This is a genomic window from Streptomyces sp. NPDC054849 (assembly GCF_053610945.1).
Genome location: NZ_JBSGZI010000005.1, coordinates 1 through 112159 on the forward strand (window position 1 = coordinate 1; position 112159 = coordinate 112159).

Sequence of the window (112159 nt, forward strand, 5' to 3'; positions counted from 1 at the left end):
TCCCTTTTCTTCTAATACACCAACTACCCCCCCCCCGGCCCCACCCCCCCCCCCCGGGCCCCGGGCCACCCCCCCCCGCGGGCCGGGCCCGGGGCCCCCCGCCCGTTTCCCGCCGGACAGGGGCACCTGGGTGCGCGCACGGTGAGGGTCCGCGCTAGCCTCGGCCCCCGACACCAGCTGGAGGGAGCGGTCATGAACGCAACGGATCGGCAGGAACAGCCCGCACGGGAACCCGGACGGGGTCCTGACCGGGGAGCCGAACGGGCCTACGACGTCGTGCTCTTCGGCGCGACCGGTTTCGTGGGGGCGCTGACCGCCGAGTACCTGGCCGCGCACGCGCCCGCCGGCTGCCGGTGGGCCCTCGCCGGCCGGGACCTCGCGAAGCTGGAGCGGCTGCGCGAACGGCTGGCCGCGGTCGATCCGGCGTGCGCGGGGCTGCCGCTGCTGCGCGCGGACGCCTCCGACCCGGCGGCGGTGCGCGAGCTGGCCGCATCCACCCGGGTGCTGGCCACGACGGTGGGTCCGTACGTCTGGTACGGGGCGGAGCTCGTGGCCGCCTGCGCCGAGGCGGGCACGGACTACGTGGACCTCACCGGCGAGCCGGAGTTCGTGGACCGGATGTACGTCGAGCACGACGCGCGGGCCCGGGAGACCGGGGCGCGGATCGTGCACGCCTGCGGCTTCGACTCGATTCCGGCCGACCTCGGCGCGTACTTCACCGTCCGGCAGCTACCGGAGGGGATTCCGCTGACGGTCGACGGGTTCATGCGGTCCAACGCCTTCTTCTCCGGCGGGACCCTGAGCTCCGCGCTGACCGCGCTCTCCCGCGGCCCCCAGACCCTGGCGGCCGCCCGCGCCCGCCGGCTGCACGAACCCCGGCTGCTGGGGCGGCGGGCGCGCGGGCCGGTGGGGGCCCCGCGGTTCAGCCGCGAGACCGGCACCTGGGCGCTGCCGCTGCCCACCCTCGACCCGAAGATCGTGGCCCGGTCGGCGGCCGCGCTGGAGCGCTACGGTCCGGACTTCCGCTACCGGCACTACGCCTCCGTCCAGCACCTCCCGGTCGCGGTGGGCGGTACGGCGGCGCTGGGCGCGACGGTGGCCCTGGCCCAGGTGCCGCCGGCCCGGCGGTGGTTGATGAACCGCTGGGAGCCGGGCCGCGGGCCGGACGCCGAACGCCGTGCGCGCAGCTGGTTCACCGTGCGGTTCGTGGGCGAGGGCGGCGGACGGCGCGTACTCACCGAGGTGTCGGGCGGCGACCCGGGCTACGGGGAGACGGCGAAGATGCTGGCCGAGTCGGCGCTGTGCCTGGCCCACGACGCCCTGCCGGAGGCCGCCGGACAGCTGACGACGGCCGTGGCCATGGGAGACGCGCTGATCGACCGGCTGCAGAAGGCGGGGATCACCTTCCGGGTGGCGGACGTCCGCTGACGGTCCGGCACGGGCACCGGGACGGCACCCCGACGGGCAACCGCATCGGCACCGGCACCGGCACCCGCAGCGGCGTCGCACCCGCTCACGAGGCCTCCCGCAGCGCCCTCCTGCACAGGGAGTCGGCGTGGCGGGTGGTCTCGGGGATCCGGAAGCGCGGGCTCAGGGCCAGGGTGTGCGCGCACGCGTTGTCCAGCGAGACCCGGTGCCCGACGGACACGTAGACCGGCTTGATCCCGTCCTGCGTCCGCAGCGCCCGACCCACCTCGGCCCCGTCGGCCGCGAGCAGCGCGGAGGCGTCGCCGCGCCGGGCTCCCGGCTCCTCGCAGGTGAAGGTGAACGGGTTCTTCGCGACGCCGATGGCCGGGAGTCCGGTGACCACGCCGAGGTGGCAGGCGAGGCCGAAGCCGCGCGGGTGGGCGAGGCCGTAGCCGTCGCAGACGACGAGGCCGGGCTCGGTGGTCAGGGAGTCGAGGGCGGCCAGTACGGTCGGCAGCTCGCGGAAGGCGAGCAGTCCCGGAACGTAGGGGAAGCTGACGTGCCCGACGGCGGTGGCCTCCTCGACGACCTCCAGGGTGGCGGCGTCGAGGACCACGGCCGCCGCGGCGACCAGGTCGCGCGCATCGTCGTAGGCGACGTCGACTCCCGCGACGAGACCGCGGCCGGGTGGCGGGCCGGGCTCGGAGAGCACGACCTGATGGCGCAGTTCATCCTGTATCGCCCGGGCCTCGGCCTCGTCGGCGGGGGTCTTCACACTCGTCATGATGGTGCGAAGAGTAGCCTGGCGATCATGTTCGTCATGGAGCTCACCTACATCGCGCCCATCGAAGCCGTCGAAGACCAGATGGACGCCCACATCGCCTGGCTGGACGGCTACTACGCCTCCGGCGTCTTCCTCGCCTCGGGACGCAAGGTCCCGCGCGACGGGGGCGTCATCCTGGCCGGCGGGGTGTCCCGGGCCGAGATCGAGAAGATCGCGGCCGAGGACCCCTTCTCGGTGGCGGGTGTCTGCAGTTACCGCATCACCGAGTTCATCGCCACGAGGACGTCGGCGGACCTGTCGACGGTGCGCGAGAACCCGGTGATGTAGCCGGCGCAGGTGGACCGGCGGGAGCGCCTCGGCTCAGCCGAGGTGCTCCAGCCGGGCCACTCGGCCCTTCTCCCCGGACGCCCAGCAGCCCGTGTCGGGTGCACAGTCGACGGTGTCGAACGAACCCGTCTCCAGCGAGCGCCAGCCACGGCCCCCGTCCGTGGTCACGTCCGTACCGGTGGGCCCCACCGCGAGGGCCGTTCCCCGGCTGTACGGGTACCAGGCCGCGCCCGAGCGGTAGGCCGGCGGCGGGGTCTGCGCCTGGCGCCAGGTGTGTCCCCCGTCCGCGGACACGGCGGCGGCCTGCGGGGAGGCCTGGCCGGTGCGGTAGTCGCCGCCGACCGCGAGTCCCCTCGTACGGTCCCGGAAGGCCAGGGCGAAGACGCCTCGCGCCGGGTCACCCGCCGGGACGGTGGATTCGGCGACCCGCCAGGTCAGGCCGCGGTCCGCGGAGTGCAGGACGCGCGCGCTCGCGCCGCCGCCCGTGGCCAGCCAGACGTCGCGCGGGCCCGCGCTGACCAGGCACTGGCCGCTTGCCGCGAAGCCCGCCTCGCCCGGCAGGGCGTCGGGCATGCCCGCGTTCGGCAGAACCCGCCAGTTCCGGCCGCCGTCGTCCGTGGACAGGATGCGGAACCTCCCGTCCACCGGGTCGCTCATCGCCAGCCCGTGCCGGGCGTCGAAGAAGGTCAGGCAGTCGTAGAAGGCGCGCGGGTCGGGGTTGCGGAAGGTCTCGGTCCAGGTGGTACCGCCGTCCTCGGTGCGCAGCACTCTGGAGGCCTCGCCCTCCCCGATGGACAGGGCGACGGCGCGGCGCGCGTCGAAGGCCTCGATGTCGCGCAGTTCCAGCCCCTCCGCGACCGCACCGGGCGGGGAGACGTCCTGCCAGCTGCGGCCGCCGTTCAGGGTGCGCAGCACCGTTCCCTTGGAACCGGCCACCCAGGCCGCGGTGCGGCTGACGGCCGCCAGCCCTCGGAAGCGGGCGTCCTTCCCGGTGTCCTTCAGCGCCCAGCCCGCGCCGCGTAAGCCCTGCGCCGCCGGGTCCCGGCCCGTGTCGGCCTGGGCGGGGGCGGCCAGCACCCCCACCAGCAGGGCTGCCGCGCTCATGCCAATTCCCAGAAGTCTCATGGCGCCGGAAGCTAACGCACCGTTCAATATGTCGTCCAGAGTCCTTTGCGCCTGTGGAGTGAGCGGTAACCAGCCCTTCTGCGAACCCTCCGATCCCTGCGGGAACCCCTGATCTTCCGCCCTCCCCGTCACTCTGTGCGATCAGACGGACGGGTTCCAGCCAATCGGTGACACAGGTCACGCAACCACCCGTGCACGGAACCGCCATTTCCCGCGTCTATCGCATTGCCGGGCTCCACCCCTCAGTCCGGCTGCAGATCCGCCGCAAGGGAGTGAGCCTTGATCACCGTCATCGAGCAGGCCGCACAGGCCCGTCTGGTCGCCACCGCGCCAAAGGTCGAGACCGTTCCCGTCACCCTCTGCTACGACCGCGCGGATCCGTTCGCCGTGCGCATGGCCTTCCCCGCCCCGGCGACGCTGGAGGGCGTCGAGGTCTCCTGGACCTTCTCGCGCGAACTGCTGGAGTCGGGGCTGGACCGGCCCACGGGCTGCGGCGACGTACGCGTGCGCCCGTACGACGGCGACCGGACCACGATCGAGTTCCATGCCCCGGAGGGCGTCGCGATCGTGCTGATGCTGACGGCCGAGCTGCACCGGTTCCTGGAGCGGGCCGCGGCCGTGGTCGCGCCCGGCCTCGAACACCTCTACCTGGACATGGACCACAGCCTGGCCGAGCTGATGCGCGACACCTGCTGACGCACCGCCCGTTATTCGATTGCGGGCGGCTCCGGCCGCCCGTAGCTTCGTAGACGCCCCATCGCCGTCGAAACGGAGCAGGACATTGCTCGTCTGAGGTTCGAGACACCGACCACCGTCACCATCCGAGCGTCGGCTGTCTCCCCGCGTTGCACGCACCACTCACGCAACCTGGAGGCCTCCATGAGTCACGCCCCTGCTTTCATCACCTGCTCCGACCTGTCCTTCGACTGGCCCGACGGCACTCCCGTCTTCGACGGGTTCCACCTTGCCGTCGGCCCCGGCCGCACCGGCCTGATCGGGCTCAACGGCTGCGGGAAGTCCACCCTGCTGAAGCTGATCGCCGGTGACCTGACGCCCTCCGAGGGCCAGGCGTCCGTCGTCGGCTCCGTCGGCCACCTCCCGCAGAACGTCACCCTCGACACGGCGCTGCGGGTGGACGAGGCGCTCGGCATCCGCAGCACCCGCGCCGCCCTGCACGCCATCGAGGCGGGCGAGGCCACCGAGGCCAACTTCGCCGCGGTCGGCGACGACTGGGACGTGGAGGAGCGGGCCCTTGCCACGCTCGACCAGCTGGGTCTCGGCCGGATCGGGCTGGACCGCACCGCCGGCGAGCTCTCGGGCGGCGAGTCCGTACTGTTGCGGCTTGCCGCCCTGCTGCTCGCGCGTCCCGACGTCCTGCTGCTGGACGAGCCCACCAACAACCTGGACCTGCAGGCCCGGGGCCGCCTGTACGCGGCGGTCGAGTCCTGGTCCGGGGTGATGCTCCTGGTCAGCCACGACCGGGAGCTGCTGGAGCGGGTCGATCAGATCGCCGACCTGCGCGACGGCGAAGTCCGCTGGTACGGGGGGAACTTCACGGCCTACGAGGAGATGCTCGCCGCCGAGCAGGAGGCGGCCGGGCGGATGGTCCGGGTCGCGGAGGCCGACGTACAGCGACAGAAGCGCGAACTGGCCGACGCCCAGGTCAAATTGGCGCGGCGCAAGCGGTACGGCCAGAAGATGTACGAGAACAAGCGCGAGCCGAAGATCGTGATGGGGGCGCGCAAGCGAGCGGCGCAGGAGTCGGCCGGCAAGCACCGGATCATGCACACCGAGAAGCTGGCGCAGGCGAAGGAACGCCTGGACCAGGCGGTGGAGGCGGTGCGCGACGACGACGAGATCAGGATCGAACTGCCCGCAACCCGGGTCCCGCCGGGGCGTCGCGTCCTGACGCTGAGCGATCTGCGTCTGGTCCACGGGGCCGCCGTACGGGGCGAGTGGGAGCTGCGGGGCCCGGAGCGGATCGCCCTGGTGGGCCGCAACGGCTCGGGCAAGACCACGCTGCTGCGCACGGTCGCGGGTCAGCTCGCGCCGGTGTCCGGGGCGGCGGAGGCGCACGTGACCACGCGTTTCCTGCCGCAGCGCCTCGACGTACTGGACGACGGCCGTTCGGTGGTGGAGAACGTGGCGCGGTTCGCCCCGCAGGCCACGAACAACCTGATCCGGGCGCGGCTCGCGCACTTCCTCTTCCGGGGTGCACGGGCGGACCGGCCGGCCGGCACCCTGTCGGGCGGCGAGCGGTTCCGTGCGGCGCTGGCGGCGCTGCTGCTGGCGGAGCCCGCTCCGCAGCTGCTCATGCTGGACGAGCCGACGAACAATCTGGACCTGTCGAGCGTGCGGCAGTTGACGGACGCGCTGGAGTCGTACGAGGGCGCGCTCGTGGTGGCGAGCCACGATGTGCCGTTCCTGGAGTCGATCGGCGTCACGCGCTGGCTTCTGCTGGACGGCGAGCTGCGGCCGTCCTCGGCCGAGGAGGTCCGGGGGACGCTCTGGCACGAGTGACGGGTGACCACCCGACGGGCGGGTCGGTGCGGGCCGGTCGGCCGCTCGGCCGGTTCATACCGCAGGCTCGGCCGGTTCATACCGCGACCGGCCGGTCTCCCGCAGGTTCGGCCGGTCATCCCCTGGGCGCTAACCCGGCAGGAGTGCCCAGGACTTGGTGCCTCCCGCGGCGGTCAGGACGGGGGTCAGGCCCCAGTCCCCGCCGCAGGCGCCGACGGCCGCCGCGAGCAGCCACATCCCGCGACTGCGCCGGCGCCGGCACTCCTCGCTCACCTCGGGCGAGGAGTGCACGGGGTGCTGGTCGTAGACGACGATCCGCAGCGCGTCGAACTGCCAGCGGACCTTCAGCATCATCTCCTGATCGGGGGTGAACCCGTGGGCGCACGCGACCAGTTCGGAGACGGCAAGGCTGGCGGTGTCGGACAGCTCCCCCAGGCCGTGCCGGAGGACCAGCGACCGGACGGCGCAGCGGGCGGTGCCCACGCAGGACGCGCCGCCGGGCAGGCGCACCGCGTAGTTCAGCTTCTCCACCTCGGGCGGGACCTGCCGAGGCTCGTGGACCGACCGCAGGCCACGGAGAGTGCCCATCATCGTGCTGCTCCAAGTACGGGTGTGATCGACGACGGCGCGGTCGACGGCGGTGTGATCAACGGCGGCGCGGTCGACGGCGGTGTGACCGACGGCGTAGCGATCAAAGACCGGAGTGGTCGTGGCGTGGTCGTGGAGTGGTCATGCGGGGCCGTGGGATCGCCCCCTGTATTACTTGTACTACCGAGCGTAGCGTAACCCGGCGGAGGGGACCCGTCGATGCGTCAGCCCTGGACACGACGCGGCCGGGCAGCCCGCACGGCTCAAAATCGACGCCCCCTATGTACCAATTTCAGCCGTCAAGGCAGGGCGCCGCACCACCTGCTGGCGTGATTCTGGCCCTCCACTCACACCTCAGAGGGCTCACAAACTGCATAAATAACCGGATGTAACCGGGCATACACCCACTCGGGGCTTGGCTGACCTTGATGTCGCGCTTAACCTACGACTCCGTAGGCTACGGAACCGTAGGTAATTCGCTTTGCACCCAGGAGTACCCGTGACGATCACCTCTCCCCACCTCGGCAGCTCGGAGGCGTGGACGGACGCCAAGCTGCTGTTCGCGCTGGAAGAAGTGGTCGAAAAGGAGCTCAACCGCCATCTGAAGGTCACCAAGGACTGGATGCCCCACGAGTACGTCCCGTGGAGCGACGGCCGGAACTTCCCCGGCTTCTTCGAGGACGGCGAGGCCTGGGACCCGGAGCAGTCCAAGGTCACCGACATCGGCAAGATCGCGCTGGTCGTGAACCTGCTGACCGAGGACAACCTCCCCAGCTACCACCACGAGATCGCGACGCTCTTCGGCCGCAACGGCGCCTGGGGCACCTGGGTGCACCGCTGGACGGCCGAGGAGGGCCGCCACGGCATCGTGATGCGCGACTACCTGCTTGCCTCGCGCGCCGTGGACCCGGACAAGCTCGAAGCGTTCCGCATGCAGCACATGTCGGAGGGGTTCGAGTCCGACAACCGCCACTCCATGCTGCACTCGGTGGCGTACGTGGCGTTCCAGGAGCTCGCCACCCGCATCTCGCACCGCAACACCGGCCACCAGTCCGGTGACCCGGTCTGCGACCGGATGCTGGCGCGCATCGCGCAGGACGAGAACCTGCACATGGTCTTCTACCGCAACCTGCTGGGCGCGGCCTTCGAGCTCGCCCCGGACCTGACCATGGAGGCCGTGCGGGACGTCGTGGTCAACTTCCGGATGCCCGGGCACGGCATGCCCGGCTTCGAGCGGATGGCCGCGCAGATGGCGATCGGCGGGGTGTACAACCTGCGGATCCACCACGACGACGTGCTGAGCCCGGTGATCCGGTTCCTGAAGATCATGGACATCGACGGCCTCGGCCCCGAGGGCCGGAAGGCTCAGGAGGAGCTCGGCCTGTTCATGAACGGCCTGGACTCCGAGGCCCGCAAGTTCGACGAGCGCCTGGCCGCCCGCGCCGCGCGCATCGCGGCTCGCAAGGGCTGACCCGACACGGGCTGACCGACTCGGGCCGACCGACACGGGCCGACGCGTACCGCCTGACCCACCACGGTTGACCGGTACGGCCTGACCGATTTCCGCTCGCTCTGGCGAGTGATGCCGATTGCCCTGGCAGGGCCGTGCTCTGCCAGGGTTTCGCGTCATGACCTCGCTCCAGGTGGACATCGACCAGCTGACCCGTCTGACGCACGCCCTCGACACCTCCCTGGCCTCCCTGCGGGAGGCCAGGCGCGCGCTGGACCACGTACGGCCCGACCAGCTGGGTACGGCGGACCTCGACGCGGCGTGCGACCGTTTCCAGGAGCGGTGGGCCCATGGCACGCGGGAGCTGACCAAACGCGTCAAGGCCGTACGCGAGGGCGTGGACCGCAGCGCGGCGGAGTACGCGGAGCTGGAGGAGGCCATCCGCGCGGCCTTCCTCCGGGCGGCGGCCACACATGGCTGACCACGCGGCACTGGGCTTCGATCCAGCCCCCGGGAATCCCGCCGCGGTCCTGGCCCTGACCAAGAAGCTCAGCGCCTCGGCGACCTCCCTCGGGGAGGCCTCACGCGTCGTGAAGGACCTGGTCTCCCACAGCTCGGCCTGGCAGGGCGAGGCCGCGACGGCCTTCCGCGCCTCTCTCTCGCGGGACCTCCCCCGCTACCTCGCCTCGGCCCACGCCTCGCTCGCGGAGGCCGCCCGCCGGCTCACGGGGTGGCACAACACCCTCGTCGCCCACCGCGAGCTGGCCGCGCGCTACGAATCCCAGGCCGCCGCGGCCAAGACGGAAGAAGCCCTCACCGACGCCCGCCGCCTGGCCCAGGAGCTCGCCACGGAGCACGCGGCGGCAGCCCGCCGGGTGGCGCAGACCCTGAACGCCGCCACGGACAAGCTGGCCCCGAAGGAACCGGGCTTGCTGGCCTCCATCTGGAACAAGATCGTGGAGGACCCGGCGGACGCGTTGTCGAACGCGTCGGCGATCCTCGGGGCGATCGGCGCCGGAGTAGCCCTCCTCTGCCCGCCGGCCGGGCTGGCGATCATGCTCGTCGGCAGCGGCCTGTCCTTGGCGGCCCTGGTGATGCACACCTCGGACCCGAAGTTCCGTAAATCCCTGTCGGACGGCTTCACCAAGGGCGAATTCGACGCGGACTTCTGGAAGAGCGGAGTCACACTGATCGGAGACGCTGCCGGCACAGTGCCCGGTGTGGCAGCGGTCGCCTCCGGAGCCAAGGCGGGCACCGCCGCCGCCCGAGCGGCGATGGCGGCCGCCCCGGAGGGCAGTGCACTGACGGGCCTCGCGCCTGGAGCCACCGCGTTCAGGCAAACGGCGTGGTCCACCGCCGATGACTTGCGCCAGATGGACAGCCCTCTCACAGGATGGGCGTTGCAGACATCAAGCCAAGGCACCAGAGACGGGGTGGGGGTGGCCGTGGCCGGCACAGGTGCTGTGACTGCTGCAACCGGGTACATCTCGGACGAAGAAACGCTCGAACACGGCTCGACATCGGTGGACGGTGCCCGAGGAGTTCTTGACGACGCTCCCTCAGCCATCAAGAAGTCGGGCCACGTCTGGTCGGTGCTGAGGCCGTGACACACCAGAGCTCCGTCCCGCCCATCTGGTTCCGCCTGCCTGCGGGCTTCCACTCCATCGGCCCCGGAGACAGGGCGTCATTGAACGCGTTCGCCGAGGCCTTGGGCAGCTCCGACGCGCAACGGGAACTGTCTCAGCTCGTGGATGACCTTGAGGAACTGGCAGGGCACGATGTCGTGCACACCGCGATCGGCCTCCACCCCGAGGACCCAGGGGGCGTCACCACATCTTTGTTCTCTTTGACCGTCCGGCCTGCCGGACAGCCCAACCCCAGGCTCACCGTGGCACGTACGGCCCTGGCCATCTCCCGCTCCCCGTTGTGGACCAGCTGCATCCGCCGGTTCATCGACGTGCCGTCGGCTCTTCCGTGCTGCCTGGTCGCAGGGATCATGTCCGTCCCCGATGTGGAACATCGTCTCTTTCAGGCCAGAGTCGCAACCGTGCATCCGGATGGACTCCACCTGCTGGTCCTCGACCTGACCAGCTCCTCCACCCAACACGCCGACGCCTACACGGACATCCTCGAAGCGGTCGCGCACACCATTCTCTTCTCCGACCCCGAACCGAGTGTGCCGACGGCGGCCGCGACCTCACGCATTCTCGAGGTACTCCTGTGAGCCTGGCACTCGCCAAGGTGGCCTGGGACCACCCTCCGACTACGGTCGGCTACAAGCGCTTGGTGATCCGCCGCCTCATTTGGGTGCTCAGCCTGGGCGGTCCTCCGCTGACGGCTCTGGCCTGCATCAACCGCATCCCCCATGCCGGAACGTGCTTCGCCCTCATCACCATGCTCGTGTCCCCCTACCTCCCGTGGGTGGTCATCGCCTACTTCCGTCGACGCCGGGTCGCCGCCGTACTCCAGGCCTACCCTTGGCACGAGTGGTCGTGCCGGCACCCTGTACGACCCCCCGGCAGCCCCGCGACCATCGTCATCCCGTTCAAGGACGACTTCACGGCCACGTTCCGGATCCTCCCCTTCCCCGTCGCGCTCGCCGAGCGGGAGAACGACCACCCGGACCGGATCTGGTTCGCAGGCGACCCCCGCTTCGGCGGGGTCGTGTCGCCCGTCGGAGGGCACTACCCCGTGCGGGTCGTACCCCACACGCCCCGCCGCGAGGAGTGCGGTGGCGAGGGGTTCGGCCTCGCCCGGAGGGTGGGGCTGGTCCGGGCCAGTGGGAAGGCGACGCGCACCTGAATCAACCGCGGCGGGGGCGCAACGCGAGGCGCTCCGCCTCCGAGAGGCCGCCCCAGACACCGAAGCGCTCGTCATTGGCGAGCGCATACTCCAGGCATGCCGCCCTCCCCTCGCACGCCCCGCACAGCCGCTTCGCGTCGCGCAGGGACGAGCCCGGCTCCGGGAAGAAGAAGCCCGGGCCCGTCTGGGCGCACAGGGCGAGGTCGTACCAGGCGGTGTCAGTGGCTGCGGCAGTGGTGTTCATCGACATGCCGGAGATACTCACCGCCGCGGATGGACGTCCTATCAACGACTGATCAACAGCCCGCCACGGTCCCGAGGCCAGCGCGCCGGCTATGACCGCGAACCACGCCCCGAAGGGTCAGTCGGCGGCCTCGAAGTAAGGCGTCCAGTACAGCCGTTCGGCATCCTCCACCGGGTCCGCCGATACCGGGACCGGGCAACCGAAGGCCGCTTCGTCCGTCGTGCCGGCCGGCATGGCCATCGCGTCCGTTCCGCCCTCGAAGGGCTGCCATACGAGCATGAGCATCGCACCCCCCACTGACAGTGGCCCTCGCCCCGGGGGGCGGACAACAGAGTGAACGACCGTGCGTTCGGTAAGATGACCCCATGGCAGACGGACGTGTGGAACGAGGCAACCAGACGCGGCGGACCGTTCTCGACCGGACGATGAGCATCGCCTCCGTGGACGGCCTGGAGGGCCTGTCCCTGGGTAAGATCGCCGCGGATCTCGGCCTGAGCAAGAGCGGCGTCTTCGCCCTCTTCGGCTCCAAGGAGGATCTGCAGCTGGCCACCGTCCGCGCCGCGGTGGACGTCTTCGTCGCCCAGGTCGTGCGTCCCGTGCACACGGACCCCGACGGCGTCTCCAAGGTGTGGCGGGTGTGCGAGCGCTGGCTCGACTACTCCGGGCGCCGCATCTTCCCCGGCGGGTGCTTCTTCTACGGCGTCTCCGCGGAGTTCGACGCGCGGCCCGGCCCCGTACGCGACGAGATCGCCAGGGTGCGGTCCGACTGGACGCGGTACATCGAGCGGATCCTCGACGAGGCACGGCTGGCGGGCGGCTTCCGGGACGGGGTCGACGCATCGGAGGTTCCGCAGCTCACCTTCGAGCTGATCGCCCTGATGGAGCTGGCCAACGCCCATTCCGTCCTCCACGAGGACCCGATGGCGTACGAGCGGGCCGGCCGGGGCATCCTCGGCCGGCTGCGCGCGGTGGCGGCTGCGCCGGACGAACTCCCGGAAGTCCCGCCCGCCTTCACCTCACATGCCTGACCCCGCCTCTCAGGCGGGTCGCGCGGAGGCGGGCACGGCCGCGGCCGCGGTCTCGGATATCGCGAACCGGACCGCCGTCGCGATGACTTCGGGGTCGGTCAGGATACGGCGATGGCCCAGTCCCGTGGTCTCCACCAGGCGGGCCTGGGGGCCGTAGGCGTCGGCGATCCTGCGGGCCTGGGAGGGGGCGGCCAAGTCGTCGTCCGTGTCGTGGACGAGGAGGATGGTCGCCTGCATGTCGGCGGGACGGCGGCCGGCGTCGAGGCGGTGCCAGACGTCGGGTTCGCCGGGGAAGAGTCGCTGCTCGACATGGGTGCGCAGCGCACCCCGGGCCCTCTCGCCCAGGTTCAGCTGGGTGCAGAACCGGTCCACGAGGTAGTCGAATTCGGTTACGCCCCCGATGGCGACGACACGGTCGGCCTTGACGCCCTCCCGGAGCGTGAAGAAGGTGGCGAGCACACCGAAGGAGTGGGCCACGACGGCCGAGAACTCGCCGTGCTCCACGTGCAGTCGGCCGATGATGGCCCGGTAGTCGACGATCGTGGAGGCGCGGCCGCCGGACTCCCCGTGACCGGGACCGTCGAAGGCGATCACGCTGCGGCCCTGGGCCCGAAGGGCCTTGACGAAGCCGGCGAACCGCGAGGCGCGTGAGGACCAGCCGTGCACGATCAGGACGGGCCGGTCTCCGTCGCCCCAGCGGTACGTGGTGACGGCCGCGCCGTTCACGACCATCCGGCCGGTTTCGGCCTGCGCCATCACCTCCGCCTCGTCGGGACGCAGCCGCGCGCGGCCGAGCGGCCGCACGAACAGGGCGAAGGCGGGGGGTCCGGCGAGCTTGGGGGCGAACCGGGCGGTGACGTTGAGGGTGGTGCCCAGGAGTGAAGCCATGAGAGGCATGCGCGGGTTCTCCGGAATCTCCTCAGAGGGGCCAGATGCCGACGGCAAAGGCGATCATGGGGAGATATTAGCACGATCGTTCGTGTTGTTTCCGGGGTGCGGCTTGCGCGCTCCAGCGCCCAGATCACTCCTCCTGCTTGGCCCGGCTGGGCTGGACTCGCTTCGGTTCGCCCGGCATTTTGGGGTAGTCCGGGGGGTAGGGCATGTCTCCCAGGCCGTGCTTGTGCTCGTCGCGGGCGGCCAGCTCCAGTACGGCGTCCAGGGAGAAGGCGTGGTCGTCCATGTCCGCGTGCAGGTCGCCCAGTTCGGCGAAGCGGGCCGGCATCGTCACGATGTCGAAGTCGCGGGGCTCCGCGTCGTCCACCTCGTCCCAGCGCAGCGGCGCCGAGACCGGGGCGTGCGGGCGGGGGCGGACGGAGTAGGCGGAGGCGATCGTGCGGTCGCGAGCCGTCTGGTTGTAGTCGACGAAGATCCGCTCGCCGCGTTCCTCCTTCCACCAGGCCGTCGTGACCCTGCCCGGCATCCGGCGCTCCAGTTCCCGGCCGAGGGCGATGGCGCACCGGCGGACCTCGGTGAAGGTCCAGCGCGGGGCGATCGGCACGAAGACGTGCAGCCCGCGGCCGCCCGAGGTCTTGGGCCAGCCGCGCAGGCCCAGTTCCTCCAGCAGGGCGCGCAGCTCGTGGGCGGCCGCCACCGCGTGGTGGTAGTCGGTGCCCGGCTGCGGGTCCAGGTCGATCCGGAGCTCGTCGGGGCGGTCGGTGTCCTCGCGGCGTACCGGCCAGGGGTGGAACGTGAGGCAGCCCAGGTTGGCGGCCCAGAGAACGGCGGCCGGCTCCGTGGGGCAGATCTCGTCGGCCGAGCGGCCGCTCGGGAAGGAGATGTGGGCGGTCGGAATCCAGTCGGGGAGGTTCTTCGGCGCCCTCTTCTGGAAGAAGGACTCGCCCTCCACCCCGTCCGGGAAGCGTTCCAGGGTCGTCGGCCGGTTGCGCAGGGCCCGCGTGATGCCGTCCGCGACCGCGAGGTAGTACTCGGCCACGTGCCGCTTGGTGAGCCCGCGCTCCGGAAAGTACACCTTGTCCGGGCTGGACAGGCGTACCGTCCGCCCGCCCGCGTCCAGCTCGATCGCATTACCGGCAGCACCCATGTGCGCCACGGTAGGCGGGCCCGGTCATACGCGCATACCGGGCGGGTCCGGACGTACCACCGCAGAATCGGAGACATGGATCTGCCTGTGATGCCGCCCGTGAAACCGATGCTCGCCAAGTCCGTGGCGAAGATCCCGCCCGGCATGCAGTACGAGGCCAAGTGGGACGGCTTCCGGGCCATCGTCCATCGCGACGGCGACGAGATCGAGCTCGGCAGCCGCACGGGCAAGACCCTGACCAGGTACTTTCCCGAGCTGGCGGAGGCACTGAAGGACAATGTGCCCGACCGCTGCGTCGTGGACGGCGAAATCGTGATCGTTCATGGCGGGCGGCTCGATTTCGACCGGCTGACCGAGCGGATCCATCCCGCACAGTCCCGCGTCGCCCTGCTGGCCGAGACGACCCCCGCCAGCTTCATCGCCTTCGACCTGCTCGCGCTCGGCGACGAGTCACTCCTCGACACCCCGCTCGCCGACCGCCGTGCCGCCCTGGTCCGCTCCCTCTCCACTGCCCGTCCCCCCGTCCATCTCGCGCCCGCCACCACCGATCCCGCGCTCGCGCAGCAGTGGTTCGAGCAGTTCGAGGGCGCCGGGCTCGACGGAGTGATCGCCAAACCCCTCGGTCTCCTCTACCGGCCCGACGCCCGCCTCATGTACAAGATCAAGCACGAACGTACCGCCGACGTCGTCGTCGCCGGTTTCCGTTTCCACAAGAGCGGTCCGATTGTCGGATCGCTGCTGCTCGGCCTGCACGACGCCCACGGCACCCTCCAGCACGTCGGCGTGTGCGCCGCCTTCCCCATGAAGCGCCGCGCCGAGCTGGTGGAGGAACTCGAACCCCTGCGGATGCCCGACCCGACCGGTCACCCGTGGGCCGCCTGGGCCGAGGAGTCCGCCCACGAGAGCGCCCGGCTGCCCGGCGCGCAGAGCCGCTGGACCGGCAAGAAGGACCTGTCCTGGGTGCCGCTGCGCCCCGAGCGGGTCGTCGAGGTGGCCTACGACCACATGGAGGGCGACCGCTTCCGGCACACCGCCCAGTTCCGCCGCTGGCGGGACGACCGGACGCCGGAGAGCTGCACCTACGCCCAATTGGAGGAGGTCGTCGGTTACGACCTCGCCGAGGTGCTCGGTTCAGCCGGCGAAAGCGCCGGCTGAACCGCCGCTCCCCACCCGCTCCCCGCCCGCTCCCCGGCACGCGCCCGGCACTCCCCCGCCCGCCCCGGCACGCGGCCGGCACGGCCAACACGGCCGGCACGCCCTCACCGCGCCTCATCCCGCCGTGAGCTTCTCCCACTCCTCCCGGTCCGGCCCCACCTCGTTCGGTGCGTAGTCCGGCCGCGCCGCCAGCCAGCGCGCCACCCGGGCCCGGACCCCCGGATCCGCATACGCCCGCTCCGGGGGCTCCGCCAGGTGCCGGACCCTGGCGCGCGCCCGCATCACCTCGGGATCCTCCAGCGCGCAGTCGAACAACGCGGCCACCTCGCGCGCCGTCCCCGTGCGCCCGGCCCGAGTCGCGAACCGCTCCCCGATGGCCGCGTCGGCGACCACCTGGAAGTCGAACCACGGCTTGAGGGTGCGCATCGCCCAGGCATGGTGGTCGACGGCGAACCGCGCCGATCCCGGGTCCCGGTGCGCCGTACGGGCCACCCTGAGCGCGGCCCACAGGGCGAGCGAGGTGCCCTGCCCGAGGGTCGGATTGGTGTGCGTGATCGAGTCCCCGGCCGGCACCAGCCCGGTCACCACCGGTCCCTGCTCGTCGACCAGCGCGCTCCACCGGTTGTCCAGGCTCGCCGTGGCCAGTACGGCCGACAGCGGCTCGGCGCCCAGGGCCAGCCAGGCCGCGCCGGGCGCGAAGGCGCGCGCCGCCCGCTCGAAGAGCACGGGGTCGCGCAGCGCCGAGCGCGTGGTGTCCGTGGTGTGCACGAACAGCGTCACGGCGAACACGCGGTTGTCGGCCGGGAAGACCGCGCACCCGGCGAAGGCCCCGCCGGTCACCGCCCAGGGCCGGTGCGGCCCCTCGTCCATGCCCTCGGGCAGCCGGTACCAGCGGCAGAAGTACGCGAGCCCCGTGCGGTGCCGTTCCACGACGGGCGGCCGGCAGCCCACCGCGGCCAGCCTGCGCTCGAGGCCCCCGCGCCGCCCGCCCGCGTCCACGACGAGGTCTCCCGGATGGCTCGCGGCCTCGGTGGTCACGCCCGTGATCCGGATCCCGGCGGTCGCGTACGGCTCGGGGGCCTCCGACTCCGAGGGGCCCGATCGCTCCGGATGCGCCGGATGCGCCGGATGCGCCGGATGCGCCGGATGCGCCGAGAGCACAGAAGGCGCCGCGGCCGTGATCAGTCCGGTGACCGGCTCCCCGTAGCGCACGACGACCCCCGGTTCCGCGCGCAGCGCCGTGGCCAGTGCGCTCTCCAGCACGATGCGCCGGGCCTGCAGCATGACGAGGTCCTCGTCGCCCGGGAGCGCGGGGGGCCGTACGTCGAACCAGTCCAGTTCATGCCGTTCGCGGGCGCCGAGGCGCAGCATCTCCGCGTAGACGTCGGGCAGTTCGTCCCGCAGGACGGTGCGGGCGGCCCCCAGCAGCGCGTGCGGCTGGGCCGCCTGCGGTACGGTCGGCCGCCGCCAGCCGAAGAAGTCACGGTCCAGTGCGGTGCCCGGGGCGCGCGTATCGCGCTCGAACAGTTCCGCCGTGTGTCCCCGCCGCGCAACGAGCAGGGCGGTGGCCGCCCCCGCGACACCTCCACCGATGACCAGCACATGTGCCATGGAGAGTCCCCCCGAGCCGTTGGACCGTACGACGATCACACCGCTCAGAGCCTGCGCGAACTGAAGCAGTCCGAAACCCGCACAGTTGTCCGATATGCAGCCGTACGCCGACCCTCTCAGCCGCGGCTCGGCCCCCGCCACCCGCCTCCCTCCATCCCGCCGACGGACTCAGCCCGCACCCACGCCCGCCTCCGCACGGTGGGCCGCCACCGCCCGGCGCGTCTGCGCCTCGATCAGGTCGGTGTTGACGGCGACGGCGGCACTCACGCCCTGGGCGGCCGCGCCCGCGACCTTCTCCATCGGGCTGGTCACATTGCCCGCCACCCAGACCCCCGGAAGCGCGGTGGCTCCCGTGGCGGGGTCGGACTCGACACAGGTGCCGATCACGTGGCCGTCCCGCTCCACGGCGACGGCCGGCAGGCCCAGACTGGTCAGGACACCCGACCGGGCGGTGAACCGCGGGGCCACCACCAGGGCCCGGCACTCCGTCACGGCGCCGTCGGCCAGGGTCACCCCGGTCAGCCGGTCGTCCTCGACCGCGAGGCCGGTCACCTCGCCCTCGACGACCCGGACGCCCAGGGCCGCCAGCAGTTCCCGGTCCTCGCCGGTGAGCCGCCAGGTGTGCGCCAGCAGGGTGGTCCGCCGGCTCCATTGCCGCCAGAGCTGCGCCTGGTGCACGGCGACGGGGCCGTCGGCCAGCACCGCGACCGGCTGGTCCCTGACCTCCCACCCGTGGCAGTAGGGGCAGTGCAGCACGTCCCGCCCCCAGCGCGCCCCGAGGCCCGGCACCGCGGGAAGCTCGTCCACCAGACCGGTGGCGACCAGCAACCGCCCCGCCCGGACGGTCGAGCCGTCCCCGCAGCGGACCAGGAAACTCCCGTCGGGCAGCCGGTCCGCGGCGACGACCGTGCCCGGCCGGATCTCCCCGCCGTAGCCGGCCAGCTCCGCGCGCCCCTTGGCCAGCAGGCCGGACGGGCTCTCCCCGTCCTGCCCGAGGTATCCGTGCATGTGCGCGGCCGGGGCGTTGCGCGGGCTGCCCGAGTCGATCACCAGCACCGAACGGCGGGCCCGGACCAGGGTCAGAGCCCCGGCCAGCCCGGCGGCCCCGCCACCCACGACCACCACGTCGAACGACCTGTCCCTTGCGTTGTCCATACCCGTGAGCGTCCGCCCTCGGGGTCCACTTGACAAATGTTCTTGCCGAAGTGGCAAATGGAGACATGGCCACCGAGGAGCAGGACGAGGAACTCGCCGGCGTACTCACCGCCGTGGGCCCGCGGCTGCGCGCCCTGCGCCGACAGCGCGGCACCACGCTGGCCCAGCTCAGCGAAACCACCGGCATCTCGCTCTCCACCCTCTCGCGGCTGGAGTCCGGGCAGCGCAGGCCGACGCTGGAGCTGCTGCTTCCGCTCGCCAGGGCGCACCGTGTGGCGCTCGACGAGCTGGTCGGAGCCCCGGAGACCGGGGATCCCCGGATCCGCCCGCGCCCCTTCGTCCGGCACGGCCACACCTACGTGCCGCTGACCCGCAACTTCGGCGGGGTGCACGCCTTCAAGCAGATCCTGCCGCCGCTCGACGGTCCGCCGGTCGAGCCCGAACTCAAGGTCCACGAGGGCTACGAGTGGCTGTACGTGCTGTCGGGGCGCGTCCGGCTGCTGCTCGGCGAGCACGACCTCGTGCTCGGCGCCGGAGAGGCCGCCGAGTTCGACACCCGCACCCCGCACGCCTTCTTCAACGCGGGTCCGCAGGCGGCGGAGTTCCTCAGCCTCTTCGGTCCCCAGGGAGAGCGGATCCATGTCCGCGCCCGGCCCGCCACCCCACCGGAAGGACGCCCATGACCCCCACCGACGAACGCCCCGAGCGGGCCGTGCCCCAGCCCAACGCCGTCGTCGGCGTCGGACTGGTCGTCCTCGGCCCGGACGGGCGGGTGCTGCTCGGCCAGGCGCACGACGGCCGCTGGGAGCTGCCCGGCGGGAAGGTCGACCCCGGTGAGGGCTTCGAGCAGGCCGCGGCCCGGGAACTCGCCGAGGAGACGGACCTGCGGGCGGCCCCCGAGGGGATCCGTGTGCTCTCCGTCCAGATCGAGGCGACGTCCGGCCTGACCCGCCTCACGGCCGCCGCCGTCACCACTACGGCGGAGGGAGTCCCCACCGTCACCGAGCCCGACAAGATCGCCCGCTGGCAGTGGTTCGCCCCCGCCGAGATCCCCGCGGCGCTGTACGCCCCGTCGGCGGCGGTGCTGCGCGCCTGGCGCCCGGACCTCACGACACTGCCGCACGTCCCCTCGTACGACTACCCGACCGGCAGCGCCTGAAGGCTCACGCCCTGACCGGTCGCGCAGGACGGGCCGGGCTCGACCCGCCCTACCTCCGTACCACCAGCCTCGGCGCGAAGTTCCCCTCACCCAGGTCCTCGGCCAGCAGCCGCTTGGCGATCGCGTCCGCCGCCACCCGCAGTTCGGCGCTCCGCGGCCGCCCCCGGTCCTTCTCCAGCTGGTCGCCGAGCCATGTGGCCCAGGCGGCCGAGATGACGCCGGCCTCCCGCTCCCCGGCCCGGGTGAGGGTGAAGAAGCTGCCCTCGCGACTGAGGAAGCCCTCCTCGATCATCCGGTCGAAGACCGGGAGCAGTACCTCGGGCGGCAGCGACCGGCGTCCGGCGATCAGCCCGATGCTGGCGTGACCGACCGTCCGGGTCATCAATTCCACGTGCATCACCGCCCACGCTCCCGCCATGTCCAGCCGGGTGTCGGAGGCCTCGACGATCGCGCGCGCCGTGTCCGGCCCCATGTTCCGCACGAGTTTGCCGACCGCCAGCTCCAGCAGCTTCGCCGAGTCCCCGGAGGCCGTGGCCGGAGAGCCGAAGCCGTCGCCCATGTCCGTGGACCCGGCCCGGGCGCTGTCGCGCAGCTTGACCTGCTTGAGGAAGAGCGCGACGACGAACCCGAACACCGCCATCGGCACGCCCCAGAGGAACACCGCCTGCAGGGCCTGCGCGTACGCGTCGATCACCGGTCCCGCGGCCCCCGGATCGAGCCCGTGCACCCCCTCCGGACTCGACGCGGCCCTGGCCAGCTGCTCCGGATCCGCTCCCGTGAGCCGCGCCGCCTCCGTGACCCCGGCCTCCAGTTCGGGCCCCAGATGGTTCGCGTAGATCGTTCCGAAGACCGCCGTCCCGAAGGCGCTGCCCAGCGTACGGAAGAACGTGACTCCGGAGGTGGCCGTGCCCAGGTCGGCGTAGTCGACGGTGTTCTGCACGGCGATCGTCAGCACCTGCATCGACAGGCCGATGCCCGTGCCGAGCACGAACATGTACAGCGACTCCAGCCAGGTGCTGGTCCCCGGCCCCATGAGCGACAGCAGGTACAGGCCGAGTGCCATGACCGCGCATCCGACGATCGGAAAGATCCGGTACCGGCCGGTCTTGCTGGTGGCGTTGCCGCTGAAGACGGAGGCGATCAGCAGCCCGAAGACCATGGGCAGGGTCCGGACGCCCGAGATCGTGGCGGAGTCCCCGTCGACGTACTGGAGGTAGGTCGGCAGGAAGGTCAGCGCGCCGAGCATCGCGAACCCGACGACGAAGCTCAGGACGGAGCACACCGAGAAGACCGGAATGCGGAACAGCCGCATCGGCAGCATCGGTTCCACGGCCCGCGTCTCGGCCAGGCAGAACAGGGTCAGCGCGCCCGCGCCGCCCGCGAACAGGCCGACGATCACGGGCGAGGTCCACGCGTACTCGTTCCCTCCCCAGCTGGTGGCCAGGATCAGCGCGCTCGACCCGATGGCCACCAGGGCGATGCCCAGGTAGTCGATGACCGGCTTGCCCGTGGCCCGTACCGCCGGGATCGTCCGGGCGGCCGCGACGACGACGAGGATCGCGATGGGGACGTTGACGTAGAAGCACCACCGCCAGCTGAGCTGGTCCGTGAAGAACCCGCCGAGCAGCGGTCCGATCACGGTGGCGACGCCGAAGACGGCGCCGATCATGCCCTGGTACTTGCCGCGTTCGCGCAGGGGCACCACATCGGCGATCAGCGCCATCGCGGTGACCATCAGGCCGCCCGCTCCGACGCCCTGGACACCGCGCCACACGATCAGGAACGTCATGTTGCCGGCCAGACCGCACAGGAACGAGCCACTGATGAAGACGACGGCGGAGATCTGAAAGATCAGTTTCCGGCCGAAGAGGTCGCCGAACTTGCCCACCAGCACCGTCGCCACGGTCTCCGCGAGGAGGTAGGAGGTCACCACCCACGCCATGTGGTCCCCGCCGCCCAGGTCCGCCACGATGGTGGGCAGCGCGGTCCCGACGATCGTCTGGTCGAGTGCCGCGAGCAGCACGCCCAGCATGATCGTGCCGAAGATGACGTTGCGCCGTCGCCGGTCGATCACGGGTGGCGCGGCGGCGACGTCGGGGGCAGTGGTCACCCTCGCACTGTCACAGCGCCCCCGCCGCACCGCATGCGGCGCTGGGCCGGACGGAGGAGCTGCGCGCCGGGCAGCGCAATCGCGGGCCGGACCGGGGGAAACCTCGGCCGGGGAGGAGGACGCCGGTCCCCGGATGTCAGCGCAGGTAGGCCAGCCCGGGGTGCTCCGCCGCATACCCGTCGAGCAGCCGCCGCGCCACGCTCACGGAATCCACCAGCGGATGCAGCGCGAACGCCTTGACGGCGGCCGCCCGCGACCCGCTCGCGGCTGCCGCCAGTACCTCCCGCTCGACCGCCTTGACCGCCGTCACCAGCCCCACCGCGTGCAGCGGCAGCGGCGCGACGCCCACCGGGTGGGCGCCGTTCGCGTCGACCAGGCAGGGCACCTCTACGACCGCCTCGGCGTCGAGGACGGACAGCGTCGAGCGGTTGGGTACGTTCAGGATCAGCGTGGCCCGCTCGTCGCGCGCGATGGCCCGCATCAGCGCGAGCGCGACCTTCTCGTAGCCCCCGGATTCCAGGTCGCTCTCGTCGCGCTCGCCGACGCCGGCCGCCTCTCTGTTTTCGGCCATGTACGTGGCCTCGCGCTCGGCCCGGGTCCGGTCCCAGGCGGCCAGCGCCGCCCCGGCCGGCTGCCCGGCCCGCCCGGCCTCGGCGTAGAAGCCGCGCTGCTGGTCGCGCAGGAAGGCCCCGCGGGTCTGCACGGCCTCCTGGTACGCCCGTACGGTGTCACGGTTGAAGTAGTAGTAGTGCAGGTACTCGTTGGGGATCGCGCCGAGCGAGCGCAGCCACTCGGCCCCGAAGAGCCGGCCCTCCTCGAATGACTCCAGTGCCTCGGTGTCGGCCAGCAGCCGGGGCAGTTCGTCGCGGCCGCCGATCCGCAGTCCGCGCACCCAGCCCAGGTGATTGAGGCCGACGTAGTCGATCCAGGCCTCCTCCGGCCGGGCGCCCAGCAGTCGCGCGATGCGCCGGCCGAGCCCCACGGGGGAGTCGCAGATGCCGATCACCCGCTCGCCGAGTTCCTCGGCCATGGCCTCGGTGACCAGTCCGGCCGGGTTGGTGAAGTTGATGACCCACGCCTCGGGTGCGACGCGCGCGATCCTGCGCGCGATCTCACGCGCTACGGGCACGGTCCGCAGGCCGTACGCGATCCCGCCCGCGCCCACCGTCTCCTGGCCCAGCACGCCTTCGGCCAGGGCGATCCGCTCGTCCGCGGCGCGCCCCTCCAGGCCGCCGACACGAAGGGCGGAGAAGACGAAGTCGGCCCCGCGCAGGGCTTCGTCCAGGTCCCCGGTGACCGTGACGGCCGGGGCGTCGGGCGCCGCGGCGGCCACAGCCTGGTCCCGGAGCACGCGGGCCATGGCGTGGAGCCTCGCCGGGTCGTCGTCGTAGAGCGTGACTTCGCAGACCCGGCCCTCGGCGTGGTCGCCGAGCAGGGCTCCGTACACGAGCGGAACCCGGAAGCCGCCTCCGCCGAGGATCGTCAGCTGCACGCCCTTACCGCCCTTCGCCCGTGCAGGTGCCGTTGCCGGCGCCCGTACCGTTGCCCGTGCCGTCACCCGTGCGCCGTCATGCCCCGATCGATGACACGATCGGTGACACCCGAGCCGCGGCACGCGTCCGCCGGCACCAGTCTGCCCCGGGCGGTCACTCCCCCAGCGACGGCACGGCGCGCAGCCTGGCGCCCTGGTGGTGCGTGATCGCGCCGCCGCCCCGGACGGGGCCCACCGGCGCGCCCTGCGGCGCCGAGAGGATCAGGGTGATCCGGGTCAGCCCCATCGCGTCCAGCATCCGACTGCTCTCGGCCACCATCCGGCAGCGCACCAGCCCCCGTCGCGGGTCGGGGTGGCGTACGGTGCGCACGGCCCCGTCCATCTCGGCGGCGCCGGCCCCGTGCGTGCTGAGCCAGTGCGGCACCCCGTACCGGTAGGCCGCCTCCATGAACGGGTCACGGGCCACCTCCTGGCGGATGCTGCGCAGACCCTCGTCCTCCGGGAACGCGGCCACCGCGGCGGCGAACCGGGCCAGCAGCGGGACGCACCAGGCCGGTTCGTGGTCCTCCAGCACGGCCGCCGCGTCCGGGTGGAACAGCACGAAGCGCAGGAAGTTGTCGTCCGGCAGGGCCGTCGGGTGCGGCCGTACGGACTGGAAGAGCTGGTCGAAGGCCGAGTTGGTGAGCGCGACGTCCCAGCGGTGGTCCACCAGGAAGCTCGGGTAGGGCACGGACTCCATGAGCGCCGCGTAGTCGCACAGGTAGTCGCGCTGCGCGGGGTCCTCGGGGAGCCGGTTCTCCTCGGCGGCCCGCCACGTGGGCGGAGGGTCGCGGTCGACCATGACGCGGAAGAGCCAGAAGCACTGCCGCTCGCTCATCTCCAAGGCCTCGGCCAGGGCGAGCAGTTTGCGGTCAGTCCACTCCTTGACCAGGCCCCGTTCCCAGTTCCCGTACGCGCGCACGCTGATGCGGAGGCGGGCGGCGAGGTCTTCCTGGCTCAGGCCCAGCTCCTCGCGGCGCTGGCGCAAAATCTCCTTGCGTCGCTCCGACCGCACGGCGCCGCGTGCGGACTCCTCGCCCGCCAAGCGCTCCTCACCGGCTCGGGCGAGGCCATCGGACGGGCCCACCGCTGCGAGATGTGGCACCGAGAGCTCCCCCTCCTCCGGTCTGGATCTTCATTTCCGTGTGGCGATCCTGCTACCGACTTCATTCGAGTGTCAACTATTGTGGCAATTCCAGCCTCTTGACAGCTCATTCCCGCCACAGCTGTGGCACGTTCTAGCCCTTACGGGCGAGAGCGGCTAGATTCCAGAAGCCGACCATGTGCCGTACCGACTTCGCGCGATCTAGGAGAACCACTGGTGACAGACGGCTTCCCGGCTCCCGTCGCGGTGGCCAGCGCACCCCTGGCAGCCACCATCACGCGTGTCGCCGAACTCGCGGGCAAGATGGGCCGCGACCTGAACCAGGTCTTCGACCTGCGGCGGCTCTCCGAGGCCTCCGGCGTGCCCGCGGACGTGGTCAGGACCCTGCTCGACGGCAGGCCGGCCGGCGAACCCGATCTGCAGACCCGGTTCCTCCAGCGGCTCGACCTGCTCCGGCGCACCCGCGTCAAACCGAACGGCCGCCGCTACACGCAGCAGGAGATCGCGGACGGCGCCGGCATGTCGCGCCAGCAGGCCGGGGCCCTGATCAACGGCGACCGCCGCCCCACCATGGAGCACTGCGACGCGATCCAGCGCTTCTTCGGGGTCCACGCCGGCTTCCTGACGGCGCACGACTCCGACGCCCTCACCGACGCGCTCCAGCGGACCGAGCAACAGCTGCTCCAGGACTTCGCGGGACGCGCGCGGGAAACCGTACCGGCCTCGGCCGCATCAGCGGGCGATCCGCTGGCAAGACTCCTCCAGAACCACGGTGTACGCGGCATCGCATGGCGCGCCGCCCAACTGCCCAGCGACAAGCACCGGGACAAGGTGACCGAATGGCTGGACATGCTCCTCGAAAGCGTAAAACCGAACGAATCCTGACCCAGTCGAAAGTCTGGGTCTGATCCTTGAGTCCTGATCCGGATCCGCGCCGACGGGGAGAACGGTGAGCATAGGCAGAGAGCAGCGGCGGTTGTGCGGGGAGCTGGTGGCCGGCATCCGGCTGACCGCGCCCGTGGAACCCGTGGACCTCTACGCTGCCCTCTGCGAGGGCATGAGCAGACACCGCGGCCGCCGGGTGGACTTCCGGATGGCGTCGTTCCCCCCGCGGACGGCCAGCGGCCTGTGGCTCGACATGGCGGACCGCGATCTCGTGGTCATCGAGGAACGCACGGCACCCGACCACCAACTGGTGATCCTCGGGCACGAGTTGTGGCACATGAAGGCCGGCCACTGCAGCCACCACGTCGACGGCGCCGCCGTCGCCGCGCGGCTGCTGTCCGACGAAGCCGACATCGGCGAGACGGTCCGCCGGGTCGCCGCGCGCACGCGCGCCGACGTGCAGGAGGAGACCGAGGCCGAGACCTTCGGCTTACTGCTGGGCAGCCGGTGCCGGAACTGGCTGGCCGGATCGGCGAGCCACCGGCCTCCGGTCCAGCGCGACCAACTGGCGGGCCGGATCGAGGCCTCGCTGGGCTACCGGGGGCACAGGAAAGACCGTTGAACGGCGAGGATTACTACATACCGGCGGCCGCGATGGCGATCTCGCTCGCCTTCAAACTGCCGGCCCTGCGGCACAACTGGCGCGACCCGCTCCTGCGGTCGGTCGTCGCCCTGCTGACCCTGGCGGGAGCGGTCTTCTTCTTCGCCGCCCCGCCCACCATCGCGGCGGTCAACCGCTGGACCGGGATCGTCAACGTCTCGGCCCCCCTGGTGTACTGCCTGATCACCGGCTTCAGCGCCTCCTGCCTGGTCCTGATGGTCAACTGGCGGGGCGGACCGCCCGAACAGACCCGACGCGTCTCGCGTCGCTGGATCCTGGGCTACAGCGCCGTGATCGTGGTCCTGATCGTGCTGTTCGCCCTCGGTGAGACGCCGGTGGAGCGCCTGCGCGACTTCGACACCTTCTACGCCAACACGCCCTACATCGGCCAGATGATCGCTCTGTACCTGCTGGCGCACCACGTCGCCGCGGTGGTGATGGTGGTCCTGTGCTGGCGCTGGTCGCTGCAGGTGCGCGGCTGGCTGCGGGTCGGCCTGGTGATCATCGTCGCCGGCTACGTCTTCAACCTCACCTACGACGCCACCAAGATCTCGGCGGTCGTGGCTCGCTGGCTCGGCCACAACCTCGACGACCTGAGCACGTACGTCGCTCCCCCGCTCGCCGCCCTGGGTGCGCTGATCAGTGCGATGGGCTTCGTGGTCCCGCTGGTCTGCCAGCGTCTGTCGGACCACTGGCAGACCTGGGCGACGTACCGCCGGCTCGGCGCGCTCTGGCAGGAGGTGCAGATCTCGGCGCCCAGCGGCACGCCCTCCGTCCAGATGGCCTGGTGGTCCGCGGCGGAGCTGCGGGTGATCCAGCGGGAGTCGGACATCCACGACGGCTTCCTGCATCTGGGCCCGTACTTCGACAAGGACCTGCGCGACGGCGCCTACGAGAGCGCCGTCGCCGAGGGGGCCGACGAGGAGATCGCCCGCGCGGTCGCCGACGCCGCCATGGTCGCGGCCGCCGTGCAGGCCCGCTCCGCGGACCCCGAGGGCAAGATCATCGGGGAGGACGAGGAGACCCTGCTCGACACCGCCGACGGTCCGCGCGATCTCCTGCGCATCTCCGACGCCCTGCGGCACTCGCCGCTGGTGCAGGCGGTCCGCCGGCAGGTGGCCGTGTAGTGAAGGCCGTCCGGCCGACGACCCCGGCGGTGTCGGTGGGCCGCTCTGCAGGCGGTGTCCGTCGGCGCCAAGGGCGCGCGTCGGCGGGCGGCGGGGCTCAGCGGGCGGCGGCCACCGCCGTCGCCGGGAACAGGTCCTGGAACGGGCCGGCCGAGTCGATCCCGTCCCTCCCGTAAGGCGCGTCGAAGCTCCACACCATGAAGAGCAGGAACACGATCAGCGCGCTGAACAGTCCGGCGAGCAGCAGCTCCCGCCCGGAGCGGCGGATCTGCAAGGTGAAGATCAGCCCGACGGTGACCACCCCGCCGACCAGCAGCCCGAACCACACCACGCCCGGCAGCGTGGACTCGGAGCTCTGGGTCCGCGAGTGGCGGGCGTCGTCGGCGGCGGCGATGTGGTCCAGCAGCGGCTGGTAAGCCTGCGCCTGGAGCTCGGTGGCCGGGCTCTGGTGGGTGACGTCGCTGCGCAGTTTGCCCAGCAGCTGGGCGCCCTTGGCCGACGCGCTCTCGCCGGAGGTCATCAGCGGCCAGTCCACGGCGACGGTGTGGGAGACGTACGCGTCCACCTCGCCGCGGATCCGGTCGCGGACCGCCGCCGGATAGACGTCGGCGCGCTGGGTGACCTCGTACAGCGCCTGGGCCTCGCGGCGCACGCTGTCCTCGGCGGCGCCGCGCGCCTCCCAGACGCCGGCGATGGCCAGACCCAGCACGATCGCGTAGACCACGCCCACCATCATCGTCATGTACTCGATGACATCGGGGGTTTCGCTGGTGTCCTCGTCGTCCGCGGCCCGGCGGTGCCGGATCGCGGTGATGGCGAGGACGAGGGCGCAGACGAGCACCATGGCGATGGCCAGGACCAGCCATTCGGACACGTGGGTTCTCCCGGTGTGGATCGGTGGATGGACTGCGGACGGACAGCGGACGGGATGCGGGCGGACTGCGGCCGGGCCACCGACGGGCTACGGACGACCTGCGAGCGGTCGGCCGGTACGCGGCGGTCAGCTGCGGCTCTTGGAACGCGGGCGCAGAGCCGCGGCGGCGAGAACGGCCGGGGTGGTGACGACGACCATGAGCATCACGGTGGACATGCCCCCCGGGCCGCGCCGCTCCAGGGCCACCGAGCGGTACGGACGCACATGGAAGGCGCTCGCGCGCGCGGCGGTGGCCCTGGGCCGGGGCGGGGCGGGTGCGGCGGCCGGCGCCGGTCCGCTCTCGTCGCCCGGACCCGGCGAGGGCTGCGGCGGCTCCGGCTCCCCGGGCAGGGGCTGCGCGGAAGGCGCCGCCGCGGCACTCGGCGGCTCCGGCTGCCCGGGCGGCACGGCCACGGCGGGCCGTGCGGGTCGCTCGGCGACGGCGGCCGGCCCGGGGGCCCGCCCCGGATGGCGCACGGTCGGCCGGTCCGTGCCGGGCACGGCCGCGCGGACGGAGGGCCGCCCGGAAGGCCGTACGTCGGGCCCCTTGGGCTGCCCGCCCGGAACGCACACGTCGACACGGGCTCCGCGGCCGTGGCCGTCGCCCGCAACCGCCACGTGGCCGTGCAGCGGGCAGAGCGCCGCCACCAGACCCGCCCCGGCGAAGTACTGCCAAGCGGCCACCGCGCGTCCTCCCGATTCCGCAGCAGATGTAAGGGCTACCGCAGAAGAAACGATCAAGGCCCGGCTTCGACACGCGGCCGTCGGCCCGGATATCCGGCGCGGGGGTGCGGGTCACCCGCTCGGGCTTCGGCCGGCCACGCCGTGTACTTCGATGCGGCATGATGGCGCCATGGGGACCGAGGGGGAGAACGCCCGGCTGATCGCGGGGCGTTACCGGCTGGACGCCAAGCTCGGGCGCGGCGGCATGGGCGTCGTGTGGCGTGCCTGCGACCAGCTGCTCGGCCGGAGCGTCGCCGTCAAGGAAGTGGCGCTCGACCCCGCGCTGTCCGCGGACGACGCCCTGCTCCAGCGTGAGCGCACGCTCCGCGAGGCCCGCGCGGCCGCGCAGCTCAAGCACCCGCACATCATCGTGGTGCACGACATCGTCGAGGATCGCGAACTCCCGTACATCGTCATGGAGCTGGTCGAAGGCGGATCGCTCGCCGACCGGCTCGCCCGCACCGGGCCGGTCGACCCCGCGGAGGCGGCCCGCATCGGGATCGCCCTGCTCGGCGCGCTGCGTACGGCGCACACGGCCGGCGTGCTGCACCGGGACATCAAGCCGGCGAACGTCCTCCTGGAGGCTCCGGGCGGCCGGCCCGTCCTCACGGACTTCGGGATCGCGCAGGTGGCCGGCGCGACGACGCTGACCTCGACGGGTGCCTTCGTCGGGTCCCCCGAGTACACCGCGCCCGAACGGATGTCGGCGCAGACGCCGGTCGGTCCCGAGTCCGACCTGTGGTCGCTGGGCGCGCTGCTGTGCGCGGCCGTCAGCGGCACGACGCCCTTCCGGCGGGATTCGCTGGGAGGCATCCTGCACGCGGTGGTCTTCGACGAGATCCGGCCGCCCGCGGCGTGCGGCCCGCTGCTGCCCGTCGTGCGGGGACTGCTGGAGCGCGATCCCGCCGAGCGGCTCGGCGCGGAGGAGGCGGAGCAGATGCTGCGGGCGTTCGCGGACACGGCGCCGCAGTACCCGCCGACGCGGTACGCGCCGACGCAGCGCAGCGCGACCCGGCCGTCCGAGTCCGGGCCGGCGCCCGCATCCGTCCGCACACCCACGTCGGCGCCCGTATCCGGCCCGGCACCTGCCCCCGTGCCGACGCCCGCGCCGACGCCCGTGCCCCCTACGGACCGGGCACCCGGGAAGCGGCGGCCGGGAGTCTCGCTGATCGCCGGCCTGCTGGTGGCCGCAATCGCCGGGGCGGGCGTGTCCGCCGCCGCGCTGCTGATGAACGACGACGAACGCCGGGGGCAGGCGTCGTCCACCAGCGGAGCGGCCGGCGCCCGGACCACGCCGACGGGCGTGAACGGCGCCGCGCCCACCCCGGCCCCCTCGTCCACTCCTCCCACGCCCGGCCCCGGCATCCCGCGCGAGCAGCTCCAGCCGACGGTGAGCCCGTCGGCGCCGCAGATGGTCCCCCCCTCGTCGGACGGCAAGGCCGTCCCCGCCGGATACCAGGTCGTCGAGGACCCGGCGGGCTTCTCGCTCGCCGTCCCCCTCGGCTTCACGCGCAGGCTCGACGGTCCGCGGATCTTCTACATGTCGCCCGGTGAGACCTTCCGCATCGGCATCAAGGTGGCGGACGCGGAGTCGGGCGGTCCGCTCGCCGTGCACCAGCGGGCCCATGCCAAGGGGCCGGCGAACAACCCGGGGTACCGGGACGCCGAGGTCGTGGCCGCCACCCACAACGGTCACGACGCCGCCCTCTGGCTGTTCACCTGGAAGGGCTTCTCGGAGGCCGAGGGCCCCCGGCACACCCGCGACCTGTGCTGGGAGGAGGGCGGCCGGCTGTACGACGTGTGGGTGTCCGCACCGGTGGGGCGGACCGGCGAGGCCCGCGGTTACTTCGACACCGCGGTCCGGACCTTCACCCGCACCGGCGGCTGAAACGCCGCCGCCCACGGGCGGCGCTTCACCCTGTGCTCGTCCAGGCACGCCACGAGCGCTCCCGCGTCGGCGGTACGCCGGGTCGAACACCTGATGTCCCGTCAGCCGCTCGACACCCTCTGGACTGGGGACACATGTCCGACTCCGTCCCCCTCCTCGAACCGGCCTGCGAGCAGCCCGTCGCCGTCCGGGCGGCGATGCGACGGCCGCTGCGGTTCCTGGGCTCGTGGTGGCCCTGGCGGTGCTGGGCTTACCTGGGCAGCGGCTTCCTCGTCGGATATCCGGTACTGGTGGTCCTCGGGCTGCTCGTCGGCCTGGGGGTGGTGCTGGCGGTGGCCGGGATCGGGCTGCTGCTCCTGCTGTGCGCCGTCGTCGCCGGGGTGCCGCTGGGAAGGCTGGAGCGGTGGCGGCTGCGCTGTGTGGAGCCCGTACGCGTGGCGGATCCGCACACCTCGCTCGCCGGGGCCGGCCCCGCGGCCTGGTTGCGGACGCGCCTGCGCGAGCGGGCCACGTAGCGGGAGTTCGGCTACGCCGCCCTGCTCGGGCCGGCCTTCGGGGCGGCCGGGTTCGCCGTCGTCACGCTGCTGGCGTTCTCCCTGATCCTCGTCGCGACCCCCGTCATCGTCTGGGCCATCGCCCCGGACCACGTGATGCTGATCCCCGGCCGGCCCGTCTCCGGGCCTCTGGAGGCCCTGGCCGGCACGGCGGCCGGACTGGCCGGGATGGTCGCGGCGGCCTACGCGGGCGCCCTGCTCGCGGGGGCCCAGGTGCGGACCGCCCGCCTGCTCATCGGGCCGCGCCGGGAGACCGACCGGGTCCTGGAGCTCACCCGCTCGCGGGTCCGCCTCGTCGACGCCTTCGAGGCCGAACGACGGCGCATCGAGCGGGACCTGCACGACGGAGCCCAGCAGCAGCTGGTCGCCCTCAGCATGACCCTGGGCCTCGCCGAGCTGGAGCTGCGGGGGATTGCGCAGGCCGCCGCAGCGGCCGGGCTGGTGGCCCGGGGCCGCAGCGAGGCCAAGGTGGCCCTGGAGCAACTGCGCGACCTCGTACGGGGAATCCATCCGCAGGTTCTCACCGACCACGGGCTCGCAGCGGCCGTCGCCGAGGTGGCCCTGCGCCATCCCGTACCGGTGACCGTGGACCTCGACGTGCCCCGGCTGGCCGAATCCGTGGAGATCACCGCGTACTTCACCGTCACCGAGGCACTGGCCAACGCTGCCAAGCACAGTGACGCCTCGCGCGTCGCCGTCGTCGGTAGGGTCGAGGGCGACCGGCTCACCCTCTCCGTCACCGACGACGGCCGCGGCGGCGCCGATCCCGGCGCGGGGGCGGGCCTGGCGGGACTCGCGGACAGGGTGGCGATGTTGAAGGGCAGGCTGGTGGTGTCCAGTCCGGTGGGCGGACCGACCGAACTGCGGGTGGAGGTGCCGTGCTCCGGCTGATCCTCGCCGAGGACTCCGTGTTGCTGCGCGCGGGGCTGACGGAACTCCTCACCCGCGGTGGCCACCGGGTTTTGGCCGCCGTCGGCACCGCCGGGGAACTCCTGCGGGCGGTGGAGGCGGAGCGGCCGGACGCTGTGGTGACCGATGTACGGATGCCGCCCGGCTTCCGCGACGAGGGTCTGCGGGCGGCGCTCGAACTCCGCTCGCGTGACGGGTCGTTGCCCGTGCTCGTGCTCTCCCAGTACATCGCCACGGCCTACGCCACGCAGCTGCTCACCGGCGCCTCGGCGGCCGGGCTGGGCTATCTCCTCAAGGACCGCGTCGGCGAGGTCGCCGAGTTCCTCGACGCCCTGCAGCGGGTCGCCGACGGCGAGACCGTCATCGACCCCGAGGTCGTCAGGGTCCTGCTCAGCCGGCAGTCGCAGGACCGGCCGCTGGCCCGGCTGACCCCGCGCGAGCGGGAGGTGCTGACCCTGATGGCCTCTGGCCTCAACAACCAGGCTCTGGCCGGGCGGTTGTTCATCACCGAGGCCGCCGTCGTCAAGCACGCGTCCAGCATCTTCATGAAGCTCGACCTGGACGCCACCGAGGGCAACCGCCGGGTCCTGGCCGTCCTCGCCCATCTGCGGGGCCTGGACACGGCCTGAAGCTGTGACCCTGTGGATGCAAACCGGGTTAGCGCGTGCGGAGGCGTGGCGGCCGTCGGGCGGACCCGTGTACGGCGGGGTACGCCGTCCAGCTACCCTGCACTGCGTGATCGACTCAGATACGAGGCTTGACGACGCCGACGTCGCGATAGCCGCGGTGCGTGCCAGCGCAGAGGCCGTACGGGCCAGGTACGGGCAGCGGCTCACCCGCATCGACAAGGGCGCCGGGGACTTCGCCACCGACGCCGATGTGGCCGCCGAGGAGGCGATCCTCGGCGTCATCCGTGCCGCGCGCCCCGAGGACGCGGTGCACGGTGAGGAGGGCGGGCGGCGGGGTGCGGCCGACGCGGTGCGCCAGTGGTGGGTGGACCCCCTGTGCGGCACGCTCAACTATGCGGTCGGCAGCATGCTGGTCGCCGTGAACGTGGCACTGCGCAACGGTCCGGTCGCGGTGGCCGATCCGTTCAGCGACGAGGTCTTCTTCACCGACGGCGGGACCGCGTGGGTTCGGCGCAACGGGCGCGACACACAGCTGGCGCCGACGGCCGCCACCCGGCTGGTGGACGTGAACCTGGATCCGCCCTTTCCTCATGCGCCCGGATTCCGGGCTGTGGACCTGCTCTCTCACCCCGGGTTCGTCGAACGGTTCCGGCCGCGGGTCGTGTCCACCACGCTGGCGCTGGCGTGGGTGGCCGCCGGCAAGCGCGCTGCCTACGTCACCGATGGCGGTGACCTGACCGAGAGCGTGCACTTCGCCGCAGGCATCGCTCTGTGCCAGGCCTCCGGCTGTGTCGTCACCGGAATCGACGGAGCTCCGATCGGGCCGGCGGGCCGCGGGCTCGTCGCGGCCGCGGACGCCGAGACCCACGGGCTCCTGATGTCACTGATCCGCGGTCGAGGCTGACGCCCGTCTTGCCGATCGGCCCGTGCCCTGCCCCCGGGGGTCCACGTGGAGGGCCGCCCCCGGGGTTTACGTGGAGGGCCGCCCCCGTACCCCTGCGCGACGTACGTCCAGTGGTGCTCGCGGGCTTCGCACGGGGGCCGGACCGTTCGCGCCGCCCAGACGCACCGGGCGTTCTCCGTCCGGGGGACGCGCCACGCCCGGACCTACCGGGCCTGTGCCGGATGGCGGCCGGGGGCGCCCGAGCGGGCCACGATCCTGGAGGCGGCGCGACGGGGCGCCGTCGAGCGGGCCCAGACCGCCAGCAGGACCGGCAGGGCGAGGTAGCCGAAGCGGCCCGCCGGAGCCAGGAGGAAGGCCAGCGTGAGGCCGAGGGCCAGGCGGTCGGCCGCGGCCACCATCGTGCGCGGCGGCCGCACGACCAGGGAGAGGGCCATCGCGAGGCCGCCCACCGCCAGCAAGCCCGTCGTCGGATACCAGCCCCAGGCGCCCAGTTCGGCCAGCAGATGTCCGGGCAGCGGACTGCTCGCCGGGGTCGGCACCTCCGCCCGCCCGGTGGGGAAGGCGAACACCTGGCGCCACAGCTCCGCCGGCTGGAGCAGCACGCCCGGCAGCACCAGCAAGGCCGTACCGCCGGCCGCCGTCACGGCGCAGCGCACCGCCGGCCGCCCGCCCCGGCCCGCCGCGAGCAGCGCCACCGCGACCGCCACCGCGGGCAGCGCCGTCCACTTCAGCGCGCACGCCCCGGCGAGGGCCGCCCCGGCCAGGCCGGCCCGCCCGGTGACGGCGGCGGCCAGAGCCAGGCAGCAGAGCCCGGCCAGCGGCAGGTCGACCCCGCTCACCGCCAGGGGCAGGGCCACCACCGGCGAAGCCACCAGGGCGGGCAGCAGCCGACCCGGCCCCGCCTTCCCGCCCGGCTGCCGACCCGGCCCCGCGGCCCGGCACAGCAGCCGGCCCGGCCCCGCGTGCGCACCCCGCAGCCGGCCCGGCCCCGCGTCCGCGCCGACCAGCCGATGGGCCACCCACAGGCAGCCGAACAAGGCCGTCGCGCACCAGATCCGGGCATCCCCCAGCAGCCGCACCGCCCAGCCGTCGCCCCCGGCGTCTCCCCCGAGCAGCGCCCGCGGAAGACCGAGCAGCGCCATGGCCGGCAAGTACGGGGTGTACTCCTCGACGCGCTCGGGCCGTTCCACGTAGATGCGCCCGGACTCCAGCAGGAGCCGCCCGGAGCGTTCGATGGCCGTCACCTCCGGCTGCCCCTGCCCGGTCAGGACGAGCCACAGGAGCGGTACGGCGACGGCGCCCAGCAGCGCGGCGGCGAGCGCCGCCCGGCGGCGGCCGACGGCGGTGGCTCCGGCGGCCCCGAGGTATCCGGCGGCCGCGCACCAGCCCCACAGCCGGTGCGGCCCCAGCGTGGAAAGAAGGGGAAAGGACAGCGCCCACGCGGCGGCGAGCAGCCAGCCGGTGGTCCACCAGGCGGTACGGGAAGGGGGCATGGGCCCATTCCAGCCGCGCGGCCCCACCCGGGTCTGCCCACCCAGATGGACGGTTCACGGTGGGGTTTCCCCTACCTCCCACCGCAGGCATGCGAAAGGGGCGCGACCCCGACGGGTCGCGCCCCTCACCCAGTGGTCACTCGGGGGCTCAGGCCTCCGGGGAACCGCCGAAGCGCTCGCGGTAGGACTCCAGGTCCTCCTCGGTGACCCGCGCGAAGAGCACCGGCGGCACGGTGAACGGCGTACCGGCCGGGACCGCGTCCAGAGACCTGGCCTGCTCCGGGGTGACCCACGTGGCCGTGTCGTCGGCGAGGTCGAAAGAGGAGCGCATGGCGCGCGCCGAGGCCGGGATGAACGGCTCGGAGACCACCGAGTAGAGGTGGATGAGGTTCATCGCGGTGCGCAGGGTGAGCGCCGCACCCTCCAGGTCGGTCTTGACCTCCAGCCAGGGGGCCTTCTCGTCCAGGTACGCGTTGCCGGCCGACCACAGGGCGCGCAGGGCGGCCGCCGCCTTGCGGTACTGGAGGGACTCCATGTGGCCCTCGTACTCGGCCAGCAGCTCGGCGATCTGCTCACCCAGCTTGGCCTCGGCCTCGCCGGCGGGGCTGCCGGCGGGGACCTCGTCGCCGAACTTCTTGCGGGAGAAGGTCAGTACGCGGTTGACGAAGTTGCCGAGGGTCCCGCCGAGGTCCTTGTTGACCGTGGCGGCGAAGTGCTCCCAGGTGAAGGACGAGTCGTCGGACTCAGGCGCGTTGGCGATGAGGAAGTAGCGCCAGAAGTCGGCCGGGAGGATCTCCAGTGCCTGGTCGGTGAAGACGCCGCGCTTCTGCGAGGTGGAGAACTTGCCGCCGTAATACGTCAGCCAGTTGAAGGCCTTGACGTAGTCGACCTTCTTCCACGGCTCGCGGGTGGCCAGTTCGGTGGCGGGGAACATCACCGTGTGGAACGGGACGTTGTCCTTGGCCATGAACTGGGTGTAGCGGACGTCCTCGGCCTCGTACCACCACGCCTTGTAGTCGCGGTTCGCCGGGTCGAGGTCCGACCACTCCTTGGTCGAGCCGATGTACTCGATCGGCGCGTCGAACCAGACGTAGAAGACCTTGCCCTCGGCGGACAGCTCGGGCCAGGTGTCGGCCGGGACCGGGACGCCCCAGTCCAGGTCGCGGGTGATCGCGCGGTCGTGCAGGCCCTCGGTCAGCCACTTGCGGGCGATGGAGGAGGCCAGCTGCGGCCACTCCGCCTCGTGCTCGGAGACCCACGCCTCGACCTCGTGCTGGAGCTTGGACTGCAGCAGGAAGAGGTGCTTGGTCTCGCGGACCTCCAGCTCGGTGGAGCCGGAGATGGCCGAGCGGGGCTCGATCAGGTCCGTGGGGTCCAGGACGCGGGTGCAGTTCTCGCACTGGTCGCCGCGGGCCTTGTCATAGCCGCAGTGCGGGCAGGTGCCCTCGACGTAGCGGTCCGGCAGGAAGCGGCCGTCGACCGGCGAGTAGACCTGCCGGATCGCGCGCTCCTCGATGAAGCCGTTCTCCTGGAGCCTGCGCGCGAAGTGCTGGGTGATCTCGCGGTTCTGCGCGGAGGAGCTGCGGCCGAAGTAGTCGAAGGACAGCTCGAAGCCGTCGTAGACCGCCTTCTGGGCGTCGTGTGCCTGCGCGCAGAACTCGGCGACCGAGAGGCCGGCCTCCTTGGCGGCGAGCTCGGCCGGGGTGCCGTGCTCGTCGGTGGCGCAGATGTAGAGGACGTCGTGGCCGCGCTGGCGGAGGTACCGGGAGTACACATCCGCCGGAAGCATCGACCCGACCATGTTGCCCAGGTGCTTGATCCCGTTGATGTACGGAAGCGCGCTGGTGATCAGGTGTCGAGCCATCCTCGGATGCTCCATTTCCTCTGTGCGGTTACACGTGACGTGACGGATTGTGAGTGCGGTTCATCGTATCGAACCGGCGAAAGGCCACGCGCCGCATTTGTTCCGGGGGACGTAACGCAAAAGCGAGGGCAGTGACCTCTCCGTCACGGCCCTCGCGATCGGGCCCATGGTACAGCCGGACGACGGCGAATTTGACCGGCGGGGCGGGCGGCACCGGCAGCAGGCATATGCATATGTGCTGGCTGGAGCCTCGCGCGATCGACATCGATCACGGGGCGATCATCCCCGACGTATTGCTTCCAGGTTTCTTCTCCACGCCCTCCGAGTGCGCCCGCGCTGCTTTCCTGTCAGCGCACAGGGGATGAGGTGGAGCGGTGAGCGATGGCGGACTGGAGGAGTCCGGTGGGGCCGTGGGACTGCCGAGCCGGCGCCGACGGCCGACTCCCATGAGCCAGTGGGACCCGACGGCGCGCCTGTCGTACTGGGCCTTCCACGCGAATCGGCGGCCCGCGTACATGCGCTTCGCGTATCTGCAGCTGGGCTCCGACGCGGCGGCGGAGGAAGCGGTGGACGCCGCCTTCGACTCGATCATGGGCGAGTGGCTCCGGATGCTCCACATGGACCGCCTGGACGCCTACGCCTGGACCGTGCTCAAGCAGTGCCTGGTCGACCGGCAGGCCCGGCGCCACCCCTGGCGGCAGCCGCCCGAGCCGATGGACATCAGCGCCTTCGAGGCCGCCCTCGAGGAGGCCCACGCCGACCGGTACGAGGTACTGACGGACACCATCCGCTTCTACTCCGCCGTCTCCCGGCTCGCCGAGCGGCAGCGTGACGCCGTCCTCCTGCGATACGGGCTCCAGTGCACCCCCGGTGAGGCGGCCGCCGTGATGGGCGTCGACGAGGCCACGGTCCGCTCCTACCTCGGCCAGGCCCACCGGCGGCTCGCCCGCCTGCTCGACACGTCCGCCGCCTCAGCCGAACCAGCCGGCTCATGAGCCGGCACGAACGGCAGGGGCGGCAGGACCGAGACGGTACCCCGCGCTCCCTGGCCGACTTCCTCGCCCGGGCGGGTGTCCGCGACCGATACCGCTACTACGACCTCGGGGCGGCCGAGGCCCGCCTGCTGCGCGCCACGCCGCACGCGCGGGTCCCCGGCCACCGCGCCCGGCGCCGGTCGGCGTTCGGCTGGAGCGACCCCGCCCGGGACTGCCCGCTCGACGCCGAGCGGGCCCGGCGCGACCTCAAGGCCGTCTGCCTGGCCTCCGTGTGCGGGCCGAAGGCCGGGACGCACCTCGACGCCTTCCTGGCGTGCGGGCACACGGACCTGGCCGGAGCCGTGGTCTTCGGCTGCCTGCTGCACCTCGCGGGGCTGCGCGAAGGCGCCCGCTTCTGGTGGCAGTTCGCCGCCGGTTCCGGAAGCCAGCGGACCGCCGCCGCCGCGTACTGCCTGTTCCTCGACCATTCCCGGCGCGGTGAGCACCACGACGCCCGGCACTGGGCTCGCGATCTGGGCCGGCGCGGCTTCCGGCCGAGCGGCCGACGGGATCTGCGCGAGGTCCGGCTGTGCGCGCAGGCGGCCGTCCTGCGCTACGTCGACCAGCTGGAGGATCCCGATCTGGGCCCGGTGCCGCTGCCCCGGCCCGGCCTGTCCGGAGTGCTGGCCGTGTTCCTGCCGCCCCCCGTCACGGTTTCGGTGGCGGCGCTCCCGGCGCCGGCGGCCGCGCCCCGGCCGGCCGCGGGACCGCTGCGCCACCCCGCGCTGACGGCGGCGGCCCGCGGGACCGTCGTGCAGGACGGGACGAGCGATGCCCTGGCGGAGGCGCGCCGCGCGCTGGCCGTCGTACGGGTCTTGGAGCAGCACCCGTTGGGGGTCCGGACGGCCCAGATCGCACGGGAGTCCGGCCTCGGCGAGGGGCGGCTGCGCCCCCTCCTGTCGATGCTGTGCGAGGAGGAGTACGCGTACCGCCCGGCCGTGGGGGTGTACGGGCGCGGTCCCGCCCTGGACCGGCTCGCCGCCCCCGGCGGCCACGGCCTGGCGGGACAGCTCCAGCGCACCCTGGCCCTGGCCCGGGACAGCGCGGGGGCCGCGGTGTACCTCAGCCGATACGCCGAGGGCGAGGTGCGGATCACGCAGATGGCGGACGGGCCCGCGACCCCGCCGGTGCGGGAGTGGGTCGACTTCCGGGCCGCCGCCCACGCCAGCGCGGTCGGCAAGTGCCTGCTGACCCAGCTCGACCACGACCTCCGCGCCGACCACGTGGCCCGGCACCGGCCCGCCCGGCTCACTCCGCAGACCATCACCGACAGCCGGGCCCTGTTCACCGCGCTGGACGCGGTGGCCCCGGGCGCGCCCGTCTTCGACCTGCTCGAGTACTCCCCCGGCGTCGTCTGCGCGGCGGTGCCGATCGCCACCGGCGAGGCCGCCGGGAGCCTCGCGCTCTCCCTGCCCGCGACCCATGCGCACCGCCTGCGCGCGGCCACCGAGGCCCTGCGCCGCAAGGCCGTGCCGGTCCTCCTGGCCCTGCTCCTGACCGGCGCCATCCCCCCGGACGCCGCAGCCGCGACGGACGCTCCCGCCGAGGCCCCGAACCCGCAGCCCCGGCCCGAACCCCCGGCGCGGCCCTTTCCCGTGGAGGCCCCGGTCACCCCGGAGACCCTGCGCCACCTCCGGCGCCTCTTCCGCACCCCGCTCACCGGAGCCATGGCCACGGCGGGCGGCCCGCACCTGGTCAGCGACTCCACGGCGGCCGCGGCCTACCTCTTCGAAGCCGCCCCGGACACCGGCCGGCCCCGGTTGTCCCTCCCCCACACCTTCACGTCGGTGACCCCGGGCAGCCTGACCACCCCGACGGGGCTGGTGGTCCTGGGCACGTAAGGGCGCGGCGGGTAAGGCGAGGAGGAGAACAGAGGAACCGCACACGGGGGGGTGGGGTTCTCGCGGTGTCCGACGGGGGCGTGAACCCTCCCCTCGGGGCGCCCGCTGCCCACGTCGCTGACGTGCACCCTCATGGCGACCGCCGGGAAGGAGGCACCCCTGCTACCGGCTCGGACGCCCCACCGGCCCGGGTCGATGCGCAGCCCGGTCCCTAAACGCAAAAGAACCCCACCGGAAGTGGGGTTCTTGCTTGTGTCCGAGGGGGGACTTGAACCCCCACGCCCGATAAAGGGCACTAGCACCTCAAGCTAGCGCGTCTGCCATTCCGCCACCCGGACCAGGTGGTCAGCCCCGGTTTCCCGCGGCGACATGGACAACAATAGCAAAGGATCGGCGGGGTTCCGACCACATTTCCGAGCGGCGGGCGTCCGCCACGCCGGGCTGACCTGCACGCATGCCCCGAGGCTGCAGCGAGACGGGGCGTCTCGCGATAGTGCGGGCGGTCGGGCGGCCCCGTACGACGGGGCGTCGCGCGCCCCCGCGGTCCTTCCGGATCCTGATACGGGCTGGACAGGGGGAGCGCCGGGCGGTCGGATGGCTGCGCACACATCCGGGGGGAGCCGCGCATGGAAACCGAGCACCGCGTCAGCACGCTGGAGCTGTTCTTCGACCTCGTCTTCGTCTTCACCATCACGCAGTTGACGGTGCTTCTGGCAGACGACCTGAGCCTGCGGGGCGCGGGCCAGGTGGTGCTGATCTTCACCGTGCTGTTCTGGATGTACGGGGGCTACGCCCACCTGACCAACCAGGTGCCGCCGGACCGGACCGTCCGGCGGGTGCTGCTCATGCTGGCCATGGGGGCGTTCCTGGTGTGCGCCCTGGCCGTGCCCACCGCTTTCGGGGCGGGCGGCATCGCCTTCGGCCTCGGGTACCTGCTGGTCGTCCTGGTCCACAGCGCGCTGTTCACCCAGGCGCACGGGCGCGGGGTGCTGTGGTTCGCGCTGCCCAACGCCCTGTGCGCGCTGTCGGTGACGGCCGCCGGGTTCTTCGACGGGCTGCCGGCCTGGGGCCTGTGGATGCTGGCGCTGCTGCTCCAGTTCCTGACGCCGGTGGTCGTACAGCGGGTCGCGGCGAGCGGGGCGGCTGAGCCCGAGGGGGCCGCGGGGGCCGCAGGGCCCGAGCCGTCGGATCGGGCCGAGCGGTCCGAGGCGCCCGAGCAGACGGTCGGCGACCAGCTGGGCGGAATGAACGCAGCGCACCTGGTGGAGCGGCACGGCCTGCTGCTGATCATCGTCTTCGGCGAGTCCGTGATCGCGATCGGCATCGGGGTGGGCTCGCTGCCCCTGTCCTTCGGCATCGCGGGCGGGGCCTTCCTGGCCCTGACGATCGCCTCCGCGATGTGGTGGATGTACTTCGTGCGCGACGAGGGCCGGGCCGAGGAGGTCTTCGCGCAGACCCCGCCGGAGCGGCGTTTCAAGCTGGCGATGGTCGCGTACTACTACGCCTTCCTGCCCATGCTCCTGGGCATCGCCGTCTTCGCGGCGGGCGTGAAGAAGACCATCGGGCACCTCGGCGAGCACCTGCACACCGGCCCGGCGGTCGCGCTGGCGGGCGGGGTCGCCCTCTACCTGGCGGGGGACCTGGCCTTCCGCGCCGCGCTGGGCATCGGGCCGGGGCGGTACCGCGCGGCGGCTCTGGTGCTCGCGCTCGCCACCGTCCCCGTGGGCCTGGGCTGGACGGGGGCCGGCCAGCTGGTGGCCCTTGCGTGTGTCCTGGTCGGCGCACTTGTCGCCGAGGGCCACCGCTCCCCCGCCGCACGGGCGGAGGGAACCGGCGTGGCCTCCGTCACGGGCAGCGGATGACCTGGCCCGCGTAGGAGAGGTTGCCGCCGAAGCCGAAGAGGAGGACCGGGGCGCCCGAGGGGATCTCGCCGCGCTGGACCAGCTTCGACAGGGCCATCGGGATGCTGGCGGCCGAGGTGTTGCCGGAGTCGACGACATCGCGGGCGACCACGGCGTTGACGGCGCCGATCTTGGCGGCGAGCGGCTCGATGATCCGCAGGTTCGCCTGGTGGAGGACGACCGCGGCCAGTTCCTCCGGGGTGACTCCGGCCTTCTCGCACACCTTGCGGGCGAGCGGCGGGAGCCGGCTGGTGGTCCAGCGGTAGACGGACTGGCCCTCCTGGGCGAAGACCGGCGGAGAGCCCTCGATCCGGACGGCGTTGCCCATCTCGGGGACCGAGCCCCACAGAACCGGTCCGATGCCCGGCTCCTCGCAGGCCTCGACGACGGCGGCGCCCGCGCCGTCTCCGGTGAGCACGCAGGTGGAGCGGTCGCTCCAGTCGGTGATCTCGGTCATCTTGTCGGCGCCGATGACCAGGGCGCGGGTGGCGGAGCCGGCCCGGATGGCGTGGTCGGCGGTGGCCAGGGCGTGGGTGAAGCCCGAGCAGACGACGTTGATGTCCATCACGGCGGGGCTGCCGCCCATGCCCAGCTTGGCGGCGACGCGCGCCGCCATGTTCGGCGAACGGTCGATCGCGGTGGAGGTGGCGACCAGGACCAGGTCGATGTCGTCCGGGGTCAGGCCGGCGCCGGCCAGCGCCTTGCCCGCCGCCTGGTAGGCCAGCTCGTCCACCGGCTCGTCCGGGCCCGCCATGTGGCGGGTGCGGATGCCGACGCGGGACCGGATCCACTCGTCGGTGGTGTCCACCATGGCCGCGAGGTCCTCGTTGGTGAGCACTTTCGCGGGCTGGTAGTGCCCTAGCGCCACCACGCGTGAACCGGTCATGGGCGGGGTCCCCCCTTGTACGGAAGTCAGGATCACCCAGCTTTGCCTGCTACTGGTGGGTACGTGTGCGTGTGACCCGACAGGATTCCGGCCCCGGATTTTGGAGATTCCCGAGGATCCTCCTGCCGGGGACACCGCAGGAAGCGGAACCGGGACAATGACCTCGTCGGATACCGGCGAGAACAGAAGGGGTGGGCTGATCACCATGGGACGCGTCACCGAGCGCCGTCGCGTCGTCCGGATCCGGAACGGCGGGGCGGGCGTCCGGCCGGACACGCTGGTGGCCGAGGAGCCGCTGGAGATACGGCTGAACGGCAGACCGCTGGCCATCACGATGCGCACGCCGGGCGACGACTTCGCCCTGGCGGTGGGCTTCCTGGTGAGCGAGGGGGTGCTCGGCGCCGCTTCGGACGTCCAGGCCGTCACCTACTGCGAGGGGGCGACGGAGGAGGGTTCCAACACCTACAACGTGGTCAACGTGCAGCTGGCCGCCGGGGTGCCCGTTCCGGACATCACGCTGGAGCGCAACGTCTACACCACCTCCTCCTGCGGCCTGTGCGGCAAGGCCAGCCTGGACGCGGTCCGCACGGCGACGCGTTTCCCGGGAATCGCCGCCGATCCGGTACGGGTACCCGTGGAGGTCCTCTGCGAACTCCCGGACCGGCTGCGCGCGGCGCAGAAGGTCTTCGACCGTACGGGCGGCCTGCACGCGGCCGGGCTGTTCACCGCGCAGGGCGAGCTGCTCGACCTGCGGGAGGACGTGGGCCGGCACAACGCGGTGGACAAGATCGTCGGCCGCGCGTTCCAGGCCGGCCGGCTCCCGCTGACGGGCGCGGTCCTGCTGGTGTCGGGCCGGGCCTCCTTCGAACTCGCGCAGAAGGCCGTGATGGCGGGCATCCCGGTGCTGGCGGCCGTCTCCGCGCCGTCCTCCCTTGCGGTGGACCTGGCGCTGGAGTCGGGCATGACGCTGGTCGGTTTCCTGCGGGGGCCGGACATGAACATCTACGCGGGTGAGGAGCGGATCACCCTTTAGCCCTCCGTCGGCCGCGGCGGGTGGATTCGGCGGCCGGTTTCGGGGTCGGCGGGTCGATGCGGTGGAGATCCAGGGTGGCCGGGATCGGGGTGCTGCCCGGGCCGCCCGTCGCGGCCCAGGCGATGATCTCGTCGGTCGCGGTGTCGTCCAAGGCCCAGCCGAACCATGCCGCGCGGGCGCCGCGGCGGCGGGCCTCGCTGGTGGGCTGGACCACGATGACGTTGGCCTGGGCGCACGGGCCGAGGCAGTCGCTCGTACGGACGGCCAGGCGGCCCCCGGAGGCGGCGGCGGCCTCGCGCAGCCGGGCGAGTTGGCCGTCGTGGTCCGTGCCGGGGTTCTTGCGGGCGTCACCGCAGCAGCAGCCGCGGCAGACCACCAGGGTGCAGGGGCGTTCGGCGTGCGCGGCGAGCGGGCGTATCCAGGTCACTACCGCACGTTAACGGCCCCGGGGGGCGGGGTGTTGGGCCGGGGGCGAGACCTCCGCCACATGGTCTGCCGCGCGTTGAGGCTCGGGATCCCGGGCGCGGCGGCGGGCGATGACCGCGCAGATCATCAGCTGCATCTGGTGAAAGAGCATCAGCGGGAGCACGGCGAGGCCGGCCTGGGCTCCGAACAGCACGCTGGCCATGGGGAGTCCGGCTGCCAGGCTCTTCTTCGACCCGGCGAACTGGATGGCGATGCGGTCCTCGCGGCCGAAGCCGAGGCGCGCCGCTCCGTACCAGGTGACCACGAGCATGACGGCCAGGAGTACGGCCTCCACCAGCAGCAGGGCGCCGAGGCGCGGGACGCTCACCTGCTGCCAGATCCCCGCGACCACGCCCGCGCTGAAGGCTGCGTACACGACGAGCAGGATGGAGCCGCGGTCCACATGGCCGAGGACCTGCTTGTGGCGGACGAGGAAGCCGCCGATCCAGCGGCGCAGGGCCTGGCCGAGGAGGAAGGGCAGCAGGAGCTGGAGGGTGATCTTGAAGAGGGAGTCGGGGGAGAAGCCGCCCGCGTCCGCGCCGAGCAGGGTGGCGGCGAGGAGCGGGGTGAGGACGATGCCGGCCAGGCTGGAGAAGGAGCCGGCGCAGATCGCGGCGGGGACGTTGCCGCGGGCGATCGAGGTGAACGCGATGGAGGACTGGACGGTCGAGGGGACCAGACAGAGGAAGAGCAGGCCGCCGTAGAGCGGGGGCGTGAGGAGGCCGGGGACGAGTCCGCGGGCGGCGAGGCCGAGGAGCGGGAAGAGCAGGAAGGTACAGGCGAGCACCGTGAGGTGGAGCCGCCAGTGGCGCAGCCCTTCGAGGGCCTCGCCGGTGGAGAGCCGGGCGCCGTAGAGGAAGAAGAGCAGGGCCACGGCCGCGGTGGAGGCGCCGTCGGCGAAGGTGGCGGCCGCGCCGCGGGCGGGGAGCAGGGCGGCGAGACCGACGGTGCCGAGCAGGGCCAGGATGTACGGGTCCAGGGGCAACCGGGCGAAGAGGTTCGGGCGGCGCATGTGCGGGGTGCTCACTTGCTGTCGGGACGGCTGGTGCGGGTGAGGCGATGGCTGGGGTGCGGGGCGCAGGCGTTTCCGGGGCGGGCACTGCCATGGTGCCGGGGCGGGTGGTGGGGTGGCGGCCGCTACCCCCGGGGAGTGCTCCCTCCATGGTCGGGGCGGGAGCGGCGATCGGGAAACCTGCACACGGCACTCACTGTCATCACGCATCCCGATGAGCGCGGCTAGCATGGGCTGTATGTACGACCCCGTCCAGCTGCGCACCTTCCTCACGGTGGCCCAGACGCTCAGCTTCACCCAGGCCGCGGGGCGGCTCGGCGTACGGCAGTCCACGGTCAGCCAACACGTGCGGCGGCTGGAGGAGGCGACCGGGCGGCCGCTGTTCGTCCGGGACACGCACAGCGTCGAGCTGACGGAGGACGGCGAGGCGCTGCTCGGCTTCGCACGGACGATCCTGGAGGCGCACGAGCGCGCGGCGGCCTTCTTCACGGGGACCCGGCTGCGGGGCCGGCTGCGCTTCGGGGCCTCGGAGGACTTCGTGCTGACGCGGCTCCCGGAAATCCTCGAAGCGTTCCGGCACGAGCACCCCGAGGTGGATCTGGAGCTGTCGGTGGAGCTCTCCGGGACGCTGCACGAGCGGCTGGACGCGGGGCGCCTCGATCTGGTGCTCGCGAAGCGGCGGGGCCCCGGGGACGAGCGCGGCCGCCTCGTCTGGCGGGACCGGATGGTGTGGATCGGCGCGGAGGGGCTGCGGGTGGACCCGGAGCGTCCGGTCCCGCTGATCGTCTTCCCGCCGCCGGGCATCACCCGGGCCCGGGCGCTGGAGGTGCTGGAGCAGGACGGGCGGGCGTGGCGGATCGCGTGCACGAGCGGCAGTCTGAGCGGGTTGATCGCGGCGGCGCGGGCCGGACTGGGCGTGATGGCGCACACCCGGGGGCTGATCCCGCCGGGCCTGGTGCGGGTCGGCGGGCTGCCGGAGCTGGGGCCGGTGGAGTTCGCGCTGCTCCGCGGGCCGCGCGCCTCGGCCGCTGCCGAGGCCTTGGCCACGGCCGTCCTCTCCGGCGCGGACCGGCTCAGCCGCGCCGGCTGACCGTCCTGTCCGGCGCGAACCCGCGCACCCGCACACCCGCACACCCGCACACCCGCACACCCGCACACCCGCACACCCGCACCGATTGACCGTCCTCTCGGGCGCGAACCCGCGCTGCCGCGCCGGTCGACCGGTCGCACCGCCGAAGTCCTTCCGCACGGTCGGCGGCCCACCGCACAGAGCCGCTCCCCACCCCGAGCCCGCACGTCAAAGGCTTAGGGAGCGTGATCACTGGGGAGGTCTTGTGGAGGTATCCGAACGCCCGTCAACCCCCCTTGACCGTGAGGTACGTTCACCGCGGCGCGCGGAGAGGAGCGGGGCCCTTGCACGAGATCACCGTCCCACCGGTCGTCACGGGCACGCCCGTCGGCGGGCTGGCCGACGTCGTCTTCCAGCACGCCCACCAGGAGCCGGACCGGGTGGTGCTCGGCCGCAAGATCGACGGGGTCTGGCGGGACGTGACGTCAGGGGAGCTGGCCGCCGAGGTGCTCGCGCTCGCCAAGGGACTGCTGGCCCAGGGGGTCCGCTTCGGAGACCGGGTCGCCGTCATGTCCCGCACCCGGTACGAGTGGACGCTCTTCGATTTCGCCTTGTGGGCGATCGGCGCCCAGCCCGTGCCCGTCTATCCGACCTCGTCCACCGAGCAGGTGTACTGGATCCTGTACGACACCGACTGCACGGCCTGCGTCGTCGAGAACGAGGACCAGGCCATGACGGTGGGCTCGGTCATCGACCGCCTCCCCCACCTGCGCCGGCTGTGGCAGCTCGACGCCGGGGCCGTGGACGGGCTCGTCTCCGACGGCCGCGGGGTCGCCGACGACGTCGTACACCGCCATCGCGGCGCCGTGACGCCCGACGCGACCGCCACGGTCATCTACACCTCCGGGACCACCGGCCGGCCCAAGGGGTGCGTGCTCACGCACGCCAACTTCATGTACGAGGCCGACACCCTGGTGACTCGCTGGGAGTCCGTGTTCCAGGCCCGGCAGGGCGACCGGCCGTCCACTCTGCTGTTCCTGCCGCTGGCCCACGTCTTCGGGCGGATGGTGGAGGTGGCCGCCGTACGGGCGCGGGTCAAGCTCGGGCACCAACCGGTGGTGGCGGCCACCGAGTTGCTCCAGGCCCTCACCGCCTTCCGGCCGACCTTCGTGCTCGGTGTCCCGTACGTCTTCGAAAAGGTCTTCGCGGCCGCCCGGCGCAAGGCCGAGGCGGAAGGGCGGACCGGGCCCTTCGACCGGTCCGTGGAGACGGCCGTACGGTACGCGGAGGCGCGCGAGCGCAGGGTCTTCGGCCTCGGGCCGGGACCCTCCGCCGGGCTGCGCATGGAGCACCAGATCTTCGAGAAGCTCGTCTACGGGAAGGTCCGCGAGGCGATGGGCGGCCGGGTGCGGTACGCCATGTCAGGCGGGTCGGCGATGTCGCGCCGTCTCGGGCTGTTCTACGCAGGCGCCGGGATCACGGTCTTCGAGGGATACGGCCTGACCGAGTCCTGCGCGGCGGCCACCGCGAATCCGCCGGAGGCGACGAAGTACGGCACGGTGGGCCTGCCGATCCCGGGCAGCACCGTGCACATCGCGGACGACGGGGAGGTCTGGCTGCACGGCGGCCACATCTTCTCCGGGTATCTGAACGACCCCGCCTCCACGGAGGCGGTGCTGCGCGGCGGCTGGCTGGCGACCGGGGACCTGGGGCGCCTCGACGAGGACGGATACCTCACCATCACCGGGCGCAAGAAGGACATCCTGGTGACCTCCAACGGCAAGAGCGTCGCGCCGGCCGCGCTGGAGGAGCGGGTCCGCTCGCACCCGCTGGTGTCGCAGTGCGTGCTGGTGGGCAACGACCGGCCGTACATCGCGGCCCTGCTCACGCTGGACATGGAGGGGATCGCGCACTGGCTGTCGATGCGCGGCCGGCCCCAGTTGCCGGCCGCGGACCTGGTGCACGATCCGGACCTGACGGCGGAGGTGCGCCGGGCGGTGGTCGCGGCCAACACACTGGTCTCCCAGGCCGAGGCGATCCGCACCTTCCGGGTGCTGGGGGACGAGTTCACGGAGGAGCGGGGACTGCTGACCCCCTCGCTGAAGCTGAAGCGCCGGGCGATCGAGAAGGCGTACGCGAAGGAGGTCGCGGACCTCTACGCACCCTGAGCGGGGCCGAGGCCGTGGCGCCGCGGCTGCGGCCATGTCAGCCGTCCGGGGGACGCGCCCCCGGCGCCCGGCGGCCGGCACGGAGGCCAACGGTCACCTTGGAGAGTGAGTGGTCAGTGGTCACCGCTCAGGCCCAGCGGCCATCATGGAGACCCGGCCGTCATCGCGGAGGCGGAGGCGGGGCGGGGGGCGGGGGCGTGATCCGGCGGGTGGCGGAGCGCAGCGCGAGGGCCATCACCACTTCGAACACGCCGAGCAGGACGAGCCACAGGCCCAGCAGCCGCGTCAGGGCGACCGCGGAGTCCACCGGGAAGCAGAGCACGACGATTCCGGCGACCGCGCCGAGGACACCCAGGCCGAAGAGCAGGCCACGGTGCAGGAGACCGCGGTCGGCGATCGCGACGTACGCCGTGAGCACTCCCGTCAGAAGCCAGAACACCCCGACGATCAGGGACAGCGCGCCGATCGTCTGCATCGGATGCCGCAGCACCAGGACGCCCGCCAGGAACGCCAGGACGGCGATCAGGATGCCCGCCAGTCTGCTGCCGCCCCCGTCGCTGCTGTGCGAGAAGGCCGAGACGAAGCGGAAGCCGCCCGCCACCAGGAGCTGGAGGCCGATGATCACGGCCAGGACGTGCAGCGTCTCGTCGGGCCAGACGAGCACCAGGATGCCTGGGATCAGGGTCGCGAGGGCGAAGCCGAGCGCCCAGTGCCACGAACCTCCGAGCTGCCTGAGGACGTCCTCGGGGTCGCTCTGCGTGCGCTGCGGTGCCGCGTCGGGGGGTACGGTCATCACGCCTCCCGGGCCGGCCGGACAACCCGTAGGGGCACCACGAGGCCGCCGGACATACCGTGTGTACCTGTCCGGGCAATTTTAGCCCGGTATGGCACGGCTTGCCGCCTCGGCGGGGCGGGTCCTCCATCCAGGGCCCGGGGCCTGGCGGATCGCCCCGCCCCTCGCCCGTCGCAGGTCCCGGCGCCCTCCCGGCTGCAACCGGGCAGAACTGACGGTTCGTCAACTCCTTTCGGCGAAAATATTGACGATGCGTCAGGTCACGCACAGAATGCGGGGATTCCGACCGGAGGGGATCCCCGACATGTTGCGACCCATCCGCACCCTGGCCGCCGCGGCGGCGGCCCTCGCGCTCGTTTCCGCCTGCAACTCCGCCTCCACCAACGGCGCCGGCCCCGGTGGCGCCGGTGACGCGACCGGCAACTCCCGTGGGGTGACCTCCGACTCGATCAAGGTCGGCGGCATCGTGTCGATGACCACCGCCGGCGGCTACAGCAAGAAGGACACGGATCTCGGCGCCAAGGCCCGCTACCTCAGAGCCAACGCCGAGGGGGGAGTCAACGGCCGCAAGATCGACTACATCGGCGCGGAGGACGACGGCCAGGATCCCGCGAAGAACATGGCGGCCGCCCGCAAACTCGTCCAGCAGGACAAGGTCTTCGCCGTCTCCCCGATGAGCTCGGTGACCTTCTCCGGCGCCGACTTCCTGGAGCAGGAGAAGGTCCCCACCTTCGGCTGGGGCACCCTGCCCTCCTTCTGCGGGCCCAAGCACATCTACGGCTTCAACGGCTGCCTGGTGCCCACCCCCGGCGGCACCCTGAACCAGACCTGGCCGGAGGGCATCGGCCAGATCCTCGGCGGGGCCCGGGGCAAGTCGGTCGCGATCATCGCCAACGACAGCGACGCCGGCAAGTTCGGCGTCCGGACCTTCCAGCAGGGCTTCACCAGCGCCGGCTTCACAGTCTCCTACGCCAAGGCCTCCGTACCGGGCACCGCCGTCCCGAGCGACTGGTCCGCGTACGTGAAGGAGATCCTCTCCGGCAACGACGGCAAGGCCCCGGACGCCGTCATATCCGTCATGCAGACCCCCAACAACATCGGGCTCTTCACCGCCCTCAAGCGCAGCGGGTACAGGGGACTGCTCTCCGACCCCACCGACTACGACCCGGGGCTGCTCGCCCAGGACGCCACCAGGCAGGCCCTCGACGGGGTGTACGTGCTGCTGCAGTTCCAGCCGTTCGAGTCGACCGATCCGAAGATGGCGCAGTTCAAGGCCGACATCAAGGCGGCCGCGGGCGGCAAGGAGGTGCCGCTGAACATGCACATGCTCACCGGGTACATGTCGGCCGACCTGTTCGTGTCGATCGCGCAGAAGGCGGGCAGGGGCCTGACCGTCGAGTCCTTCCAGACCGCCGCGCAGAGCTTCTCCGACACCGGCACGCTCGTCGGCGACCGCGCGGAGCCCAAGGGGCAGAAGGACAGCTTCGGCTGCGGAGCGCTCGTTCAGCTGAAGAACGGCGCGTACGAGGTCTCCGTCCCGTTCAGATGCCACGAGCCCATCCCCTTCAAGTAGGGCTGCGGCATGGGAGATCTGCTCGTCTTCGTCCTGAGCGGTCTGGTCTCCGGCGCCCTGTACGCACTGCTCGCCACCGGGCTGGTGCTGTCGTACTCGGCGTCCGGACTGTTCAACTTCGCGCACGGGGCCACCGCCTACCTGTGCGCGCTCACCTTCTACGAGCTGCACTCGGGGCTGGGCTGGCCGGCCGTCCCGGCGGCGCTGCTGGTGGTGTGCGTCCTGGCCCCCGGTCTCGGCTGGGGGCTGGACCGGCTGATGTTCCGGCGGCTGGCGCGGGTCGGGGAGACGGCGCAGATCGTGGCGACCATCGGGCTGCTGGTGGCGCTGCCGGCCGCCGGGCTGTGGCTGGTGGAGCTGCTGGCGGACGCGGGGGCGCCGGTGAAGCCGGCGGAGAACCGGTTCGGGCTGCCGGGGGTGGGGCCGAGCCCCGCGAAGTCCTGGCAGCTCACGGAAGGGGTCGGCGTCGACTCCGACCAGCTGATCACCTGGGTGGTGACGGCGCTGGTGGCGGTGGCCCTGTGGGTGCTGATGCGGCACACGCGCCTCGGGCTGGAGCTGCGGGCCGCCGTCGACAACCGCTCGCTGACGGAACTGCGCGGGATCAGCGCCGACCGGTTGTCGTCGGTGGCGTGGATGATCGCGTCGGGGCTGGCCGGCCTGGCGGGTGTGCTGGCGACGCCGTTGCTGGGGCTGTCGGCGCACGACTTCACGCTGTTCCTGTTCGTATCGGCGACGGCCGCGGTCATCGGGCGGTTCGCGTCCGTGCCGCTCGCCTTCGCGGGCGGACTGGGGCTGGGGGTCCTGCAGAATCTGGTGGCCGGATACGCGTCCTTCGCGGAGTCCGTCACCGGCTTTCGCACGGCGGTGCCCTTCCTGATCCTGTTCGGCGGGCTGCTGGTGCTGACCCGCAGGGCGCGGACGGCGGGCGTCGCAGCCGTGGACGCGCCGCCGGTGGACCATCTGGCCGGGGCGTCGTGGGGGCGGCGTTGGGGCGTGTGGGCAGGGGCCGGAGCGCTGCTCTGCGTCGCCTTCTACACCGTCACGACACCCTTCTGGAGCGGCCTGCTGGCGCAGGGGCTGGCCATCGCGCTGGTGTTCATGTCCTTCACCGTGGTCACCGGGCTGGGGGCGATGGTGTCGCTGGCGCAGGGCACCTTCGTGACCGGGGCGGCCCTCGTGGCCGGCCTGCTGATGAGCCGGGGCTGGCCGTTCGTGGCGGCGCTGGCGGTGGGCACGTGCACGGCGGCCCTGCTGGGGGCGCTGGTCGCACTGCCGGCGCTGCGGCTGGGGGGCAGGTCCCTGGCGCTGGCCACGCTGGCGCTGGCGTTCCTGGCCGACCAGGTGCTGTTCCAGCTGAGGTGGCTGCGGAACGGTGATACGGGGTGGTCGATCCCGCGGCCGGTGTTCGGGCCGGTGGACCTGTCCGACGACCGGGCGCTGGGGGTGGCCCTGGTGGTGCTGGTCACGCTGGCCGCCGCCGGGCTGAGCGCGCTGCGGAACTCCCCGTCGGGGCGGGCGATGCTGGCGGTGCGGTCCGCCCCGGCGGCGGCGGTGGCGTCGGGGGTGTCCGTGCTGCGGACGAAGCTGCTGCTGTTCACGCTGTCGGCGGGCCTGGCCGGGTTCGGGGGCGTGATGTACGCGTCGTACAACACCCGGATCACGGCCACGGACTTCACGGCGATGACGGGGCTGGTGTGGCTCGCGGTGGTCGTGGCGGCCGGTGTGCGGCGGCCGCAGTACGCCGTGGTGGCGGGGCTGGTGTTCGCGGTGGCTCCGCGGCTGCTCTCCGACTACGTGACGGAGTCCGCGTACCTGCCGGTGATCCTCTTCGGCCTGGCGGGGCTGGCCCTGGCCAATGACCCGGACGGGTATTGCGCGGCGGTGCCGGTGCGCTTGGCTCGCAGGCGCGCCGCCGCTTCACGGCGCTGCGCCCCGGACGCCGCGCCTCACACGCCGGCGGGGACGCCTGCAAGGGCTCCGCTCCCGGATGATGCGGCTCACCCGGCGTGGGAGGGCGCGGGCGCGCGGCGCACGTACGGGGGCCGGGGCGTGGGCGCAGGGCCGGGAGGGGGCGGGGTGGGGGAAGGCTCCGCGGGGACCGCGCCCGTGCCCGTGCCGGCACCCGCACCCGTGCCCGTACTCGCACCCGCACCCGCACCCGCACCCGCACCCGTGCCCGTACCTGCCCTCGCGCTGCGCGGCGTGACGGCCGGGTACGACGGGGGCCTCGTACTGCACGGGGTCGATCTCACGGTCCGCAAGGGGGAGATCCTCGCCGTGCTCGGGCCCAACGGGGCCGGGAAGAGCACCGCCTGCCGCGTCGCCGCCGGTCTGCTTCCGGTCGTGGAAGGGGTGGTACAGGTATCCGGGCGGGATGCCACCCGCGACGGCGCCGTGCGGCGGGCCCGGGCCGGTGTGCTGCTCGCCCCCGAAGGACGGGGGATCTTCCCCGCGCTCACCATCGAGGAGAACCTGGCCCTGTACCTCAAGGAGGCCGGCGCCCGGGCCGCCGTCTACGCCCGCTTCCCACGGCTCGCGGAACGGCGCGGCATTCCCGCCGGGGCGCTGTCCGGCGGGGAGCAGCAGATGCTCGCTCTGGCCCCGCTGCTGCAGCGGCCGCCCGAGGTGCTGATCGCCGACGAGCCGTCCCTGGGGCTCGCCCCGCGCGTGGTGGAGGAGGTGTACGCGCTGCTCACCGAGCTCCGCGACGCCGGGACCGCCCTGCTCCTGGTGGAGGAGAAGGCCGCGGAGATCCTCGGCATCGCCGACACCGTGGCCTGTCTCTCCCAGGGCCGGGTCTCCTGGTGCGGCCCCCGGGCCGAGGTGGAGGCGGACCGGCTCACCGAGGCCTACCTGGGGATGGGGACATGAGCGGCTACGTGCTGGAAGCGAGCGGTGTCAGCGTGCGGTTCGGCGGGGTCAGGGCGCTGACCGGGGTCGATCTGGGGATCCGGGCGGGCGAGGTGTGCGGGCTGATCGGGCCCAACGGCGCCGGGAAGACCACGCTGTTCGACGTCCTGTCGGGGATCCGCCGCCCCGACCGGGGGCGGATGCTGCTGGACGGGTCGGACATCACCCGCCGCTCCCCCGTGTGGCGGGCCCGGCACGGGATGCGCCGGACCTTTCAGCGGCAGCAGTTGTTCGGGCAGCTCACCGTGGCCGACAACGTGCTGGTCGCGCAGGAGTGGCGGGGCGGCGGGGGCGGGCTCGCCGCCGACTTGGTCGCCTCACCCACCCGCCGCCGCAGGGAACGGGAGCGCCGCACCCGCGGCGAGCGTGTGCTGGCCGACTGCGGAATCGGCGCGCTCGGGACCTCCTACGCCGGCGGCCTGCCCGTCGGGCAGGGCCGGATGGTCGAGCTGGCCCGGGCGGTGGCCGATCCGCCGCGGGTGCTGCTGCTGGACGAGCCGGCGTCGGGCATGTCGGCGCCCGAGTGCGAGCGGCTCGCGGCGGTCGTCCGGCGACTGGCGGCGCAGGAGGGCTGTGCGGTGCTGCTGGTCGAGCACAACGTGGCCTTCGTGATGGAGCTGTGCTCACGGGTCGTCGTACTGGACCTCGGGACGGTGCTGGCCGAGGGCACGGCGGCCGAGGTGCGGGCGAACCCGCTCGTGCGGGAGGCGTACCTCGGGTCCGCGTGACGCGGGTCCTCCCGGACAAGGCCCCGGGCCCCGGGCCCATGGGGATGGCGGGAATACGGTGTACGAGGGGCCGGTTGTCGCCCCTCGTACGACGCAGTGCACCACTGCCGACACACCGACGCGACGACGTGAGGGAACGACCAGACGTGAACCAGGTCCCGGCCATCAAGCTCAACAACGGCACGCTCATGCCCCAGCTCGGCTACGGCGTCTGGCAGGTGCCGGACGCGGAGGCGGAGCGTGCTGTCGGCACCGCCCTGGAGGCCGGTTACCGCAGCATCGACACGGCTGCCATCTACGGCAACGAGGCCGGCACGGGCAAGGCCGTCGCCGCCTCCGGGCTGCCGCGCGAGGAACTGTTCGTCACGACCAAGCTGTGGAACGGCCCGAAGCAGCGGTGGGGGCGCGACGCGGTGCTGCGTGCCTTCGACGACTCCCTCTCCAAGCTGGGCCTGGACCACGTCGACCTGTACCTGATCCACTGGCCGCGCCCGATGCGCGACGACTTCGTCTCCATCTGGAAGACCTTCGAGGAGATCGCGGCGAGCGGCCGCGCCAGGGCGGTCGGCGTGTCGAACTTCCGCCCGGCCGACCTGGAGCGCCTCGCCGCCGAGAGCGCGCTGGTGCCGGCCGTGAACCAGGTCGAGCTGCACCCGCTCTTCCCGCAGGCCGAGCTGCGCGCCGTGCACGCCGACCGCGGGATCGCCACCGAGGCCTGGTCCCCGCTGGGCCAGGGCAAGGAACTCCTCACTCTCCCGGCCGTTGCGGCGATCGCCGCCGCCCACGACCGCAGCGCCGCGCAGGTGGTGCTGCGCTGGCACCTGCAGCACGGGAACATCGTCATCCCGAAGTCCGTGACCCCCGCGCGCATCCGGGAGAACCTGGACGTCTTCGACTTCGAGCTGGGCGCCTGCGACATGGCCGCACTGGACGCCTTGGGCGCGGGGGCGGCGGGCCGCAGGATCGGGCCCGACCCGGCCGAATTCGACGTGTGAGGACGGCCGGGTGAACCTTTCCGAAGGGCTCTACCGGATCCGCAACGTGGACAGCGGGCTGGTGCTCCAGCTGGAGGGAGCCTCCCGGGTGCGCGTCGGCCCGGACGGGCCGCCCGCGCCGGAGGCCGCCCGGCGCTGGCGGATCGCGCCGGTGCACAGCGGCGGCGGGGTCTTCCATGTGGTGAGCGAGGACAACGAACGGCGCCTGGACGTCGCGAACGCGTCGACGGACAGCGGCGCCCGGGTGCAGGTGTGGCGGGCCAACGCCTTCGGGGCGCAGGAGTGGATCGTCGAGGAACACCTCGACGATCCCGGCGTGGTGTCCCTGATCGCGTGCATCAGCGGCCTGTCGCTGGAGGCCGACGGGGAGGGCCGGGCCCGGCAGGTCGAGGACACCGACTCCCCGTCCCAGTGGTGGCGGCTGGAACCGGTGTGACCACGCCCGCGGCGCGGCGGGGCCACGCTCCCCGGCTTCGTGCGGCGCCTCGCATGGGGATTCGTGCGGCGTCCCGCGCGCAGCCTGGTACGGGGCGCCGCGCGGAGCCTCGTACAGGGCCCGCGCGGAGCTTCGTACGCCGCCCGCGCGGAGCTTCGTCCGCGTCCGCGCGGCGTTTCCTACGCGTCTGCGTCTGCGTCAGACGCGTATGAAGCTGCGCAGCCGGTACGTCGGCTCCGCGCGCGGGACGTCCTGGTCCGGCAGGAGCTCCAGCCGGGCCGCCAGCTCCCGCGCGGTGATGCCGCGCGGGACGATGCGGGAGGCGTACCGGCCCGCGAGCAGCGCCTCGGCGGAACCGCGTGGGGTGCGGCCCTGGCCGTGACCGGTGAAGCGGGCCTCGCCGGCCGGGCGCAGGCCCGCCCGCGCCGCGTACGCCTCGACCTCGCCGGAGGCGTCCGAGGGGGTCGGGGTCAGGTGCGCGGCGAACACGGCGTCGATGTCGCTGCCGACGTCGTGCGCGGAGTCCTTGTCCACGGTGGCGACGAAGGCCCCGCCGGGGCGCAGCACCCGCCCCACCTCGGCGATCACCGCCGGCACCAGTCCCGGCTCCCGCAGCAGGTGCAGCAGCCACACCGCGCTCACCGCGTCCAGCGAGCCCGACCTCACCGGCAGCCGGGCCGCGTCGGCGAGGGTCACCGGGACGCCGCGCCGCAACGCCGTCGAGGCCATGCCGTGGGAGGCGTCCGCGCCCAGGACCTGCAGGCCGGGGCGGTTCAGCCGGGTGGTGACGATGCCCGTGCCGCAGCCGAGGTCGAGGAGGGTGCCCGCATCCGCCGGGAGCAGCCCGAGGACGGCTCCGGCGGCGGCGTCGGCGCGCGGGGCGCCGCCGCGGGAGGCGTCGTAGGCCCCGGCCTCGGCGTCGTAGTCGAGCAGGGTCCTCACGGCCCGTATGTGCGTGGTCATCAGCTCGCGCCGTGGGCCGGGGCCAGGGCTTCGACGCGTTCGGCGAGCGCGAAGTCGGATTCCGTCACCACGCCGCCGGCGTCGTGGCTGTTCACGGACAGGCGGACCGTGTTGTAGCCGAGCGTCAGGTCCGAGTGGTGGTTCAACTCCTCCTGGACCGTGGCGATATGGACGACCAGGGCGCTCGCGGCGATGTGCGAGCCCAATCGGTAGGTGCGGAAGATCCGGTCGTCCTCGAAGGCCCAGCCGGGGAGTTCCCGCAACCGGTCCTCGATCTCCTTCTGGGACAGCGGCTCACTCGGCATGCACCGGCTCCTTTATCCGTGACGTGTAGTCAAGGTTCCCACAGTGCACGCGGGAACGAACCTTTCGCGCCATAGTGCGCTCGGGTACTTCTGCACCTTCCCCGCCCCTCGCGCCCCGCCCTATGCTCCTGCGCCGGACGTGACTGTTACCAGCGGTAACGAGGGGGCTTTCGCCATGGCGGGCAGAGCAGGTTCCAGGCGTACGTTCATCGCGGGCGCCGGCGCGGGTGCGGCGGCGACCGTCGGCGCCCTGGCGGGCGCGGCAACGACGACCCCGGCGGCGGCTGCGGAGGCGGCCAAGGCGGCGGCGACCGCGACACCGCCGAACGGCCGCCGCGTGGCCGTGCTCGGCGGCGGGGTGGCCGGGCTGACCGCGGCGCACGAACTCATCGAGCGCGGCTACGCCGTCACCGTCTACGAGCGCCGGGCGCTCGGCGGCAAGGCGCGCAGCATGGACGTGCCCGGCAGCGCCCGCGGCGGCCGCAGGCCGCTGCCCGCCGAGCACGGTTTCCGCTTCATCCCGGGCATCTACCACAACCTGCCGGACACGATGCGGCGCATCCCCTTCCCCGGGAACGCCAACGGCGTGTGGGACAACCTCGTCGCACCGCGCGAGATGATGTTCGCCCGCGCGGCCGGGCGCGAGGACCTGCGCGCGCCCATCCCCTGGCCCGGCCACTCCCCCGCCGAGCTGACGCCGGAGGATCTCCGGCGCGCCCTGACGGGCATCCTGCAGACGCTGGTCCGGCTCCCGCTGCACGAGACGGCGTACTTCGTCGACCGCGTGCTCGTCTTCCTGACCAGCTGCGACGAGCGGCGAAACGAGGTCTGGGAGCACACCCCGTGGTGGGACTTCGTGCGCGCCGCGCGGATGTCGAACGAGTATCAGCGCATCCTCGCCGTCGGCATCACCCGCAACATCGTGGCGACCAAGGCCGAGGAGGCCTCCACCCGTACGGTCGGCGCCCTCGGCGAGGCGTTCGTCTTCAACCTGCTGGGGCGAGGGGCGGACGGCCCGCCGGACCGGATCCTGAACCTGCCGACGAACGAGGCCTGGATCGACCCGTGGGAGGCTCATCTACGCGCCTTGGGCGTGGAGTTCAGGATCGGGTGGACCGTACGGGAGGTGCAGTACGGGAGCGGTCGGGTGAGCGGGGTCGCCGTCGAGGGCCCGGACGGCGTCCGCCAGACGGTCACCGCGGACCACTATGTGAGCGCGATGCCCGTGGAACACGCCCGCCGTACCTGGAGCGCGGGGCTGCGGGCCGCCGATCCGATGCTGGGGCGGTGCGACAGGCTGGAGACCGACTGGATGACCGGCATCCAGTTCTATCTGACCGAGCGGGCACCGCTGGTGCACGGCCACCTCAACTGCATCGACTCGGCCTGGTCGTTGACGGCGATCCAGCAGGCGGAGCACTGGCCGTCACGCGACTTCCCCGCCGACTACGGCGACGGCGCGGCGGTCGACTGCCTGTCGGTGGACATCTCGGAGTGGGACAAGCCGGGCATCCTGTACGGGAAGACGGCCAAGCAGTGCACCCGCGAGGAGGTGGCGCGCGAGGTGTGGGCGCAGTTGAAGGCCTCCCTCAACGACACCGGCAAGACCCTGCTGTCCGACTCCAAGCTGCACTCCTGGTTCCTGGACCCCGGTGTGGACGGGCTCGGCACCCCGAACCCCACCAACCAGGACGAGTTGCTGATCCACCCGGTCGGCACCTTCCACAACCGGCCGACCGCGGGAACCCGCATTCCGAACTTCTTCCTCAGCGGGGACTACGTCGCGGTCGACATCGACCTGGCGACGATGGAGGGCGCCAACGCCTCCGCCCGTTCGGCTGTCAACTCCCTTCTGGACAGGGACGGTTCGAAGGCCGCGCGGTGCACGGTCAAGCCGATGTACCGGGCGCCGGAGATGGAGTCCGCCAAACGGCACGACCTGTGGCGCTACCGTCTCGGCCTGCGGAACGTCTTCGACCTCGGCTGATCCGGGCGCGCGCACCCTCGGCTACCGTCGTGAGCATGACCACCACGACAGTCACGGTCGGCGCCCTGCTCCGGACATGGCGGGAGCGGCGCGGCATCAGCCAGCTGGAGCTGGCGGGCCGCGCCGACTCCTCGTCCCGGCACATCAGCTTCATCGAGACCGGGCGGTCACGGCCGAGCGAGGAGATGGTGCTGAGGCTGGCCGATCGCCTCGACGTGCCGGTCCGCGAGCGCAACGCCCTGCTGCTGGCGGCGGGTTACGCCCCCCACTACGCGCAGACCGCTCTGGACGACCCGTCGATGGAGACGCTGCGCGAGGGCATCCAGCGACTGCTGACGGGCTACGAGCCGTATCCCGCGCTGGTCGTGGACGCCACCTACAACGTGGTCGCCGCCAACCAGGGCATCGCGATGCTGCTGGACGGACTGCCGGAGCACCTGCTGACCCCGCCGCTGAACGCCATGCGGATCACCCTGCACCCCGAGGGTCTGGCTCCGAAGATCCACAACCTCAGGGAGTGGCGCGGACACCTGCTGGCCCAGATGGAGCGCCAGATCGCGCTGGCCCGCTCCGAGCCGCTCCGTGCGCTGTACGAGGAGGTGTCGTCCTACCCGGTTCCCGAGCGCCCGGGCGACGGAGCACCGGACGAGCCAGTCCCGTACATCGCACTGCCGCTGGTCATCGAGCACGACGGCCACCGGCTGTCGTTCGTGTCGTCCATCGCGACCTTCAACACGCCGATGGACGTGACCGTCGCCGAGCTGGCCATCGAGACGATGCTCCCGGCCGACCCGGCGACGGTGAAGTACCTGCGCTCACTTCGCGACTGAACGCAGGGCGAGCTGCTGGAGCAGGGCGAAGCCGGCGACGGTCAGGGCCTGCGCCGGGATCCACACGGTCCCGGCGACGGTGGGCGTGAACCAGACCGCGAGCGCGACCAGACTCAGGGCCGCCCAGGCGTAGTTGGTTTCGATCACGAGCTTCACGCCGAAGGCCGGCGGCTGCGGCCGGGCGGCGAGGAGACCGACGGCGGCCCCGTACACGAGGAGCAGCACCCCGAGCGAGAGCAGCAGCCCCTGTCCGACCCCGAGCAACCGCTCCAGCGGGGCGGAGAAGGCGATGTACGCGAGTCCGTTGCCGGTGGTGACCACGGAGTCCAGGGCGAGGAAACGACGCAGCACGGCCTGCGGGACGCTGGTACGGGCGATGCTGCCGAGCAGGGTTGCGGACATGGGGAATCAGCCTCCATCGAGGTCGAACGACGGGGTGGAACGACGGGGTGGAACACGGATCCCGGAGCCGAGTGCGCGGCCCCGGAACCCGATGCCCCCACTGTGCCGCGCTCCCTGCGAGGGAGCGATTACCCCGGAGGTAACGGGAATCGCCCGGGGACGCGCCCCCACTGGGCCACCGCTGCCCGTTCCCGCTGTCGTCCTTCCACCCCACTCCACACAGATCCACTCCCGGACTGCCTCCAGCGGCTCCCGATGGCTCCCCCGCCCGCGTCATCCCGCTCAACCTGCCGCTGAGGAACTCGAGCCCCCACCCCCGGCAGCCCGACGTGACCGAGCACCCGGTGGTCTCCATCGGACGTCTCCGGTGCCCCGGGTCACCTCCGACGGACCGGAGACGGCCCGGCCGATCAGTTCGTTCGGCGGCGAGGCTGCCCGCACTTTCGCTTCAATGTCCACCATGGAACTCCGAGAGAAGTGCCCGTGGGCGGCCGACCACCACAGGGTCGGCACGGCTTCCGCGCGGGGCGAGTGCACCTGGGCGGCTCCGTGCTCCCACCCGGCGGTGTGGAGCGTGCTGGTCAGCAGCGCCGGCGGCGACAGCTGGTGGGCCGCCTGCGCGGATCACGCCGCCGCCTCCCCGGTGCTGTCGCCCGAGGAAGCCACCCACTGAACAAACCGCTCCTTGTCCACGGTCGTCGCCCCCTCGAGCACCAGTTGGGAAAAATCGCCTCGCTGACGCCCCTCGACGAGCGCCGCAAGGCGTTCCGGCTGTTGGTCGCGGTCCTTGCCATCGCCGACGGGCGGCGGCGCGAGCGGTTCTGCTCCGGCGGGTGCGGTCACTGGTGGCACGGGCTGCCGCCCTCGGCCAGGACCTCGAGCACCGTGGTGACCAGGTCGTACGACTCGCCCTCCGGCGCCAGCACGAGGGACAGGTGCTCGCGCGCGGTTGCGGCGTCCCGCCAGAGCAGCGTTGCAGGGGTGGTGCAGCCGAAGTTGCCGTGCAGGCAGTCGACGAGGGCGTCCAGGCAGCCGCCGAAGTAGCCGCCCGGCCCGTCGACGGCCTCGCCGAGCGCCAGAAGGCCCCGGGTGCTGTCCGGGGCTCTCCGCATCCTCCAGGAGCCAGGCGTCGAGCGTCCTGTCCTCCGGCACCAGCCTTCAGTGCGGTCAACGACGGCAGCGCGACCATCGCGTGCCGGCCCATGCGTGCGAGGCCCCGCGCCGCCCCGCCTCGTCTCGCCGGGCTCGTCCGGGCCGATCAGGTGCGGCCCCGCCTGGCGTGCGAGCCATCCGGCCCGTTCGGTGTCCCGATGCCGCAGGGGCTGAAGCCCGAGTGGTGCGTCGCCGGGATCTGGCGGTGGACGTCGCGGAAGCCGACGGCGATCTGTGACGTTTCTGCGGTGAATTTCTGCCCCCGGGTGGGTGAGCGCGCAGGACCAGCCCTGTTCGCCCCAGGCCGGGGGGCGCTACAAACCGCGCGTGATCCATAACCTGGTACGGAGCTTCTCCGCACTCCTCCTCGCCTTCATGCCGCTGCTTCCCGCCGCTACCGCGTCGGCAGCCGTCGACCGGCACAAGGCCTCGGGCCCCGACCCCATCGTCTTCGTGCACGGCTGGAACCCCGACGCCTCTCCCTGGCAGTCCATGGCCGCCCGCTTCCAGACCGACGGATGGCCGGCCGGCCATCTCGACCAGTGGAGCTACGACGCCACGCAGTCCAACGCCACGACCGCCGCGCACCTTGCCGACGAGATCGAGCGCGTCCTGACCCGTACGGGCGCCGCAAAGGTCGACGTCATCACCCACTCGATGGGCGCGCTGTCCTCCCGCCACTACCTCAAGCACCTTGGAGGCGCAGCCAAGGTCGATGCGTGGGTCTCCCTGGCGGGGCCCAACCACGGCACCGAGACCGCACGCTGGTGCGGCGGCGCTCCCTGCGTCGAGATGCGGCCGGGCTCCGGTTTCCTCACGAACCTGAACTCCGGTGACGAGACCCCCGGCACCACGCGGTACGCCACTTGGCGCTCACCCTGCGACAGCGTCATCAACCCCACCGACAGCGTCGCGCTGGCCGGAGCACTCAACAGCACCACCGCCTGCCTCGGCCACAGCGGCCTGCGCACCGACGGAGCCGTTTACGACGAGGTCAGGGAACACGTCCGATAGGTGCCGCCCGCCCTGCACTTCCCCGGCCCTTGCCCCCTGACCCCTGCCCCCTGCCCAGGCGTGCTGGCCGATTCCTTCTCGCGCGCCTGTTCGGGATTCATGGACACGGTGAACGCGGGCAGCGGCGTGGGCAGGGGAAGGGTTCCCTGGGAACGGCTGGGCGCCGCCGCCTGGTCGGCTGAGAGGAAGGATGCTTCTGTGTCGAAGGTCGAAGAGTCCATCGAGGTCGACGTCCCCGTACGTACGGCCTACAACCAGTGGACGCAGTTCGAATCGTTCCCTCACTTCATGGAGGGAGTGGAGCGCATCGAGCAGCGCACCGACACGCTCACCCGCTGGGTTACCAGGTTCGGTGGGGTCTACCGCGAGTTCGACGCGCAGATCACCGAGCAGATCCCCGACGAGCGCGTCGCCTGGACCACCGTCGGGGGCGAGGTCGAGCAGGCCGGCGTGGTCACCTTCCACCACCTGGCCGACAACAAGTCGAAGGTGATGCTCCAGCTCGACTACGACCCCGATGGCTTCGCCGAGAACGTCGGCGACAAGCTCGGCTTCGTCAAGCGGCAGATCACCGGAGACCTGAAACGGTTCAAGGAGTACATCGAGGACCGCGGCTGCGAGACCGGAGCCTGGCGCGGCAAGGTCTGACCCTCGGGATCCCCGCCTCGTCCGGGTGAACCCGGGCCGGCGGGGAACCTTCTTCCTGCCTCCGGTCCGGGGACGCTGCGAGAGTGGGTGATCCCCCGAGGCAGGACCGCTGGAGCCCGGGATGGGACGCCGAGCCCGGGCTCCGTCACCGGCAGCCCGGCAGCGCCCAGCCCGGCAGCCCGGCAGCCCGGCTGCCCGACAGCGGATTCGAACTGCCCAGACGCCAGTCACCAGTTGGCGGCCAGGCGGACGGTCACACATCCGCCCCCTACGGGGCCCGGGCGCAGTAGCGCCTCGGGGGCGGGACCGCCGAAGCATGCCAACCCTTTTTGAGCTGTACGGCAGGAAACGTTGGGGTTCCCCTGGTTCGGTCAAGGGCGGGAGGCTAGGCTTCACGCAGCCCGTCAACTCGAACGTCTTGTCGACATATGGAGATTCCGCCGGTGCGAGACGCCGTCCGACCCGACCTCGCCGCGATCTGGCGTCGCGTCGAGGCGCTGTCGGAGCGGAGCGGTCAAGACCCGGCCGTGGTGCTGTCGGTGGAGCGGCTGAGTCACCTTTCCGGCGTCGAACCCTCGCGCATACCGCAGGTGGTGGCGGGCACCGCCGTCGAGGCTCCGCTGGAGCAGCGCGTGCACCAGCGCTTCCAGCGGCTGCGCGCCACCCGGCGCGACAAACACGGCCGGGAATGGCCGCTCGCGGCCATCGCCGACGACTTCGACGCCCCAGGCGCCTCCCTCGGCCCCCTCAACGCGGGCACCGGCCTGCCCCGGATGGGCCACGCGGCGGGCGTGCAACGGTTCTTCGGCGTCTACGCCGGCTTCCTCCTCGCCGACAGCAAGAGCGCGGTGGAGCGGGCTCTCGCCCTGTCGGCCACCACCGTCTCGGACGGCCGGGACGACCTGGAGCACCTGTCGCATCTCACCGGCATCACTCCCCAGGCCATCCGGCTCACCCTCGACGGCAGACCACCTCACATCCCTCTCAAGGAGCAGGTGCACCAGCGGTTCGAGCATCTGCGCCGCACCCGCCCGCGGGAGGACGGCCAGCCGCATTCGCTGGCGGCCATCGCCAAATCCTTCGACGCATCGGGGCAGTCGCTGACCCGCCTCGCCCAGGGCGAAGGCCTGCCGAACCTCGCCGCGGCCGCGGGGATCCAGCGCTTCTACGGCGTCGAGGGCGGCTTCCTGCTGGCCGACGACGCCGAAGCGCTCTCCACGGTCCTGGCCGTGATCGAGGGCGAACTGGACTCCGCAGTACGGGAAAGGGAGAACCCGATGCTGGCCGTGATGCGGGCGCACGACGTACGGAACATCGTCACGCGGGCCGGCCGGCTCTCCCCGCGGGGCTGGAAGTCGCTCGCCGACCATCTGGACGATCTGCTCGCACGGGAGGGCCAATTCGGCCGTCCGTCCGGGCCGGCACCCGAGGGCCGGACCGCGGGGGCCCGGACCACCGAAGCCCGGACCGCGGAGGGCCGGACCCCCGACGGTCAGACCACCGACGGTCAGACCACCGAAGCCCGGATCGATTCAGGCCCGACCACCGGCGGTCAGACTGCCGAAGGCCCGGCCGCCCACGGTCAGACCGCCGAAGGTCCCGGCACCGAAAGACCGGCCGTCGAAGGCCCCGGCACTGAAAGACCGGCCACCGCGGGTCACGGCACCGAAAGGCCGGGCGTCGAGGGGGGAGCGCCGTGAGGACCGAGCGGGTGAGGCGACGGCTCGGCGGCGATCTGCTCGCCGGGGCACGCCTGCCGCCGCCCACGTCGACCGGGAGGCCCCCGCGGACATCAGGACCGAGATCCTCGGCCTGTACCTCGGCAGCCTCCTCACACCCCATCTGCCACCACCCCGGGAAGAACAGTTCCCCGAGGCGATCGAGCGCATCAAGACCTCGCTCGGCTGGGGGCGTTGAGTGTCACGCCGGTGACCACCGCCTCGCCCGCCGCCGCACCCCTTGCGCCGATGCCCTCAGCACGGCCCTGACAGAGAGCACGACACGATGACCCAGTCTTCCCCGCCCCGCCACGCCGTCGTCATCGGCGGCAGCATGGCCGGCCTGCTCGCGGCCGCCGTACTGGCCGAGCACGCGACGGTCACGATCATCGACGCCGACACCCTCCCGGACAGCCCGGCGCCGCGCCGTGGACTGCCCCAGGCCCGGCACGTCCACGTCATGTGGTCCGGCGGGGCGCGCGCGATCGAGGACATCCTGCCCGGCATCACCGAGGACTGGACGGCGGCGGGCGCGATCCGCCGCAGCCTCCCCACCGACCTGGTCACCAAGACCGCCGAGGGCTGGATCCCGCGCTTCGCCGAGATGCAGTTCAACATCTCGTGCAGCCGCGACCTCCTCGACTCGGTGGTCCGGGCCCGGGTGACCGCCCTGGACGGCGTGTCCACCCTCCAGCAGAGCCGCGTACGGGGCCTGGAGGGGACGTCGGCCCGGATCACCGGCGTCCGCGTCGACACCCCGGAGGAAGAGGGCAGGTACCTGCCCGCCGACCTCGTGGTCGACGCGAGCGGCCGCGGCTCCCGCGCCCGCACCTGGCTGCAGGAGCTCGGCGTGAGCGGCATCCGGCAGGCCGAGGTCGACTCCGGCCTGGTCTACGCGACCCGGATCTTCGAGGCGCCCGACGGAGCGCACGCGTCGGGCTTCCCCATAGTCAACGTGCAGTCCGACCCCCGCGTGCCCGTACCGGGCCAGACGGCCACCATCGTGCCCATCGAGAACGGCCAGTGGCAGGCGACCCTGTCCGGCACCCGCGGCGGCCAGCCGACCGGCGACCCCGACGCGTTCATCCCCTTCGCCAAGGGCATCCGGGACCCGATCGTCGGCGAGCTCCTGGAGGGCCGCAAGCCCCTCACGGACGTCGCCGTCACCCAGGGCACCGCCAACCGCCGGATCTACTTCGAGAAGGTCGACCTGCCCGACGGCTTCTTCGCCGTCGGCGACTCGGTCGCCACCTTCAATCCGCTGTACGGACAGGGCATGACCGTCGCCGCCCAGGGGCTGCTGGCCGTGCGCGCCCTGCTCCGGGCCCGGGGACTGTCCCACCCCGCCTTCGGGCGCGAGGCGCAGCGCGCGATCGCCCCGCAGGTGGCCACCGCCTGGGACCTCGCCACATCGCAGGACATCCTCTACCCGGGGGCCACCGGCATGAAGGCGCGGACCGGCGGGGGTCTGCTCAACGCCTATGTGAGCCGGCTGATGACGGGGGCCACCACCCGCAAGGCCCTCACCGCCGCCTTCCTCCAGGTCATCACCATGAGCAGCGCGCCCACCTCCTGGCTGCGGCCGTCGGTGGTCTGGCACGTCCTGCGGGCGTCGGACCGGGGCGCGCTGAAGGCGCCGCCGCTCACGGCTGCCGAGCGCACGGTCGCCGGGCTGGACCAGCGGTCCGATCCGGCCGACCCCGTCGGCCGGGCCCGGTGAGGGACGGCCTCTGAAGGACGACCTCTGAAGGACGACCTCTGAGAGACGGCCTCTGAGAGACGGCCTCATCCGCTGCGTGCCGGGGGCGCTGCTGATCCTGACCCGGCCGGTCACAACGCGACGCCCCGGGCCGAAGGGCCCGGGGCGTGCGCCGTACGCGCGACGGCTCGGCGGGCGTCAGAGCTCCGCGAGGTCCAGCCCGGCCTGCGCGGCGGCCGCCTGGACGGTCTGCTCCAGCAGGACCGCGATGGTCATCGGGCCGACTCCGCCCGGCACCGGCGTGATCAGCGAGGCCCGGGCGGCGGCCGACTCGAAGTGGACGTCGCCCACGTTGCCCTCGTTGTACCCGGCGTCCAGGACCACCGCGCCCGGCTTGATGTCCTCACCCCGGATGAACTCGGCCTTGCCGACAGCGGCGACCAGCACGTCCGCCTGGCGCACGATCGACGGGAGGTCCACGGTGCGGGAGTGGCAGTAGGTGACCGTGGCGTTCTGCTCCAGCAGCAGCATCCCGGCCGGCTTGCCCAGGATCGCGCTGCGCCCGACCACGACGGCGTGCTTGCCGGTCAGGTCCACGTCGTACTCGGCGAGCAGCCGCATGATGCCGCCCGGGGTACAGGAGACGAAGCCCGGCAGCCCGAAGCCCATGGCGGCGAAGGAGTGCATGGTGACCCCGTCGACGTCCTTGCCCGGGGCGATGGCCTCGAAGGCGGCGCGCTCGTCGATGTGGTGCGGGACGGGGTGCTGGAGCAGGATGCCGCTGATCTCCGGGTCCTCGGAGAGCGCGGTGAGGGCGGCCACCAGCTCCTCGGTGGTGGTCTCGGCCGGCAGCTCGACGTGGCGGGAGGTGATCCCGGCCTTGGCGCAGCGGTTCTGCTTCATGCGCACGTACGTGACGGAGGCCGGGTCCTCACCGACCAGCACCGTCGCGAGACAGGGCGCGATGCCGGTGCGTTCGGTGATCTTCGCCGCGGAGGCGGCGGTCTGCTCCGAGATGCGGCGGGCGAGGGCGGTGCCGTCCATCAGCTGAGCACTGGCGGTGGCAGTCTGGGCAGTCGTCACGGGGTCTCCTGAACGTCGCTGCGGATCGCGGTTCGCCCAGGCGCGCGGCAGTCGGCGTACCGGAGGTCCGGGGTACGCCGGGCCGCTCCCCGGTGGTGATCCACCCGAACGCCAGTCACGGCCCGCCGACCACTGTAGTCGACTTATCCACTGGATGAACGGTGCCCGACCTGGGACGATCGGTGCATGACGCGCACTTTCGACCATCTTGTCGCGGAGGCCGAATCCGTATCCGTCGACGGCTGGGACTTCTCGTGGCTCGACGGGCGGGCGACCGAGCAGAGGCCTTCCTGGGGCTACCAGCGGCTGCTGGGCGAGCACCTGGCCCGGGTCCGGTCCGCACTGGACATCCAGACCGGGGGCGGTGAGGTCCTCGCCGGGTCCGGGCCGCTGCCGCCGCTGACGGTGGCGACCGAGTCCTGGCCGCCCAACATCGCGAAGGCGACCCGGCTGCTGCATCCGCTGGGCGCGGCGGTGGTCGCGGACTCCGACGAGCCGCCGCTGCCCTTCGGGGACGAGGCCTTCGAGCTGGTGAGCAGCCGGCACCCGGTGACCATCTGGTGGGAGGAGATCGCGCGGGTGCTGACCCCGGGCGGCACGTACCTCTCGCAGCAGGTCGGTCCGGCGAGCGTCTTCGAGCTCGTCGAGTACTTCCTCGGCCCGCAACCGGAGGAGATCCGGCGCGGCCGGCACCCCGACGACGCGGCCGCCGACGCCGCGAAGGCCGGCCTCGAAGTCCTCGATCTGCGCTCCGAGCGACTGCGTACGGAGTTCCACGACATCGGAGCCGTGATCTACTTTCTACGGAAGGTGATCTGGATGGTGCCCGGCTTCACGGTCGGGCAGTACCGGGACCGGTTGCGCGAGCTGCACGAACAGATCGAACGCGAAGGTCCGTTCGTCGCGCACACCGCCCGCTTCCTCATCGAAGCCCGCAAAACAGGCTGAGGGGAGGGCGGACGGATCCACACCGGATCGGGTTGCGTGGCCACAGCGTGGCGCAGGTCACTCAATTCAGCGCGTAACGAATCGACTCGGGCATGCGATGAACCGACAGGTGTCCTCGTGCGGCCCGGAATACAGACCCCCCTCGGGTCTGTTTCCCGAGTTCGCGCGATGATGTCCCGCCCACCCCATATCTGCTCGCAACGAGAGGCTCCTTGTGTCGCTCAGCCCGTCCCGTACGTTCCCTCCGGAGATCGCCGAATCCGAGGCCCTCGTCGCGCTCGTAGAGCGCGGCCGCGAGCAGGGTCACATCAACGGTGACGACGTGCGCCAGGCCTTCGAGGCCGGCCGCATCCCGGTGGACCAGTGGAAGCGGGTCCTGCGCAGCCTGAACCAGGTCCTGGACGAGGAGGGTGTCGCCCTTCACGTCAGCGCGGCTCCCGCCACCAAGGCTGCCGCCAAGAAGCCCCGCAAGGCTGCCGCCGCCCCGGCCCGCACCGTGGCCAAGAAGGCCCCTGCCGCGCCCCGCCCCATCGGGGCGCGCAAGACCTCGGCCACCGCCGCGGCCACCGCCACCGCTTCGGCGATATCCGCATCGCCGGCGGCCGCGGACGCGGACGAGGCGTCGGCCGAGGCCGTCGCCGAGCCGAAGAAGCGCACGGTCAAGAAGACCGCCGCCAAGAAGACCGCCGTGAAGAAGACCGCCGCGGCGAAGAAGACCAGCGCCAAGGACGGCGACGAGGGTGAGACCCCCGCCGCCGTCGGCGAGGACTGGGCTGCCGAGGACCTCGTGGACGAGGCCGAGGAGGAGACCCCGAAGGTCGGAGGTACCCAGGGCTTCGTCCTGTCCGACGACGACGAGGACGACGCCCCGGCGCAGACGGTCATGGTGGCCGGCGCCACCGCCGACCCGGTCAAGGACTACCTCAAGCTCATCGGCAAGGTACCGCTCCTCAACGCCGAGCAGGAGGTGGAGCTCGCCAAGCGCATCGAGGCGGGCCTGTTCTCCGAGTACAAGCTCGAAGAGGAGGAGGACCACAAGCCGGCCTTCAAGCGCGAGCTGGAGATCCTGGTCGAGGACGGCCGCCGGGCGAAGAACCACCTGCTGGAGGCCAACCTCCGCCTCGTGGTCTCCCTCGCCAAGCGCTACACCGGCCGCGGCATGCTCTTCCTGGACCTGATCCAGGAGGGCAACGTCGGCCTGATCCGCGCCGTGGAGAAGTTCGACTACACCAAGGGCTTCAAGTTCTCCACGTATGCGACCTGGTGGATCCGGCAGGCGATCACGCGTGCCATGGCCGACCAGTCGCGCACCATCCGCATCCCCGTCCACATGGTCGAGATCATCAACAAGCTCGCCCGTGTGCAGCGCCAGATGCTGCAGGACCTCGGCCGGGAGCCCACTCCGGAGGAGCTGGGCAAGGAACTCGACATGACCCCCGAGAAGGTCATCGAGGTCCAGAAGTACGGCCGCGAGCCGATCTCCCTGCACACCCCCCTGGGTGAGGAGGGCGACAGCGAGTTCGGTGACCTCATCGAGGACTCCGAGGCGGTCGTGCCCGCGGACGCGGTCTCCTTCACCTTCCTCCAGGAGCAGCTCCAGTCGATCCTGGGCACGCTCTCCGAGCGCGAGGCGGGCGTGGTCTCCATGCGCTACGGCCTCAACGACGGCCAGCCGAAGACCCTGGACGAGATCGGCCGCGTGTACGGGGTCACCCGTGAGCGCATCCGTCAGATCGAGTCCAAGACCATGTCGAAGCTGCGCCACCCGTCGCGTTCGCAGGTGCTGCGCGACTACCTCGACTAAGCCCTCAGGCCAGTCGGAAGACGGGCCCCCTGGGGGTGAACGGCAGGGAGGCACCCTGCGGAACCAGATACGCGTGCTCGCGCCGGATCCGCAGGGTGTCGCACCACCCGTCCGTGATCACCAGCACCGGGGCCCCGGGCGGGAAGTCCTCCGCCCTCTGCAGCAGGTCGATGCCCGGCTGCAGCACGGTTCCACCGCGCCCGCGCACCTTCACCCGGCCCGCGATCTCGGTCGGCGGCAGATAGCCCGCGTCGTACGGCGCCGCGTCGCAGAAGACGACGCGTGCCGCCGGTACATCGCGGGCTTCCGCGTACGAGGCGATCGCGCCCAGCGCCTTGCCGAGCAGGGCGGCGTTCATCGATCCCGAGGTGTCGAGCACCACACCGAAGGTGCAGCGGGCGATCTCCTCGGGCGGGAAGTGGCGGCCCGCCCGCGGGATGTCCGGGGTCGAGGCCTGTCGGCGGGCCGGGCGCGCGTAGGACCGTACGGCCACGGGCCGCGGCACGTACTCGTCGAACCAGCGGGCGAGCCGGGCGTCCCAGGGCACGGGCGGATGGGCCAGGGCCCGGATCTCCTGGATCAGCCCGGCGGGCAGCAGGCCGCGCTCGCCGGAGGCGTGCAGGTCGAAGCCCTGGACCAGGCCGCGCCGGTAGAACTCGTCCAGATCCGTGTACGGAAGGCTGCCCGCGTGGGGCAGCGGCTCGCCCAGGATGTCCCCGACGCCCTTGCCGCGCAGGGTGGCGAGGCGCCGCATCCGGCGCGCGTCGGTGGTGATGCGGTCGTAGACCTCCTCCACGGACAGGTCCTTCAGCGCCGGGTCGTACAGCAGCCCGGCCGGCATGGAGCCCACGCCCATCTCCACGAGCCAGCCGTTGACCACGTAGTCGGCGGCCACGTTGTGCAGGTACGGGTCCCGGGCGCCGCGGCGCCCGCCGTGACGCAGGGCCGCATGCAGCATCTCGTGGGCCAGGATGAACCGCCATTCCTCGTCCTCGAAGGTGCGCAGGGGGTTGACGTAGATCTCCCCGGCGGTGGCGCTGACGGCGGCGACGGCGATGCCCTGGGAGCGGGCCAGCCCGGCGTCGGCGACGATCTTGAGACCGCTGGCGAGGCCGCCGAGGAGCGGGTACGAGGAGACGAACCAGTTCAGGGCCCGGTCCCACGGGCGCTGGGCCACCCGTTCCCCCGTGGCCCGGTCGCGCCGCCCGCCGGCCACCTCCATGGCGGCGGAGACGCTGCGGGTCAGGGCGTGCGCGAAGGCGGTCTCCCAGTCGGGGACCGTGGTGTTCCACACACGCCAGGTGACCAGGAGCTGGTCGGGCTGGTCGCCCGCGGTGCCGCAGCGCTCGTAGGCGGTGGGGATGCCGTCGCGGCGCCAGCGGGCCGCGAGCAGCTCCTCGTCCCCGCCGGGGTACTCGGCGGGGAGGTCGTCCGGCGGGCGCAGGGACGGCTGGGTCAGCAGGAAGCGGTTGACGACGGCGCAGCGGGCCGCGAGGTCGAAACGGTCGGGTTGCGCGCGGTCCTCCTCGTCCGCGGCCGGGACGTGGCCGAAGCCGAGGTGGAGCAGGGCGTGGCCGAGGGCCCAGGCCCAGGCGCGGGGGTCGGCGCGCAGCCCGGAGCGGACGTGGAGGACGCCGTTGGAGTCCACCGCGACCAGGCCTGCGGCGGGGGTCCCCGGGCACTTGGCCTGCTGGCACACGCTGCCGCCGACGGCGGCGAGGGCTGGATTCCGCTTGATCAGGGCCAGGCCCTCGGCGAAGGCCTGGGCGGCGGGGTCGGGCTGGGCCTTCTTCTGCGGGCGGGGGCGCGACCCGCTCATCGGCGGGCCTCGACCAGGCGCGGCATGTCCCGGGCGGCCTCCACGAGGAACCAGGAGGGCAGCACCGGCAGGCCGTCGGCGTCGTCGGCGATGACGGTCTGCGCCACCTCCACGGAGATCTCTGCGAGCTGGACCAGCAGTGCCTTGGCACGGTAGGCGGTCTGGCGCAGGGCGGGCGAGACGTGCTCACGCTGCGCGGGCAGCTCCTTGACCAGGCGGCCCCGGAAGGCCTCGGCGAGGTAGTAGAGCAGATCGCGGTCGGCGGGACGGGTGGGCCAGGAGGCGTCCCCCTTCATGATCGCCTCGATCCCGAAGCTGTGGCGGACGATCTTGGCGTACCCGCAGAAGGAGACGGCGTGCGCGGGGGTGAGGGTGCCGTGCGCGATCACCTTCAGGGTCTGCTCGTCGAGCTCCGCGCCGAAGGAGTGCAGGGCGTCGGAGAGCATGTGCCAGGAGCGCGGGGTGGAGAACGGCTCCTCGGTCTTCGGCGGCTGCGACCAGAGGTGGTCGGGGCGGTCGGTGAGGTAGTCGGTGACCCAGGGGTGGATGCCGTGCTCGCCCGCCCAGACCAGCCAGTCCCGTGCGGACGCCTGGAGGTGGACGTGGGTGAGGCGGTTGACCAGCGCGGAGGCGATGGGCCGGGCCAGCGCGTTGTCGGTGGCCCGGTTGCCGGCGCCGATGACGATGGAGCCCGCGGGGAGCTCGTAGGACCCGATCCGGCGGTCGAGGATCAGCGAGTAGAAGGCCTTCTGGACGTCCGGGCTCGCGGCGTTGAGCTCGTCGAGGAAGAGGCAGTACGGCTCGTCGCGGGCGATGGCCTGCGGCGGGCAGAAGACGGAGCGGCCGTCTCGGATCTGCGGTACGCCGATCAGGTCCTCGGGGGCGAGCTGCGTACCGAGCAGGCTGACGCACTCCAGGCCCAGCGAGTCGGCGAACTTCCGTACGAGCGAGGACTTGCCGATGCCGGGCGCACCCCAGAGGAACACGGGCCGCACGGTGGCGAGGCCGAGGAGCAGTTCGGGGATCTGGGCGGGGGTGACGGTGACGGCGGCCTGCACGAGCGCGGATGTCCTCAAGGGGTGTCGGTGACGTGGTGCGGCCAGTGTGGCCGCACCACGTACCCCGGAGCATCCGGTTTTACCGGCGGCGCTCACCCTTCGAACGGGATGTGGTCATGCTTCGCTCCCGGGAAGCGGTCACGCTTCGAGCAGGTGCTTGAGCTTCTCCTCGCTCCGCGGCATCTCCTTGCGGATCATGGGCCTGACCACGACCGGGACGAGGGCCCGGCCCATCCCGTGGCCCTCGAAGTCGACGGCGAGGGTGACGCGTGAACGGGCTCCGCCGTCGAGGGGTTCGATGGTGCCCCGCACATCCGGCCGGACCGGCCCCTTGACTCCGTGGAGGTGCCAGCTCCGCGGGGGGTCGAGTTCCGTGTACTCCATCATCGTGGGGATGCTCCGCTTGCCGATGCGGCGGGTGACGACGACCTGCGAACCGACGTGGACGGGGAGCTCGCCCACCGGCACCGCCGCCACAGCGCTGTCCTGCCACTCCGGCAGGTGCGTGAGGTCCGTGATGTACGAGTAGACGTCCTCCGGCGTGCGGTCGATCTCGATACTGTTTCTGATCGTGGACATGGCGACTCCTTGGAGCCCCCCTGACTGTCCTCTGGTTCCACGCTACCGCGCAGGTGGGACGGCGACGCGGTCCTTCTTCGCGGCCATCACCGCGTAGACGAGGACGCCCGCGAAGAGGAACAGCACCCCCTGGTAGACGGCGGCGTGGCCGGAGCCGGCGACCAGCCACATCGAGAAGCCGAAGGCCAGGCAGGCGAGGACGGCGTCGCGGACCAGGCGGCCGGGCCGGACCTGGTCGGACCGGCCCGACGCGAGGAAATAGATCTGCGCGGCGGTCGAGAGCAGGTAGGGGACGGTCGCCGTGAAGGTGGTGACGAGGACCAGGACCTCGAAGACACGCTGCGAGCCCGCGGTGTAGTTGTAGACGGTCAGCGCCGAGGCCAGGGCGACCGTGACGCCCACGCCGACCACGGGGACGCCGCGCTTCCGGGTCTCGAAGACCCGGGGGAAGAGCCCGTCCTTGGCGGCGGCGTACGGGGTCTGTGCGCTGAGCAGGGTCCAGCCGTTGAGCGCGCCGGCCATCGAGATCACCGCGGCGCAGGCGACGAGCGTGCCGCCCCAGGTGCCGCCGAACATGGCGTTGACGGCGTCCGTGAAGGGGGCCTCGGAGGAGACCAGCTTCTCGTGTGCGACCAGGCCGAAGACGGCGAGGGTGCCGAGGAGGTACACGGTGGCCGCGCCCGCGGTGCCCAGGATCGTGGCCCGGCCGACGTTGCGGGCCGGGTCACGGACCTCGCCCGCGCTGACGGCGGCCGACTCGACGCCCAGGTAGCTGAAGAGCAGGATCGCGGCGGAGGCGGAGACGGCGCCGACGGCGCTTTGGTCGGTGGCCTGGAAAGGGCCGAGGTTGGCCGGGTCGAAGAAGAAGAGCCCGCCGACGGCCACGAGCAGCAGCGGGGCGAACTTCAGCACGGTGGAGACCAGTTGGACGGCGCCGACGTACCGGGTGCCGGCCAGGTTGGCGAGCGCCGGGAGCCACTGCAACGCGAGGGCGGCCAGGCACATGGCCCACTTGTGCCCGCCGATGCCGGGCAGGAGCACGGTGAGGTAGCCGACGGCCGCCACCGCGAGCGCCGCGTTGGAGACCCAGGTGGTGATCCAGTAGCTCCAGGCGGCGAGGAAGCCGGCGAAGTCGCCGAAGGCGGCGCGGGCGTAGACGTACGGGCCGCCGGTCTGCGGGTGCCGGTGGGCGAGGCGGCCGAAGACGAGTGCGAGGGCTATCGCGCCCAGGGTGAGCACGCCGAAGGCGACGAGGCTGATGGTGCCGAAGGGGGCCACCGAGGCGGGGAGGAGGAAGATCCCGCCGCCGATGATGTTGCCCATGACCAGGCAGGTCGCGACCGGCAGGCCGAAGCGGCGATCGCCCTGCGGGCGGGGCTCCGCAGTCCTGTGGGTCTCGGTGGGCGGGGCTACGGTGCTGGTCATCGGGGGTGCGCCTCGGGCTGTCTCACATGGTGGGCAGGTCGACACATGGTCGGCCACCGTGCGGGCGGCACCAAATCAGCGGGTTTCGTCCCGTACGGCCGCCCCTCCGGAAGGAAAGATTCCGCCGTGGGCGGCCTCCGGCGGGGAATCCTGCGGCACCGGCAGCGCGGCCCTGCGACCGGCCCCGCCCACGGCGGGCGGCACCGGCGAGGCCACCGGCTCGCCCGGCGGGGCCAAGGGGACCTGGGGCCCGTCCGCCTCGCGCAGCCAGCGGCGCAGTACGCCGTGCACCGCCTCCGCGCCGACCAGCTCGGCCCCCGGGTCCGACAGGTCCACGGGCCACAGCAGGAAGGGGCGGCCCTGCTCCCCGCCCAGGCCGCCGTGTGAGCCGATCTGCTCCTCGAAGGCGTGCACCGAGCCCGTCCCGGGGTCGTACGCCGAGTTCACCATGACGTCGGCCACGTGCGGGAAGCCGTCGGTGCGGCGGACGGCCTCGGCCGCGCCGGGCCCGAAGGGGGCCAGCAGCTCCTCCGCCTCCCCCGGGACGTCGAGGCGGGCCCGCGCCCCGCCCGGGCCCAGCACCACTCCGTCCACCAGCAGGAAGCCCACGCCCGGGTGGTTCGCGAGGGTCGCCAGCAGGGCGGGGTGCTCGCGGTCGATGCGCTCGCGCGAGGCCCGGCCGGGGACGTCCGGGAAGGAGATCAGGGCGAGGTTGCCCGAGGCGAGCACCACCGGGTCGGAGCCCGGCCCCGGCCGGGCCTCCTCGTCCTCCTCCACCGGCCGGTGAAGAGCCGCCAGGACGGCCGCCCGGGCCTCGGCCCCACTGCGCGTGCGGCCCGCCCGGCGGGAGACCGGCAGCCCGCAGCCCGCCCGGACCAGGTCCTTCAGGGTCAGCCCGTACCGGCCGAGGAAGGTCTCCCCCGCGCTCTGGCCGTGGTCCGACAGCAGCACGATCCGGTACTCCCGCGGTGCGTGCTCGGCGACCCGGGCGATCAGCGCGAGGCTCCGGTCGAGGCGCGCCAGCACCCGGTCGGTGTCCCGGCCGCGCGGGCCGGAGTGGTGCGCGACCTCGTCGTAGGCGACCAGGTCGGCGTAGACCGCGGCGCGGCCGGCGAGCATGTCGCCGATCACCGCCGCGACGACCACGTCCCGTTCCACCACGGTCGCGAAGGCCCGGATCAGGGGGTACAGCCCGCCGCGCGCCACCCGCGGCCGGTCCCCGCGGATCCGCGCCCTCAGCGACTGTCCGATCTCCCGGGCCGCCTCGGCGACGAAGGACACGGCCGTGCGGACAGCGTTGGCCGGATCGGAGAAGTAGGCGAAGTAGCCGGCGCGGGACCGGTTCGCCCGGCCCCGCCGCGCCGACACCGAGAGCACGAGCGCCAACTGGTCGGCGCCGCCGCTGAAGAGATTGCCCCGGCTCGCCCCGTCGAGCGCGAGCAGTCCGCCGTCCCCCGTGCGCTCGACGGCGCGCCGCTGGAGCTCCGCGGCGCTGGTGGGCCGGTTGCAGACCACCACCTCGCGGGTGTCCTTCTCGTACCAGCGGAAGGCGGGCACGTCGAAGTTGGAGCCGTGCAGGATGCCGAGCTGGCTGGCTCCGGTCTGGCTCGACCAGTCCGTAAGCCAGGGGGCGAGGCGGTGGCTGCGGTCCAGCCACCCGGCGACGGTGGGCATCAGCGCGCTCTCGCAGGCGTGGCGCAGCACCTCGTGGCCGACCCCGTCGAGCTGGAGGAAGACCAGCCCGGGCGAGGCCGACCGCGGCCGGCCCGCCCGGCCCTGACGGCGGCGGCGCCGGTCGGCGAGCCGGTAGAGCCGGCGCCGGTACGCCTCGTCGTCGCGGACCGCGAGTGCGGTGGAAGTCGCCGACGCCACCGCGGACATCACGGCGGCCACGACCACCGCGGTCTCGGGGGCCGCCTCGCCGCGCCCGGCCGGGGTCAGGCTGAGTGCGATCAGCAGGAGCGAGCCGTTCAGGAAGAAGACGAGCAGCCCGAGGACCAGGGCGGGGACCAGCAGCAGGGCCCGTACGAGCACCGGCCAGACCAGCGCGCTCAGCAGACCGAAGGCCCCGGCGCCCCAGGCGGCGGTCAGCCCGATCTGCGTGACGCTGTCACCGTCGCCGGACTGGAGCCGGAAGTCCGGCAGGATCCCGGCGAGGGCGAGCATCGTGAGGGTGGACACCGCCCAGACGAGGACCACCCGCACCTGGGCGCTGCCCGTGGTCCGCCACCGTCCTCGCCCCACGCCGCCACCTCCCGCGAGCCCGTACCGCCTTCCAGGCTCGCACAGCCGGGCGCCGCCGGCCGGGTGACACGTACGGCGCACAGGTGCGCCGTGGGCAGGTCAGGTGCCGTCGTAGCCCGCGGTCGGCATGGACAGCCGGCGGTGCACCTCGGCCTTCATCGCGGAGGTGTACCGGGGCTCGTCGGCCCCGGCGGTCTCCAGCCGTACGCCGCGCCGCTCGCACTCGGCGGTGAACTCCTCTACGGAGCGCAGGGCGCGGGCCAGCACCCGGTGGTTGGCGGCGACGAAGAGGTCGACCTGTCCGGCGTCGATGTCGGACCAGAGGCCGCAGTGGTCGGCGCGCAGCCCGTAGACGAGGAACTCCTTCGTCACCACGTAGCCGCGGTCGGCGGCCCAGCGCGCGCACATGGCGTGCTGGCCGCGGGTGTCCACGGCGAACGGGTCGGCGTCCAGGTCCTCGAGCGGGGCCAGGCTGGCGATCGCGGCCACGCGCAACTCTTCCATGCCGCCGGACCCTACTCCGATCCGCCGCCGGAGAGGAGGGGCGGAGCGGTTCCGGTTCCCGGCGGATCCACGGGGCAGCCTCTACGCTCGTGAACGGGGCGCGAGGGAGGGAGGTCCGGGTGCCGGTGGAGATCACCTGGTGGGGTCATGCCACGTGCACCGTCGAGGACTCCGGGGTGCGGCTGCTGACGGATCCGCTGTTCGCACGGCGGCTCGCACACCTGCGGCGGCGGCGCGGGGCGATGCCGCCGCCCGAGGCCGCGGTGGCGGACGTGGTGCTGGTGTCGCACCTGCACGCCGATCATCTGCACCTGCCGTCGCTGGCGCGGCTCGCGGCCGGGACGAGGCTGCTGGTGCCGCGCGGGGCACGCCGGGCGGTGCCGGGGCTGGCGCGGGTCGCGGGACTGCGCGGGCTGACGGTGACGGAGGTGGCCCCGGGCGAGGAGGTCGCCGTACGGGACGACGTCCGGGTCCGGGCCGTCAGCGCGCGGCACGACGGTCGGCGGCTGCCGTTCGGGCCGCACCTCGCGCCGGCGCTGGGGTACGTGGTGCAGGGTGCGGCGCGGACCTACTTCGCCGGGGACACCGGGCTGTTCGACACGATGGCCGAGGAGGTCGGGCCGGTGGACGTGGCCCTGCTGCCGGTGGGCGGCTGGGGCCCGTACCTGGGCCCCGGGCACCTGGACGCGGGGCGGGCCGCGCGCGCCCTGGCCCGGCTCGCGCCCGCGGCGGCGGTGCCGGTGCACTACGGGACGTACTGGCCCGTCGGGATGGACGCGGTGCGGCCGCACGAATTCCACGCGCCGGGCGACGAGTTCGAGCGGCTCGCGCGGCGGCTCGCACCGAAGGTGACCGTACGGGTGCCCGGGCACGGTGAGCGGGTGCGGCTGCCGTGACGTGGCGCGAGCTCGCGGCGGGGGCCGGCCAGGTACCGCCGGAGACCACCCAGCAGGCGTTGGGGTACCCGGCGTTGTTCGTGCTGGTGTCGCTGGGCGCCCTGGTGCCGGTGATCCCGACGGGGGCGCTGGTGAGTTCGGCCGCGGTGGTGGCCTTCCACCAACAGGCTTTGCCCTTGGGGGTGTTGCTGGTGTTCGCGGTGTCGGCGCTGGCGGCGTTCACCGGGGACCTGGCGCTGTACTGGCTCGGGCAGCGCGGGGTGCGTTCGCGGGGCGGCTCGCGCTGGCTGGAGGCACTGCGCGGCCGGGCCACGCCGGAGCGGCTGGAACAGGCGCAGACGAAACTGGACGAGCACGGCGTGCTCGTCCTGGTGGTCTCGCGGCTGGTGCCGGCGGGCCGGATCCCGGTGATGCTGGCCTGCCTCCTGGCGCAGATGCCCCTGCGCCGCTTCGCCCGGGGCGACGGACTGGCGTGCCTGGCCTGGGCGGCGACGTACGGCCTGATCGGCATCCTGGGCGGCTCCCTCTTCACCGAGCCCTGGAAGGGAGTGGTCCTGGCCGTCGGCCTGACTCTCCTGATCAGCGCGGCGCCGGCCCTCTGGCGCCGCCTGCGAACCCGGTGGGCGCAGCGGTAAGGCTCGTCTCAACAGATCTGATTCAGGCTTGGTTCGGCGTCCCGCTGCGGCCTGTGCGCGACCGCGAGGGCACCGGAGGGCGGGCCGGCCGGGAGCTGATGCCACGCCAAGAAGGTTGCTTGCGCCACACGTCAGGCACCGGGCCCGCCCGCCGCGCTGCTGCGGCCGACGGCCGCGTGGCGTGGGCCTGCGAGGACCAGCAGGATCTGCTTACCTGCCGAAGTGGTTCGGCGTGGCCGCCGGCCGAGCCCGCGGCTGCGGCTTCAACGGGCGGGATCTGAGAGGCCCTGGACCTCAAGTGCACTTCGGGTTCTAGGCTTTCCGCAACGGCGATCTTGAACAGCGGACGGAGCGGATCCACCATGGAGTACTCGCACAACGACGCCGAACTGATCCGGCAGCCCATCGACTACTGGAGCTGGGCCGCCTACGACGCGATCGTCGCCCGCACCCGCGGCGCGCTCGCCGGGATCGGCACCACCCAGCCCCAGTGGTGGGTCCTGGCGCAGGTGGCCGGGGCCGCGGAGACGAAGACCCGCGAGGAGGTGACCGAGACCCTGCAGGGTTATCTCGCCGTGGGCGGGGGGATGGTGGGCGAGGAGATCGACACGACCATCGCCCGGGGCTGGATCACGCAGGACGCCGGCGGCCGCCTCGGGATCACCTCCGAGGGACGGGAGTTCTTCGGCAGGGCAGCGGCCCTGCAAGAGGAATTGTGGGCCGAGCGGCACGCCGACGTCTCGGACGAGGAGTACCTGACCACCCTCAAGGTGCTGCAGCGCTTCATCCGCAATACGGGCGGCCGGGCCTGGCACCACTGAGACGTTCCGGGCGCCGCCGGGCCGATCAGCTCGGGCCCGGCCCGCCCGGGAAGGCGCCTCGTGGCGCTTTCGGGCCGCGAGAGCCGCCGTTCAGCAGGAGTCCCCCCAGCACCGTACGCCTGTGATGCACGGGGCGGCCCGTGCGGGTGGTGGCGAGGAGGCCGGCTGCGCGCAGCGCCGAGGCGTGGGCGGAGGCCGTCGCGCTCCTGACGCCGATACGGCGCGCCGGCTCCGAGGTCGTTCGCGCTCCGTCCGCAGTGCACAGGACGGCGAGCCCGCGGGTCACCGAGCCCGCCCTTCGCGCTCTGGTCCGGCCGTTCTGCGGGCCCATCACCCTCGAAGTGAGCACCCCACCCCCCTCTTGCGTTAGTCCGACTAACAGTTTAGTTTCGTTGGTGTCACGAACGTTTGGGCTTCCAATGAATCTCGCCGGAGTGCAGACCATGATCAAGCCGTTCCGCATCGACATCCCCCAGGCCGACCTCGACGACCTGACCGACCGTCTCTCCCGCACCCGTTGGCCCAACGAGGTGGCCGACGCCGGGTGGGACTACGGATTCCCCCTGGCGCGGCTGCAGGAGCTCGCCGAGCACTGGCGCACCGGCTACGACTGGCGCGTGCATGAAGCCGAGCTCAACCGGCTTCCGCACTTCACCACCGAGATCGACGGCCAGAACATCCACTTCGTGCACGTCCGGTCCTCGAAGCCCGACGCTCTCGCGCTGATCCTCACCCACGGCTGGCCCGGTTCGTTCCTGGAGTTCCTGGATGTGATCGAGCCGCTGTCGCGCGACTTCCACCTGGTGATTCCGTCCATCCCGGGTTACGGCTTCTCCGGACCGACCCACCGCCGCGGCTGGGACATCGCCCACGTCGCACGGGCCTGGGCCGAGCTGATGCACCGTCTCGGCTACAAGCGCTACGGCGCTCACGGCGGCGACTTCGGCTCGGGCATCTCGACGGCGCTCGGCGCGGTGGCGCCCGAGCGGGTCGTCGGGGTCCACGTCAACTACCTGCCGACCCGGCCGGACCCGGACGCCGGCATCGAACTGTCCGAAGCGGATGAGGCCCGGCTGGACAAGGTCAGGCAGATGATGGCGAACCGTCCGCCCTACCAGGCCCTGCAGGCCACCACCCCGCAGACCATCGGCTACGCGCTGACCGACTCGCCGGTCGGCCAGCTGGCCTGGATCGCCGAGCGCTTCGCACACTGGACCGACCCCCGCTCGACCATCAGCGACGAGCGGCTGCTCACCGACGTCTCGCTGTACTGGCTGACCGCCACCGCCGCCTCCTCAGCGCGGCTGCACCGCGAGGCGCAGCGGCGGACCGAGCCGTGCCCGGTACCGGTGGGTGTGGCGGTGTTCGCGCACGACATCACCCAGTCGGTGAGACCGCTGGCCGAGCGGTTGTACGACATCAGGCACTGGTCGGAATTCGACCGCGGCGGCCACTTCGCCGCGATGGAGGTGCCGGAGCTGCTCGCCGAGGACGTACGAAACTTCTTCCTCACCGGCATCGAGCACGACCGGCGGGTCGCCGCCCGCTGACGGGCACGGCCGGCCGCGAGTCTCCCGGCACCCCGGGGCGCCGGCCGTCACCCCACCCGGAGCCCTGCTCCAAGACCGCTTCGTTGCGTGGCGCGCAGGGAAGTGGTGCGCGTCATGGGCTAGAACGGTTCCCAGGCGGTTCGGATTCTCGGGGTGATGTGATGGAGCAGACGGGTGTTCCGGACGGGCCGTCGTCATACCGGCTGGGGCCCGGGCGCCGGCTCTTCCTGGGGTTTGCCGCTGCCGCGCTCGCTTCATGGCCTGCTGGTATGACGACGGCCGCGCGTGCCGCCGCCGGCCCCGACGAGGCCGCGGACCGCGTCCGGAGGGGGTGCGGGCTCGATGTGAAGGCCGAGAACGCGCTGCCCGGCTCCCCCGACTGGCGGATCACCCGGACCGGACCGGCGCGTGCCGTCGAGGGGTTCGCCGACCGGGTCAGCGTCCGCCCCGGTGAGCCGGTGGCGCTGCGGGTGTCGACGACGTCGGCGTTCTACACCGTCTCCGCCTACCGGATGGGCTGGTACGGCGGCGCCCGGGCCCGCCTGGTCTGGAAGTCGACCGCTCTGCCGGGCGTCCGCCAGCCACCGGCCAGGACCGATCCAGCCACGCGGATGGCGCACGCCCCGTGGGAACCGACGGCGCAAGTGGACACCTCGGGGTGGCCGGAAGGCTGTTACCTCCTGCGGCTGGACACCAGAGACGGACGGGCCCAGCGCTACCTGCCGCTCACCGTCCGGTCCTCCTCGGCCGCCGGCCGTACGGTCGTGGTCAACGCGGTGGCCACATGGCAGGCGTACAACCGGTGGGGCGGCGCGGACCTCTACAGGGGCTCGACTGGCAAGAGCGGGTCGCGGTCCCTCCAAGTCTCCTTCGACCGCCCGTACGCCAACAGACAGGGCGCCGGCCAGTTCCTCGTGTTCGAGGCACCCGTGATCGCGCTCGCCGAGCGCCTGGGTCTTCCCCTGGCGTACGCGACGGGTCTGGACCTGACCCGCGATCCGGACCTCCTGCGCGACGCAGCGGCCATGGTCTCGCCGGGCCACGACGAGTACTGGAGTCCCGAGCAGCGCCGCCACGTGACCCGGGCGCGCGATGCGGGGATGAACCTGGCCGTGCTCGGCGCCAACTGCTGCTACCGGAGAATCCGCTTCGCGGCCTCGCCGACCGCGCCGGACCGCATCGTGGTCTGTTACAAGAACGACTACGCCCGGGACCCCGGCTTCCAGCAGGGCTCCGCGCCCACGAACGACTTCCGGCGCGCGCCCGCCCCCGACCCGGAGAGCTCACTGCTCGGCGTCATCTACGACGGCTATCCGGTCGACGCCCCCTATGTCGTCTCCCACCCGGACCACTGGCTCCTGGCGGGCACCGGCGCGCGGGCCGGTGACTCGTTTCCCCACCTCGTGGGGATCGAGTTCGACCGGGTGAACCCGTCCTTCCCGACGCCCCGGCCGATCGAAGTCCTCGCGCACTCGCCGGTGGTGTGCAAGGGCAGGGCCTCGTACGCGGATACGGCCTACGTCTCCCTGCCCGGAGGTGCCGCGGTCTTCGCCACGGGCACCATGCGCTGGGTCGAGGCCCTCGACGCGCGCGGGCCCGGTGGCGGCAAGGCCAACCACGGTCTGGACGCCCGCGCCGGACACTTCACGCGCACGGTCACCGCCAACGTCCTCCGGGCGTTCGCGCAGCGGGCGGCCGGGCGGGCCAAGCCCGCCCAGGACAATCTCGCCGCCCACTACGCGGAGGCGAACGCCTCGATCACCACCCCCTCCTCGATCACCACCCCCTGACCCTCACTCCTAGTGGACCTGGATGCCCGCGCCGTACGGTTTGCCGCCGCTGTGGCAGATCGCCGTACTCGTGGTGCCGACGCGCCGCCACGTCGGGTCGTACACCGTGTAGTCCCGCGCGAGGGGCCTGTCGCACCGGGTGTAGACGCGGAACTCGCCGGTTCCGTTGGTACAGGTCCCCGCGGCGGTGGTGCTGGACTGGTACCAGGTGCGGCAGTCGTAGGGGTCGGCGGCCGCCGGGGTGGCTGCCGCGACCGCCAGGCCGATACCCAGAGCCATGGAACTGATCAGTGACGTAACGCGTTTCATCGTGGTTCGTCCCCTCCCGGTGACCGATGGCTTCGAGAGCCGTATCCCCTCTCCCCCGCCCGGGCATGCGCAGCCGCACTCGGGCTTCTAGTCGGGCAGCGTGCGGGAGGCGCCGATCGGGAGGTCCCAGAGGTGGTCGCGGGGCAGTCCTGCGCGGGACCAGGCGGCCAGGGTGCGGTGCAGGGGTTCCATGACCGGCTCGGCGGAGAGGACGAAGGTGGCCCAGTGCATCGGGGCCATCCGGCGGGCGCCGAGGTCGAGGCAGGCCTGGACGGCTTCCTCCGGGTCGGCGTGGACGTCGCCGAGCCACCAGCGGGGGGCGTAGGCGCCGACGGGCAGAAGGGCGAGGTCGATGCCGGGGTGACGGCGGCCGATCTCCCCGAACCAGTGGCCGTAGCCCGTGTCACCCGCGAAGTAGACGCTCCTCGGGGTCTGACTGAGGGTGTCGGTGAGGATCCAGCCGCCCCACAGGGACCGGCAGGTGTCGATCAGGGACCGCTTCGACCAGTGGTGGGCGGGGACGAACTCGAAGCGCACGCCGTCCAGTTCGGCCGACTCCCACCAGTCCAGATCGGTGACCCGGGTGAAGCCGCGGCGGCGGAACCAGCCTGCGAGCCCGGCGGGGACGAAGAGGGCCGTGTGCCGGGGCAGCCGTTTGACGGTGGGGGCGTCGAGGTGGTCGTAGTGGTTGTGGCTGATGACCACCGCGTCCACCGGAGGCAGGTCCTCCCAGGGCACCCCGACGGGGGTCATCCGGGTCGGGGTGCCGAGGATCCGCCGGGACCAGACGGGGTCGGTCAGCACGGTCAGCCCGCCGGTGCGCAGGACCCAGCTGGCGTGCCCGGCCCAGGTGACGGAGACCGTGCCGGGGGCCGCAGCGGGCAGCGGGCCCGGCTCGTACGGCAGGTCGGGGATGCCGCGCAGCCCTTCGGGGCCGGGCCGGAAGGCGCCCTCGCGGGCGAGCCGTGCGAAGGCGCGGACGCCGGGGAGCGGGGCGGTCAGCCGGTCGGCGAAGGAGCCGGGCCACCGGCGGTGTTCACCGAGCGGGCGCGGAGCGGAGCTGCGCTCGGGCTCCGGCGTCGGTGCCGGAGGGGGTGCCGGAGGGGGCGTCGGTGTTGTCAGTGTGGGACGAGGCGCGGGCCGTACCGGAGCGGGAGGCACGGAGGCGGGGGCGGTGGCGGGGGTGGTGGCGTCCGTCCGGTCCCTCATCGAGAAGTCTCCGTTCCGGGTCGGGTCGGGTCGGGTCGGGTCGGGTCGGGTCGGGTCGGGTCGGGTCGGGTCGGGGCTGGCCGGGGCGGGGCTGGCCGGGGCGGGCTGGCCGGGGCGGGCTGGCCGGGGGCGGATCGGGACGGGGACGGGGGGTCAGGCCAGCTCCGCCAGGACCGAGCCGAGGAGGTCCAGGGAGTCCTGTACGTGCGGCAGCGCCAGCGGATCGCGGGCGGTGAGGGCGGCCATCCGCTCCCGCGGAGTGGCACCCAGCAGCGGCCCGGTGGACAACCTCACCCGCAGCGCGCCCAGTTCGTCCGCGAACCGCTGCCCGCCCGGCGTGGGCGCGCCGAGCCGGCCGCCGAGCCAGTCCTCCAGTTCCATGGCGTCTGCGACGCCGTGCCGCGCGAGTCCGGCGCGCAGCGGGGTGAGGTCGGCGTAAAGGTGCCGGCCGGCCTGCGGGGGCCGGGCCAGGGCCCCGGCCTCGAGCAGTCGGCGGTGCGCGGCGGCGGCCACCGCACCGTGCAGGGCGGTGGCCGCGTAGGCGCGTCCGGCGACGACGTCGGGTTCGTCGAGGGCGTGCGCGGCGGCGCCGGCGACGGGACCGGCGACCATCGCGCCCGTGGCGGTGAGGACATCGAGGGTGCGGGCGCACAGCCAGGTCCCGCGGGGGGTGCCTGGGAAGCGGACCACGGCGGCGGGCCAGCCGGCGGGCAGCAGCGCGCCGGAGAGGTCGACCAGGACCGCGGCCTGGTCGGGGAGCATCTCGGCGGGGCTCAGGACCAGGGTGTCGTGGGGGCGGTGGACGGTGTCGCGCCAGCTCTCGTCGCTGACGACGAACAGTCCGGCGGATTCGGCGGCCTCGCAGGCCTCGTGCACCATCTCGGGCGGCGGCACCGTCGCGGTCGGGTCGTCGGCCACCGACAGCAGCAGCACGCGCGGGTCGCCGCCCTCGGCGCGGACCCGCCGTACGGTCTCCAGCAGCGCGTAGGGGTCCGGCACGCCGCCGCACTCGGCCGGGGTCGGCACGTGGTAGGCCCGCCGTCCCAGCAGCCGGACCTGCGGGGTCCACCAGGCGGGACAGGGGCGGGGCAGCATCACGTCGCCCCCGTACGCCCCGAGCAGGGCCAGGAGCAGGGCGGGGGCTCCGGGTCCGGCGGCCACGTTCTCCGGGGAGGTGGCGAGCCCGCGCCGGCCCCAGTGCCGGCAGGCGGCCTCGCGCAGGGCTGTACCGCCGCCCGGGGGTTCGGGGGCGGAGCGCCCGGCGGCCGCGGCGAGGACGGAGAGCAGCTCGGGCAGTACGGGCAGGCCCGGCTGGGGTGCGGGCGGGCCGTACCGGACCGGGCCCCGGCCCTCCGGCGCCGTGCGCTGCATCCCCGCCACCGCTTCCCGCCTTCCGCGCTCGCCGCGCCGCGCCCGTCCTGCTGCGCTCTCTGCCGTGCTCGCCCTGCTCCGCTCCACCGATCCTGACCTTTATACGATTATTTAGGACTGTATGCCTGTTATCGCGACCCGTCGCGGGCGTCAGCCCTTCCGCCCCACCATCGCGAGGAGCCTGGTCTGCGCGTTCGCGCCCGCCGGAACGTCGACCGGCTCGGCGTACATGCCACTGGCCGCGAGCCCGTCGGCGTACGGCATGACCTCCTTGATGGAGAACTCGACGAGGCCGTCGGGCAGTCGGTCGTCGGCGCCGACGGCCCGGGCGAGGTCCCAGGTGTGCACGACGCAGTCGGCGGTCAGCTCCGAGCAGTACGCCGACCCGAGCGTGGGCCCGTACGAGAGCCGCACGGTCCGCTCCAGCGCGCCGGACGCGGCGAAGGCGGCGTGCGCGGCGGCCGAGGCCCTCTCCCAGGCCGCCACCGGGTCGACGCCCAGCACGTCACCGGAGAAGGCGTCGCCGAGCTCCTCGACCGTGCGCCCCTCGGCCACCAGCGGCGGGATCCAGAGCTGTTCCCCGGTGACGTGGTTGACGAGGTCCCGCACGTTCCACTCGCTGCACGGGGTCGGTGCGTCCCAGCGGTCGTCCTCGACCGCGCGCACCCGCTCGCCGAAGAGCCGCAGCGCCTCGGCGTGCCGTTCGAGCAGCGTCTCCGGCATGGCTCTCACCGTCCTCCGCACTGGGATGTCCTCCTGGCCGACCCCTCCTGGAGCCACTCTCCTCGCACCCGCATCACCCTGCCACCGACCCGCCCGCACCCCTTGGCCCACCCCGCGGTTGTCCACATGTCAGAACGCGCATCTCAGATGTCGAACTGATCATCTACCGTGGGACCCACGCTTCGACGAGGAGGGGTACGGTCATGAACGCCGCCAAGGAGACCGCCGTCTACACGCACGGCCACCACGAGTCGGTCCTGCGCTCGCACCGCTGGCGCACCGCCGAGAACTCCGCCGCGTACCTGATCGGCGAGCTGCGGCCGGGGATGTCGGTGCTGGACGTCGGCTGCGGCCCCGGCACGATCACCGCGGACCTGGCGGAGCTGGTCGCGCCGGGCGGCCGGGTCACCGCCGTCGACGCCGCCGAGGACGTCCTCGCGCAGGCCCGCGCCCACGCGCAGGAGCGGGGGCTGGGCGCCGTCGTGTCCTTCGGCACGGCGGACGTCCACGCGCTGGACTTCCCGGACGACTCCTTCGACGTGGTCCACGCCCACCAGGTGCTGCAGCACGTCGGCGACCCGGTGCAGGCTCTGCGCGAGATGCGGCGGGTGTGCCGGCCGGGCGGAGTCGTGGCCGCACGCGACGCCGACTACGCCGCGATGACCTGGTACCCGGCCGCGCCCGGCCTGGACGACTGGCTGAGCCTGTACCGGCGGGTCGCCCGCGCGAACGGCGGCGAACCCGACGCGGGGCGGCGGCTCCGGGGCTGGGCACGGGAGGCCGGGTTCACGGATGTGACCTCCTCGGCGACGGCCTGGTGCTTCGCCACCCCGGAGGAGGCCGGCTGGTGGTCGGCCCTGTGGGCGGACCGGACGACGGACTCCGCGTACGCGGCCCTCGCCACCTCCGGGGGCCATGCGAACACCTCGGACCTGTCCGGGATCGCCGACGCGTGGCGTGCCTGGGGCACGTCCCCGGACGCCTGGTTCTCGGTCCTGCACGGCGAGATCCTCTGCCGGGCCTGACTCCGCCCCCGTGGGACGCGGTTCGAGCGGCGGTGATCGCTTGCTATAGCGTGCCCACGTCAAGAGAACATAAGTACGCCCATTGGGGGACTCCCGCATGACCTACCCGCCGCCGCAGGGACCCGGCCCGTACGCCGGCCAGCCCGGCCCGTACGCACAGCAGCCGCCGCAGGGATACCCGCCCCAGCCGGGGTACGGGCACCCGCAGCAGGCCCAGCCTCCGTACGGCGGCGTTCCCCAGCAGCAGATGTACCCGCAGCAGCAACAGCAGTGGTCCGCTCCCCCGCCGGCCCCGGCGCCGCCGGCCAGGAGCGGGGGCATGGGCTTCATGAAGATCCTGAAGATCATCGGCATGGGGATCGCCGTCATCGTCATCGCGGTCGGCTACTTCCTGAGCCGGGACGACGCCGACCAGGCCGAGGCCGGGGACTGCCTCAAGAACAACGGGTCCACGATCAGCCCCGACCTGCAGGTGGTGAAGTGCGGGGACGCCACCGCCACCTACAAGGTGGTCGAGGTGATCCCCGACACGGTGGACAGCAGCAGGTGCGAAGGCAAGTCGGACGTCGGCTACCACGAGCAGACCAGCGGCGGCCGCCGCAGTTCCGGCAAGCAGTTCGTGCTCTGCATCAACGAGATCAAGAAGTAGACGACGCCGCGCCGCGCCCCCCTACACCGGCGGGCGCATGCGGAAGTCGTACTGCGTAGGCAGGGGGCGGTCCGTGAGGGTGGACCAGACCTCGGACAAGGTCTCCTCGCCCTCCCGGAGGTCCGCGAGTTCGAAGCCGTCCTCGAAGACCCGGCGGGCCGCCGCCACATGGCCCTCCGCCGCGAGCAGCCGGGCGGCGAGGAGCCGGAAGCGGCCCTCTTCGCGCAGGGCGGGCCTCAGCCGGTCCCACACGGCGCGGGCCTGCGCCAGGCGGCCGACGGCGAGGAGGGCCGCCATCGCCTCCTGGCCGAGCGCGGACTCCGCGGCCGTCCACGGTTCGTCGCCGCGGCTCTCCGCGGCCAGGTGCTCGAAGGCCGCCGCGTATCGGTCGGCCGCCCGCGCCGGATCGCCGGCCAGCGCGTCCGCCCTCGCCAGGCAGCGCAGCAGAGGCCACCGCGAGGGGGCCGGCGCCAGCCCGCGCTCCCAGCTCCGTACCGCCTGGGCCACGTCTCCGGCGTGCCACTGGGCCACGCCCAGGTGGTACTCGGTCAGCGGATCGGCCGGAGCCGTCTCCAGCATGTCCCGCCAGTGCGCGGCGACCAGGCTCGGCCCCGGCGGTACCGCCCGGCGCGGGGCGGGGAGGACGCCCGTGCGCCACAGCTCCAGCCACGGCTCCTGGTCCGGGCCGAGCGTGGACTCCGCGAAGGGCGTGCCCGGCAGTTCGAGGCGCCCGCACAGCACCTCCAGGGCGCCCCAGCCCGAGCCCGTCGCCAGCCGCTCCCCCGGTTCGGTGTCGGCGCATCCGCGCCACGCCTCGTACGCCTCGCCCACCCGCTCCCGCGGCAATGCGGTGTCCAGCGCGCCCTCGGCCGCGGCGCGGGCCGCGGTCCAGTCGGCGCCGTGCACCTGCGCGGACTCCGCCGACAGCGGCCCGTACGCCTCCAGCCAGCTGAACTCCGCGCCGCCCTCCAGCCGTACGTGCTCCAGCTGGGTGCGGGCCAGCCCGGCCTGGATCTCCGCGTAACCGCCCGTACCCGGCTGCGTCAGCCACTCCTGCCAGCGCCGGCCGCCGCCGCCCGCCCCCCACACGAACAGCTTGCGCCCGCGCAGCAGCCCGGTGGAGGTCTGTACGAGCCCCTGCCCGGCGGCGTCCAGCGCGGCGATCCAGGGCCGGTCCGCGCCCTGGACCTCGTAGAAGAAGTCGGCCGGATACGCGCTGCCCAGCGGGTAGGTGCGGTCCGCGCCCTCCCAGTGCGGCACCGGGATGCGGCGCAGCGAGCGCTCGTAGCCGAAGTGCCAGGCCTCGTCGGCGGGGGCGAGCACGCGGGTCCCCGCGTCCTCCGGGACGGCGATGTTGGACCACCAGTACACGGGGGCGGGCCGCTCGTGCGGGTTGCGCACACGGACGCCGACGTAGAGGAACCGCGAGTCCTCCGGCAGCCACAGGTCCACCTGGAAGGGCAGGTCGCGCAGGCGCTCCCACTCCCACAGCCGGACCATCACGCCCCCGTCGGGGGCCGGGACGAGCGCGGCGTGCAGCGGGGCGCAGGCCAGGGCGGTGTGCCCGGTCGCGCCGATGTTCCACTCGATGCCGCCGGAGAACCAGGCCCCGTTCAGCGCGAAGTTGGCGGGCTGGAACACCGGGTTGCGGTAGAGGAGTTCACGCCCGGTCGGCACGTGTACGAGCGAGTGGACGCGCCCGCCGAGTCCCGGGAGCACGGTGACCCGCAGGTGCTCGTTCTCGATGACGACCGCCTCGAACTCCTGCTCCGCGCGATCCCGTCGGTACCCGTCGCGCATCCGTACGGGCAGCAGGGAGCGCAACGGCTCGTACCCGATCTGCCGCGCCATGTCGCGGGGCAGCCCGTCGCGCGAGCGCGTGTCCAGGACGTGCACGCCGTCGGGCGCGTGGAGGGGCGGCAGCGGATTCTCGGGGCCCAACGGGGCTGCGGGGAGGGTCAGTACGGCGCGTCGGACGGTGGTGGCCATGAGGGAAATGGAACACGCCGGGGCGGCCCGTGCACAGGGGTTCCGCGGATCACCACCGGTCAGGATGACGCAAAGGCCCCTGCGCGGGACCCGTGTGCAACCCGCCCCCGGCCCGTCGGCAGCTCATCGCAGCCCATCCGTACCCCTGCCCCCACCCGTAGCCCCCTCCCCGCCCCTGACCCCGTCCGGTTTACGCGAATGCGCCCGCCACCAGGTCGGCGAGGAGGGCGCCCGCACGCCCGTCCGGGTCCAGGTCCGGGTCGTAGACCGTGACGTCGATCCCGACGCAGCGCGGCGAGTGCACCAGCACCGCGAGGAGCTCGGCGAGTTCGTCGGGGACCAGGCCGCCGGGATCGGGGCTGTCCACGGCCGGCATGACGCCGGGGTCGAGCACGTCGGCGTCCAGGTGCACCCAGAATCCGGCGGCGGCCGGCGGGTGCAACCCGTCCAGGGCGGCCCGCGCCACCGGTCCGGCACCGCGCTCGCGGATCTCCTCGACGGTGGCCGCGTGGATCCCGGCCGCACGCAGCTCCGCGAGGTCCGGGTCGCCCGGCCGCAGCCCGAAGAGGCGCACGTCCTCGTCCCGCAGGTACGGCGAGCGGCCCTCCAGGTCCGAGAGATCGGCCTGGCCGCGTCCGGTGGACAGGGCCAGTTCCTCGCCGCCGGCGGCTCCCACGGGCCCGTTGACGGCTTCGTTGCCCGGGTGGCGGAAGTCGGCCGAGCCGTCGACGGCGGCCAGTCCGTACCGTCCGAGCCGCCGCATGGCGAGGGCGGCGCCGAGCTGGATCGAGCAGTCGCCCCCGAGTACGACGGGGAACTCCCCTGCCCGCAGGTGCCGTTCGATCCGGTCGGCGAGGGTGACGGTGTACGCGGCGAGGGCGGCGGCGTGGAACACGCCGTCGCCCTCCTTCCAGTCGCCGCGGTCGTAGCGCGGCGGGACGACCACCCCGCCCTCGCGCGCCCCGAGCCGGGCCAGCAGGCCCTGTTCGCGCAGGGCCCCGGCGAGCTTGTAGACGCCGGGTACGGTGCCGGGCGCCGGCGGGCGCAGGCCGAGGTTGGACGGGGCATCGAGGAGCACGAGGGTTCGCATGCCCTCATCCTGTGCGATGGGTCCCTCCGGGGGTCGGCATTTCGGCCGTGAGGGCCCAGCGCTCGTGGTCGCGCCAGGCGCCGTCGATGTACAGGAAGTCCGGGGAGAAGCCCTCCAGACGGAAACCGGCGCCGCGGACCAGCGCGATCGAGGCGGTGTTGCCGGGCTGGACGTTGGCCTCCAGGCGATGCAGGCCGAGGCCCTCCCCTATGGGGGCGAAGGCGTGCGCGAGGACCAGGCCGAGGGCTTCGCGCAGCAGCCCGCGCCCGGCGGCGTGCGCGAAGGCCCCGTAGCCGAGGGCGCCGCACTGGAAGGCGCCGCCGACGATGTTGTTGACGTTGACGAAGCCGGCCAGTGCTCCGGTCCCGAGTTCGCACACGAGGAACCCGGTGCGGCCGGCGCCCTCGGTCAGCAGGGCCGCGTAGGCCTCGTACGCCTCGATGGTGGTCGGCGGGAACAGCCAGGGGCGGTGGAGGTCGCGGCTCTCGTGCGCGCGTGCGGTGAACTCGGGCCCGTCGGCGAGCCGGAAGGGGCGCAGGCCCACCCGCGCGCCCTCCCGCAGATACGTGGAGAAGGTCATCTTCCGAGGCTAGGCGGTATGACAGCATCGCCGGTGTGATCATCACCTCCGACACCCCTGAACTCCTCCTCGCCGCGGCGCGCAACAACGCCGACTGGTGCGACGCCGTCGTGCGCGGACACGGTCCGGGCGGCGCGTTCGCGGCGGACCACTGGGCGAGCGCGCGCCGGACCCCGCCGCTCTACCCCGATGCCGTGACCCTCGCGCCCGGCGCCGCGGCGGCCTCGCTGGTGGCCGGCATCGACACCGGCAGCCCCGGGTGCTCGGTGAAGGACAGCTTCGGCGACCTCGACCTGGCCGGGCACGGCTTCGAGGTGCTGTTCGAGGCCGAGTGGATCCACCGCCCGGCCGGGGTCGCGGTGCCGGACTCGGCGTCGGGCCCGGAGTGGTCGCGGGTCGCCACCCCCGGGGAGCTGGAGGCCTGGGAGGCCGCCTGGGACGGCGAGGAGAGCACCGGGCTGTTCAGCCCGGCCCTGCTGGGCGAGGACACCGCCTTCCTGGCGGCGCGCGCCGGCGGCCGGATCGTGGCCGGCGCCGTGGCGAGCACCGGCGGCGGGGTCGTGGGCCTGTCCAACCTGTTCGCCCACGACGGGGCCGGCACCGACGCCGCCTGGGCGGGGGCCCTCGCCGCGATCACCGCCCGTTGGCCGGACCTGCCGGTCGTGGGCTACGAGCACGGGGAGGACCTCGACGCCGCCCTCCGAGCCGGGTTCACCCCGATCGGCCCGCTCCGGATCTGGCTGCACACCGCCTGACGGGGACGGGCCCGCTCCGGATCCGGCTGCGCACCGCCTGACGGAGCCCTACGTTCTGAGCTCCAGCCGCGGGACGTCGGTCCGCTCGATCCCGAAGACCTGCGCGTACAGCGACAGTTCGGCCTCCAGCGCCCGGACCATGGTATCCGCCCTCCGGAAGCCGTGACCCTCGCCCTCGAAGGCCAGGTACGCGTGCGGCACCCCCCGGCCCCGCATGGCGGCCAGGAGGCGTTCGGCCTGGGCGGGCGGGCAGACCGGGTCGTCCAGCCCCTGGAGCAGGACGAACGACGCGGTGATCCGGTCGGCACGAGCCACCGGGGAGCGCTCGCGGCACAGTACGGCGAGGGTCTGCGGCGGCCCGGCGAGGCCGTCGATGTAGTGCGATTCCAGGTCGTGGGTCTCCTCGGCGAAGCCGAGCAGGTCCAGTACCGGGTAGATGATCGCGGCGCAGGCGTACAGGTCGGTGGCGGCGAGCGAGGCCGCGGCCGTCCAGCCGCCCGCGCTGCCGCCGCGGATGGCGAGCCGGGCGGGGTCTGCGGTGCCCTCGGCGGCCAGCGCCCGGGCCACCGCCGCGCAGTCCTCCACGTCCACCACGCCCCACTGCTCGCGCAGCCGCTCCCGGTAGGCGCGGCCGTAGCCGGTGGAGCCGCCGTAGTTCACCTCGACCACGCCGATGCCGCGCGAGGTGAAGTACGCGATGTGCAGATCGAGTACGGGCGGCACGTGGTCGGTGGGTCCGCCGTGCGCCCACACCACGTACGGGGGCAGTTCGTCGGCGGCGGCCCGGCAGGCCGGGTGGTGCGGCGGGTAGACGTGGGCGTGGATCTCCCGGTTGTCGGGGCCGAGGAAGGTCCGGCTCTGCGGCTCCGGGTAGTAGGCCGGGTCGACCGGGTCCGTCGCCTGCGCGCCCACCGCCCGGGCGTGGCCGGTGGCGGTGTCCAGCTCGACCACCTCGTACGCGCTGCGCGGGCTGGCGGCGACCCCGTAGACCCGCGTGCCGTGCACGGCGAGCGTCGGCTGCCAGGCCGTCCACGGCCCGGCCGCGTCCACCAGGTCGCCGCTCTCCGGGTCCAGGACGCCGAGCACCGGGGAGCCCTGGCCGTGCAGGACGGCGACGAGTCCGTCGGGCAGCGGGGCGAGCCAGCGCAGCCCCGGCTTCCACAGCGGGCCGCCGAACTCCTCTTCCCTGGAACAGAGGTTGACCGCGTGCCCCGTCTGCGGGTCCACGCGGTACGGGTTCCACCAGCCGCCGCGGTCGCTGACCGCGAGGAGGGTTCCGTCGGCGGCCCAGTCGACCTGGGCGACGGCCTCGTCGGGGCCGCCGAGCACGGTCCGGGCGCCGGTCAATGCGCCGTCGGCGGTGACCTCGGCCAGCTGCAGCTCGGTGCCGTCCCAGGGCATCCGGGGGTGGTCCCACACCAGCCGGGCCGCGTGCCGTCCGTCCGGGGAGAGCCGGGGCCCGGTGGTGAAGCGGTGCCCGTCGTCCGTCAGTTCCCGTACCGCGGCGCGGTGCCCGGCGGCCGACCCGTCCAGCGGAACGGCGGCCAGCACCCTGCGCACATCGGTCGGCGCGGGCCCGGTGAACTCCTCCAGCACGCACCAGACCTCACCGCCGCGCAGCACCGGGTCGGCCCAGCGCAGCCCGCCGCCCGTCGCGGACACGGGAGTGAGGGGCCGCGGCGGGGGGCCGCCGGGTGCGTCGGGCTCGTAGGCGTACAGCCGCTGGTCGGCGCAGTGGACGAAGACCAGCAGCGGTCCGCCGACGGGCCGTTCGGCTCCGGCCCAGGGCCGTCCGCCGTACTCGGTGACCCGGCTGCGCACGTTCCACGGCGAGGGCAGTTCGGTGACGTGTGCGCCGGCGGGACCGTCGCCGGAGGCGAGGCGGCGGCGGACCAGGGTCCTGCGGCCGGCCTCCTGCGGCCGGGGCTCGGTCCACCACACCTCGGGGCCGACCGTGCCGACGTACTCGGGGCGTCCGTCGAGCGAGGCGGCGAGCGCGGCGTCGATGGGTGAGGGCCAGCTTCCGTAGGGGCGGGTCGGTGCAGTCATCACCGGGCCCCGCTCACAGGGTCCGCAGTGCGTGGTCGAGGACGCGGACGCCGAAGTGCAGGGCTTCGACGGGGACCCGCTCGTCCACGCCGTGGAAGAGGGCCCAGTAGTCGAAGCCGGGCGGCAGCTTCAGGGGGGAGAAGCCGTAGCCGGTGACGCCGACGCGGGAGAACTGCTTGGCGTCGGTGCCGCCCGCCATGCAGAAGGGCACCACGTGCCCCTCGGGGTCGAACCGCTCGACGGACTCGCGCAGGATCGCGTACGTCCGCCCGTCCACGGGGGCTTCGAGGGGGACCTCCCGGTGGTGGAACTCCCACCGCACGTCGGGGCCCGTGAGGGCGTCCAGGGTCGCGATGAACTCGGCTTCGCCACCGGGCAGCATGCGCCCGTCGACGTAGGCGGTGGCCTGCCCTGGCACCACGTTGAGCTTGTAACCGGCGGTGAACATGGTCGGGTTGGCGCTGTTGCGGACGGTCGCCTCGACCAGGGCGGCGGCCGGACCCAGTTCGGCGAGGACCGCGTCGAGGTCGAAGCGGGGGTGGCGCGGGTCCACCGACAGGCCCTGCAACGCGGCGAGTTCCCTGATGCAGGCGGTGACGGTGTCGGTGAGCCGCACCGGCCACTCGTACGCGCCGATCCGCGCGACGGCGGCGGCGAGGCGGGTGACGGCGTTGGCCCGGTTGGGTTTGGAGCCGTGGCCGGCAGTGCCGTGCGCGGTCAACTTGAGCCAGGCGGTGCCCCGTTCGCCTGCCGCGATCGGGTAGAGGGCGCGCCCGGGCCCGGTGTGCACGGTGAAGGCGCCGGACTCGCTGATGCCCTCCGTGCAGCCTTCGAAGAGGTGCGGGTGCCGGTCGGCGAGGAAGCCGGATCCGTCGATCGCACTGTCCTCCTCGTCGGCGGTGTAGGCGATGACGATGTCCCGCCGCGGCTTCACCCCGGCGCGCGCCCAGGCCCGTACGACGGCCAGCACCATCGCGTCCATGTTCTTCATGTCGACGGCGCCGCGGCCCCAGACCACGCCGTCGCGGACCTCACCGGAGAAGGGGTCCACGCTCCAGTCGGCTGCCTCGGCCGGGACCACGTCGAGGTGGCCGTGGACGAGGAGGGCCTCGGCTGAGGGGTCGGTGCCCTCGATCCGGGCCACCACGTTGGTGCGGCCCCGGGTGCGCTCCAGCAGGAGCGGCTGCAGACCGGCGGCGGCGAGCCGCTCGGCGACGTATTCGGCGGCGGGGCGCTCACGGCAGTCGCCGCCGCCCCGGTTGGTGGTGTCGATCCTGATGAGGCCGGAGGTGAACTCGACCGCCTCGTCGAGCGCCACCTCGTCCACGGCGTCGACGGGGGCCTCGGTGTCGATTGCGCGCATGTCAGCCATACTGCTCCTCCACGGCTGCCGAGACGACCGTCGTGACCGCCTTGAAGGCCCGGATCCCCTCGTACATCGTCTCGCTGGTGTACGCGACCCTGCGTTCCCCGCACCGCTCCACGCCCGGGACGACGGTCGCGGCCATGGCCAGGTGCTCGGCGTCGAACTCCAGCTCCACGGTGAAGGGGCCGCCGTGGACCGGCTCGTGCCGTACGGCCAGGGCGGTGGCCTCCTTGGCGGCGGCCCGGATGTCGGCGGCGGTGCGGGCCGGGGTCCGGCAGACGGCGGCGTAGCGCGAGACATGGTCCTTGACCGCGACGGTCACCGCGTCCGGGGCGTAGCCGGCGGCGTCGATGCACGTCAGGTCGTCGCCGGTGACAAGAACGACGGGGACGCCGTACTCGGCGACGACGTGGGCGTTGAGCAGCCCCTCGCTGGCGCGCACCTCGTTGACCCAGACGCCGGTGATGGAGTTGGCGAGGTAGGTGTGGGCGAGGACGCCCTCGGTGCCGGCGCCCGTGTGGTAGCCGACGAAGGCGATGCCGTCGACGTCGCCGCGCTGGACGCCCTCGACCATGGAGAGGGTCTTGTGGCGGCCGGTGAGCATCTCCGCGCGGGCGTCGAGCCGCTCCAGCAGCAGATTGCGCATCGTCCAGTGCGCCTCGTTGATGACGACCCGGTCGGCGCCGCCGTCGTGGAAGCCGAGCACGGCGGCGTTGACGTCGGAGGTGAACAGTCCCCGGCAGCGCTCCCACTGCGGCGTGCCGGGCAGCACGTCGGCGGGCCAGGTGACGCCGGTGGCGCCTTCCATGTCGGCGGAGATGAGGATCTTCATCGGGCCCCCGGGCGGTCGGTAGCGCTCAGGGCCCCACCCTAGCCGCCCGCGCCCCGGCGACCACGGGGGCCACGCCCGGCTTCCGGCGGCTCACCCGGGCCGGGAGATGCACCCGATCCGGTGAGCCGCCCCCGGCGCGGGCAACGGCCCGGCTCAGGCCTCGACTTCGGCGGCCAGGTTCGCGAGCAGGGTGTCGTAGATCCGGCCGAGGCCCTTGGGCGCGAAGGTGCGCTCGAAGAAGCCGCCGATGCCGCCGGCGCCGTTCCACACGGTGGTGACGACGGCCTTGGACTTGCCCTCGCCGGCCGGGGTGACCAGCCAGGTCGTGACCATGGAGGAGTTGCGGTCCTTCTCCACCAGCTGCCCGTCGGTGGGCTCGGTGACCTCGAGCAGGCAGTCGCGTACGCGCTTGCTGGTGGCCTGGAGCTTCCAGTGCACCAGGGTGCCCTCGCCGTCGCCGCCCTCGCGCACCTCGTACTCGCTGAAGTGCTCGGGCAGCAGCTTGCCCCGGGTCCCGGTGTAGTCCGCCAGCGCGTCGAACACGGTCTCCGCGTCGGCTGCGATGATCCGCTCCGTGGTGGCCTCGACCTGCGCCATAGCTGTTCCTCCAGCAGTTGTGTCCGCTCGTCACGGCGAAGCCAACCACCTCCGGCCCGGCCGCCCAAATCGGTCCCCCGCCCGGGCTGCGCACGCCCGGCCCGCATCCGCCCGTGGCCGCCCCGTCCACCCCGGCCGGGCGGGCGCGTCCCGGGTGTCCCGCGCATGATCGCGTCCCTGGCCCGCGCATGCCGCCCTCCGCACGATCATGGGAACGTTTGTTCTATTCTCGGGCCAGAGCTACCGAGGGAGGCGCTCATGCGCTGGGACAACCTGACCGAGGGCACTACGGGGCCGGCCGCGCTCTTCGGGGCCGACGCCGTCGTGACGCGGACCTTCGACACCCCCGAGTTCCGCGGGATCACCTTCCACGAGGTGCGGGCCCGCTCGATCGTCAACCGGGTGCCGGGTGCCTCGCGCATGCCGTTCGAATGGACCGTCAACCCCTATCGGGGGTGCAGTCACGCCTGTGTGTACTGCTTCGCGCGCAAGACCCACAGCTATCTCGACCTCGACACCGGCCTCGGCTTCGACTCGCAGATCGTCGTCAAGACCAACGCCCCCGAGCTGCTGCGCCGCGAGCTCGGCTCGCCCCGCTGGGCCGGCGCGCACATCGCCATGGGCACCAACGTCGACTGCTACCAGCGCGCCGAGGGCCGCTACCGGCTGATGCCCGGGATCATCGAGGCGCTGCGCGACCACGCCAACCCGTTCTCCATCCTCACCAAGGGCACGCTGATCCTGCGCGACCTGCCGCTCCTGCGGGAGGCCGCCGAGGTCACCGAGGTCGGGATCTCGGTCTCGGTCGGCTTCACCGACGCCTCGCTCTGGCGGACCGTCGAACCCGGCACCCCCTCACCCGCCGCCCGGCTGAGCGCCGCACGAACCCTCACCGACGCCGGGATCGAGTGCGGCGTGCTGATGGCCCCGGTGATCCCCTTCCTGGGTGACTCGCCGGAGCAGCTGCGGGCGACCGTGCGCGCCGTCGCCGAGTCCGGCGCGACCTCCGTGACACCCCTGGTACTCCATCTGCGGCCCGGGGCGCGCGAGTGGTTCACGGCCTGGCTGGGCACGCACCATCCCCACCTGGTCCCGCGGTACGAGCGGATGTACGCGGGCGGCTCGTACGCGCCCACCTGGTACCAGCGCCGGATCACCCGCCAAGTCCACGAACTCGCGGCGGAATTCGGCCTCGGCCCCTCCCGGCGGGGCGCTGCCCGCGCGATCGTCACGCCCGAGCGCCCGGCCGGCGAGGCGCCCGCCGCGGCGACCCAGCTCAGCCTCCTCTGAAGCCCGGCGTCCCCTGAACGGTCATCACATCGGGCCAATACGCCGCCCAATCCCGCCTTCCAGGCGCGGTTTCCGGGACGATTCCGCCCAGAACCCTCGGCTGGGAGGCCCCATGCTCCACCCCTTGAAGAAGCGCGCCGCTGTCCTGCTGTCGATCTCCACCGTCGCCGCGGCCCTCGCGAGCCCGGTCACGGCCGCCCCGGCGGCTCCGGGCGGCCCGGCAGCCCCGGCAGCACCGGCACAGGCCGCGCTGCGCTGGACCGGCTGCGCGACCCCGCGCTACCCCACGCTGCAGTGCGCGTCCCTCAAGGTGCCCCTCGACCACGACCGTCCCGGCGGCCGGCAGATCACCCTCGCGCTGACCCGCGTCCCCCACACCGCCGCCACCTCCCAGGGGCCGCTGTTGGTCAACCCCGGCGGGCCGGGCGGCAGCGGCCGCGGCCTGGCCGGGTTCGTCGCCTCCGCCCTGCCCAAGGAGGTGGCCGCCCAGTACGACGTGATCGGCTTCGACCCCCGGGGCGTCGGCAAGAGCGAGCCCGCCCTCGACTGCGGGGCCGGCCACTTCACGCCCGTACGGCCGGACTCCGTGCCCGTCGACGAGGAGACCGAGCGAGCCAACCTGGACCGGGTGCGGGCCTTCGCCGAGTCCTGCGGCTCCCGGCACGCGGACGTGCTGCCGCACATCGGCACGGTCTCGGCCGCCCGGGACATCGAGGTGCTGCGAGGCGCCCTCGGCGCGGAGCGGATCAGCTACTTCGGCTACTCGTACGGGACCTACCTGGGCGCGGTGTACGCGAAGCTCCACCCGGGCCGGGTGCACCGGCTCGTCCTGGACTCCGTGGTCGACCCGGGCGGGGTCTGGTACGAGGACAACCTCGCCCAGGACCGTGCCTTCGACGCCCGCCACAAGGCGTTCCTGGCCTGGGTGGCGCAGCACGACGCCACCTACGGGCTCGGCACCGAGCCTGAGGCGGTCGAGGAGCGCTGGTACGGGATGCGGGAGGCGCTGCGCGAGACCCCGGCGGGCGGAAAGGTGGGCCCGGCGGAACTGGAGGACACCTTCCTTCCGGGCGGCTACTACAACGGCTACTGGCCGAACCTCGCCGAGGCCTTCGCGGCGTACGCGGTGAAGCAGGACCCGAAGCCGCTGGTGGCGGCCTATCAGCGGTTCGGCGCCGTGGAGCCCTCCGCGGGAAACAGCTACAGCGTCTACACGGCGGTGCAGTGCCGGGACTCGGCCTGGCCGAGGGACTGGAACGAGTGGCGCGCGGACATGTGGCGGACGCACGCCGAGGCGCCGTTCATGACCTGGAACAACGCCTGGTACAACGCCCCGTGCGCGTTCTGGCCGACGGAGCCGCTCCAGGCCCCGGACGTGACCAACGCGGATCTCCCGCCCGCCCTCCTCCTCCAGGCGACGGAGGACGCGGCGACTCCGTTCCACGGGGCGCTCAGCATGCGGGACAAGCTGAAGGGGTCGGCCCTGGTGGTCGAGGAGGGCGGCGGCAACCACGGCATCTCGCTGAGCGGCAACAAGTGCCTGGACGAGAAGGTGGCGGCGTACCTGAGGACCGGGACGGCCGCGGACGCCACCTGCCCCGCCCCGGCGGCCCCGAAGCCCGCCACCGCGACCCGCGCCGTGCCGCCGTCGGCGGGCGGCGCCGCGCTGCACGGTCTGCTCGGCTTCCGGGGCTGACGATCAGCCGGCCGGCAGCGCCGCGAAGGCCTCCACCTCCAGCAGCAGTTCCGGCCGGAACAGGGCGGCGACCTGGACGGCCGAGGACGCGGGCAGCCGGTCGGCGGGGATGACGGCGTCGCGCGCCTCCCGTACCGCCGGGAGGTGCGCGACGTCCGTCACGACGTACGCCGGCTTCACGATGTCGTCGAAGGTCGCCCCGGCCGCCGCCAGACAGCGCCGCAGGTTCTCGAAGACCGGGCGGGCCTGGGCGGCGGGGTCGCCCTCGCCGGCGACCGCGCCCTTCTCGTCGAGGTGCACTGCCCGCAGACGGCGACGAACCGGCCAGTGCCTGTGACGACGTGGGCGTAGCCGGCGGCGGGGGCGACCCCCTCGGGTGCGGGTATGCGGATCAGGTGGCCGGTCCGGTGATCATGCATGGCCCGATGCTGTCATCCGAGCGCGCGCAGCGCGGCCGTCGCCGCCACCGCCAGGCGGGGGTGGGACTGGGCGCGGGTGAGGAGTTCGCGCGCGCGGGGGTCGGCGAGGGCCCCGAGCCCCTCCACGCAGGCGAGGGCCACCCGCCAGTACGGGTCGTTCGGTGACAGGAGCCGTGACAGCGTGGTCAGCAGAGCCGGTACGGACTCGGGGGCACGCAGGGCGGTGAGCAGCCGGACGGGCTGCAGCGCGTAGGCGGTGCGCAGGCCGTTGGTGGCGAGGGCCGCCGCCGCGCGGCCGGTGCGCGGGTCGCCGAGGACGGCCAGCGCCTCGGCGGCGGCCGCGCAGCGGGGCGGGTCCCGGTGATTGAGGAGCAGCACCAGCGACTCGAAGGCACGCCGGTCTCCCGCGAGGCCCAGCCGGTACGCGGCCAGCTCGCGGGCCCACAGGGGCAGCCCGGCCGTGGTGAGGGAGGCCGCCAGGTCGTCGGGCCCGGCCGCGAGCAGCACCTCGTACTCGGGTGACTGCCCCGCCTCCGCCCGCAGGCGTTCCAGCACGTCGTTCACCCGGCCACCCTAGGGGGCGGAAGGGGGCGCCGCGCCGGGTTCCGGGAGAAGGAACGCCCCCGGTTGATCGATGATCGATGATCGGTACATTTGGGCGGTACAGGTCACATCTCCGCGCTCTGGCGGACCAGTTACCGGCGAGTTACTGTCCTTACAACACGTACGAGGGCGGCCTGGTGACGCAGCCGCCTCGTGTCGGTCGGTTCGTATGCACGGCGTGACCCCGGGACAGGGCTGCGCCGCTTCCACCCTCGGGACTCGCTCCTGCCGGGTTCTCTCCTCCGGGCCCGTTCTCTCCGGGCCCTCTCACCGCACGGCACTCCGTACGGCATCCGCGCGCGCTGTGCGCCGCGCGCTCCTCAGTCGTCACCCTCTTCCACTGGAGTCCCTCGATGGACCGTCAGTCCAGTCAGCCCACCCTCCAGACCATCGCCGTCGTCGGCCTCGGCACGATGGGCACCGGCATCGCCGAGGTCCTCGCCCGGGCCGGCCGCGAGGTCATCGGCATCGACATCAGCGAGGCCGCCGCCCGCCGGGCCGCGGCCGCCCTCGCGGCGTCCACCGCGCGCTCCGTCACCCGGGAGCGCATCACCGAGCAGGAGCGGGCGGACGTGCTCGCCCGGTTCCGTACCTTCACCGACCTGGCGGCCGCCGCCGAGGCCGATCTCGTCATCGAGGTCGTGCCCGAGTCGTACGAGGTCAAGCAGCAGGTGTTCCGCGAGCTCGACGCGGTGGTCCGCCCCGACGCCATCCTGGCCACGGGCACGAACGCCCTGTCGGTGACCCGGCTCGCCGCCGAGTCCCAGCGCCCCGAGCGCGTGCTGGGCCTGCACTTCTTCAACCCGGCCCCGGCGATGAAGCTGGTCGAGGTCGTCAGCTGCGTCCTCACCGCCCCGCCGGCCGTGGAGGCGGTCACCGAGCTGGCCCGCGAGCTCGGCAAGGAGCCCGTCGCGGTCGGCGACCGGCCCGGTTTCGTCGCGGACGGCCTGCTCTTCGGTTACCTGAACCAGGCCGCCGCCATGTACGAGGCGAAGTACGCCTCCCGCGAGGACATCGACGCGGCGATGCGGCTCGGCTGCGGTCTGCCCATGGGCCCGCTGGCGCTGCTCGACCTGATCGGCGTGGACACGGCCCGCACCGTCCTGGAGGCCATGTACGCCTCCTCGGGTGACCGGCTGCACGCCCCGGCCCCGATCCTGGGCCAGCTCGCCGCCGCGGGCCTGAACGGGCAGAAGTCCGGCCGTGGCTTCTACACGTACGAGGCACCCGGCAGCTCGGTGATCGTCCGTGACCTCCAGACCCCGCCGGACGGATCCCTGCTCGGCACGGGCCGTCCCGTCTCCTCGGTCGGCGTGGCCGGCTCGGGCACCATGGCGAGCGGGATCGCGCAGGTCTTCGCGCAGTCCGGGTTCGACGTGGTGCTGGCCGCCCGCAGCCAGGAGAAGGCGGACGCGGCGAAGGCCGCCATCGGCAAGTCCCTGGGCCGTGCGGTGTCCAGGGGCAGGCTGACGGAGGACGCCGCCGCGCAGACCATGGACCGGATCACCCCGGCCGGTTCGCTGGACGCCTTCGCGGACGTGGACCTGGCCGTCGAGGCGGTCGCCGAGGACCTGGCGGTCAAGCAGGAGCTGTTCGCGGCCCTGGACAAGGTCTGCAAGCCGGGTGCGGTGCTCGCCACGACCACCTCCTCGCTGCCGGTGATCGCGGTGGCCCGCGTGACCTCGCGTCCCGAGGACGTGATCGGCATGCACTTCTTCAACCCGGCCCCGGCGATGAAGCTGGTCGAGGTGGTCCGGACCGTCCTGACGGCCGACGACGTGCACGCCACGGTCCGCTCGATCTGCACCAAGGTGCGCAAGCACCCGGTGGACTGCGGCGACCGGGCCGGTTTCATCGTGAACGCGCTGCTGTTCCCGTACCTCAACAACGCGATCAAGATGGTCGAGCAGCACTATGCCGACATCGACCAGATCGACGCGGCGATGAAGCTGGGCGGCGGCTACCCGATGGGCCCGTTCGAGCTGCTCGACGTGGTCGGCCTCGATGTCTCGCTCGCCATCGAGAAGGTCCTCCACGAGGAGTTCCGCGACCCGGGCCTGGCCCCGTCCCCGCTGCTGGAGCACCTGGTGGCGGCGGGCTGCCTGGGCCGGAAGACCGGCCGCGGTTTCCGTGAGTACGCCGCCCGCCGGTAACCCGTCGGGCCACGAGCCGGATGCGTGGGGAGGGCTGCTCGGGTCCGCCGGACCCTCACGGCGGACTGACCCTCCCGAGCCCAGTGCGGGCTCTCCCCCGCATCCACCCCCCTCCCACCCCCCGCAGGCGCGCTCCCCTGCACGAATGAAGTACTTTCGCTCTATGTCCCAGCCCGCCAAGACCTCGCCCCGCGCCACCACGGCATCCGACGCCCCGGAGAGCCCGGCCGGCACCAAGGCGGCCGCCCAGCGGCTCAAAATGCGCCGCGAGCTCGCCGCCGCGGCCATGGAGCTCTTCGCGACCAAGGGGTACGAGGCGACGACGGTCGACGAGATCGCCGCGACCGCCGGGGTGGCGCGCCGGACCTTCTTCCGGCACTTCCGGTCCAAGGAAGAGGCGATCTTCCCGGACCACGACGACACGCTGACCCGGGCCGAGGCCGTCCTCGACGTGGCGCCGGCGCACGAGCACCCGCTCGACACGGTGTGCCGCGGGATCAAGGAAGTCATGAAGATGTACGCGGCCTCGCCCGCGGTGTCGGTGGAGCGCTACCGGCTGACCCGCGAGGTGCCGGCGCTGCGGGAGCGGGAGATCGCCTCGGTGGCCCGGTACGAGCGGCTGTTCACCCGCTACCTGCTGGCCCACTTCGACGAGACCGACCACCACGACGGCAACGACGATCCGCTGCTGGCCGAGGTGGCCGCCTCGGCGGTGGTCACCGCCCACAACCACGTGCTGCGGCGCTGGCTGAGGGCGGGCGGGCAGGGGGACGTGGAGGCCCAGCTGGACCACGCCTTCTCGATCGTCCGCAAGACCTTCGGCACGGGGATCGGCGCGGGCCGCACCCTGAGCACGGCGCCGGCCGCGCCGGCGGCGGTCCGCACCGAGGGCGAGGTCCTGGTGGCGGTGGCCCGCACCGACGCTCCGCTGGACGAGGTCATGCGGACCATCGAAGAGGCCCTGCGCAGCAGGTAGCGACACGCGAAGCGACTCTCGTCACAGCGGCCGCCCCCGAAACGGGGGCGGCCGCTTTCGTATGTCCGGCTTGCCCCTACTCGCCGGTAGCTCTGATCGATCATCGCTCAACGGTGCAGGTCAATCGGCAAATGAGAGAAAGTTTTGGCACGCGGTGCCTTGCCGGGTGACACGGGGTGCCATACGTTGAATCTCGTCCGGATGTCCCCGCGACCCACGCCCACCGGCACGGAACGCGCCCCGGACGGATGCCTGCGTCACCAGGCACCGCACGCCCCACCACGGGCGTCGCCCGCACCACCGCACCAGCCGGACCGACGGCACACCACACCTGCACCCCGCACCCCGTTCACCTCAGCGCACCCTTATCAGCGCTAGCCGGAGGCTCTACCGTGAAGGACATCCTGGACGCGATTCAGTCGCAGTCCGCCACCGCCGCAGACTTCGCAGCGCTGCCGCTGCCCGACTCGTACCGCGCGATCACCGTGCACAAGGACGAGACGGAAATGTTCGCGGGGCTGACGACACGCGAGAAGGACCCGCGCAAGTCCCTGCACCTGGACCAGGTCCCGGTGCCGGAACTGGGCCCGGGTGAGGCCCTGGTGGCCGTCATGGCCTCCTCGGTCAACTACAACTCGGTGTGGACCTCGATCTTCGAGCCGGTGTCCACCTTCAGCTTCCTGGAGCGCTACGGGCGCCTGTCGGAGCTCACCAAGCGCCACGACCTCCCGTACCACATCATCGGCTCCGACCTCGCGGGCGTCGTGCTGCGCACCGGCCCCGGCGTGAACGCCTGGAAGCCGGGCGACGAGGTCGTCGCGCACTGCCTCTCCGTCGAGCTGGAGTCCTCCGACGGCCACAACGACACGATGCTCGACCCCGAGCAGCGCATCTGGGGCTTCGAGACCAACTTCGGCGGCCTGGCGGAGATCGCCCTGGTCAAGTCGAACCAGCTGATGCCGAAGCCGGACCACCTGAGCTGGGAGGAGGCCGCCTCCCCCGGTCTGGTCAACTCCACCGCCTACCGCCAGCTGGTCTCCCGCAACGGCGCCGGCATGAAGCAGGGCGACAACGTCCTGATCTGGGGCGCGAGCGGCGGGCTCGGCTCGTACGCCACCCAGTTCGCCCTCGCCGGCGGCGCCAACCCGATCTGCGTGGTCTCCAGCCCCGAGAAGGCGGACATCTGCCGGGCGATGGGCGCGGAGGCGGTCATCGACCGCAACGCCGAGGGGTACAAGTTCTGGAAGGACGAGCACACCCAGGACCCGAAGGAGTGGAAGCGCTTCGGCAAGCGCATCCGCGAGCTGACCGGCGGCGAGGACATCGACATCGTCTTCGAGCACCCCGGCCGCGAGACCTTCGGCGCGAGCGTCTACGTCACCCGCAAGGGCGGCACCATCACCACCTGCGCCTCGACCTCGGGCTACATGCACGAGTACGACAACCGCTACCTGTGGATGTCGCTCAAGCGGATCATCGGCTCGCACTTCGCCAATTACCGCGAGGCGTGGGAGGCCAACCGCCTGGTCGCCAAGGGCAAGATCCACCCCACCCTGTCGAAGGTCTACTCCCTGGAGGAGACCGGCCAGGCCGCCTACGACGTGCACCGCAACCTCCACCAGGGCAAGGTCGGCGTCCTCGCGCTGGCCCCCGAGGAGGGCCTGGGCGTGCGCGACCACGAGCTGCGCGCCACGCACATCGACGCGATCAACCGCTTCCGTAACGTCTGAGTCCGTTCAAAGGCCTAAGGGACAGCCTGAGATGACAGAGCGCCAGAAGGACCGTCCGTGGCTCATGCGGACGTACGCCGGCCACTCCACGGCCGAGGCGTCCAACGAGCTGTACCGCCGCAACCTGGCCAAGGGCCAGACGGGCCTGTCGGTCGCGTTCGACCTGCCGACCCAGACCGGCTACGACCCCGACCACATCCTCGCCCGCGGCGAGGTGGGCCGGGTCGGGGTCCCCGTCTCCCACCTGGGCGACATGCGGCGGCTGTTCCAGGACATACCCCTGGAGCAGATGAACACCTCGATGACGATCAACGCCACCGCCATGTGGCTGCTGGCGCTCTACCAGGTGGCCGCCGAGGAGCAGGGAGCGGACATCTCCCAGCTCCAGGGCACCACTCAGAACGACATCGTCAAGGAGTACCTCTCGCGCGGGACGCACGTCTTCCCGCCGGGGCCGTCCCTGCGGCTGACGACGGACATGATCGCGTACACGGTCAACCACATCCCGAAGTGGAACCCGATCAACATCTGCAGCTACCACCTGCAGGAGGCCGGGGCCACCCCGGTCCAGGAGATCTCGTACGCGATGTCCACGGCGATCGCGGTCCTCGACTCGGTGCGCGACTCGGGGCAGGTCCCCGAGGAGCGCTTCGGCGAGGTCGTGGCCCGGATCTCCTTCTTCGTGAACGCGGGCGTCCGCTTCGTCGAGGAGATGTGCAAGATGCGCGCCTTCGGCCGCATCTGGGACAAGGTCACCAAGGAGCGCTACGGCATCGAGAACGCGAAGCAGCGCCGCTTCCGTTACGGCGTCCAGGTCAACTCCCTGGGTCTGACCGAGGCGCAGCCGGAGAACAACGTCCAGCGCATCGTGCTGGAGATGCTCGCGGTCACCCTCTCCAAGGACGCCCGCGCCCGCGCCGTGCAGCTGCCCGCCTGGAACGAGGCGCTGGGCCTGCCCCGGCCCTGGGACCAGCAGTGGTCGCTGCGCATCCAGCAGGTCCTCGCCCACGAGAGCGACCTGCTGGAGTACGAGGACATCTTCGCCGGATCCCACGTCATCGAGGCCAAAGTCGACTCCCTGGTCGCCGACTGCCTGGCCGAGATCGACCGGATCCAGGAGATGGGCGGCGCCATGGCCGCCGTCGAGTCCGGGTACCTCAAGTCCCAGCTCGTCTCCTCGCACGCCGAGCGGCGGGCCCGGATCGAGGCCGGCGAGGACAAGATCGTCGGCGTCAACTGCTTCCAGCAGACCGAGGAGAACCCGCTCACCTCGGACCTCGACGGCGCCATCATGACGGTGGACCCGGCGGTGGAGGCTCTCACCGTCGAGCGCATCGGCCGCTGGCGGGCCGAGCGCCAGGAGTCCTCGGACCGGCAGGGGGACGGCGACCCGTACGTCTTCCCGACCGTCGGGCAGGCCCTGGACCGGCTGAAGCAGGCCGCGGCCGGGACCGAGAACCTCATGGAGGCCACCCTGGAGTGCGCCCGGGCCGGTGTCACCACCGGCGAGTGGTCGAGCGCGCTGCGCGAGGTGTTCGGCGAGTTCCGCGCCCCGACCGGGGTGTCCTCGGCCCCGGTGGCGGTCACCGCCGAGCCCGGCACGCCGATGCACGAGGTCCGCGAGAAGGTGGCCCGTACGGCCGACGAGCTCGGCTCGGGCCGACTGCGCCTGCTGGTGGGCAAGCCCGGCCTGGACGGGCACTCCAACGGCGCCGAGCAGATCGCCGTCCGGGCCCGCGACGCCGGCTTCGAGGTGGTCTACCAGGGCATCAGGCTGACGCCGGAGGAGATCTCCTCCGCGGCGCTGGCCGAGGACGTGCACTGCGTGGGACTGTCCATCCTGTCCGGATCCCACAGCGCGCTCGTCCCGGACGTCCTGGAGCGGCTGCGCGCGGCGGGGGCGGGTGACATCCCCGTCATCGTCGGAGGCATCATTCCGAACGCGGATGCCATCACACTCAAGGCAGCCGGTGTGGCCGCCGTCTTCACGCCGAAGGACTTCGGCATCACGGAGATCATCGGCCGTATCGTCGACGAGATCCGCAAAGCCAACAAGCTCGCCCCTCTCGAAATCGTTGCAAGCACGGAGGTCCCCGCATGACCACGCCTGTCCACCCGGTGAACCGTCTTCGCCCGCGTCGCTCCTGCCTCGCGGTGCCGGGTTCGAACCCGCGCTTCCTGGAGAAGGCCCAGGGCCTGCCGGCCGACCAGGTCTTCCTGGACCTGGAGGACGCCTGCGCGCCGCTCGCCAAGGAAGGCGCCCGCCACACGATCGTGGACGCGCTGAACAACGGTGACTGGACGGGCAAGACCCGCGTCGTGCGCGTCAACGACTGGACCACGCACTGGACATACCGCGATGTCGTCACGGTCGTCGAGGGCGCGGGCCAGAACCTCGACTGCATCATGCTGCCGAAGGTCCAGGACGCCCAGCAGGTCGTGGCCCTGGACCTCCTGCTGACGCAGATCGAGAAGACCATGGGCTTCGAGGTCGGCAAGATCGGCATCGAGGCGCAGATCGAGAACGCCAAGGGTCTGGTGAACGTCGACGAGATCGCCGGCGCCTCCCCCCGCCTGGAGACCATCATCTTCGGCCCGGCCGACTTCATGGCCTCCATCAACATGAAGTCGCTGGTCGTGGGCATGCAGCCGCCCGGCTACGGCGCGGACGCCTACCACTACATCCTGATGCGGATCCTGATGGCGGCCCGCATGCACGACCTCCAGGCGATCGACGGCCCCTTCCTCCAGATCCGCGACGTGGACGCGTACCGCGAGGTGGCCGGCCGGGCGGCGGCACTGGGCTTCGACGGCAAGTGGGTGCTGCACCCGGGCCAGGTCGACGCGGCCAACGAGGTCTTCTCCCCCTCGCAGGAGGACTACGACCACGCCGAGCTGATCCTCGACGCGTACGACTGGTGCACCTCGGAGGCCGGCGGCAAGAAGGGCTCGGCGATGCTCGGCGACGAGATGATCGACGAGGCCAGCCGCAAGATGGCCCTGGTCATCGCGGGCAAGGGCCGGGCGGCCGGTATGCAGCGCACCAGCAAGTTCGAGATCCCCGCCAACTAGAAGGGCCCTGATCCTCATGCAGTTCGGACGCACGTACGAAGAGTTCGAGGTCGGGGCGGTCTACAAGCACTGGCCCGGGAAGACGGTCACGGAGTACGACGACCACCTCTTCTGTCTGCTGACCATGAACCACCACCCGCTCCACATGGACAGCAACTACGCCGAGAACACCACCGACTTCGGCAAGAACGTGGTCGTGGGCAACTACATCTACTCGCTGCTGCTCGGCATGTCCGTGCCGGACGTCTCCGGGAAGGCCATCGCCAACCTGGAGATCGAGTCCCTGCGGCACGTGGCGCCGACCTTCCACGGCGACACGATCTACGGTGAGACCACGGTCCTGGACAAGACCCCGTCGAAGTCGAAGAACGACCGCGGCATCGTCTACGTCGAGACCAAGGGCTACAAGCAGGACGGCACCCTCGTCTGCGTCTTCCGGCGCAAGGTGATGGTCCCGACCGAGACGTACATCAAGGAGCGCGGCGGCGAGCAGCCCGGCCGCCCGCAGCTGAAGACCCAGGAGAAGTAGCCATGGCCCGACTCGCCCAGACCGCCGGGCTCACGGACGTCCAGCGGGAGATCCTCAAGACCGTCCGCGAGTTCGTCGACAAGGAGATCATCCCGGTCGCGACCGAGCTGGAGCACCGCGACGAGTACCCGCAGGCGATCGTCGACGGCCTCAAGGAGCTCGGCCTCTTCGGGCTGATGATCCCGGAGGAGTACGGCGGCCTGGGTGAGTCGCTCCTCACCTACGCCCTGTGCGTCGAGGAGATCGCGCGGGGCTGGATGTCCGTTTCGGGCATCATCAACACCCACTTCATCGTGGCGTACATGCTCAAGCAGCACGGCACGCAGGAGCAGAAGGACCACTTCCTCCCGCGCATGGCGCTGGGCGAGGTGCGCGGCGCGTTCTCGATGTCGGAGCCGGCGCTGGGCTCGGACGTGTCGGCCATCTCGTCCAAGGCGGTGAAGGACGGGGACGAGTACGTCCTGAACGGCCAGAAGATGTGGCTGACGAACGGCGGCAGCTCCACCCTGGTGGCCGTTCTCGTCCGAAGTGACGAAGGACACCCCGAGGGCACGGCGCCCCACAAGTCGATGACGACCTTCCTCGTCGAGAAGGAACCCGGCTTCGGCGAGGTGCGTCCCGGCCTCACCATCCCCGGCAAGATCGACAAGATGGGCTACAAGGGCGTCGACACGACCGAGCTCATCATGGACGGACTGCGCATTCCGGCCAATCGGGTCCTCGGCGGGCAGACGGGCCGAGGGTTTTACCAAATGATGGACGGGGTCGAGGTCGGCCGGGTGAACGTGGCGGCGCGTGGCTGTGGCGTCGCTCAGCGTGCTTTCGAACTGGGTGTCTCCTATGCCCAGCAACGTCACACTTTCGGCAAGGCGATCGCCGAACACCAGGCGATTCAGTTCAAGCTGGCCGAGATGGCTACCAAGGTCGAAGCCGCGCATGCGATGATGGTCAACGCAGCACGCAAAAAGGACTCTGGGGAACGAAACGACCTCGAAGCAGGGATGGCGAAGTACCTCGCCTCCGAGTACTGCAAGGAGGTGGTCGAGGACGCCTTCCGCATCCACGGCGGATACGGGTTCTCGAAGGAGTACGAGATCGAGCGCCTCTACCGAGAAGCTCCGATGCTGCTGATCGGTGAAGGTACCGCCGAGATCCAGAAAATGATCATTGGGCGACGCTTGCTCGAGGAGTACCGACTCCAGGGCTGAAAGTCCCTTTTGCGACGGATCGTCCCTGAGTTCGTCGCAAAGGGGTCACTCCCAGTCACTGGCCGGCGGTCATCGACTCGGCTTCTGGCTTGCCCAGTTGTTGCGCGCAACCGATAGCATTCCAGTAAAGCCGCCGTCCCGTCCCCCTGTTTGCGGCGCGGCAATCACCCGCTACGAAGGTCATCCATGCCCCACAGCCAAACCTCTGCACCTCGCGGCAGCGTCCGCCTCGCGCGCGGAGCATCGCCGTGGCTTCTGCCGACCGTCGCCACCGCGGCGCTCAGCCTCGCCCGGGCTCGCAAGTCCGGACGCTGGGCCGCGGCGGCCGTGCCCGCCACCGCGCTCGCCGCGGGCATGCTGTGGTTCTTCCGCGACCCCGAGCGAGAGATCGCTCAGGGCCGTGTCATCTCGCCCGCCGACGGTGTGGTGCAGAGCATCATGCCGTGGAAGGACGGGCGGACCCGGGTCGCGATCTTCATGAGCCCGCTGAACGTCCACGTCAACCGCGCGCCCCTCGCGGGCACGG

General features: G+C 72.6%; 99 protein-coding genes, 1 tRNA gene, 4 pseudogenes and 1 riboswitch (1 of these 105 cut by a window edge). Of the genes and pseudogenes, 59 read left to right on the forward strand and 45 right to left on the reverse strand.

The window, feature by feature from the left end:
• Positions 1-192 precede the first annotated feature (192 nt).
• Positions 193-1428, forward strand: coding sequence for a saccharopine dehydrogenase family protein (locus ACWGIF_RS03710; RefSeq protein ID WP_453490504.1), 1236 nt, complete (start codon positions 193-195; stop codon positions 1426-1428).
• A gap of 85 nt (positions 1429-1513) precedes the next feature.
• Here the strand turns inward: ACWGIF_RS03710 and ACWGIF_RS03715 are convergent, their stop codons facing one another.
• Positions 1514-2191 carry an endonuclease V gene (locus tag ACWGIF_RS03715; RefSeq protein WP_453490507.1) on the reverse strand — a complete coding sequence of 226 codons (678 nt, stop codon included), beginning with the start codon at positions 2189-2191 and terminating at the stop codon, positions 1514-1516.
• Positions 2192-2218: 27 nt separating this feature from the next.
• On the opposite strand from ACWGIF_RS03715, the gene ACWGIF_RS03720 reads away from it, so the two are divergent.
• Positions 2219-2518 carry a YciI family protein gene (locus tag ACWGIF_RS03720; protein WP_453490510.1) on the forward strand — a complete coding sequence of 100 codons (300 nt, stop codon included), beginning with the start codon at positions 2219-2221 and terminating at the stop codon, positions 2516-2518.
• 33 nt (positions 2519-2551) lie between these two features.
• Here the strand turns inward: ACWGIF_RS03720 and ACWGIF_RS03725 are convergent, their stop codons facing one another.
• Entirely contained in the window at positions 2552-3622 is a 1071-nt protein-coding gene (locus ACWGIF_RS03725) for a WD40/YVTN/BNR-like repeat-containing protein (RefSeq protein ID WP_453490513.1), read from the reverse strand.
• Between the two features lie 300 nt (positions 3623-3922).
• On the opposite strand from ACWGIF_RS03725, the gene ACWGIF_RS03730 reads away from it, so the two are divergent.
• Positions 3923-4339, forward strand: coding sequence for an SsgA family sporulation/cell division regulator (locus ACWGIF_RS03730; RefSeq protein ID WP_453490516.1), 417 nt, complete (start codon positions 3923-3925; stop codon positions 4337-4339).
• Positions 4340-4522: 183 nt separating this feature from the next.
• The gene (locus tag ACWGIF_RS03735) at positions 4523-6163 is read left to right on the forward strand and encodes an ABC-F family ATP-binding cassette domain-containing protein (protein ID WP_453490519.1); all 1641 of its coding nucleotides are present in this window, start codon (positions 4523-4525) and stop codon (positions 6161-6163) included.
• A 129-nt stretch (positions 6164-6292) separates the two neighbouring features.
• On the opposite strand, the gene ACWGIF_RS03740 is transcribed toward ACWGIF_RS03735, so the two are convergent.
• Positions 6293-6754, reverse strand: coding sequence for an ATP-binding protein (locus tag ACWGIF_RS03740; RefSeq protein ID WP_453490521.1), 462 nt, complete (start codon positions 6752-6754; stop codon positions 6293-6295).
• 496 nt (positions 6755-7250) lie between these two features.
• Here ACWGIF_RS03740 and ACWGIF_RS03745 point away from each other — a divergent pair, with 496 nt between their 5' ends.
• From ACWGIF_RS03745 to ACWGIF_RS03765, 5 genes are all read left to right on the forward strand, one after another.
• Positions 7251-8222: an acyl-ACP desaturase gene (locus ACWGIF_RS03745; protein ID WP_398562715.1), complete on the forward strand. Its 972-nt coding sequence runs from the start codon at positions 7251-7253 to the stop codon at positions 8220-8222.
• A gap of 157 nt (positions 8223-8379) precedes the next feature.
• Positions 8380-8682 carry a hypothetical protein gene (locus ACWGIF_RS03750; protein ID WP_453490524.1) on the forward strand — a complete coding sequence of 101 codons (303 nt, stop codon included), beginning with the start codon at positions 8380-8382 and terminating at the stop codon, positions 8680-8682.
• Entirely contained in the window at positions 8675-9808 is a 1134-nt protein-coding gene (locus ACWGIF_RS03755; protein WP_453490527.1) for a hypothetical protein, read from the forward strand. Before ACWGIF_RS03750 ends, ACWGIF_RS03755 begins: the two co-directional genes overlap by 8 nt.
• 80 nt (positions 9809-9888) lie before the next feature.
• Positions 9889-10425, forward strand: coding sequence for a hypothetical protein (locus tag ACWGIF_RS03760; RefSeq protein WP_453490530.1), 537 nt, complete (start codon positions 9889-9891; stop codon positions 10423-10425).
• The gene (locus tag ACWGIF_RS03765; RefSeq protein WP_453490533.1) at positions 10422-11003 is read left to right on the forward strand and encodes a hypothetical protein; all 582 of its coding nucleotides are present in this window, start codon (positions 10422-10424) and stop codon (positions 11001-11003) included. Before ACWGIF_RS03760 ends, ACWGIF_RS03765 begins: the two co-directional genes overlap by 4 nt.
• A gap of 1 nt (position 11004) precedes the next feature.
• On the opposite strand, the gene ACWGIF_RS03770 is transcribed toward ACWGIF_RS03765, so the two are convergent.
• The gene (locus ACWGIF_RS03770) at positions 11005-11253 is read right to left on the reverse strand and encodes a WhiB family transcriptional regulator (protein WP_453490535.1); all 249 of its coding nucleotides are present in this window, start codon (positions 11251-11253) and stop codon (positions 11005-11007) included.
• A gap of 111 nt (positions 11254-11364) precedes the next feature.
• Positions 11365-11532, reverse strand: a complete 168-nt coding sequence (locus tag ACWGIF_RS03775; protein ID WP_453490537.1) for a hypothetical protein — start codon at positions 11530-11532, stop codon at positions 11365-11367.
• 80 nt (positions 11533-11612) lie between these two features.
• Between ACWGIF_RS03775 and ACWGIF_RS03780 the strand changes: the two genes are divergently transcribed.
• Positions 11613-12275, forward strand: coding sequence for a TetR/AcrR family transcriptional regulator (locus ACWGIF_RS03780; protein WP_453490540.1), 663 nt, complete (start codon positions 11613-11615; stop codon positions 12273-12275).
• A gap of 9 nt (positions 12276-12284) precedes the next feature.
• On the opposite strand, the gene ACWGIF_RS03785 is transcribed toward ACWGIF_RS03780, so the two are convergent.
• Both ACWGIF_RS03785 and ligD read right to left on the reverse strand, forming a co-directional pair.
• Entirely contained in the window at positions 12285-13163 is an 879-nt protein-coding gene (locus ACWGIF_RS03785; RefSeq protein ID WP_453490543.1) for an alpha/beta fold hydrolase, read from the reverse strand.
• Positions 13164-13296: 133 nt separating this feature from the next.
• On the reverse strand, positions 13297-14316 hold the full coding sequence (gene ligD / locus ACWGIF_RS03790; RefSeq protein WP_453490546.1) for a non-homologous end-joining DNA ligase: 1020 nt from the start codon (positions 14314-14316) through the stop codon (positions 13297-13299).
• Positions 14317-14391: 75 nt separating this feature from the next.
• Between ligD and ACWGIF_RS03795 the strand changes: the two genes are divergently transcribed.
• Positions 14392-15471 (forward strand): ATP-dependent DNA ligase, encoded by a 1080-nt coding sequence (locus ACWGIF_RS03795; RefSeq protein WP_453490549.1) that lies wholly within the window; start codon positions 14392-14394, stop codon positions 15469-15471.
• Positions 15472-15585: 114 nt separating this feature from the next.
• On the opposite strand, the gene ACWGIF_RS03800 is transcribed toward ACWGIF_RS03795, so the two are convergent.
• Complete coding sequence (locus ACWGIF_RS03800; RefSeq protein WP_453490552.1) at positions 15586-17082, reverse strand: NAD(P)-binding protein; 1497 nt, start codon at positions 17080-17082, stop codon at positions 15586-15588.
• A 168-nt stretch (positions 17083-17250) separates the two neighbouring features.
• Positions 17251-18237 carry an NAD(P)/FAD-dependent oxidoreductase gene (locus ACWGIF_RS03805; protein WP_453490555.1) on the reverse strand — a complete coding sequence of 329 codons (987 nt, stop codon included), beginning with the start codon at positions 18235-18237 and terminating at the stop codon, positions 17251-17253.
• A 65-nt stretch (positions 18238-18302) separates the two neighbouring features.
• On the opposite strand from ACWGIF_RS03805, the gene ACWGIF_RS03810 reads away from it, so the two are divergent.
• Both ACWGIF_RS03810 and ACWGIF_RS03815 read left to right on the forward strand, forming a co-directional pair.
• Positions 18303-18920 (forward strand): helix-turn-helix domain-containing protein, encoded by a 618-nt coding sequence (locus ACWGIF_RS03810; RefSeq protein WP_453490558.1) that lies wholly within the window; start codon positions 18303-18305, stop codon positions 18918-18920.
• The gene (locus ACWGIF_RS03815; protein WP_453490561.1) at positions 18917-19396 is read left to right on the forward strand and encodes a nucleotide triphosphate diphosphatase NUDT15; all 480 of its coding nucleotides are present in this window, start codon (positions 18917-18919) and stop codon (positions 19394-19396) included. Before ACWGIF_RS03810 ends, ACWGIF_RS03815 begins: the two co-directional genes overlap by 4 nt.
• Before the next feature lie 49 nt (positions 19397-19445).
• On the opposite strand, the gene ACWGIF_RS03820 is transcribed toward ACWGIF_RS03815, so the two are convergent.
• The 3 genes from ACWGIF_RS03820 to ACWGIF_RS03830 all read right to left on the reverse strand — a co-directional run bounded on the left by ACWGIF_RS03820 (position 19446) and on the right by ACWGIF_RS03830 (position 24142).
• Positions 19446-21506: an MDR family MFS transporter gene (locus ACWGIF_RS03820; protein WP_453490564.1), complete on the reverse strand. Its 2061-nt coding sequence runs from the start codon at positions 21504-21506 to the stop codon at positions 19446-19448.
• A 136-nt stretch (positions 21507-21642) separates the two neighbouring features.
• Positions 21643-22998 (reverse strand): 6-phospho-beta-glucosidase, encoded by a 1356-nt coding sequence (locus tag ACWGIF_RS03825; RefSeq protein ID WP_453490567.1) that lies wholly within the window; start codon positions 22996-22998, stop codon positions 21643-21645.
• 154 nt (positions 22999-23152) lie between these two features.
• Positions 23153-24142, reverse strand: a complete 990-nt coding sequence (locus ACWGIF_RS03830; protein ID WP_453490570.1) for a helix-turn-helix domain-containing protein — start codon at positions 24140-24142, stop codon at positions 23153-23155.
• Between the two features lie 216 nt (positions 24143-24358).
• Between ACWGIF_RS03830 and ACWGIF_RS03835 the strand changes: the two genes are divergently transcribed.
• The 3 genes from ACWGIF_RS03835 to ACWGIF_RS03845 all read left to right on the forward strand — a co-directional run bounded on the left by ACWGIF_RS03835 (position 24359) and on the right by ACWGIF_RS03845 (position 26815).
• Positions 24359-25027: a helix-turn-helix domain-containing protein gene (locus tag ACWGIF_RS03835; protein ID WP_453490573.1), complete on the forward strand. Its 669-nt coding sequence runs from the start codon at positions 24359-24361 to the stop codon at positions 25025-25027.
• A gap of 64 nt (positions 25028-25091) precedes the next feature.
• Positions 25092-25649, forward strand: coding sequence for a toxin-antitoxin system, toxin component (locus ACWGIF_RS03840; RefSeq protein WP_453490576.1), 558 nt, complete (start codon positions 25092-25094; stop codon positions 25647-25649).
• Positions 25646-26815 carry an MAB_1171c family putative transporter gene (locus ACWGIF_RS03845; protein ID WP_453490579.1) on the forward strand — a complete coding sequence of 390 codons (1170 nt, stop codon included), beginning with the start codon at positions 25646-25648 and terminating at the stop codon, positions 26813-26815. Before ACWGIF_RS03840 ends, ACWGIF_RS03845 begins: the two co-directional genes overlap by 4 nt.
• A gap of 97 nt (positions 26816-26912) precedes the next feature.
• Here ACWGIF_RS03845 and ACWGIF_RS03850 read toward each other — a convergent pair whose 3' ends face one another.
• Both ACWGIF_RS03850 and ACWGIF_RS03855 read right to left on the reverse strand, forming a co-directional pair.
• Entirely contained in the window at positions 26913-27689 is a 777-nt protein-coding gene (locus tag ACWGIF_RS03850) for a bestrophin-like domain (protein ID WP_453490582.1), read from the reverse strand.
• A 126-nt stretch (positions 27690-27815) separates the two neighbouring features.
• Positions 27816-28412, reverse strand: a complete 597-nt coding sequence (locus ACWGIF_RS03855; RefSeq protein WP_453490585.1) for a hypothetical protein — start codon at positions 28410-28412, stop codon at positions 27816-27818.
• A 169-nt stretch (positions 28413-28581) separates the two neighbouring features.
• On the opposite strand from ACWGIF_RS03855, the gene ACWGIF_RS03860 reads away from it, so the two are divergent.
• The 4 genes and pseudogenes from ACWGIF_RS03860 (at position 28582) to ACWGIF_RS03875 (ending at position 33335) form a co-directional block, all read left to right on the forward strand.
• The gene (locus ACWGIF_RS03860; RefSeq protein WP_453490588.1) at positions 28582-30339 is read left to right on the forward strand and encodes a serine/threonine-protein kinase; all 1758 of its coding nucleotides are present in this window, start codon (positions 28582-28584) and stop codon (positions 30337-30339) included.
• A gap of 197 nt (positions 30340-30536) precedes the next feature.
• Positions 30537-31784, forward strand: a pseudogene (locus ACWGIF_RS03865) (sensor histidine kinase).
• Positions 31772-32431, forward strand: coding sequence for a response regulator (locus tag ACWGIF_RS03870; protein ID WP_453490591.1), 660 nt, complete (start codon positions 31772-31774; stop codon positions 32429-32431). Before ACWGIF_RS03865 ends, ACWGIF_RS03870 begins: the two are co-directional and overlap by 13 nt.
• Before the next feature lie 106 nt (positions 32432-32537).
• Positions 32538-33335: an inositol monophosphatase family protein gene (locus ACWGIF_RS03875; RefSeq protein ID WP_453490594.1), complete on the forward strand. Its 798-nt coding sequence runs from the start codon at positions 32538-32540 to the stop codon at positions 33333-33335.
• Positions 33336-33538: 203 nt separating this feature from the next.
• Here ACWGIF_RS03875 and ACWGIF_RS03880 read toward each other — a convergent pair whose 3' ends face one another.
• Entirely contained in the window at positions 33539-34828 is a 1290-nt protein-coding gene (locus ACWGIF_RS03880) for a hypothetical protein (protein WP_453490596.1), read from the reverse strand.
• Between the two features lie 148 nt (positions 34829-34976).
• Positions 34977-36692 (reverse strand): methionine--tRNA ligase, encoded by a 1716-nt coding sequence (metG, locus tag ACWGIF_RS03885; protein WP_453490599.1) that lies wholly within the window; start codon positions 36690-36692, stop codon positions 34977-34979.
• A gap of 374 nt (positions 36693-37066) precedes the next feature.
• Here metG and ACWGIF_RS03890 point away from each other — a divergent pair, with 374 nt between their 5' ends.
• A complete protein-coding gene (locus ACWGIF_RS03890) occupies positions 37067-37687 on the forward strand; it encodes a sigma factor-like helix-turn-helix DNA-binding protein (protein WP_453490602.1) in 621 nt (206 codons plus the stop codon).
• 791 nt (positions 37688-38478) lie between these two features.
• Positions 38479-39222 (forward strand): annotated as a pseudogene (locus tag ACWGIF_RS03895) (IclR family transcriptional regulator domain-containing protein); the annotation flags it as partial.
• 598 nt (positions 39223-39820) lie between these two features.
• On the opposite strand, the gene ACWGIF_RS03900 reads toward ACWGIF_RS03895, so the two are convergent.
• Positions 39821-39905, reverse strand: a tRNA-Leu gene (locus ACWGIF_RS03900).
• 288 nt (positions 39906-40193) lie between these two features.
• Here ACWGIF_RS03900 and ACWGIF_RS03905 point away from each other — a divergent pair.
• Positions 40194-41429 (forward strand): low temperature requirement protein A, encoded by a 1236-nt coding sequence (locus tag ACWGIF_RS03905; RefSeq protein ID WP_453490605.1) that lies wholly within the window; start codon positions 40194-40196, stop codon positions 41427-41429.
• On the opposite strand, the gene ACWGIF_RS03910 is transcribed toward ACWGIF_RS03905, so the two are convergent.
• Complete coding sequence (locus tag ACWGIF_RS03910) at positions 41413-42354, reverse strand: beta-ketoacyl-ACP synthase III (protein ID WP_453490608.1); 942 nt, start codon at positions 42352-42354, stop codon at positions 41413-41415. The two genes, ACWGIF_RS03905 and ACWGIF_RS03910, sit on opposite strands and share 17 nt — an antisense overlap.
• A gap of 205 nt (positions 42355-42559) precedes the next feature.
• On the opposite strand from ACWGIF_RS03910, the gene fdhD reads away from it, so the two are divergent.
• Positions 42560-43387 (forward strand): formate dehydrogenase accessory sulfurtransferase FdhD, encoded by an 828-nt coding sequence (gene fdhD / locus ACWGIF_RS03915; RefSeq protein ID WP_453490611.1) that lies wholly within the window; start codon positions 42560-42562, stop codon positions 43385-43387.
• Here the strand turns inward: fdhD and ACWGIF_RS03920 are convergent.
• Together ACWGIF_RS03920 and ACWGIF_RS03925 are read right to left on the reverse strand one after the other, a co-directional pair.
• The gene (locus ACWGIF_RS03920) at positions 43377-43814 is read right to left on the reverse strand and encodes a (2Fe-2S) ferredoxin domain-containing protein (RefSeq protein ID WP_453490614.1); all 438 of its coding nucleotides are present in this window, start codon (positions 43812-43814) and stop codon (positions 43377-43379) included. The genes fdhD and ACWGIF_RS03920 overlap by 11 nt on opposite strands.
• A gap of 9 nt (positions 43815-43823) precedes the next feature.
• On the reverse strand, positions 43824-44864 hold the full coding sequence (locus ACWGIF_RS03925) for a bile acid:sodium symporter family protein (RefSeq protein WP_453490842.1): 1041 nt from the start codon (positions 44862-44864) through the stop codon (positions 43824-43826).
• Between the two features lie 238 nt (positions 44865-45102).
• On the opposite strand from ACWGIF_RS03925, the gene ACWGIF_RS03930 reads away from it, so the two are divergent.
• Positions 45103-45954 (forward strand): LysR substrate-binding domain-containing protein, encoded by an 852-nt coding sequence (locus tag ACWGIF_RS03930; RefSeq protein ID WP_453490617.1) that lies wholly within the window; start codon positions 45103-45105, stop codon positions 45952-45954.
• Positions 45955-46277: 323 nt separating this feature from the next.
• Positions 46278-48101: an AMP-dependent synthetase/ligase gene (locus tag ACWGIF_RS03935; RefSeq protein ID WP_453490620.1), complete on the forward strand. Its 1824-nt coding sequence runs from the start codon at positions 46278-46280 to the stop codon at positions 48099-48101.
• Positions 48102-48261: 160 nt separating this feature from the next.
• Here ACWGIF_RS03935 and ACWGIF_RS03940 read toward each other — a convergent pair whose 3' ends face one another.
• On the reverse strand, positions 48262-48894 hold the full coding sequence (locus tag ACWGIF_RS03940; RefSeq protein ID WP_453490623.1) for an HdeD family acid-resistance protein: 633 nt from the start codon (positions 48892-48894) through the stop codon (positions 48262-48264).
• Between the two features lie 304 nt (positions 48895-49198).
• Between ACWGIF_RS03940 and ACWGIF_RS03945 the strand changes: the two genes are divergently transcribed.
• The 5 genes from ACWGIF_RS03945 (at position 49199) to ACWGIF_RS03965 (ending at position 55539) form a co-directional block, all read left to right on the forward strand.
• Positions 49199-50467 carry an ABC transporter substrate-binding protein gene (locus ACWGIF_RS03945; protein WP_453490626.1) on the forward strand — a complete coding sequence of 423 codons (1269 nt, stop codon included), beginning with the start codon at positions 49199-49201 and terminating at the stop codon, positions 50465-50467.
• Between the two features lie 9 nt (positions 50468-50476).
• Positions 50477-53341 (forward strand): ABC transporter permease subunit, encoded by a 2865-nt coding sequence (locus ACWGIF_RS03950; protein ID WP_453490629.1) that lies wholly within the window; start codon positions 50477-50479, stop codon positions 53339-53341.
• Entirely contained in the window at positions 53338-54108 is a 771-nt protein-coding gene (locus ACWGIF_RS03955; RefSeq protein ID WP_453490632.1) for an ABC transporter ATP-binding protein, read from the forward strand. The genes ACWGIF_RS03950 and ACWGIF_RS03955 overlap by 4 nt, the downstream gene beginning before the upstream one ends.
• A gap of 146 nt (positions 54109-54254) precedes the next feature.
• The gene (locus ACWGIF_RS03960; protein ID WP_453490635.1) at positions 54255-55103 is read left to right on the forward strand and encodes an aldo/keto reductase; all 849 of its coding nucleotides are present in this window, start codon (positions 54255-54257) and stop codon (positions 55101-55103) included.
• Between the two features lie 10 nt (positions 55104-55113).
• Positions 55114-55539, forward strand: a complete 426-nt coding sequence (locus ACWGIF_RS03965) for an RICIN domain-containing protein (protein ID WP_453490638.1) — start codon at positions 55114-55116, stop codon at positions 55537-55539.
• A gap of 198 nt (positions 55540-55737) precedes the next feature.
• Here ACWGIF_RS03965 and ACWGIF_RS03970 read toward each other — a convergent pair whose 3' ends face one another.
• Together ACWGIF_RS03970 and ACWGIF_RS03975 are read right to left on the reverse strand one after the other, a co-directional pair.
• Entirely contained in the window at positions 55738-56502 is a 765-nt protein-coding gene (locus tag ACWGIF_RS03970) for a class I SAM-dependent methyltransferase (RefSeq protein ID WP_453490641.1), read from the reverse strand.
• Entirely contained in the window at positions 56502-56807 is a 306-nt protein-coding gene (locus ACWGIF_RS03975; protein WP_453490644.1) for a 4a-hydroxytetrahydrobiopterin dehydratase, read from the reverse strand. The genes ACWGIF_RS03970 and ACWGIF_RS03975 overlap by 1 nt, the downstream gene beginning before the upstream one ends.
• 175 nt (positions 56808-56982) lie before the next feature.
• Between ACWGIF_RS03975 and ACWGIF_RS03980 the strand changes: the two genes are divergently transcribed.
• Entirely contained in the window at positions 56983-58794 is a 1812-nt protein-coding gene (locus tag ACWGIF_RS03980; protein WP_453490647.1) for a hydroxysqualene dehydroxylase, read from the forward strand.
• Between the two features lie 35 nt (positions 58795-58829).
• Positions 58830-59624 (forward strand): helix-turn-helix domain-containing protein, encoded by a 795-nt coding sequence (locus ACWGIF_RS03985; RefSeq protein WP_453490650.1) that lies wholly within the window; start codon positions 58830-58832, stop codon positions 59622-59624.
• On the opposite strand, the gene ACWGIF_RS03990 is transcribed toward ACWGIF_RS03985, so the two are convergent.
• The gene (locus ACWGIF_RS03990; protein WP_453490653.1) at positions 59610-60026 is read right to left on the reverse strand and encodes a hypothetical protein; all 417 of its coding nucleotides are present in this window, start codon (positions 60024-60026) and stop codon (positions 59610-59612) included. The two genes, ACWGIF_RS03985 and ACWGIF_RS03990, sit on opposite strands and share 15 nt — an antisense overlap.
• 460 nt (positions 60027-60486) lie before the next feature.
• On the opposite strand from ACWGIF_RS03990, the gene ACWGIF_RS03995 reads away from it, so the two are divergent.
• Both ACWGIF_RS03995 and ACWGIF_RS04000 read left to right on the forward strand, forming a co-directional pair.
• Entirely contained in the window at positions 60487-60699 is a 213-nt protein-coding gene (locus ACWGIF_RS03995) for a hypothetical protein (RefSeq protein ID WP_453490656.1), read from the forward strand.
• Positions 60633-60818, forward strand: a pseudogene (locus ACWGIF_RS04000) (hypothetical protein); the annotation flags it as partial. The gene ACWGIF_RS03995 and the pseudogene ACWGIF_RS04000, both read left to right, overlap by 67 nt.
• A gap of 47 nt (positions 60819-60865) precedes the next feature.
• Here the strand turns inward: ACWGIF_RS04000 and ACWGIF_RS04005 are convergent.
• The gene (locus tag ACWGIF_RS04005) at positions 60866-61138 is read right to left on the reverse strand and encodes a barstar family protein (RefSeq protein ID WP_453490659.1); all 273 of its coding nucleotides are present in this window, start codon (positions 61136-61138) and stop codon (positions 60866-60868) included.
• Between the two features lie 415 nt (positions 61139-61553).
• Here ACWGIF_RS04005 and ACWGIF_RS04010 point away from each other — a divergent pair, with 415 nt between their 5' ends.
• From ACWGIF_RS04010 to ACWGIF_RS04025, 4 genes are all read left to right on the forward strand, one after another.
• Positions 61554-62192, forward strand: a complete 639-nt coding sequence (locus ACWGIF_RS04010; RefSeq protein WP_453490845.1) for an esterase/lipase family protein — start codon at positions 61554-61556, stop codon at positions 62190-62192.
• A 198-nt stretch (positions 62193-62390) separates the two neighbouring features.
• The gene (locus tag ACWGIF_RS04015) at positions 62391-62840 is read left to right on the forward strand and encodes an SRPBCC family protein (RefSeq protein ID WP_453490662.1); all 450 of its coding nucleotides are present in this window, start codon (positions 62391-62393) and stop codon (positions 62838-62840) included.
• A gap of 443 nt (positions 62841-63283) precedes the next feature.
• Positions 63284-64540 carry a hypothetical protein gene (locus ACWGIF_RS04020; protein WP_453490665.1) on the forward strand — a complete coding sequence of 419 codons (1257 nt, stop codon included), beginning with the start codon at positions 63284-63286 and terminating at the stop codon, positions 64538-64540.
• A gap of 304 nt (positions 64541-64844) precedes the next feature.
• Positions 64845-66278 carry an NAD(P)/FAD-dependent oxidoreductase gene (locus tag ACWGIF_RS04025; protein ID WP_453490668.1) on the forward strand — a complete coding sequence of 478 codons (1434 nt, stop codon included), beginning with the start codon at positions 64845-64847 and terminating at the stop codon, positions 66276-66278.
• Between the two features lie 177 nt (positions 66279-66455).
• Here the strand turns inward: ACWGIF_RS04025 and ACWGIF_RS04030 are convergent, their stop codons facing one another.
• On the reverse strand, positions 66456-67301 hold the full coding sequence (locus tag ACWGIF_RS04030; RefSeq protein ID WP_453490848.1) for a bifunctional 5,10-methylenetetrahydrofolate dehydrogenase/5,10-methenyltetrahydrofolate cyclohydrolase: 846 nt from the start codon (positions 67299-67301) through the stop codon (positions 66456-66458).
• A 66-nt stretch (positions 67302-67367) separates the two neighbouring features.
• Positions 67368-67469: riboswitch (ZMP/ZTP riboswitch) on the reverse strand.
• Between the two features lie 57 nt (positions 67470-67526).
• On the opposite strand from ACWGIF_RS04030, the gene ACWGIF_RS04035 reads away from it, so the two are divergent.
• Both ACWGIF_RS04035 and ACWGIF_RS04040 read left to right on the forward strand, forming a co-directional pair.
• Positions 67527-68288: a methyltransferase domain-containing protein gene (locus ACWGIF_RS04035; RefSeq protein WP_453490671.1), complete on the forward strand. Its 762-nt coding sequence runs from the start codon at positions 67527-67529 to the stop codon at positions 68286-68288.
• Positions 68289-68502: 214 nt separating this feature from the next.
• Positions 68503-70092, forward strand: a complete 1590-nt coding sequence (locus tag ACWGIF_RS04040) for an RNA polymerase sigma factor (RefSeq protein ID WP_453490674.1) — start codon at positions 68503-68505, stop codon at positions 70090-70092.
• Between the two features lie 4 nt (positions 70093-70096).
• Here the strand turns inward: ACWGIF_RS04040 and ACWGIF_RS04045 are convergent, their stop codons facing one another.
• The 6 genes from ACWGIF_RS04045 to ACWGIF_RS04070 all read right to left on the reverse strand — a co-directional run bounded on the left by ACWGIF_RS04045 (position 70097) and on the right by ACWGIF_RS04070 (position 77721).
• Complete coding sequence (locus ACWGIF_RS04045; RefSeq protein ID WP_453490677.1) at positions 70097-71911, reverse strand: vWA domain-containing protein; 1815 nt, start codon at positions 71909-71911, stop codon at positions 70097-70099.
• Complete coding sequence (locus tag ACWGIF_RS04050) at positions 71908-72969, reverse strand: ATP-binding protein (RefSeq protein ID WP_453490851.1); 1062 nt, start codon at positions 72967-72969, stop codon at positions 71908-71910. Before ACWGIF_RS04050 ends, ACWGIF_RS04045 begins: the two co-directional genes overlap by 4 nt.
• A 138-nt stretch (positions 72970-73107) precedes the next feature.
• Complete coding sequence (locus ACWGIF_RS04055; protein WP_453490680.1) at positions 73108-73548, reverse strand: SRPBCC family protein; 441 nt, start codon at positions 73546-73548, stop codon at positions 73108-73110.
• A 42-nt stretch (positions 73549-73590) separates the two neighbouring features.
• Positions 73591-74973, reverse strand: coding sequence for an amino acid permease (locus tag ACWGIF_RS04060; protein WP_453490683.1), 1383 nt, complete (start codon positions 74971-74973; stop codon positions 73591-73593).
• 75 nt (positions 74974-75048) lie between these two features.
• Positions 75049-77217, reverse strand: a complete 2169-nt coding sequence (locus ACWGIF_RS04065; RefSeq protein WP_453490686.1) for a phage holin family protein — start codon at positions 77215-77217, stop codon at positions 75049-75051.
• A 99-nt stretch (positions 77218-77316) separates the two neighbouring features.
• Positions 77317-77721, reverse strand: a complete 405-nt coding sequence (locus ACWGIF_RS04070; protein ID WP_453490689.1) for a hypothetical protein — start codon at positions 77719-77721, stop codon at positions 77317-77319.
• A 119-nt stretch (positions 77722-77840) separates the two neighbouring features.
• Here ACWGIF_RS04070 and ACWGIF_RS04075 point away from each other — a divergent pair, with 119 nt between their 5' ends.
• From ACWGIF_RS04075 to ACWGIF_RS04095, 5 genes are all read left to right on the forward strand, one after another.
• Positions 77841-78617: an MBL fold metallo-hydrolase gene (locus tag ACWGIF_RS04075; RefSeq protein ID WP_453490692.1), complete on the forward strand. Its 777-nt coding sequence runs from the start codon at positions 77841-77843 to the stop codon at positions 78615-78617.
• Entirely contained in the window at positions 78614-79252 is a 639-nt protein-coding gene (locus ACWGIF_RS04080) for a DedA family protein (protein WP_453490695.1), read from the forward strand. Before ACWGIF_RS04075 ends, ACWGIF_RS04080 begins: the two co-directional genes overlap by 4 nt.
• Positions 79253-79614: 362 nt before the next feature.
• Positions 79615-80073 (forward strand): MarR family winged helix-turn-helix transcriptional regulator, encoded by a 459-nt coding sequence (locus ACWGIF_RS04085; RefSeq protein WP_453490698.1) that lies wholly within the window; start codon positions 79615-79617, stop codon positions 80071-80073.
• A gap of 443 nt (positions 80074-80516) precedes the next feature.
• Positions 80517-81623, forward strand: coding sequence for an epoxide hydrolase family protein (locus ACWGIF_RS04090; protein ID WP_453490701.1), 1107 nt, complete (start codon positions 80517-80519; stop codon positions 81621-81623).
• A gap of 269 nt (positions 81624-81892) precedes the next feature.
• On the forward strand, positions 81893-83413 hold the full coding sequence (locus ACWGIF_RS04095; protein ID WP_453490704.1) for a N,N-dimethylformamidase beta subunit family domain-containing protein: 1521 nt from the start codon (positions 81893-81895) through the stop codon (positions 83411-83413).
• 9 nt (positions 83414-83422) lie between these two features.
• Here the strand turns inward: ACWGIF_RS04095 and ACWGIF_RS04100 are convergent, their stop codons facing one another.
• From ACWGIF_RS04100 to ACWGIF_RS04115, 4 genes are all read right to left on the reverse strand, one after another.
• Positions 83423-83692 (reverse strand): hypothetical protein, encoded by a 270-nt coding sequence (locus ACWGIF_RS04100; protein WP_453490707.1) that lies wholly within the window; start codon positions 83690-83692, stop codon positions 83423-83425.
• A 117-nt stretch (positions 83693-83809) separates the two neighbouring features.
• Positions 83810-84931, reverse strand: a complete 1122-nt coding sequence (locus tag ACWGIF_RS04105) for an MBL fold metallo-hydrolase (RefSeq protein WP_453490710.1) — start codon at positions 84929-84931, stop codon at positions 83810-83812.
• A 153-nt stretch (positions 84932-85084) separates the two neighbouring features.
• The gene (locus ACWGIF_RS04110) at positions 85085-86302 is read right to left on the reverse strand and encodes an aminotransferase class I/II-fold pyridoxal phosphate-dependent enzyme (RefSeq protein WP_453490854.1); all 1218 of its coding nucleotides are present in this window, start codon (positions 86300-86302) and stop codon (positions 85085-85087) included.
• A gap of 150 nt (positions 86303-86452) precedes the next feature.
• A complete protein-coding gene (locus ACWGIF_RS04115) occupies positions 86453-87025 on the reverse strand; it encodes a TIGR03086 family metal-binding protein (RefSeq protein ID WP_453490713.1) in 573 nt (190 codons plus the stop codon).
• Between the two features lie 203 nt (positions 87026-87228).
• Here ACWGIF_RS04115 and ACWGIF_RS04120 point away from each other — a divergent pair, with 203 nt between their 5' ends.
• Both ACWGIF_RS04120 and ACWGIF_RS04125 read left to right on the forward strand, forming a co-directional pair.
• Positions 87229-88050, forward strand: a complete 822-nt coding sequence (locus tag ACWGIF_RS04120) for a methyltransferase domain-containing protein (RefSeq protein ID WP_453490716.1) — start codon at positions 87229-87231, stop codon at positions 88048-88050.
• A gap of 97 nt (positions 88051-88147) precedes the next feature.
• On the forward strand, positions 88148-88699 hold the full coding sequence (locus tag ACWGIF_RS04125; protein ID WP_453490719.1) for an LppU/SCO3897 family protein: 552 nt from the start codon (positions 88148-88150) through the stop codon (positions 88697-88699).
• Positions 88700-88720: 21 nt separating this feature from the next.
• On the opposite strand, the gene ACWGIF_RS04130 is transcribed toward ACWGIF_RS04125, so the two are convergent.
• The 3 genes from ACWGIF_RS04130 to ACWGIF_RS04140 all read right to left on the reverse strand — a co-directional run bounded on the left by ACWGIF_RS04130 (position 88721) and on the right by ACWGIF_RS04140 (position 92358).
• Positions 88721-90688 (reverse strand): DUF5107 domain-containing protein, encoded by a 1968-nt coding sequence (locus tag ACWGIF_RS04130; RefSeq protein WP_453490722.1) that lies wholly within the window; start codon positions 90686-90688, stop codon positions 88721-88723.
• A 190-nt stretch (positions 90689-90878) separates the two neighbouring features.
• Positions 90879-91778 carry an arginase family protein gene (locus ACWGIF_RS04135; RefSeq protein ID WP_453490724.1) on the reverse strand — a complete coding sequence of 300 codons (900 nt, stop codon included), beginning with the start codon at positions 91776-91778 and terminating at the stop codon, positions 90879-90881.
• A 4-nt stretch (positions 91779-91782) separates the two neighbouring features.
• Positions 91783-92358, reverse strand: a complete 576-nt coding sequence (locus tag ACWGIF_RS04140; RefSeq protein ID WP_453490727.1) for a GNAT family N-acetyltransferase — start codon at positions 92356-92358, stop codon at positions 91783-91785.
• A gap of 35 nt (positions 92359-92393) precedes the next feature.
• Between ACWGIF_RS04140 and ACWGIF_RS04145 the strand changes: the two genes are divergently transcribed.
• The gene (locus ACWGIF_RS04145; RefSeq protein WP_453490730.1) at positions 92394-93113 is read left to right on the forward strand and encodes a hypothetical protein; all 720 of its coding nucleotides are present in this window, start codon (positions 92394-92396) and stop codon (positions 93111-93113) included.
• Between the two features lie 48 nt (positions 93114-93161).
• Here the strand turns inward: ACWGIF_RS04145 and ACWGIF_RS04150 are convergent, their stop codons facing one another.
• From ACWGIF_RS04150 to ACWGIF_RS04165, 4 genes are all read right to left on the reverse strand, one after another.
• Positions 93162-95162, reverse strand: a complete 2001-nt coding sequence (locus ACWGIF_RS04150) for a dipeptidyl-peptidase 5 (RefSeq protein WP_453490733.1) — start codon at positions 95160-95162, stop codon at positions 93162-93164.
• Positions 95163-95175: 13 nt separating this feature from the next.
• A complete protein-coding gene (locus tag ACWGIF_RS04155; RefSeq protein ID WP_453490736.1) occupies positions 95176-96525 on the reverse strand; it encodes a M20/M25/M40 family metallo-hydrolase in 1350 nt (449 codons plus the stop codon).
• 1 nt (position 96526) lies between these two features.
• Entirely contained in the window at positions 96527-97360 is an 834-nt protein-coding gene (locus tag ACWGIF_RS04160; protein ID WP_453490739.1) for a M55 family metallopeptidase, read from the reverse strand.
• Between the two features lie 153 nt (positions 97361-97513).
• Positions 97514-97957 (reverse strand): SRPBCC family protein, encoded by a 444-nt coding sequence (locus ACWGIF_RS04165; protein ID WP_453490742.1) that lies wholly within the window; start codon positions 97955-97957, stop codon positions 97514-97516.
• Positions 97958-98215: 258 nt separating this feature from the next.
• Here ACWGIF_RS04165 and ACWGIF_RS04170 point away from each other — a divergent pair, with 258 nt between their 5' ends.
• The gene (locus ACWGIF_RS04170; RefSeq protein WP_453490745.1) at positions 98216-99247 is read left to right on the forward strand and encodes an Rv2578c family radical SAM protein; all 1032 of its coding nucleotides are present in this window, start codon (positions 98216-98218) and stop codon (positions 99245-99247) included.
• A gap of 112 nt (positions 99248-99359) precedes the next feature.
• Positions 99360-100943: an alpha/beta hydrolase gene (locus ACWGIF_RS04175; RefSeq protein ID WP_453490748.1), complete on the forward strand. Its 1584-nt coding sequence runs from the start codon at positions 99360-99362 to the stop codon at positions 100941-100943.
• Positions 100944-100946: 3 nt separating this feature from the next.
• Here ACWGIF_RS04175 and ACWGIF_RS04180 read toward each other — a convergent pair.
• A pseudogene (locus ACWGIF_RS04180) lies at positions 100947-101362 on the reverse strand (Rid family hydrolase).
• A 12-nt stretch (positions 101363-101374) separates the two neighbouring features.
• Entirely contained in the window at positions 101375-101926 is a 552-nt protein-coding gene (locus ACWGIF_RS04185) for an adenylosuccinate lyase (protein WP_453490751.1), read from the reverse strand.
• A gap of 392 nt (positions 101927-102318) precedes the next feature.
• Between ACWGIF_RS04185 and ACWGIF_RS04190 the strand changes: the two genes are divergently transcribed.
• The 8 genes from ACWGIF_RS04190 to ACWGIF_RS04225 all read left to right on the forward strand — a co-directional run.
• Positions 102319-104118 (forward strand): 3-hydroxyacyl-CoA dehydrogenase family protein, encoded by a 1800-nt coding sequence (locus ACWGIF_RS04190; protein ID WP_453490754.1) that lies wholly within the window; start codon positions 102319-102321, stop codon positions 104116-104118.
• A gap of 163 nt (positions 104119-104281) precedes the next feature.
• Complete coding sequence (locus ACWGIF_RS04195; RefSeq protein ID WP_453490757.1) at positions 104282-105094, forward strand: TetR family transcriptional regulator; 813 nt, start codon at positions 104282-104284, stop codon at positions 105092-105094.
• A gap of 392 nt (positions 105095-105486) precedes the next feature.
• Positions 105487-106824 (forward strand): crotonyl-CoA carboxylase/reductase, encoded by a 1338-nt coding sequence (ccrA, locus tag ACWGIF_RS04200; RefSeq protein ID WP_453490760.1) that lies wholly within the window; start codon positions 105487-105489, stop codon positions 106822-106824.
• A gap of 31 nt (positions 106825-106855) precedes the next feature.
• Positions 106856-108925 (forward strand): protein meaA, encoded by a 2070-nt coding sequence (locus tag ACWGIF_RS04205; protein WP_453490763.1) that lies wholly within the window; start codon positions 106856-106858, stop codon positions 108923-108925.
• On the forward strand, positions 108922-109896 hold the full coding sequence (locus tag ACWGIF_RS04210) for an HpcH/HpaI aldolase/citrate lyase family protein (RefSeq protein ID WP_453490766.1): 975 nt from the start codon (positions 108922-108924) through the stop codon (positions 109894-109896). Before ACWGIF_RS04205 ends, ACWGIF_RS04210 begins: the two co-directional genes overlap by 4 nt.
• A 16-nt stretch (positions 109897-109912) precedes the next feature.
• Positions 109913-110425 carry a MaoC family dehydratase gene (locus ACWGIF_RS04215; RefSeq protein ID WP_030715386.1) on the forward strand — a complete coding sequence of 171 codons (513 nt, stop codon included), beginning with the start codon at positions 109913-109915 and terminating at the stop codon, positions 110423-110425.
• 2 nt (positions 110426-110427) lie between these two features.
• Positions 110428-111633, forward strand: a complete 1206-nt coding sequence (locus tag ACWGIF_RS04220) for an acyl-CoA dehydrogenase family protein (RefSeq protein WP_185558013.1) — start codon at positions 110428-110430, stop codon at positions 111631-111633.
• Positions 111634-111819: 186 nt separating this feature from the next.
• Positions 111820-112159 carry the 5' portion of a phosphatidylserine decarboxylase gene (locus ACWGIF_RS04225; RefSeq protein WP_453490769.1) on the forward strand. Its footprint extends 308 nt past the window's final position, so the window shows 340 of its 648 coding nt (coding positions 1-340); it begins with the start codon at positions 111820-111822; the stop codon falls past the right edge of the window.

Excerpts from the sequence above, each read along its gene's own strand:
- ACWGIF_RS03715 (WP_453490507.1), bottom strand. The coding sequence starts at position 2,191 with ATGACGAGTGTGAAGACCCCCGCCGACGAGGCCGAGGCCCGGGCGATA.
- ACWGIF_RS04025 (WP_453490668.1), top strand. The coding sequence starts at position 64,845 with ATGACCCAGTCTTCCCCGCCCCGCCACGCCGTCGTCATCGGCGGCAGC.
- ACWGIF_RS04090 (WP_453490701.1), top strand. The coding sequence starts at position 80,517 with ATGATCAAGCCGTTCCGCATCGACATCCCCCAGGCCGACCTCGACGAC.
- ACWGIF_RS04095 (WP_453490704.1), top strand. The coding sequence starts at position 81,893 with ATGACGACGGCCGCGCGTGCCGCCGCCGGCCCCGACGAGGCCGCGGAC.
- ACWGIF_RS04150 (WP_453490733.1), bottom strand. The coding sequence starts at position 95,162 with ATGACTGCACCGACCCGCCCCTACGGAAGCTGGCCCTCACCCATCGAC.
- ACWGIF_RS03940 (WP_453490623.1), bottom strand. The coding sequence starts at position 48,894 with ATGACCGTACCCCCCGACGCGGCACCGCAGCGCACGCAGAGCGACCCC.
- ACWGIF_RS03955 (WP_453490632.1), top strand. The coding sequence starts at position 53,338 with ATGAGCGGCTACGTGCTGGAAGCGAGCGGTGTCAGCGTGCGGTTCGGC.
- ACWGIF_RS03725 (WP_453490513.1), bottom strand. The coding sequence starts at position 3,622 with ATGAGCGCGGCAGCCCTGCTGGTGGGGGTGCTGGCCGCCCCCGCCCAG.
- ACWGIF_RS04125 (WP_453490719.1), top strand. The coding sequence starts at position 88,148 with ATGACCTACCCGCCGCCGCAGGGACCCGGCCCGTACGCCGGCCAGCCC.
- ACWGIF_RS03925 (WP_453490842.1), bottom strand. The coding sequence starts at position 44,864 with ATGCGCCGCCCGAACCTCTTCGCCCGGTTGCCCCTGGACCCGTACATC.
- ACWGIF_RS04210 (WP_453490766.1), top strand. The coding sequence starts at position 108,922 with ATGACCACGCCTGTCCACCCGGTGAACCGTCTTCGCCCGCGTCGCTCC.
- ACWGIF_RS03905 (WP_453490605.1), top strand. The coding sequence starts at position 40,194 with ATGGAAACCGAGCACCGCGTCAGCACGCTGGAGCTGTTCTTCGACCTC.
- ACWGIF_RS03975 (WP_453490644.1), bottom strand. The coding sequence starts at position 56,807 with ATGCCGAGTGAGCCGCTGTCCCAGAAGGAGATCGAGGACCGGTTGCGG.
- ACWGIF_RS03985 (WP_453490650.1), top strand. The coding sequence starts at position 58,830 with ATGACCACCACGACAGTCACGGTCGGCGCCCTGCTCCGGACATGGCGG.
- ACWGIF_RS03810 (WP_453490558.1), top strand. The coding sequence starts at position 18,303 with ATGGCCACCGAGGAGCAGGACGAGGAACTCGCCGGCGTACTCACCGCC.
- ACWGIF_RS03775 (WP_453490537.1), bottom strand. The coding sequence starts at position 11,532 with ATGCTCATGCTCGTATGGCAGCCCTTCGAGGGCGGAACGGACGCGATG.
- ACWGIF_RS03750 (WP_453490524.1), top strand. The coding sequence starts at position 8,380 with ATGACCTCGCTCCAGGTGGACATCGACCAGCTGACCCGTCTGACGCAC.
- ACWGIF_RS04190 (WP_453490754.1), top strand. The coding sequence starts at position 102,319 with ATGGACCGTCAGTCCAGTCAGCCCACCCTCCAGACCATCGCCGTCGTC.
- ACWGIF_RS03860 (WP_453490588.1), top strand. The coding sequence starts at position 28,582 with ATGGGGACCGAGGGGGAGAACGCCCGGCTGATCGCGGGGCGTTACCGG.
- ACWGIF_RS04140 (WP_453490727.1), bottom strand. The coding sequence starts at position 92,358 with ATGACCTTCTCCACGTATCTGCGGGAGGGCGCGCGGGTGGGCCTGCGC.
- ACWGIF_RS03970 (WP_453490641.1), bottom strand. The coding sequence starts at position 56,502 with ATGACCACGCACATACGGGCCGTGAGGACCCTGCTCGACTACGACGCC.
- ACWGIF_RS04215 (WP_030715386.1), top strand. The coding sequence starts at position 109,913 with ATGCAGTTCGGACGCACGTACGAAGAGTTCGAGGTCGGGGCGGTCTAC.
- ACWGIF_RS04175 (WP_453490748.1), top strand. The coding sequence starts at position 99,360 with ATGCTCCACCCCTTGAAGAAGCGCGCCGCTGTCCTGCTGTCGATCTCC.
- ACWGIF_RS04105 (WP_453490710.1), bottom strand. The coding sequence starts at position 84,931 with ATGAGGGACCGGACGGACGCCACCACCCCCGCCACCGCCCCCGCCTCC.
- ACWGIF_RS04055 (WP_453490680.1), bottom strand. The coding sequence starts at position 73,548 with ATGTCCACGATCAGAAACAGTATCGAGATCGACCGCACGCCGGAGGAC.
- ACWGIF_RS03795 (WP_453490549.1), top strand. The coding sequence starts at position 14,392 with ATGGATCTGCCTGTGATGCCGCCCGTGAAACCGATGCTCGCCAAGTCC.
- ACWGIF_RS03800 (WP_453490552.1), bottom strand. The coding sequence starts at position 17,082 with ATGGCACATGTGCTGGTCATCGGTGGAGGTGTCGCGGGGGCGGCCACC.
- fdhD (WP_453490611.1), top strand. The coding sequence starts at position 42,560 with ATGGGACGCGTCACCGAGCGCCGTCGCGTCGTCCGGATCCGGAACGGC.
- ACWGIF_RS03930 (WP_453490617.1), top strand. The coding sequence starts at position 45,103 with ATGTACGACCCCGTCCAGCTGCGCACCTTCCTCACGGTGGCCCAGACG.
- ACWGIF_RS03755 (WP_453490527.1), top strand. The coding sequence starts at position 8,675 with ATGGCTGACCACGCGGCACTGGGCTTCGATCCAGCCCCCGGGAATCCC.
- ACWGIF_RS03785 (WP_453490543.1), bottom strand. The coding sequence starts at position 13,163 with ATGGCTTCACTCCTGGGCACCACCCTCAACGTCACCGCCCGGTTCGCC.
- ACWGIF_RS03720 (WP_453490510.1), top strand. The coding sequence starts at position 2,219 with ATGTTCGTCATGGAGCTCACCTACATCGCGCCCATCGAAGCCGTCGAA.
- ACWGIF_RS04165 (WP_453490742.1), bottom strand. The coding sequence starts at position 97,957 with ATGGCGCAGGTCGAGGCCACCACGGAGCGGATCATCGCAGCCGACGCG.
- ACWGIF_RS03950 (WP_453490629.1), top strand. The coding sequence starts at position 50,477 with ATGGGAGATCTGCTCGTCTTCGTCCTGAGCGGTCTGGTCTCCGGCGCC.
- ACWGIF_RS04005 (WP_453490659.1), bottom strand. The coding sequence starts at position 61,138 with ATGCGGAGAGCCCCGGACAGCACCCGGGGCCTTCTGGCGCTCGGCGAG.
- ACWGIF_RS04100 (WP_453490707.1), bottom strand. The coding sequence starts at position 83,692 with ATGGCTCTGGGTATCGGCCTGGCGGTCGCGGCAGCCACCCCGGCGGCC.
- ACWGIF_RS03990 (WP_453490653.1), bottom strand. The coding sequence starts at position 60,026 with ATGTCCGCAACCCTGCTCGGCAGCATCGCCCGTACCAGCGTCCCGCAG.
- ACWGIF_RS03910 (WP_453490608.1), bottom strand. The coding sequence starts at position 42,354 with ATGACCGGTTCACGCGTGGTGGCGCTAGGGCACTACCAGCCCGCGAAA.
- ACWGIF_RS03735 (WP_453490519.1), top strand. The coding sequence starts at position 4,523 with ATGAGTCACGCCCCTGCTTTCATCACCTGCTCCGACCTGTCCTTCGAC.
- ACWGIF_RS04135 (WP_453490724.1), bottom strand. The coding sequence starts at position 91,778 with ATGCGAACCCTCGTGCTCCTCGATGCCCCGTCCAACCTCGGCCTGCGC.
- ACWGIF_RS04115 (WP_453490713.1), bottom strand. The coding sequence starts at position 87,025 with ATGCCGGAGACGCTGCTCGAACGGCACGCCGAGGCGCTGCGGCTCTTC.
- ACWGIF_RS03995 (WP_453490656.1), top strand. The coding sequence starts at position 60,487 with ATGGAACTCCGAGAGAAGTGCCCGTGGGCGGCCGACCACCACAGGGTC.
- ACWGIF_RS04205 (WP_453490763.1), top strand. The coding sequence starts at position 106,856 with ATGACAGAGCGCCAGAAGGACCGTCCGTGGCTCATGCGGACGTACGCC.
- ACWGIF_RS03945 (WP_453490626.1), top strand. The coding sequence starts at position 49,199 with ATGTTGCGACCCATCCGCACCCTGGCCGCCGCGGCGGCGGCCCTCGCG.
- ACWGIF_RS03805 (WP_453490555.1), bottom strand. The coding sequence starts at position 18,237 with ATGGACAACGCAAGGGACAGGTCGTTCGACGTGGTGGTCGTGGGTGGC.
- ACWGIF_RS04085 (WP_453490698.1), top strand. The coding sequence starts at position 79,615 with ATGGAGTACTCGCACAACGACGCCGAACTGATCCGGCAGCCCATCGAC.
- ACWGIF_RS04155 (WP_453490736.1), bottom strand. The coding sequence starts at position 96,525 with ATGCGCGCAATCGACACCGAGGCCCCCGTCGACGCCGTGGACGAGGTG.
- ACWGIF_RS03710 (WP_453490504.1), top strand. The coding sequence starts at position 193 with ATGAACGCAACGGATCGGCAGGAACAGCCCGCACGGGAACCCGGACGG.
- ACWGIF_RS03980 (WP_453490647.1), top strand. The coding sequence starts at position 56,983 with ATGGCGGGCAGAGCAGGTTCCAGGCGTACGTTCATCGCGGGCGCCGGC.
- ACWGIF_RS04170 (WP_453490745.1), top strand. The coding sequence starts at position 98,216 with ATGCGCTGGGACAACCTGACCGAGGGCACTACGGGGCCGGCCGCGCTC.
- metG (WP_453490599.1), bottom strand. The coding sequence starts at position 36,692 with ATGGCTCGACACCTGATCACCAGCGCGCTTCCGTACATCAACGGGATC.
- ACWGIF_RS04110 (WP_453490854.1), bottom strand. The coding sequence starts at position 86,302 with ATGCAGCGCACGGCGCCGGAGGGCCGGGGCCCGGTCCGGTACGGCCCG.
- ACWGIF_RS04195 (WP_453490757.1), top strand. The coding sequence starts at position 104,282 with ATGTCCCAGCCCGCCAAGACCTCGCCCCGCGCCACCACGGCATCCGAC.
- ACWGIF_RS03880 (WP_453490596.1), bottom strand. The coding sequence starts at position 34,828 with ATGCCCCCTTCCCGTACCGCCTGGTGGACCACCGGCTGGCTGCTCGCC.
- ACWGIF_RS04160 (WP_453490739.1), bottom strand. The coding sequence starts at position 97,360 with ATGAAGATCCTCATCTCCGCCGACATGGAAGGCGCCACCGGCGTCACC.
- ACWGIF_RS03770 (WP_453490535.1), bottom strand. The coding sequence starts at position 11,253 with ATGTCGATGAACACCACTGCCGCAGCCACTGACACCGCCTGGTACGAC.
- ACWGIF_RS04010 (WP_453490845.1), top strand. The coding sequence starts at position 61,554 with ATGCCGCTGCTTCCCGCCGCTACCGCGTCGGCAGCCGTCGACCGGCAC.
- ACWGIF_RS04035 (WP_453490671.1), top strand. The coding sequence starts at position 67,527 with ATGACGCGCACTTTCGACCATCTTGTCGCGGAGGCCGAATCCGTATCC.
- ACWGIF_RS04070 (WP_453490689.1), bottom strand. The coding sequence starts at position 77,721 with ATGGAAGAGTTGCGCGTGGCCGCGATCGCCAGCCTGGCCCCGCTCGAG.
- ACWGIF_RS03815 (WP_453490561.1), top strand. The coding sequence starts at position 18,917 with ATGACCCCCACCGACGAACGCCCCGAGCGGGCCGTGCCCCAGCCCAAC.
- ACWGIF_RS04060 (WP_453490683.1), bottom strand. The coding sequence starts at position 74,973 with ATGACCAGCACCGTAGCCCCGCCCACCGAGACCCACAGGACTGCGGAG.
- ligD (WP_453490546.1), bottom strand. The coding sequence starts at position 14,316 with ATGGGTGCTGCCGGTAATGCGATCGAGCTGGACGCGGGCGGGCGGACG.
- ACWGIF_RS04120 (WP_453490716.1), top strand. The coding sequence starts at position 87,229 with ATGAACGCCGCCAAGGAGACCGCCGTCTACACGCACGGCCACCACGAG.
- ACWGIF_RS04030 (WP_453490848.1), bottom strand. The coding sequence starts at position 67,301 with ATGGACGGCACCGCCCTCGCCCGCCGCATCTCGGAGCAGACCGCCGCC.
- ACWGIF_RS03740 (WP_453490521.1), bottom strand. The coding sequence starts at position 6,754 with ATGATGGGCACTCTCCGTGGCCTGCGGTCGGTCCACGAGCCTCGGCAG.
- ACWGIF_RS04045 (WP_453490677.1), bottom strand. The coding sequence starts at position 71,911 with ATGAGCGGGTCGCGCCCCCGCCCGCAGAAGAAGGCCCAGCCCGACCCC.
- ACWGIF_RS04130 (WP_453490722.1), bottom strand. The coding sequence starts at position 90,688 with ATGGCCACCACCGTCCGACGCGCCGTACTGACCCTCCCCGCAGCCCCG.
- ACWGIF_RS03780 (WP_453490540.1), top strand. The coding sequence starts at position 11,613 with ATGGCAGACGGACGTGTGGAACGAGGCAACCAGACGCGGCGGACCGTT.
- ACWGIF_RS04220 (WP_185558013.1), top strand. The coding sequence starts at position 110,428 with ATGGCCCGACTCGCCCAGACCGCCGGGCTCACGGACGTCCAGCGGGAG.